This is a genomic window from Agrobacterium sp. ST15.16.024, assembly GCF_027956545.1.
In the GTDB taxonomy this organism is placed as follows: Bacteria; Pseudomonadota; Alphaproteobacteria; order Rhizobiales; family Rhizobiaceae; genus Agrobacterium; species Agrobacterium cucumeris.
In genome coordinates this window covers 457,316-572,658 of the sequence record NZ_JAQKGO010000001.1, presented here as the reverse complement: position 1 = coordinate 572,658, position 115,343 = coordinate 457,316, and the positions used below count along the sequence as shown (strand labels likewise).

The 115,343-nt window shown below is 59.2% G+C and carries 103 protein-coding genes, 1 tRNA gene and 1 pseudogene (1 of these 105 cut by a window edge); 38 read left to right on the top strand and 67 right to left on the bottom strand.

The window, feature by feature from the left end; translation table 11 throughout:
- Positions 1-134 carry the end of a glutamate--cysteine ligase gene (locus PL640_RS02745; RefSeq protein ID WP_271360719.1) on the top strand. Its footprint begins 1,240 nt before the window's first position, so only the last 134 of its 1,374 coding nucleotides appear in the window; its start codon lies beyond the left edge, outside the window; its stop codon occupies positions 132-134.
- Between the two features lie 199 nt (positions 135-333).
- On the opposite strand, the gene PL640_RS02740 is transcribed toward PL640_RS02745, so the two are convergent.
- Positions 334-627 (bottom strand): DUF1127 domain-containing protein, encoded by a 294-nt coding sequence (locus PL640_RS02740; protein ID WP_142839140.1) that lies wholly within the window; start codon positions 625-627, stop codon positions 334-336.
- A gap of 202 nt (positions 628-829) precedes the next feature.
- Between PL640_RS02740 and PL640_RS02735 the strand changes: the two genes are divergently transcribed.
- A complete protein-coding gene (locus PL640_RS02735; RefSeq protein WP_271360718.1) occupies positions 830-1,780 on the top strand; it encodes a LysR substrate-binding domain-containing protein in 951 nt (316 codons plus the stop codon).
- Between the two features lie 68 nt (positions 1,781-1,848).
- Here the strand turns inward: PL640_RS02735 and PL640_RS02730 are convergent, their stop codons facing one another.
- Positions 1,849-4,287: a DUF1217 domain-containing protein gene (locus PL640_RS02730; protein WP_142839138.1), complete on the bottom strand. Its 2,439-nt coding sequence runs from the start codon at positions 4,285-4,287 to the stop codon at positions 1,849-1,851.
- A gap of 366 nt (positions 4,288-4,653) precedes the next feature.
- Here PL640_RS02730 and PL640_RS02725 point away from each other — a divergent pair, with 366 nt between their 5' ends.
- A complete protein-coding gene (locus PL640_RS02725) occupies positions 4,654-5,220 on the top strand; it encodes a DUF6101 family protein (protein ID WP_142839137.1) in 567 nt (188 codons plus the stop codon).
- A gap of 77 nt (positions 5,221-5,297) precedes the next feature.
- On the opposite strand, the gene ubiA is transcribed toward PL640_RS02725, so the two are convergent.
- The 4 genes from ubiA to PL640_RS02705 all read right to left on the bottom strand — a co-directional run bounded on the left by ubiA (position 5,298) and on the right by PL640_RS02705 (position 11,302).
- A complete protein-coding gene (ubiA, locus tag PL640_RS02720; protein WP_271360717.1) occupies positions 5,298-6,251 on the bottom strand; it encodes a 4-hydroxybenzoate octaprenyltransferase in 954 nt (317 codons plus the stop codon).
- A gap of 264 nt (positions 6,252-6,515) precedes the next feature.
- A complete protein-coding gene (locus PL640_RS02715; RefSeq protein ID WP_035219028.1) occupies positions 6,516-7,316 on the bottom strand; it encodes a MipA/OmpV family protein in 801 nt (266 codons plus the stop codon).
- 236 nt (positions 7,317-7,552) lie between these two features.
- Positions 7,553-8,809, bottom strand: a complete 1,257-nt coding sequence (locus PL640_RS02710) for an SAM-dependent methyltransferase (RefSeq protein WP_271360715.1) — start codon at positions 8,807-8,809, stop codon at positions 7,553-7,555.
- Between the two features lie 168 nt (positions 8,810-8,977).
- A complete protein-coding gene (locus tag PL640_RS02705; protein ID WP_271360714.1) occupies positions 8,978-11,302 on the bottom strand; it encodes a Tex family protein in 2,325 nt (774 codons plus the stop codon).
- Between the two features lie 424 nt (positions 11,303-11,726).
- Between PL640_RS02705 and purD the strand changes: the two genes are divergently transcribed.
- The 3 genes from purD (at position 11,727) to PL640_RS02690 (ending at position 15,814) form a co-directional block, all read left to right on the top strand.
- The gene (purD, locus tag PL640_RS02700) at positions 11,727-12,998 is read left to right on the top strand and encodes a phosphoribosylamine--glycine ligase (RefSeq protein WP_271360712.1); all 1,272 of its coding nucleotides are present in this window, start codon (positions 11,727-11,729) and stop codon (positions 12,996-12,998) included.
- A 155-nt stretch (positions 12,999-13,153) separates the two neighbouring features.
- A complete protein-coding gene (locus PL640_RS02695; protein WP_271360711.1) occupies positions 13,154-13,663 on the top strand; it encodes a plant virulence effector HPE1-like domain-containing protein in 510 nt (169 codons plus the stop codon).
- Between the two features lie 327 nt (positions 13,664-13,990).
- On the top strand, positions 13,991-15,814 hold the full coding sequence (locus PL640_RS02690; RefSeq protein WP_271360710.1) for a methyl-accepting chemotaxis protein: 1,824 nt from the start codon (positions 13,991-13,993) through the stop codon (positions 15,812-15,814).
- Between the two features lie 223 nt (positions 15,815-16,037).
- Here PL640_RS02690 and PL640_RS02685 read toward each other — a convergent pair whose 3' ends face one another.
- The 11 genes from PL640_RS02685 to PL640_RS02635 form a co-directional block, all read right to left on the bottom strand.
- Positions 16,038-16,532: a DUF523 domain-containing protein gene (locus PL640_RS02685; RefSeq protein ID WP_271360709.1), complete on the bottom strand. Its 495-nt coding sequence runs from the start codon at positions 16,530-16,532 to the stop codon at positions 16,038-16,040.
- Positions 16,533-16,764: 232 nt separating this feature from the next.
- Complete coding sequence (gene glyS, locus PL640_RS02680) at positions 16,765-18,987, bottom strand: glycine--tRNA ligase subunit beta (protein ID WP_271360708.1); 2,223 nt, start codon at positions 18,985-18,987, stop codon at positions 16,765-16,767.
- Positions 18,988-19,085: 98 nt separating this feature from the next.
- The gene (locus PL640_RS02675; RefSeq protein ID WP_271360707.1) at positions 19,086-21,026 is read right to left on the bottom strand and encodes a DUF2207 domain-containing protein; all 1,941 of its coding nucleotides are present in this window, start codon (positions 21,024-21,026) and stop codon (positions 19,086-19,088) included.
- A 23-nt stretch (positions 21,027-21,049) separates the two neighbouring features.
- Positions 21,050-22,327 carry a 3-phosphoshikimate 1-carboxyvinyltransferase gene (locus PL640_RS02670; protein ID WP_269698613.1) on the bottom strand — a complete coding sequence of 426 codons (1,278 nt, stop codon included), beginning with the start codon at positions 22,325-22,327 and terminating at the stop codon, positions 21,050-21,052.
- A gap of 88 nt (positions 22,328-22,415) precedes the next feature.
- The gene (locus tag PL640_RS02665) at positions 22,416-22,967 is read right to left on the bottom strand and encodes a LemA family protein (RefSeq protein WP_006313108.1); all 552 of its coding nucleotides are present in this window, start codon (positions 22,965-22,967) and stop codon (positions 22,416-22,418) included.
- Between the two features lie 78 nt (positions 22,968-23,045).
- Complete coding sequence (locus tag PL640_RS02660; RefSeq protein WP_035218800.1) at positions 23,046-24,008, bottom strand: glycine--tRNA ligase subunit alpha; 963 nt, start codon at positions 24,006-24,008, stop codon at positions 23,046-23,048.
- A 114-nt stretch (positions 24,009-24,122) separates the two neighbouring features.
- Positions 24,123-25,103, bottom strand: a complete 981-nt coding sequence (locus tag PL640_RS02655; RefSeq protein WP_271360706.1) for an acyltransferase family protein — start codon at positions 25,101-25,103, stop codon at positions 24,123-24,125.
- A 208-nt stretch (positions 25,104-25,311) separates the two neighbouring features.
- Positions 25,312-25,506, bottom strand: a complete 195-nt coding sequence (locus PL640_RS02650) for an NfeD family protein (RefSeq protein ID WP_046800646.1) — start codon at positions 25,504-25,506, stop codon at positions 25,312-25,314.
- Between the two features lie 20 nt (positions 25,507-25,526).
- A complete protein-coding gene (locus PL640_RS02645; protein WP_271360705.1) occupies positions 25,527-26,393 on the bottom strand; it encodes a S49 family peptidase in 867 nt (288 codons plus the stop codon).
- Between the two features lie 89 nt (positions 26,394-26,482).
- A complete protein-coding gene (locus tag PL640_RS02640; protein WP_271360704.1) occupies positions 26,483-27,283 on the bottom strand; it encodes a tRNA1(Val) (adenine(37)-N6)-methyltransferase in 801 nt (266 codons plus the stop codon).
- 6 nt (positions 27,284-27,289) lie between these two features.
- Positions 27,290-27,520, bottom strand: coding sequence for a putative signal transducing protein (locus PL640_RS02635; RefSeq protein ID WP_142841218.1), 231 nt, complete (start codon positions 27,518-27,520; stop codon positions 27,290-27,292).
- A gap of 111 nt (positions 27,521-27,631) precedes the next feature.
- Here PL640_RS02635 and PL640_RS02630 point away from each other — a divergent pair, with 111 nt between their 5' ends.
- The 4 genes from PL640_RS02630 to moaB all read left to right on the top strand — a co-directional run bounded on the left by PL640_RS02630 (position 27,632) and on the right by moaB (position 32,133).
- Positions 27,632-28,648, top strand: coding sequence for a polyprenyl synthetase family protein (locus PL640_RS02630; protein WP_035219036.1), 1,017 nt, complete (start codon positions 27,632-27,634; stop codon positions 28,646-28,648).
- Between the two features lie 142 nt (positions 28,649-28,790).
- The gene (locus PL640_RS02625; protein WP_161991323.1) at positions 28,791-30,686 is read left to right on the top strand and encodes a tetratricopeptide repeat protein; all 1,896 of its coding nucleotides are present in this window, start codon (positions 28,791-28,793) and stop codon (positions 30,684-30,686) included.
- A 6-nt stretch (positions 30,687-30,692) separates the two neighbouring features.
- Positions 30,693-31,577: a 4-(cytidine 5'-diphospho)-2-C-methyl-D-erythritol kinase gene (locus PL640_RS02620; protein WP_271360703.1), complete on the top strand. Its 885-nt coding sequence runs from the start codon at positions 30,693-30,695 to the stop codon at positions 31,575-31,577.
- Between the two features lie 10 nt (positions 31,578-31,587).
- On the top strand, positions 31,588-32,133 hold the full coding sequence (gene moaB, locus PL640_RS02615; protein ID WP_262516593.1) for a molybdenum cofactor biosynthesis protein B: 546 nt from the start codon (positions 31,588-31,590) through the stop codon (positions 32,131-32,133).
- 245 nt (positions 32,134-32,378) lie between these two features.
- On the opposite strand, the gene PL640_RS02610 is transcribed toward moaB, so the two are convergent.
- The 5 genes from PL640_RS02610 to PL640_RS02590 all read right to left on the bottom strand — a co-directional run bounded on the left by PL640_RS02610 (position 32,379) and on the right by PL640_RS02590 (position 37,861).
- Entirely contained in the window at positions 32,379-33,254 is an 876-nt protein-coding gene (locus PL640_RS02610) for a dienelactone hydrolase family protein (protein WP_271360702.1), read from the bottom strand.
- Positions 33,255-33,375: 121 nt separating this feature from the next.
- Positions 33,376-34,404: an alcohol dehydrogenase AdhP gene (gene adhP / locus PL640_RS02605; RefSeq protein WP_110755438.1), complete on the bottom strand. Its 1,029-nt coding sequence runs from the start codon at positions 34,402-34,404 to the stop codon at positions 33,376-33,378.
- Positions 34,405-34,553: 149 nt separating this feature from the next.
- Positions 34,554-34,955 (bottom strand): MAPEG family protein, encoded by a 402-nt coding sequence (locus tag PL640_RS02600; RefSeq protein ID WP_271361438.1) that lies wholly within the window; start codon positions 34,953-34,955, stop codon positions 34,554-34,556.
- Between the two features lie 114 nt (positions 34,956-35,069).
- The gene (gene guaB, locus PL640_RS02595; protein WP_271360701.1) at positions 35,070-36,575 is read right to left on the bottom strand and encodes an IMP dehydrogenase; all 1,506 of its coding nucleotides are present in this window, start codon (positions 36,573-36,575) and stop codon (positions 35,070-35,072) included.
- A 284-nt stretch (positions 36,576-36,859) separates the two neighbouring features.
- On the bottom strand, positions 36,860-37,861 hold the full coding sequence (locus PL640_RS02590; RefSeq protein WP_271360700.1) for an MBL fold metallo-hydrolase: 1,002 nt from the start codon (positions 37,859-37,861) through the stop codon (positions 36,860-36,862).
- A gap of 209 nt (positions 37,862-38,070) precedes the next feature.
- On the opposite strand from PL640_RS02590, the gene PL640_RS02585 reads away from it, so the two are divergent.
- Complete coding sequence (locus PL640_RS02585; RefSeq protein WP_142841204.1) at positions 38,071-39,468, top strand: MDR family MFS transporter; 1,398 nt, start codon at positions 38,071-38,073, stop codon at positions 39,466-39,468.
- Here the strand turns inward: PL640_RS02585 and PL640_RS02580 are convergent, their stop codons facing one another.
- The 3 genes from PL640_RS02580 to PL640_RS02570 all read right to left on the bottom strand — a co-directional run bounded on the left by PL640_RS02580 (position 39,469) and on the right by PL640_RS02570 (position 42,142).
- On the bottom strand, positions 39,469-40,209 hold the full coding sequence (locus PL640_RS02580; protein ID WP_271360699.1) for an RlmE family RNA methyltransferase: 741 nt from the start codon (positions 40,207-40,209) through the stop codon (positions 39,469-39,471).
- Positions 40,206-41,837 (bottom strand): Ppx/GppA phosphatase family protein, encoded by a 1,632-nt coding sequence (locus PL640_RS02575; RefSeq protein WP_271360698.1) that lies wholly within the window; start codon positions 41,835-41,837, stop codon positions 40,206-40,208. The genes PL640_RS02580 and PL640_RS02575 overlap by 4 nt, the downstream gene beginning before the upstream one ends.
- 228 nt (positions 41,838-42,065) lie before the next feature.
- A tRNA-His gene (locus PL640_RS02570) sits at positions 42,066-42,142 on the bottom strand.
- A 314-nt stretch (positions 42,143-42,456) separates the two neighbouring features.
- Here PL640_RS02570 and PL640_RS02565 point away from each other — a divergent pair.
- Positions 42,457-46,197, top strand: a complete 3,741-nt coding sequence (locus PL640_RS02565) for an ATP-binding protein (protein WP_271360697.1) — start codon at positions 42,457-42,459, stop codon at positions 46,195-46,197.
- A gap of 75 nt (positions 46,198-46,272) precedes the next feature.
- Entirely contained in the window at positions 46,273-47,937 is a 1,665-nt protein-coding gene (locus tag PL640_RS02560; RefSeq protein WP_271360696.1) for an ABC transporter permease, read from the top strand.
- Positions 47,938-48,249: 312 nt separating this feature from the next.
- Here PL640_RS02560 and PL640_RS02555 read toward each other — a convergent pair whose 3' ends face one another.
- The 5 genes from PL640_RS02555 to PL640_RS02535 all read right to left on the bottom strand — a co-directional run bounded on the left by PL640_RS02555 (position 48,250) and on the right by PL640_RS02535 (position 53,946).
- Entirely contained in the window at positions 48,250-49,062 is an 813-nt protein-coding gene (locus PL640_RS02555; RefSeq protein WP_046800630.1) for an ABC transporter permease, read from the bottom strand.
- A gap of 4 nt (positions 49,063-49,066) precedes the next feature.
- Positions 49,067-49,975: an ABC transporter permease subunit gene (locus PL640_RS02550; RefSeq protein WP_142841196.1), complete on the bottom strand. Its 909-nt coding sequence runs from the start codon at positions 49,973-49,975 to the stop codon at positions 49,067-49,069.
- 11 nt (positions 49,976-49,986) lie between these two features.
- Positions 49,987-51,144, bottom strand: coding sequence for an ABC transporter ATP-binding protein (locus tag PL640_RS02545; RefSeq protein WP_142841194.1), 1,158 nt, complete (start codon positions 51,142-51,144; stop codon positions 49,987-49,989).
- 136 nt (positions 51,145-51,280) lie between these two features.
- The gene (locus PL640_RS02540; protein ID WP_142841192.1) at positions 51,281-52,378 is read right to left on the bottom strand and encodes a polyamine ABC transporter substrate-binding protein; all 1,098 of its coding nucleotides are present in this window, start codon (positions 52,376-52,378) and stop codon (positions 51,281-51,283) included.
- Positions 52,379-52,530: 152 nt separating this feature from the next.
- On the bottom strand, positions 52,531-53,946 hold the full coding sequence (locus tag PL640_RS02535; RefSeq protein WP_271360695.1) for a helix-turn-helix domain-containing protein: 1,416 nt from the start codon (positions 53,944-53,946) through the stop codon (positions 52,531-52,533).
- 255 nt (positions 53,947-54,201) lie between these two features.
- On the opposite strand from PL640_RS02535, the gene aceA reads away from it, so the two are divergent.
- Positions 54,202-55,491: an isocitrate lyase gene (aceA, locus tag PL640_RS02530; protein WP_269698620.1), complete on the top strand. Its 1,290-nt coding sequence runs from the start codon at positions 54,202-54,204 to the stop codon at positions 55,489-55,491.
- An 84-nt stretch (positions 55,492-55,575) separates the two neighbouring features.
- The gene (locus tag PL640_RS02525) at positions 55,576-55,830 is read left to right on the top strand and encodes an SMc00767 family acetate metabolism repressor (protein ID WP_046800624.1); all 255 of its coding nucleotides are present in this window, start codon (positions 55,576-55,578) and stop codon (positions 55,828-55,830) included.
- An 11-nt stretch (positions 55,831-55,841) separates the two neighbouring features.
- Here PL640_RS02525 and PL640_RS02520 read toward each other — a convergent pair whose 3' ends face one another.
- Positions 55,842-56,714, bottom strand: a complete 873-nt coding sequence (locus PL640_RS02520; RefSeq protein WP_271360694.1) for a LysR family transcriptional regulator — start codon at positions 56,712-56,714, stop codon at positions 55,842-55,844.
- Positions 56,715-56,799: 85 nt separating this feature from the next.
- Here PL640_RS02520 and PL640_RS02515 point away from each other — a divergent pair, with 85 nt between their 5' ends.
- Positions 56,800-57,147 (top strand): hypothetical protein, encoded by a 348-nt coding sequence (locus PL640_RS02515; protein WP_271360693.1) that lies wholly within the window; start codon positions 56,800-56,802, stop codon positions 57,145-57,147.
- Positions 57,148-57,462: 315 nt separating this feature from the next.
- Here the strand turns inward: PL640_RS02515 and PL640_RS02510 are convergent, their stop codons facing one another.
- Entirely contained in the window at positions 57,463-58,647 is a 1,185-nt protein-coding gene (locus tag PL640_RS02510) for an NAD(P)/FAD-dependent oxidoreductase (RefSeq protein WP_271360692.1), read from the bottom strand.
- Between the two features lie 123 nt (positions 58,648-58,770).
- Here PL640_RS02510 and PL640_RS02505 point away from each other — a divergent pair, with 123 nt between their 5' ends.
- The 6 genes from PL640_RS02505 (at position 58,771) to PL640_RS02480 (ending at position 67,361) form a co-directional block, all read left to right on the top strand.
- On the top strand, positions 58,771-60,207 hold the full coding sequence (locus PL640_RS02505; protein WP_046800620.1) for a glutamine synthetase family protein: 1,437 nt from the start codon (positions 58,771-58,773) through the stop codon (positions 60,205-60,207).
- A 14-nt stretch (positions 60,208-60,221) separates the two neighbouring features.
- The gene (locus tag PL640_RS02500; protein WP_271360691.1) at positions 60,222-61,508 is read left to right on the top strand and encodes an NAD(P)/FAD-dependent oxidoreductase; all 1,287 of its coding nucleotides are present in this window, start codon (positions 60,222-60,224) and stop codon (positions 61,506-61,508) included.
- 136 nt (positions 61,509-61,644) lie between these two features.
- Positions 61,645-63,120 (top strand): glucose-6-phosphate dehydrogenase, encoded by a 1,476-nt coding sequence (gene zwf / locus PL640_RS02495; RefSeq protein ID WP_142841179.1) that lies wholly within the window; start codon positions 61,645-61,647, stop codon positions 63,118-63,120.
- Positions 63,121-63,131: 11 nt separating this feature from the next.
- Entirely contained in the window at positions 63,132-63,830 is a 699-nt protein-coding gene (gene pgl / locus PL640_RS02490) for a 6-phosphogluconolactonase (RefSeq protein WP_271361437.1), read from the top strand.
- Between the two features lie 126 nt (positions 63,831-63,956).
- The gene (edd, locus tag PL640_RS02485) at positions 63,957-65,777 is read left to right on the top strand and encodes a phosphogluconate dehydratase (RefSeq protein WP_271360690.1); all 1,821 of its coding nucleotides are present in this window, start codon (positions 63,957-63,959) and stop codon (positions 65,775-65,777) included.
- Between the two features lie 219 nt (positions 65,778-65,996).
- Positions 65,997-67,361 (top strand): metallophosphoesterase, encoded by a 1,365-nt coding sequence (locus PL640_RS02480; RefSeq protein WP_271360689.1) that lies wholly within the window; start codon positions 65,997-65,999, stop codon positions 67,359-67,361.
- Between the two features lie 24 nt (positions 67,362-67,385).
- Here PL640_RS02480 and PL640_RS02475 read toward each other — a convergent pair whose 3' ends face one another.
- From PL640_RS02475 to PL640_RS02450, 6 genes are all read right to left on the bottom strand, one after another.
- A complete protein-coding gene (locus PL640_RS02475) occupies positions 67,386-67,742 on the bottom strand; it encodes a hypothetical protein (protein WP_034496014.1) in 357 nt (118 codons plus the stop codon).
- 241 nt (positions 67,743-67,983) lie between these two features.
- The gene (locus PL640_RS02470; RefSeq protein ID WP_142841170.1) at positions 67,984-69,072 is read right to left on the bottom strand and encodes an ABC transporter ATP-binding protein; all 1,089 of its coding nucleotides are present in this window, start codon (positions 69,070-69,072) and stop codon (positions 67,984-67,986) included.
- 20 nt (positions 69,073-69,092) lie between these two features.
- Positions 69,093-70,748: a beta-galactosidase BglA gene (gene bglA, locus PL640_RS02465; protein ID WP_080818816.1), complete on the bottom strand. Its 1,656-nt coding sequence runs from the start codon at positions 70,746-70,748 to the stop codon at positions 69,093-69,095.
- Between the two features lie 36 nt (positions 70,749-70,784).
- A complete protein-coding gene (locus tag PL640_RS02460; RefSeq protein ID WP_269698632.1) occupies positions 70,785-71,945 on the bottom strand; it encodes a carbohydrate ABC transporter permease in 1,161 nt (386 codons plus the stop codon).
- 1 nt (position 71,946) lies between these two features.
- Positions 71,947-72,960: a carbohydrate ABC transporter permease gene (locus tag PL640_RS02455; protein WP_046800613.1), complete on the bottom strand. Its 1,014-nt coding sequence runs from the start codon at positions 72,958-72,960 to the stop codon at positions 71,947-71,949.
- 103 nt (positions 72,961-73,063) lie between these two features.
- Positions 73,064-74,425 (bottom strand): ABC transporter substrate-binding protein, encoded by a 1,362-nt coding sequence (locus PL640_RS02450; protein ID WP_269698634.1) that lies wholly within the window; start codon positions 74,423-74,425, stop codon positions 73,064-73,066.
- A gap of 276 nt (positions 74,426-74,701) precedes the next feature.
- Here PL640_RS02450 and PL640_RS02445 point away from each other — a divergent pair, with 276 nt between their 5' ends.
- Positions 74,702-75,727 (top strand): LacI family DNA-binding transcriptional regulator, encoded by a 1,026-nt coding sequence (locus tag PL640_RS02445; protein ID WP_271360688.1) that lies wholly within the window; start codon positions 74,702-74,704, stop codon positions 75,725-75,727.
- Positions 75,728-75,922: 195 nt separating this feature from the next.
- On the opposite strand, the gene PL640_RS02440 is transcribed toward PL640_RS02445, so the two are convergent.
- From PL640_RS02440 to motA, 29 genes are all read right to left on the bottom strand, one after another.
- The gene (locus PL640_RS02440; RefSeq protein WP_271360687.1) at positions 75,923-76,822 is read right to left on the bottom strand and encodes a bifunctional methylenetetrahydrofolate dehydrogenase/methenyltetrahydrofolate cyclohydrolase; all 900 of its coding nucleotides are present in this window, start codon (positions 76,820-76,822) and stop codon (positions 75,923-75,925) included.
- A gap of 77 nt (positions 76,823-76,899) precedes the next feature.
- Positions 76,900-78,672 carry a GumC family protein gene (locus PL640_RS02435; RefSeq protein WP_271360685.1) on the bottom strand — a complete coding sequence of 591 codons (1,773 nt, stop codon included), beginning with the start codon at positions 78,670-78,672 and terminating at the stop codon, positions 76,900-76,902.
- Between the two features lie 88 nt (positions 78,673-78,760).
- On the bottom strand, positions 78,761-79,459 hold the full coding sequence (locus tag PL640_RS02430; RefSeq protein ID WP_271360683.1) for a WecB/TagA/CpsF family glycosyltransferase: 699 nt from the start codon (positions 79,457-79,459) through the stop codon (positions 78,761-78,763).
- A gap of 199 nt (positions 79,460-79,658) precedes the next feature.
- Positions 79,659-80,195: a flagellar basal body-associated FliL family protein gene (locus tag PL640_RS02425; protein WP_271360682.1), complete on the bottom strand. Its 537-nt coding sequence runs from the start codon at positions 80,193-80,195 to the stop codon at positions 79,659-79,661.
- A complete protein-coding gene (locus tag PL640_RS02420) occupies positions 80,195-80,563 on the bottom strand; it encodes a hypothetical protein (RefSeq protein WP_046800735.1) in 369 nt (122 codons plus the stop codon). Before PL640_RS02420 ends, PL640_RS02425 begins: the two co-directional genes overlap by 1 nt.
- Before the next feature lie 29 nt (positions 80,564-80,592).
- A complete protein-coding gene (locus PL640_RS02415) occupies positions 80,593-81,150 on the bottom strand; it encodes a rod-binding protein (RefSeq protein ID WP_271360681.1) in 558 nt (185 codons plus the stop codon).
- Between the two features lie 113 nt (positions 81,151-81,263).
- Positions 81,264-81,683 (bottom strand): hypothetical protein, encoded by a 420-nt coding sequence (locus tag PL640_RS02410; RefSeq protein WP_142841158.1) that lies wholly within the window; start codon positions 81,681-81,683, stop codon positions 81,264-81,266.
- 13 nt (positions 81,684-81,696) lie between these two features.
- A complete protein-coding gene (fliR, locus tag PL640_RS02405; protein ID WP_142841156.1) occupies positions 81,697-82,452 on the bottom strand; it encodes a flagellar biosynthetic protein FliR in 756 nt (251 codons plus the stop codon).
- Positions 82,449-84,536: a flagellar biosynthesis protein FlhA gene (gene flhA / locus PL640_RS02400; RefSeq protein WP_142841154.1), complete on the bottom strand. Its 2,088-nt coding sequence runs from the start codon at positions 84,534-84,536 to the stop codon at positions 82,449-82,451. The genes fliR and flhA overlap by 4 nt, the downstream gene beginning before the upstream one ends.
- Positions 84,537-84,694: 158 nt before the next feature.
- A complete protein-coding gene (locus tag PL640_RS02395) occupies positions 84,695-84,961 on the bottom strand; it encodes a flagellar biosynthetic protein FliQ (RefSeq protein WP_142841153.1) in 267 nt (88 codons plus the stop codon).
- Positions 84,962-85,009: 48 nt separating this feature from the next.
- Positions 85,010-85,480: a flagellar hook assembly protein FlgD gene (gene flgD / locus PL640_RS02390; protein WP_142841151.1), complete on the bottom strand. Its 471-nt coding sequence runs from the start codon at positions 85,478-85,480 to the stop codon at positions 85,010-85,012.
- Entirely contained in the window at positions 85,471-85,920 is a 450-nt protein-coding gene (flbT, locus tag PL640_RS02385; protein ID WP_046800601.1) for a flagellar biosynthesis repressor FlbT, read from the bottom strand. The genes flgD and flbT overlap by 10 nt, the downstream gene beginning before the upstream one ends.
- The gene (gene flaF, locus PL640_RS02380; protein WP_045021979.1) at positions 85,917-86,261 is read right to left on the bottom strand and encodes a flagellar biosynthesis regulator FlaF; all 345 of its coding nucleotides are present in this window, start codon (positions 86,259-86,261) and stop codon (positions 85,917-85,919) included. Before flaF ends, flbT begins: the two co-directional genes overlap by 4 nt.
- Positions 86,262-86,295: 34 nt before the next feature.
- On the bottom strand, positions 86,296-87,399 hold the full coding sequence (locus PL640_RS02375; RefSeq protein WP_271360680.1) for a flagellar hook-associated family protein: 1,104 nt from the start codon (positions 87,397-87,399) through the stop codon (positions 86,296-86,298).
- Between the two features lie 3 nt (positions 87,400-87,402).
- Positions 87,403-88,896 carry a flagellar hook-associated protein FlgK gene (gene flgK / locus PL640_RS02370; RefSeq protein ID WP_142841147.1) on the bottom strand — a complete coding sequence of 498 codons (1,494 nt, stop codon included), beginning with the start codon at positions 88,894-88,896 and terminating at the stop codon, positions 87,403-87,405.
- A 22-nt stretch (positions 88,897-88,918) separates the two neighbouring features.
- Positions 88,919-90,223, bottom strand: a complete 1,305-nt coding sequence (locus PL640_RS02365; protein WP_269698647.1) for a flagellar hook protein FlgE — start codon at positions 90,221-90,223, stop codon at positions 88,919-88,921.
- 105 nt (positions 90,224-90,328) lie between these two features.
- On the bottom strand, positions 90,329-91,000 hold the full coding sequence (locus PL640_RS02360; protein ID WP_046800597.1) for a response regulator transcription factor: 672 nt from the start codon (positions 90,998-91,000) through the stop codon (positions 90,329-90,331).
- 282 nt (positions 91,001-91,282) lie between these two features.
- On the bottom strand, positions 91,283-91,849 hold the full coding sequence (locus PL640_RS02355) for a lytic transglycosylase domain-containing protein (RefSeq protein ID WP_271361436.1): 567 nt from the start codon (positions 91,847-91,849) through the stop codon (positions 91,283-91,285).
- Positions 91,797-93,158 (bottom strand): flagellar hook-length control protein FliK, encoded by a 1,362-nt coding sequence (gene fliK / locus PL640_RS02350; RefSeq protein ID WP_271360679.1) that lies wholly within the window; start codon positions 93,156-93,158, stop codon positions 91,797-91,799. Before fliK ends, PL640_RS02355 begins: the two co-directional genes overlap by 53 nt.
- The gene (motC, locus tag PL640_RS02345; RefSeq protein WP_271360678.1) at positions 93,155-94,444 is read right to left on the bottom strand and encodes a chemotaxis protein MotC; all 1,290 of its coding nucleotides are present in this window, start codon (positions 94,442-94,444) and stop codon (positions 93,155-93,157) included. The genes fliK and motC overlap by 4 nt, the downstream gene beginning before the upstream one ends.
- Positions 94,441-95,739 (bottom strand): MotB family protein, encoded by a 1,299-nt coding sequence (locus PL640_RS02340; protein WP_271360677.1) that lies wholly within the window; start codon positions 95,737-95,739, stop codon positions 94,441-94,443. Before PL640_RS02340 ends, motC begins: the two co-directional genes overlap by 4 nt.
- Complete coding sequence (locus tag PL640_RS02335; protein ID WP_271360676.1) at positions 95,736-96,386, bottom strand: hypothetical protein; 651 nt, start codon at positions 96,384-96,386, stop codon at positions 95,736-95,738. The genes PL640_RS02340 and PL640_RS02335 overlap by 4 nt, the downstream gene beginning before the upstream one ends.
- 248 nt (positions 96,387-96,634) lie before the next feature.
- Entirely contained in the window at positions 96,635-97,951 is a 1,317-nt protein-coding gene (locus PL640_RS02330) for a flagellin N-terminal helical domain-containing protein (protein ID WP_271360675.1), read from the bottom strand.
- 297 nt (positions 97,952-98,248) lie between these two features.
- Complete coding sequence (locus tag PL640_RS02325; RefSeq protein ID WP_142841134.1) at positions 98,249-98,686, bottom strand: hypothetical protein; 438 nt, start codon at positions 98,684-98,686, stop codon at positions 98,249-98,251.
- Between the two features lie 5 nt (positions 98,687-98,691).
- On the bottom strand, positions 98,692-99,774 hold the full coding sequence (gene flhB, locus PL640_RS02320) for a flagellar biosynthesis protein FlhB (protein WP_271360674.1): 1,083 nt from the start codon (positions 99,772-99,774) through the stop codon (positions 98,692-98,694).
- A 127-nt stretch (positions 99,775-99,901) separates the two neighbouring features.
- Positions 99,902-100,945, bottom strand: a complete 1,044-nt coding sequence (gene fliG / locus PL640_RS02315) for a flagellar motor switch protein FliG (protein WP_046800589.1) — start codon at positions 100,943-100,945, stop codon at positions 99,902-99,904.
- Between the two features lie 27 nt (positions 100,946-100,972).
- A complete protein-coding gene (fliN, locus tag PL640_RS02310; RefSeq protein ID WP_271360673.1) occupies positions 100,973-101,512 on the bottom strand; it encodes a flagellar motor switch protein FliN in 540 nt (179 codons plus the stop codon).
- A gap of 64 nt (positions 101,513-101,576) precedes the next feature.
- Positions 101,577-102,536: a FliM/FliN family flagellar motor switch protein gene (locus PL640_RS02305; RefSeq protein ID WP_269698657.1), complete on the bottom strand. Its 960-nt coding sequence runs from the start codon at positions 102,534-102,536 to the stop codon at positions 101,577-101,579.
- Entirely contained in the window at positions 102,533-103,405 is an 873-nt protein-coding gene (gene motA, locus PL640_RS02300) for a flagellar motor stator protein MotA (RefSeq protein WP_046800586.1), read from the bottom strand. Before motA ends, PL640_RS02305 begins: the two co-directional genes overlap by 4 nt.
- Before the next feature lie 185 nt (positions 103,406-103,590).
- On the opposite strand from motA, the gene PL640_RS02295 reads away from it, so the two are divergent.
- The 15 genes and pseudogenes from PL640_RS02295 (at position 103,591) to PL640_RS02225 (ending at position 114,925) form a co-directional block, all read left to right on the top strand.
- A complete protein-coding gene (locus tag PL640_RS02295; protein WP_271360671.1) occupies positions 103,591-104,370 on the top strand; it encodes a DUF1217 domain-containing protein in 780 nt (259 codons plus the stop codon).
- A gap of 1 nt (position 104,371) precedes the next feature.
- Positions 104,372-105,106, top strand: coding sequence for a flagellar basal-body rod protein FlgF (gene flgF, locus PL640_RS02290; protein ID WP_142841128.1), 735 nt, complete (start codon positions 104,372-104,374; stop codon positions 105,104-105,106).
- Between the two features lie 11 nt (positions 105,107-105,117).
- Positions 105,118-106,524: a flagellar protein export ATPase FliI gene (fliI, locus tag PL640_RS02285; RefSeq protein WP_142841126.1), complete on the top strand. Its 1,407-nt coding sequence runs from the start codon at positions 105,118-105,120 to the stop codon at positions 106,522-106,524.
- 4 nt (positions 106,525-106,528) lie between these two features.
- Complete coding sequence (locus PL640_RS02280; RefSeq protein ID WP_269698660.1) at positions 106,529-107,092, top strand: hypothetical protein; 564 nt, start codon at positions 106,529-106,531, stop codon at positions 107,090-107,092.
- Positions 107,093-107,253: 161 nt separating this feature from the next.
- A complete protein-coding gene (flgB, locus tag PL640_RS02275) occupies positions 107,254-107,646 on the top strand; it encodes a flagellar basal body rod protein FlgB (protein WP_046800582.1) in 393 nt (130 codons plus the stop codon).
- A 3-nt stretch (positions 107,647-107,649) separates the two neighbouring features.
- Positions 107,650-108,069 carry a flagellar basal body rod protein FlgC gene (flgC, locus tag PL640_RS02270; RefSeq protein WP_046800581.1) on the top strand — a complete coding sequence of 140 codons (420 nt, stop codon included), beginning with the start codon at positions 107,650-107,652 and terminating at the stop codon, positions 108,067-108,069.
- On the top strand, positions 108,066-108,401 hold the full coding sequence (locus PL640_RS02265) for a flagellar hook-basal body complex protein FliE (protein ID WP_046800580.1): 336 nt from the start codon (positions 108,066-108,068) through the stop codon (positions 108,399-108,401). The genes flgC and PL640_RS02265 overlap by 4 nt, the downstream gene beginning before the upstream one ends.
- Before the next feature lie 18 nt (positions 108,402-108,419).
- Complete coding sequence (flgG, locus tag PL640_RS02260; RefSeq protein WP_003503427.1) at positions 108,420-109,208, top strand: flagellar basal-body rod protein FlgG; 789 nt, start codon at positions 108,420-108,422, stop codon at positions 109,206-109,208.
- A 20-nt stretch (positions 109,209-109,228) separates the two neighbouring features.
- Entirely contained in the window at positions 109,229-109,717 is a 489-nt protein-coding gene (gene flgA / locus PL640_RS02255) for a flagellar basal body P-ring formation chaperone FlgA (protein ID WP_142841122.1), read from the top strand.
- 62 nt (positions 109,718-109,779) lie between these two features.
- Positions 109,780-110,835, top strand: a pseudogene (locus PL640_RS02250) (flagellar basal body P-ring protein FlgI); the annotation flags it as partial.
- Positions 110,832-111,368, top strand: a complete 537-nt coding sequence (locus PL640_RS02245; protein WP_271360670.1) for a MotE family protein — start codon at positions 110,832-110,834, stop codon at positions 111,366-111,368. The pseudogene PL640_RS02250 and the gene PL640_RS02245, both read left to right, overlap by 4 nt.
- Complete coding sequence (flgH, locus tag PL640_RS02240; RefSeq protein ID WP_046800576.1) at positions 111,365-112,084, top strand: flagellar basal body L-ring protein FlgH; 720 nt, start codon at positions 111,365-111,367, stop codon at positions 112,082-112,084. The genes PL640_RS02245 and flgH overlap by 4 nt, the downstream gene beginning before the upstream one ends.
- Positions 112,085-112,111: 27 nt before the next feature.
- Positions 112,112-112,615 (top strand): flagellar basal body-associated FliL family protein, encoded by a 504-nt coding sequence (locus PL640_RS02235; protein WP_137083474.1) that lies wholly within the window; start codon positions 112,112-112,114, stop codon positions 112,613-112,615.
- On the top strand, positions 112,612-113,349 hold the full coding sequence (fliP, locus tag PL640_RS02230; protein WP_052817083.1) for a flagellar type III secretion system pore protein FliP: 738 nt from the start codon (positions 112,612-112,614) through the stop codon (positions 113,347-113,349). The genes PL640_RS02235 and fliP overlap by 4 nt, the downstream gene beginning before the upstream one ends.
- 373 nt (positions 113,350-113,722) lie before the next feature.
- Positions 113,723-114,925, top strand: a complete 1,203-nt coding sequence (locus PL640_RS02225) for a flagellin N-terminal helical domain-containing protein (protein WP_142841117.1) — start codon at positions 113,723-113,725, stop codon at positions 114,923-114,925.
- Positions 114,926-115,343: the final 418 nt, after the last annotated feature.

The window sequence follows — 115,343 nt, the reverse complement described above, 5'->3', positions numbered from 1 at the left end:
ACGAGACCGTGTTTCTCTCGTCGCTGGACGAGGTGCTGGCCAAGAAGACCACGCTCGCCGAAGACCTGCTGGCGCTCTATAATGGACGCTGGGGCGGCTCTGTGCTGCCGGTGTTCGAAGAATATCAGTATTAAGATATCCCGGCGAACCTCATTGTAGGGTCAGGGAGCCGCGTAAACGCAGGCAAAGCGAAGCCACAAAAAAGCCCGGCGCGGCCGAGGGGCCTGACACCGGGCAAAGGCAGGGCTATTGGCAAATCACCCTGCGGGGAAAACTCTTCGGTTCGAAGCAGTTCCAGCCGCTGGAGGCCCGCTGGAACTGCGCAAACTTGATTTACGGCGTCTTGAACCGTGTCACTGCCCGCTTGCGTGCAGCGCGGGTCAGATGAGCGGTCGGATCTTCGAACAGGCCGGTATTAAGCGCGTCCCGCACGTCCGAATGCGCCAGCCCGATATCGGCAAGAAGGCGGTCGTCAAGCTCGGTCAGCCCATTGGCGACAATACGGTTGTAAATGCGCTGCAAAAACGTTTTCACGGCCGAAGCACCACCGAAGACGATGCGACGCAGGGTGTCGCTCTGCCTTGTGGTTGCAAGTTCCAGTTCCATTCTCCGTTCTGCCGTGCGCATGACACTTATCCTTCCGTAACGGCACGATGCGGCACCGCCCCCGACGCACCACGCGCGAGAAGCTGCCTTGGGTTGGGGCCTAGCGTTTCGCCGGCCCGTGGTTGAGATTGATTTGCTTGAAGTCAAAATGTCGCAAGACTATTGATCAGTCCAACGAATGTTTCTAATGTGAGACATCAATCATTCTGATGGATGACCGTCCATGTCCGCACCTCTCGATATAGATCAGCTGCACACCTTCATCGCCATCGTCGATACGGGCAGCTTCACCAAAGCCGCCGACCGCGTTTTCAAGACACAATCCGCCGTCTCCATGCAGATGCGGCGGCTTGAGGAGCGGATCGGTAAACAGCTTTTCGCCAAGGACGGGCGTGGCAACCGCCTGACGACGGAGGGCGAAAAGCTGATGAATTACGCCCGTCGTATCATCCGCCTCAACAACGAGGCGATCGCCGCCTTTGACGACAACCGGCTCGAAGGTACATTGCGCATCGGCACGCCTGATGACTATGCCGACCGTTACATGCCCGAAATCATCGGCCGTTTCGCCAAGACCCACCCTAATGTCGAGCTTTACATCGTCTGCGAACCTTCGGTCAGCCTTGCCGAAAAAATGGCGCGCGGCGAGCTGGATATTGCGCTGGTCACCCATAATCCCCGCGCCCGCTCTTCGGATGTGGTTCGCACCGAACCGCTCTGCTGGGTCGCTTCCGCCAACCATCCGCTGAAGGATGACGCGCCGGTGCCGCTTGCCGTCGGCCGGCGCGACTGCCACTGGCGGCAGCTTGCCTGTTCGGCGCTCGATGCCGACGGGCGGGATTATCAGGTTCTGTTCACCAGCTGGTCTTCCACGGTGGTGGCCGCCGCCGTGCTGGCCGGCATGGCCGTCTCCGTGCTGCCGGAATCGGCGCTGCGCACCGGCATGAAGGTTCTGACCGCCGCCGACGGTTTCCCACCGCTACCGCCGGTGCAGATCGGCCTGATGAAACGGCCGGGCCTCTCCCCCTCGCTGGTGAATGCGATTACCGACCACATCACCGCCTGCCTCGACAATATCTCGCCGATGAACGTCGCCGACGAAATGGACAGTGACGTGAAAACCTACCCGAAGATGCCGCGCCTGCGCGCCGGGCACATGCTGCCGGGGTGGTGAACGGATAATACAAATAGAAAGGCCCGGAGTAAGTTCCGGCCTTTCTGTTACGCGTTTGCGTGTTCCCCTTACCGCGCCCGCAGGGACGCGACCGCCAGCAGCGTTTCGCCGCTGATACCCGCCGAGCCGCTGCCATTAAACAGCATCATGATCGGATCCATGGTATTCTGCGCGTTATCGTACATGATGGTGAAACGGGCGACGAGTTTCTTGACCTTTTCCGGGTCCTGAAAATCCTCGATGTCGAAATATTTCTTCATCATCGACACCTGCGTATCGACCGGAGCGTTGCCGAGTTCATCGGGAATACCGAAGGTGGTGTTGATGAAATTCTGGATCGCGGTGTCGGCGAGGATGGAATAATAGGACGTCGTTCCTGCCGCCATGCGCTTGAAATAGAGCGCCAGGCGCACGCCGGCATTCTCTTCACCCGCCTGCGTTTCCAGCGTCTGGGTCAGGTAGTTGTCCAGCGTCTCGTAAAGGCCACGCCGCGTCTGGATCAAGCTGCGGTCTTCGCGAAGGATATTGCCGTCCGTATCGAAGTTGAAGGCGGTGACGAGGCGGCGGAAGACCGGATCCATCTCCTTGTTGACGTAGCTTTCGCTGTCATCCAGCTTGGAAGAGAATATCTTTCCCAACTGTTCCTTCGTCACGGTTTTCGGATCGATGCCCAGTGATTCCATCGCAAATTTCGTCAGGCGATCATTGGCCAGAAAGTCCTTCAGCGTCTTGACCTTCTGCATCTCGGCGGTGAAATATGCCGCCTCTTTCTTGGCCGCTTCCTTGTCCTTCTCCGTGCCGAATGCCGACTTCTTCTTGATATAGTCAGCCGACATGGTCTGCATTTCGATTTCCGACTGGGCCAGAACGGGAGACCCCAAACTCCCGTCGGACTTGAAGTTGAAAAGCTCCGCCAGCTTGACGTAGCGCTCGTCCTTCAGCGTATAGACGTAGCTCTTCTTGTCCTGCAGGTCGCTGGTAAGGACCTTGCGGATATCGGAAACATTCACCTTGGCCGGGTCGAGACCGACCGACTTCAGCGCGTAGTTATAGACCGCGCTACTGTCGAGAAAGTCCTTGACGGATGTGACGCTTTTTATGTCGCTCTTGAACAGTTTGAGCGCATTCGCGTCGGCCGCGTCATCCTTGTCGTTGTAATGGGTCATATAGCCGTTGGTGGTGGTCGCGGTCTGCAACGTCGTCTGGGGCGTCGTGCCGGCGGCAAGCGTTCCGTCCGCCTGGAAGTTGAACGCATTTCTCATGGCGATGTAGCGCTTGTCGTTCTTGCCGAAAGTCGCGATGTAGTTGTTCGGGTCGCTCAGATCGCTGGTCAGAATATTCTCGATCGTCGCCTTGACGATGGTCACGTCGTTCAGGTCGAAAGCAACCTTTATATAGTTGAGAAGGCGGGCATCCGAGGTCAGTTCGGCCACCGTCTTGATAGAGCCGATCTTCGATTCGAAATAATCCCTGTGCAGGGTGGCGACCGTCGGCGTCACGCGCGGCGCGCTGGCGATATAGGCATCCGTCATCACTTTGACGTTGTCAGCCTTCTGCGCTCCGCCAGCGGCCACGGTGCCGTCGTTCTTGAACTCGAAGGCGGCCGCAAGCTGCGCCATCTTGTTATATTGCGTGACGGTGTTCGACAGCTTCGTCTGCTCCGCCGTGATTGCGGCGAGTTTCGCTTGCCACTCGCTCTTCGGCGGCAACACGGCTTCAAGCTGCGTCAGTTGATCCTGCCTCGTCACCTTTTCCGCCTCGAGCGCCGTGCGCTGCTCGGTGGTCAGATCTGTCCCCGCAAGCGAGGTGTCGATGGCGGTGATGCGGGCCGTGACCTGCCCGTGCAGTTCGATATTGCCCTTCATCGCCAGCTTTTCGACCGCATCATTATAGGCAGCACCGAATTTCTGGTTGAGGTAGCTATCGGGATCGGCGATGTCACTCGTCATCAATCCGCGGATATGGGCATAGGTAAAGGTCTTCTCATCGATGCTGAAGACCTGAAAAATATAGGCGCGGGCCCTGTCATTCTGCAGCAGCTGATCCACATTGGTGACCGAGCCGATGATCGCCTTGTAATAACGCGTTTCTTCCGAAAGGCTGTTATCGAGATCGGATATCGACGTACCGTAAAGCCCGATCATCTTGTCGAGCTGGGCCTCCGTCTGGACGGTCTTCGTCGACGCCGTGAAGTTGAAGGCTGCGGCAAATTCGCGGTAGCGCTCATCGGTCAGCTTGTTGGCAAAGCTGTTCTGGTCGTTCAGATCGCTTTCCAGAACCTTCTTCATGAAGGCCTTGGCATAAGTCATCTCGCCGAGACCGAAGGCATCCATGGCGTAGGAATAAAGCTGATAATTATTCAGGAACTCGTCAACGCTTTTCACATTGCCGATGTTTTCCTTGTAATATTTCGTCTGCCGCTCGATGAGACCCTGCTGCGCCACGCGCGAGATGCTCGTCTTCATATCGCGGTTGATGAGGTCGTAGCTGAGATACGTCGATACCATCTGAATGTCCTCTGGAACATCGCGCATCCCTTCGGGAGCATCAAGGTTCCGGTTTTAAATCCACCCATCACGCCCCATCAGGACGCACGGCAAGCCTTGGCAGGACTATGCATGACGCTGCTTGCCCGGAGCTTGAAAGAGCACATTTTCAGGGATGATAAAAACCGCATTGTCTCAATCGGCTTTACGCAAACGAAACCATGCCACAGTGGGTTTTGCTAACCATTTGGGAATGCAAAGTTTTCTTAACCGCGATTTTTAAGCAGTCTCGAACATGCGGCGGATAATCTCCTGACATCAGAGGACGAAAAGTCCCGATGAGAAGACCGGAAACCGGCTCTCAGGTAAAACAAGGGTAGATTAAACATGACCAAGACCGTTCTGAAGCCCGACTGGGCCGTTGCCACACTCAGACTCGACCCGGCACGTTTTCCGCAACAGGTCACCTATGGAAAAGGTAACGGCACGACCGACGTCGCCGTGACGCTCGATGAACGGGGCGCCGTTCTGAGAAAGGTTCTGTCCTCTTCCGGCCTGCCTTTGTCTTTCGCCCTGCCAGCCCGCGCCTTCAAGGGCGTTGCCGCCCGCGCCATCGACCATGGCGACGGCCAGGTAACCGTGACGCTGGAACTTCACCATGATGATCCGGATCTCTGCGTTCCGCTGCTGGTCGCCCATGATCTCTGTGATATCGCCGCCGACTGGCGCAGCTGGTCTGAAGCCTACCGCATTCCCATGCTGATGGTGGAAGCCGATGGCGTTGCCCGCCCGCTGGAAGAACATCTCGGCAAGGTGCGCACCCAGAATACCCGCCCGCGCCGCCGCCATTCCTATTTCGCCGATCGCCGCCCGCGCTTCCTCGTTCGTCGCTCCACCGGCTCGCTCGGCATGAGCATGAAGATCGAGGGCAAGGAAATCATCGCCCGCAGCTGATAACCTTCAGCAAGACAATCAAAAGCCCGGCGCGCAACAATGCGGCCGGGCTTTTTTCGTATCTTTATTCCGGTGGTTCACACCAGCAGAAGCGGCAGGATGAGGCCGGCAAAAATCATCACGCCGACACGGTTGTTGGATTTGAACAATACGAGGCATTGCTCGACGTCGTCGATATCCAGCACCCAGACCTGGCGGAACAACATGATGGCCGCAGCGGCAAGGCCGCTATAGGCAATGACGTTAACGCCCGCGCCCCAGAAGGACAGGGCGATCATGGCAAGGGCTGTGCCATAAAGAAAAACCAGCCAGCGATGTGTGTTTTCTCCAAACAGCAGGGCGGTCGAACCGATGCCGACTGCCGTGTCGTCTTCCTTGTCCTGATGGGCGTAGATTGTATCATAACCGATCGTCCAGGCGATGGAGCCGACATAAAGCAGGACAGCCGGCCAGGCGATCGATCCGAACTGCCCGGCCCAGCCCATCAGTGCGCCCCACGAAAAGGCAAGGCCGAGGAAAAATTGCGGCCAGTTGGTGAAGCGCTTGGCAAAAGGATAGATCGCCACGAAGATCAGCGAGAAGATGCCTGTCGCGATTGCAAAGCTGTTGAACTGCAAGAGCACCAGAAATCCGGCAAGCGCCTGCAACACGATGAAGACCTTGGCCTGCAGCCGGGTCACGCGGCCCGATGGCAGCGGCCGGGAACGGGTGCGCGCCACGGCCATGTCGATCTTGTGGTCGGCCAGATCATTATAGGCGCAACCGGCACCGCGCATCGCCACCGATCCGATGAAAAACAGCACCAGGTGCCAGATCAGCGTGCCCCAGGAAAAGCCGCCGCTCACCGTCGCAGCATTGGCCGCAAGGGCGGCGGACCAGAAACACGGCCACATCAGCAATTGCCAGCCGATGGGGCGATCCCATCTTGCGAGCTGCGCATAGGGCCAGAGGGACCTCGGCAAAATCCGATAGACCCAGTTATTGGATGGCGCGTCGGAAACGCGGTCTGATAAATCGCTGTGGTGAACCATGGGATGGTTCTACAGCATTGGCGGGAAAATCGGAACGGTTTTCAAAGTGCAAAGATGCGCGGTTTTTGGTGATTTGCCCTCGGGCGACCGGCAAAGCGCCTCACCTCTCCACTGTCATCCTCGGGCTTGACCCGAGGATCCACCACCCGTTGAAATCAATGGATCCTCGGGTCACGCCCGAGGATGACACCGATTATTTGGATAGAAAAAACCCGCAGCAGAATGCTGCGGGTTTTCAATCTCCAAACAACGCGTTCATCTACCTCAGGGCAGCGAGAAATTGAATTTATAGCTTGCCTGAACGCCGATGATGAACTGGTTTTTCGAACCGCGCTCGCGCACCAGCGAGCTGTCGGCGGCGTCGCCCGTCAGGCGGCGATATTCCGCAAACGAACCGACTTCGGCGTTCTCGGTAACCTTCCAGGTGATGGCGGCGCCGATGCCGGCGGAATGAAGGCCACCGCCCGGGCTATAGGGCGAAGGCGCGCCGGCAGCTGTCTGCGCTGCGCTAACGCCGTAATAGCGCTCGTTATATTTGCTACTCACCCATGTGGCGCGCGGGCCGGCGGAAATCTGGATGCCAGGGGCGATATCGGTGAAGGCATCAACGGCAACATCACCGACCACGCCGCTATGGCTGCGGATGCCCTGACGGACTTCACCACGAACGCGCAGCCAGTCGGTCGGATAGGCTTCGGCGAAACCGCCAAGCTCGCCACCGCGCTTGATGCGGGTCATGCCTTTCAGATCGGAAGAGTCGCCTTCGTCACGCGGAGAAACCAGCTTGCCGGCAAGACCCATGCTGATCGGACCATTGTCCAGAAGCGAGATCGAGGCGCTGTCGTTGCGGGAGGTGAAGCGCGCGCCCTGCCCCTGACGTCCGAGTGAAATGATCGGCGAGAAGCCGAATTCATTCTTGTTATCGCCCTGATATTTCGGCGCAGTGAAACCCGCACCGCCGAGCTTCAGATACCAGTCGCCGGAAAACCAGCCTTCGGCATGGGCGTTGCCCACGGCAAAAAGCGACAGGACACAGGCGGCGACTGCCGCTGATGGCTTGAACATGAAAAGAACCCCAGAAACGCAATACAGACAGGTGCCCGTAGAATTAGAGGGATTGTCTTTCCATTCCATTAACCAGCGCAGGAAGAAAACTGGCGACCACCTCTTCCGTTACTCCGGCCCTGAGCCGGAATCCAGCCGACGCGCGTCGGCGCGGCGGGAAGACTCTTTTCAGCCCAGGACTTCCCCTGGCTGGATGCCGGATCAGGTCCGGCATGACGGTGGAGAATGCCCAAGCCTTAGAACGTCACCTTCTCCAGCGGTGGACGGGTCTTTTCAAACTCCAGCAGCTTCGCCTCGTTGCGGGCGATGTAATCGCGATTATGCGGCACGGCATCGCGATCCTTGGCGAGCTGGATCTGGAAAATATGGAAATTTTCATGGGTGAAGGCCATTTCCGACCCCGCCAGATAAAATTCCCACATGCGGAAGAAGCGCTCGTCGTAAAGTGCGATCGCCTCGGCCTTGCGCGCCACGAAACGTTCTCGCCAGTGCCGCAGCGTATGGGCGTAATGCATGGGCAGAATTTCGATATCCTTCACCAGCAGTCCCGACTTCTGGATCGCCGGCAGCACCTCGGCAAGCGAAGGGATATAGCCGCCGGGGAAAATATATTTTTCGATGAAGGGGTTGGTCGCCAGTGCCGGATAGGGCTGACCTATGGAGTGCAGTACCATCACGCCCTTGTCATCGAGCACCTCCGCCACCTTGTCGAAATAATCGCGATAATGCGTCGGCCCGACATGTTCGAACATGCCGACGGAGACGATGCGATCATATTTTTTCGAGGCGGGCAGATAACGGTAATCCTGCAATTCGAAGCGGACATTGCCGGCGATACCGCGTTTTGCCGCCCGGTCGCGGGAAACACGCAGCTGCTCTTCGCTGAGCGTGATGCCCGTCACATCGGCACCGGCGCTTTCGGCGACATACATCGCCATGCCGCCCCAGCCGGAACCGATCTCCAGCACGCTCTGGCCCGGCTCGGTCATCAGCTTGGCAGCGATATGCCGTTTTTTGGCATCCTGCGCCTCATAGAGGCTGATACCGGGCGGGTTGAAATAAGCGCAGGAATATTGCCAGTCCTCATCGAGGAAGAGGTCAAACAGCTTGGCGCTCAGATCATAATGATGGGCGACGTTGCTCTTGTTGTGATTGACCGGCAGATGCATCTTGATGCGGGCGGCGATGATGCGCGCCATGCCGCGCCAGACCATGCCGAAGGACAAGGCTTCGCTCAGCGTATTGCCTTTGACCAGTGCCAGAAAGTCGTAAATATCGCCCTCGGCGATGGTCATACGGCCTTCCATATAAATTTCGGCGAGTTTCAATGCAGGATCGGCAGCGATCTCCTGCATGGCGGCTTCGTCGGTGAAATTCAGAACAACCCGTTTTCCAGTGCCGTCGCCAAATGTGCGGCTACCCTGCGGGCTGTGGACGGCAAGATCACCGATCTTGATTATCTTTTCGAGAAGAACATGCAGAGACGACGCCATGGCACCCCCAATTGCTAAGTCTCACTTATCAATTTTGCTGACCGTATTCCTTTCGGCACAAGTTTCAAGATAGTCTTATTTCAAAAAAATTGAACGATTTCATCAAATAAAAAGCCCTGCCGGGGTACCCGGCAGGGCTTTTCGGTAAAAAATCATTTCAACCCTAGGTCAGCGTCGCTTCATTGCCTCAGCCAGGGCGGCGGCAAGAGCACCACCGGATTGCGACCCCTCGTTGCGATCTTTCGGCTTGGATGTCGCGTGGCGCATGGCGCTGGCATTGCCCTTCTCACGCATCGGCTGAGGCGCTGCCTCACCGCCATCCTTGCGCATGGTGAGACCGATGCGCTTGCGTTTCACATCCACTTCAACGACTCGCACCTTGACGACATCGCCCGCCTTGACGACCTCATGCGGGTCTTTCACGAAACGGTCGGCAAGCTGCGAGACATGCACCAGCCCATCCTGATGCACGCCGATATCCACGAAAGCGCCGAACGCAGCAACGTTGGTGACGGTGCCTTCCAGCAACATGCCCGGCTTCAGATCGGTAATCTCGTCCACACCGTCTGCGAAGGTCGCGGTCTTGAAACTCGGGCGCGGGTCGCGGCCGGGTTTTTCCAGTTCGGCGATGATGTCCTTGACGGTCGGCAGGCCGAACTGTTCATCGATGAAGCGCTTCGGGTCGAGACCCTTCAGCGTGGCGCTGTCGCCCATCAACGTGCGCAGATCGCGGCCGCAGGCGGCAACGATCTTCTTCGCCACACCATAGGCTTCCGGGTGAACCGAAGACGCATCCAGCGGCTCCTTGCCGTTCGGAATACGCAGGAAGCCGGCGCATTGTTCGAAAGTGCGCTGGCCAAGCCGCGGCACCTTCAGCAAATCCTTGCGGCTTGAAAAGGGGCCTGTCTGATCGCGATGGGCGACGATGGCGTCGGCAATCGAACTGCCAAGGCCGGACACCCGCGCCAGAAGCGGCGACGAGGCCGTATTGAGATCAACGCCGACGGCATTCACCGCATCTTCCACGACGGCATCGAGCGAGCGGCTAAGGCGGCCCTGATCGACATCGTGCTGATATTGACCAACGCCGATGGATTTCGGTTCGATCTTCACCAGTTCCGCCAATGGATCCTGAAGGCGGCGGGCGATGGAGACGGCCCCGCGCAGCGAAACGTCGAGATTGGGGAATTCTGCCGCCGCCCGTTCCGAAGCGGAATAGACCGATGCACCCGCCTCCGAAACGATGACCTTGGTGGGTTTTGTGCCGGAAGCTGACGCGGGCATCTGCGCCAGAAGATCCGCCACCAGCTTTTCCGTCTCGCGGCTGCCGGTGCCATTGCCGATGGCAATCAGCTCGACATTGTGCTTGCGGATGAGCATAGCGAGTTCCGCCTGCGTGCCGCGCACATCGTTCTTCGGCGGGAAAGGATAGACCGTCGTGGTCTCCAGGAGCTTGCCGGTGCCATCCACCACGGCCACCTTGACGCCGGTGCGGATGCCGGGATCGAGACCCATCGTGGCGCGGGAACCCGCCGGTGCAGCCAGCAGCAGGTCTTTCAGATTGCGGGCGAAAACATTGATCGCCTCTTCTTCGGCCCGCTCACGCACTTCACGCATGAGATCAAGCGACAGCGACATGGAGAGCTTCACGCGCCAGGTCCAGCCCGCCACTTCCATCAGCCACTGATCGGCAGGGCCGGCATTGCGGATATCGAAGGCGGCAGCGACGGTGCGTTGGGCCGGCTTGACCGGCGACGGATCATCAGCATCGACATCGATCGTCAGTGTCAGCACTTCTTCGTTCCAGCCGCGCAGCATGGCGAGCGCACGGTGGCCCGGCACGGTTGCCCAGCGTTCGAAATGATCGAAATAGTCGGAGAACTTCTCGCCGGTCGCCTGCTTGCCATCCACCACCTTGGCGCGGAAAATGGCGTTCTGGCGCATATAGTCGCGCAGCCGACCGAGAAGATCAGCATTTTCCGTCATCGTCTCGGCCACGATGTCGCGCGCGCCTTCAAGCGCTGCCTTCACATCGGCTACCTCGCCCTTGATATAGGCCTCCGCAAGCTTTGCCGGATCGCTGGCGCGGTTATCCCATATGGCTTGCGCCAGCGGACCAAGACCACGTTCACGAGCGATTTCCGCGCGGGTTCGGCGCTTCGGCTTATAGGGCAGATAGAGGTCTTCCAGTTCCGCCTTGGTGCCCGCCTGCATGATCTTGACCATCAGCGCATCGGTCATCTTGCCCTGACCGTTGATGGTCTCGACGATGGAGGCGCGGCGCGCATTCAGTTCGCGCAGATAGACAAGGCGTTCCGCCAGCGTTCGAAGCTGGGTGTCATCAAGGCCGCCGGTCACCTCCTTGCGGTAACGGGCGATGAAGGGAACGGTCGCGCCCTCGTCCAGCAGGCCCACCGCCGCCTTCACCTGATCGGGGCGGGCGTTGATTTCGGAGGCGATGAGCGTGGCGAGGCGGGCATTATCTGCGGTCATGAGGTTCTCTGATGTGGCGTCTGGAGCGGCGAACATAATGTCTGATTGTGGCGTGACAACAAGAGGCATCTACGATTCCACAGGAAAGGCTGGCTTCAGGGGAAAGACAGGCGATTCTTCGTAGTGATTGCGGCGTCTCGAAAAGCGATTTCTGCGGCAGAACGGCACCATCCGCACACCGTCACCCCGGACTTGACCCGGGGTCCAGTGCGACCAAGTCGTTGATCGCAAAAGACTCCCTTCACGGCGCAGACGCGCCGTGGCTGGATACCGGATCAAGTCCGGCATGACGCAGGAGGGATTTGCAGCCTCTATTCGCAGGCTCAATGCGCGACAATCGCCATATATTCGTCTTGACCTTTCGCCCCCCTGCCCTTAACGCCCCTGACACAAGGTTACTGGCGAATTTGCAGGGGTATTGACCATGAAAGTTCTGTTGATCGGTTCCGGCGGACGCGAACATGCGCTGGCGTGGAAAATCGCCCAGTCTCCCCTGCTCGATGAGCTTTATGCCGCCCCCGGCAATCCCGGCATTGCCGACCACGCGACGCTGGTTGTGCTTGATGTGGAAGACCATGCGGCCGTCATCGCCTTTGCAAAGGAAAAGGCGATCGACTTCGTCGTTATCGGCCCGGAAGCGCCGCTGGTGGCGGGTCTCGCGGATGACCTGCGTGCCGCCGGCATCGCCACTTTCGGACCTTCGAAGGCCGCTGCCCGGCTTGAGGGCTCGAAGGGCTTCACCAAGGATCTCTGCGCCCGTTACGATATTCCGACCGGCGCTTACCAGCGTTTCAAATCCGCCGAACCGGCCAGGGACTATGTTCGTGAACAGGGTGCGCCGATCGTCATCAAGGCGGACGGGCTTGCCGCCGGCAAGGGCGTGACCGTGGCGATGACGGAAGCGGAAGCGCTTGCCGCCATCGACGAATGTTTCGATGGCGCTTTCGGCACGGCCGGCGCCGAAGTGGTGGTGGAAGCCTTCCTCGATGGTGAGGAAGCGAGCTTCTTCTGCCTTTCGGACGGCAAGACGGCGCTGGCGCTTGCAACCGCGCAGGATCACAAACGCGTCGGCGATGGCGATACCGGCCCGAATACCGGCGGCATGGGCGCCTATTCCCCCGCCCCCGTCATGACGCCTGCCATGGTGGAGCGCACCATGAAGGAGATCATCGAGCCGACGATTTCCGGCATGGCCAAGGACGGCAATCCCTTCTCGGGCGTGTTCTTCGCCGGCCTGATGATCACCGCCAAAGGCCCGGAACTGATCGAATATAATGTGCGCTTCGGCGATCCCGAGTGCCAGGTGCTGATGATGCGCCTCAAGAGCGACCTTCTGCCGATCCTCTACGCCACCGCCACCGGCACATTGGACAAGGTGCAGGCGGAATGGCGCGATGATGCGGCGCTGACTGTCGTTCTGGCTTCCAAAGGTTATCCCGGCGCTTACGACAAGAACACGCCGATTGCCCATGTTCCCGAGGCCAGCGCGGAGGCGAAGGTCTTCCATGCCGGAACGGCACTGAAGGACGGCAAACTCGTCGCAACCGGCGGACGTGTGCTGAACGTCACCGCTTTTGGAAAAGACGTGACGGAGGCGCAGGCACGCGCCTATGCACTCACGGACAGGGTTGAATGGGAAAACGGCTTCTGCCGCCGCGATATCGGCTGGCAGGCCGTGGCCCGGGAAAAGGCCTGATACTTGCAGCAAACGGTGAGGGAGCGAATATTTCGTTCAATTTTTACCAAGTTTGCTGACCCGATGGAAACGAAAGACCAGTAATATTTGCCCGAATATTGAATGACGCGCCGTGCCTGAGCCACGGGTTTTGCGGTTATTTCGGGGGTTTTTCGATGCGTCGTCTTCTTTTGACAGCCATTATCGCGCTGACCAGCGGGTCGGCCATGGCGTCTTCCATCGAATATATCAATGGCGTGCATACCAGCAATGGCAGCTTCATTCGCCGTGACTGCACGGACTGCGAACCGGTGAAAGACAAGACCACAGCGCAGGGTTATGCCATTCCATCGATCGAGCCGGGCACGCAACACACCGAAATGCGCGAAGTCGACGGCAAACGCACACTCATCCGCACCGAGGCATGGCTCGGAGGTGCGCCGGTTACCTTCGTCAGCACCAATCCCGCATGGATGCCGGAAACCTCCAGCTCCGCAATCGCAACCTATGACAATGCCGAACCCGTGGCGCATCCTCAAGAAACGGTTGCGACACCTGCCGGTATCGACGTGACGACGACGACCGCCGGCGTCAAGGAAATCTCTACCGATAATGCCGCAGCTCCAGCCAGCGCTTCGGTGGTCGCTGCACCCGAATTCCCGGATTTCAAATTGCGTGGCAACTGACGGGCAGCACTAGGCGCACCTTCCTGACAAACGTCAAATAATCGCGTCATTGCTGTATTTATCATAAGCCTCAGCAACCATTCGGGGAATAATATATTTTCCGGCCGTTATTCTGTCAGCGAAGCTGATAAAGCTTTCGCTAATTAAATATTTATTCAAATTTTTGGTCGCTAAGTGACTTCATGGTGCAATGCAGCACAATATGAGGCCTGGGGCGGACGCTCGCTTTTCAGGTCCATCACCGCGCATCAGGCGCCCTTTCCATTTCCGAAACTTCGGCAGCGCGCGGCCTTTCAAGGCCGCGACGCAAAACGTTTGTGAGCGCCCATGAAGAATCTCTCCATCTCCCGTCAACTGATCGTGCTCGTGGTGGCCCTTATGGCCGCTTTCTCCGTAGCGACCTTTTACCAGCTGAAATCCGCCACCGATGCGATCTATGAGGAACGCTACGGCATGCTGCGGACGCAGGTGCAATCGGCCATTTCCATTCTGCAATCCTTCCATGACAAGGAAACGGCCGGAACGCTGTCGCGGGAAGAAGCCATGAAACAGGCCTACGCCACCGTCAGCGCCATGCGGTTCACCCCTGATGGCTATCTGTTCGGTTACGACTATGACGTGACGATGAAGTTTCATCCCGATGCCAAGCGGGTTGGCGAAAACTACAAGGGCAAACCAGACAGCAAGGGCTTCGCTTATCGTGACGAGCTGGTGAGGCTTGGCCGTACTGGCGGCGGGCAGACGGATTTCTACGGTCCGAAGCCCGGCATGGAAGGTAATGACTACGCCAAGAGCTCTTACGCACTTGCCTTCGAGCCCTGGCAGGTGGTGGTCGCGACCGGCGTCTATATCGACGATCTGAACGCGCAGGTTCGCGGCGAGGTGATGAAGGCGCTGTCCATCGGTGCCGCCATCTTCGTGCTGGCGCTTGCCGCCGCCTTCTATGTCATCCGTGGCATTTCGAAACCGCTTGGCGATATTCACCGTGCGCTTGGTGAAGTGGCCAATGAAAACGTCTCGCTCACCATTCCTCACACCGGCCTCACCAACGAAGTGGGCATGATGGCGAAGGCCACCGCTTCGCTGCAGGACAAGGTGCGCGAGCGCCACGCCATGCAGCGCCGGCAGGAAGAACAGCAGAACCAGCTCGACACCGAGCGCCAGAACAATCTCGACATGCAGCGCGACGAAGCCGCATTGCAGGCCCGCGTCGTCACCACCATCGGCGAGGCGCTGGAAAAGCTGGCAGGCGGCGATCTGACTGTGCGTTGCGGCGATCTCGGCAACCGTTATGCGGCGCTGCGCGACAATTTCAACGAGGCCCTGACCCATCTTGATGCCGCCATGGCCAAGGTGAATTCCAAGAGCATCGATATTGGCGGCTCCAAGGAAGAAATCCGCAAGGCCTCCAACGAGCTTTCGCAGCGCACCGAACGGCAGGCTGCCAATCTGGAAGAGACGTCCGCGGCGCTGGACGAATTGACGGTTGCGGTACGCCAGACGGCCGAAGGCGCGGCAGACGCCGCCAAGCGCGTCACCACGGTCAGCTCGGAGACCATGCGCAGCGACCGGGTGGTGGAAGAGGCGATATCAGCGATGAGCGGCATCGAACAATCTTCCGACCAGATTTCGAACATCATCGGCGTGATCGACGACATTGCCTTCCAGACCAACCTTCTGGCGCTGAATGCCGGCGTGGAGGCAGCACGAGCCGGTGAGGCTGGCAAGGGCTTTGCCGTGGTGGCGCAGGAAGTGCGCGAACTGGCGCAGAAATCCGCCGCCGCTGCCAAGGAGATCAAGGACCAGATCGCCCGTTCTTCTGCCCAGGTGGAAAACGGCGTGCGTCTTGTCGGAGAGGCCGGCGATGCGCTGAAACGCATTTCGGACCAGATCAAATCTGCAAACGAGATCGTCAGCAAGATCGCCCATTCGGCCGCCGAACAGGACACGACATTGCGCTCGATCTCCTCATCCCTCAACCAGCTCGACGTCGCCACCCAGCACAATGCCGCCATGGCGGAAGAAACCACGGCTTCGGCCGAGGCGCTGGCCGTGGATACAGAAGAACTGCTGAACCTCATCCGCGGCTTCCGCGTCTCCTCCGGCCACCAGCTTCACGGCATGGCAGAGCAGATGCGTATGGCAGGGTGACCGCGAACGGTCTCATGCGATAGAAACAAAAATGCCGGGCACAGACCCGGCATTTTTATGTGCTCTCCAAAACATTCCCTACATATTCGGCGTCATCCCCGGGCTCGACCCGAGGACCCATGGCCAGATTGCATTGTGAGTCATTGCCTCAAGGTCGAGGATGATGGCAGGGAGTATTTGCAACGTCGGGAAGCAGGCGATGTCGTGTTTGCGGCGCCTGATTTCAGCGGGTCAGCGCATCGAGACGATCGATATCAGCAGGTGAAAATACGGCAATACCGGCTTTTTCGAGCAGCGCCGCCGTCACGCCGTTGCCCGGATGTTTGAGGCCGGAGAACGAACCGTCGTAGATCGCAAGCGATCCGCAGGACGGGCTGCCGTCGATCAACAGCGCGTGGGTGCAGCCATTGGCCTTGGCGAAGGCCAGCGCCTTTTCCGCGCCGGCGATAAATTGCGCCGTGACATCGCCGCCGGTGACTTCCAGCACGCGGGCGCGGCCTTCCAGCACATCGAGACCCGAAGCCCCATTTTCGATTTCCGCCGGTGGACGCGGCACGGGCATGCCACCCGCCATTTCCGGACAGATCGTCACCAGCCTGCCCTCACTTCGCCAGCGCTCTATTGCGGGGTGGGACAGGGGTTTACCCTTGCCGTCATAGCGGACGGGCTGGCCGAGGAGGCAGGCGCTGATGAGGATTTTGGGAGGCGTTTGGGTCAATTGGGAGCCATTCTGTGAGAGTCGCGGTTGCTGCTTACCCCCTCTGTCCTGCCGGACATCTCCCCCTCAAGGGGGGAGATCGGCAAGAAGCTGGCTCCCTGCAAAAATTCGCAACCTCAAAGATCACCGAGAGGTCGCCACGTTTCAATCTCCCCCCTTGAGGGGGAGATGTCCGGCAGGACAGAGGGGGGTGAACCAAGTACGCTGACATACCCGGCCACCCCGAAAGCCCTCACCCCGTGATCTTCGAGAAATCCGCAACCGTACCGGTTGCCTCGCGGATGGCCTTCAGCAGCGCCAGACGGTTGGCGCGGATGGCCGCATCCTCATCATTGACAAGCACATCTTCGAAGAACCTGTCGACTGGCGCGCGAAGCGTGGAGAGCGCCTGCATGGCTGAGCGGAAATCCTCACCTTCGACAGCCTTCGCGGCATCGGCAGAGGCAGACTTGATCGCCGCGTAAAGCGCCTTTTCGGCGTCGAGCTTCAGCAGCTCTTCAGAGACGCCATCGGCAACCACGGTGCCCTTCTTTTCCTCGGCGGCCAGAAGCTGCGTGGCGCGCTTGGCGCCCGCCAGAAGGTTACGGCCATCCTCGCCGGTGATGAAGGCGGTAAGCGCCTCGACACGGCGGGCGATCAACAGGAGATCATCGGATGCCGGTGTCAGGACGGCGTCGATCAGATCATAACGGGCACCGAGGTCGCGGAGGTAGACTTTCAGGCGGTCGTGGAAGAAAGCCAGAAGATCAGCCTCCACTTCGAACATGACGTCATCCGGATTTTTCGCGAAAGTCACGTTTTCCGTAACGTGCTTTAGCCATGGTTCGAAAATGTCCGCTATTGGCAGCCGAACATTCCGCTCCAGAATAATCCTCACCACGCCCAGCGCCGCACGGCGCAGAGCGAAGGGGTCCTTCGAACCGGTGGGCTTTTCATCGATGGCCCAGAAACCGACGAGGGTATCGAGTTTGTCGGCCAAAGCGACCGTGATCGCCACCTTGTCGGCCGGCAGGCGATCCGAAGGGCCTTGCGGCTTGTAGTGGTCTTCTATGGCCGCGGCGACGCTTTCGTTTTCGCCCTGCAGCGCCGCATATTTGCGGCCCATCAGGCCCTGAAGCTCAGGGAATTCGCCGACGGCTTCGGTGCGCAGGTCAGCCTTGGCCAGCACCACCGCGCGGTCCACCAGTGCTTCATCGGCACCAACGACGGGGGCCAGCGCCTTCGCCAGTTCACGGATGCGAGTAACGCGTTCGCCCTGAGAACCGAGCTTGGCATGGAACGTCACGTTCAGCGCATCGAGCTTCGCCATACGCTGGTCGAGCGGCTTCTTAAGATCGAGGCCGAATTTCGCGGCCGAATCCTTCAAGGTGTCGAGATCGGGCAGATCGCCCTGGTCACGGTTCCAGAAATGGCGGGCGTCCGACAGGCGGGCGCGCACGACCTTGCCATTGCCGTGGATGATTTCCTTGCCGCCATCGCTCGCCTCGATATTCGAGATCAGGATGAAGCGGTTGGAAAGGCCTTCTTCCGCACCCTGATTGCGGGTGACGAAACACTTCTGGTTGGTCTTGATGGTGAGGCGGATGATTTCCGCCGGGATCTGCAGGTAATCCTCTTCGAAAGTGCCCATCAGCACCTGCGGCCATTCGACAAGGCCGGAGACTTCTTCCAGCAGGCCCTCGTCTTCCACCAGATCGAGACCATTGGCGAAAGCCAGATCCTTGGCGTCATGCAGGATGATATCCTTACGGCGCTCGGCGTCGAGAATGACCTTCGCCTTTTCAAGGCTCGAGACATAGTCCTCGAAACGGCGCACAGTGATCGGGCCAGGCGCATGGAAACGATGGCCATAGGTGACGTTGCCGGCGACGATGCCGTCAATCACGAAAGGAATGACCTGCGTCTCGTCATGCTCGGGGCCGAACAGGCAGACGATGGATTGCAGCGGGCGCACCCAGCGAAGGCTTTCGGAGCCCTTGCCTTCGATGCCGGCATAGCTGGAACCCTTCGGCATGGAGGCCGGGCCGGAGCGCATGGATTTCGGCCAGGGGAAGGAGCGGATGATGCCGGGCATCACCTCGGCGATGATCTCTTCTGCCGGGCGGCCGGGCTTGTTGATGATGGCGACGTAGAAATCGCCCTTCTTCGGGTCGGAAACAACCTGCGCTTCCGAGATATCATTGAGACCGGCGCCGCGCAAAAAGCCTTCGATGGCCTTTTCATTGGCGTCGGTGCGCGGGCCCTTCTTTTCTTCGCGCACATCGGCGGAGCGGGCGTTGAGGCCGCGAATATCCAGCGTCAGGCGGCGCGGCGTCCAATATTCACGCGCGCCCTCATAGGTCAGCCCTCTCTCCACCAAGGCATCGGTGACGAGTTTCTTCAGATCGCCCGCCGCCTTGCGCTGCATGCGGGCGGGGATTTCCTCGGAGCGAAGTTCAAGCAGAAGATCGGGCATGGGATAAGGACTTTAATCTGTTGCAAAAGAGTGTCGCGGACTTAGCAAGACCAGCGGCAAAAGTCACCAGCTATCGGTTAAATTACCGCCGGCGCGCATCACCAGCCGCCGCCGCCACCACCGCCGCCGCCGGAGCCCGAGAAACCGCCGCCGCCGCCACCGCCCGAAAAGCTGGAATTGGACGAGCTGACGGGTTGTGGGATGGTGGAGGCGATGGTGCTTGCCATGGAGGTGGAAAAGCCGCCGATCCTGTCGCCGAAGCTGCCGTAATTGCTGCCCAAATACCAGCCGGGCGCATAACTTGCCACTGCGGCACCGGCGGCAGCTGTCGCAAGCCAGGTCTCGAAGGTGCGGCTCCAGGGCTTTTCGACGCCGAGCGCCACGGCATAGGGCAGCAGCGTCTCGAAATGTTGCGGCGACATGGCGGGAGCGCTCGCCATGTTCATCCGGTCTTTTTCCGCCAGCGTCAGATAGGTTCTTAGCCCTTCGATGCCGTCCATCAGTTTGCGGCCGAGCGGTGTGGGCGCGCCCATCAGGAACAGGAAAAGCGCATTGGTGAGCACGATGCCGCCGATGGCCGCCAGCGCCAGCGACTTGGTATCATGCGTTACATCCAGCAGGATTTGCGTGGCAATACCGCCGATGGCTGAAAAGGCCACGAAACCGGCAAAGGCCAGCATGACGATGCCGCCGATGCGCTTGCGCAGTGGCGCGCCACGCGAAAACTGCCGACCGATACCGATCGACAGGATGCTGAAGAAGAAAGAGAAAAAGCCGAACACCAGGATGGCGGCAATGGCGCTTTCATCGAGATCGCCAAACACCAGCGTCGCGACGATAATCGCGATGCTGAGGAAGATACCGAAAACGATATAACCGGCATTGCTGCGGTAATATTTGCCGCGATGTTCCTTTTCTATCGCCGCGCGGAACTGCGTGCCGACCTTCTCGACTTCCGCCCCATGGGCCTTGTCAATGGTCAACACCTTGCCCGCACCGCCGATGGCGGAGAGCAGCGTCTTCTGCCCGGTCGGCAGATCGGCGGCGGTTGCCTTTTCCGTGCGGCGGATGACGATGGAATTCTTCAGATCTTCCAGAACGACATAGCCTTTGACCGCCAGATCAAGGGCCGAGGCGGAGAGCGCCGTCCAGCCCGCGCCGGAAAAACCGCGGTTATCGACATAATTGACCAAAGCCGGGGAAAGCCCCTCCGGTGCATCCCAGCGCGGCACCACCACGCCCTTGGCGGGATCACGACCCACCGCGAACCACGCCCGCAGATAATAAAGCAGCACGACAAAAAGCCCGCCGCCCGAAAGCAGGATGGCCAGATTATCACGCAGCCACCAGCCCGCCTCCTGTGAGGTGTCGGGTGCTGCAATTGCGCCCTTCGGCAGCTTGACGGCAATCGTCATGCCCTCGCCCACCGTAAACGGGCGGGTGGAGGCGAAGAACACCTCGTTGCCTTCGCTGAGGATGCGGGCGTCCTTGCCTTTTGCACCGAGTGGTCCGGTGAAGACGTTGGTGTCTGTCGCCTTAACGCCCTCAGGCAAAACCACGGTCGCGGAAATCTCGCCCATGGGAAATTGCCAGCCATTGCCGGTGACGTTCCAGGTCAGCTCGTCATAATCGCTGAAATAACGGATTTGCCGGGCGGTCGTGTAGGTGATCTGGAAGATATGCTCGCCGGTCGGCAGAAAACGGTCGGCGCTGCCGGTATAGATGCGGATGCCGCCATCGATAGTTTCGGTACGCCAGTTTTCCGGCGCCCCGTCGCGCTCCACAGAAACGACGTTGAAATCCACCTTGGTGCGGCGGTTGTTCGCATCCAGCGCATAAAGCGGGAAATCGCGGAAGATGCCGCGCTTGATGTTCTGCCCTTCGGCGCGCGCGGTGATGGTTTCCGTCACCGCCAGCTTGCCATCCGCCGCCACCTCGACGACGGAATGATAGGAGCGGATGAATTCTTCCGCTAGGGCCGGAAAGGCCGCGCCCAGGAAGACGAACAGCGCGAGAAGTCTTGCGGCGATGGTCTTCACGGGGCGTTCCCTCCTCAATACGTTCAGTGCTGCGGTTCGGCAGCGCTTTCCTTTTCCGTGTACTCGACGCCGAGCGAGGCGAGCTCTTTCCAGTAAGCCGGATAGGTCTTGCCCACGCAGGCAGGGTTCTGGATGGCAATGCCGCCGATCTTCAGCGCCGCCAGCGCAAAACTCATGGCGATGCGGTGGTCGGCGAAAGTATCGATGGAGGCATTCACCGTCTGGCCCGCCAGCGCCGGATCGGAATGCACGATCAGGTCGTCGCCTTCCTCATGCGCCAGACCGCTACGGATTTCGTTGAGCCCGAGCGAGACGGCGCGGATGCGGTCGCATTCCTTGACACGCAGGTTGGCGATGCCGACGAAGCGCACCGGCGTTTCGTTGAAGGCAGCGAGGACCGCGATGGTGGGAATGGCGTCCTGCATCTGCGAGCCGTCGATTTCGGCGGGCAGATGCGGAAACTTGGCCATGACCTCATAGGCCTTGGCATCCGGCTGGGTGAACTTGTCGGCGGGCGTGCCGATATCGATCGCGCCGCCGGTCAACAGTTCCGCACCCCAGAGATAGGTGGCGGCGGAAGCATCCGGCTCGATGTGGAAATCGGTTGCCGTATAGCCGGTGGGATGTACGCGCCAGATGGCGTTGCTGACCCGCTCCACCTTGGCGCCGAAGGCTTCCATGGCCGAGGTGGTGAGGTCGATATAACCTTTCGCGCCGATTTCCTCGCCCTTGAGGATGATATCGACCGGCTTGTCGCCGCAGGCGGCGGCCATCAGAAGCGCTGACACATATTGGCTGGAAAGGTTGGCATCGATGGTGACGCTGCCTTTCGGGAAACCCGTGCCCTTGCCACAGACAGTGACGGGCGGGCAGCCGGTCGGCGCTTCCGCCTCGACACCGAGGGAGCGCAGCGCCTCCACCAGCGGCATGATCGGGCGTTTGCGCATGTGCTCGTCACCATCGATGATGACGGCACCATCGACAAGTGCGGCAGCGGCGGTGAGGAAGCGCGTGGCGGTACCGGCATTGCCGAGGAAAAGCGGCTTTTCCGGCTGTTGCAAAACGCCCGTGCCTTCCACCACAAACGTCGTCGCATCAGGCTCGGTTACCTTCACGCCCATCTCGCGCAGGGCTTCGGCCATATAAAGCGTGTCGTCGCTCTTCAGCGCCCCGGTCAGGCGGCTTTTGCCCTTGGCGAGGCCGGCGAGCAGAAGCGCGCGGTTGGTGATGGATTTGGAGCCGGGCGGCTCAACCTTGCCGGAAAGCGGGTGGCCGGGCGGGGTGATGGTCAGTTCGATCATGATCGTCGTCTTGTCAAAGAATGCGGCACGGAGCCGGATTATCGGAATTTGAGCGGGAGGTTTTTAAACCGTCAGAGGAACGGCGTCCTCAGAATTTCACCGTTGGCACAGCGCGATCGGCTGGATTGTCGATCTCGAAATAAGGTGCCTTGGCAAAGCCGAACTGGCCGGCGACCAGATTGGACGGGAAGCTCTCCACCTTGACGTTGAGATCGCGGGCCGCACCATTGTAATAACGGCGCGACATCTGGAGCTCGCCTTCGATGGTTTCAAGCGAGCGCTGCAATTCCAGAAAATTCGTGTTGGCCTTGAGGTCGGGATAGGCTTCGGCGAGTGCAAAGAGTTTACCGAGCGCCTGCGACAACAGGCCCTCCGCCTGTGCACGACCCTCGACATCGCCCGCAGGCACGGCCTGCGCGCGGTTGCGCATGGCGATCACCTCCTCGAAGGTGGTTTTTTCATGCGCGGCATAACCTTTTACGGTCTCGATGAGGTTGGGGATGAGATCGGCGCGGCGTTTCAGCTGCACGTCGATGCCCGACCACGCCTCTTCCTTCATCTGCCGCGCCTTGACGAGGCCGTTATAGATGAAGACGACATAAAGCGCGATTGCCGCGATGATTGCCAGCGTGATGAACATTCCCGACCCCTCCTCAAGAGGCGCGGACGCCATGAGCGGCATCCGCACATTAGACTGTTGTCCGCCTTAGATAGATCGTCAGGCGGCCCTGTTCCAGTTCAGCCCGCCCGCATCTGTCAGCAGGAAGGCTTCGCCGCAAGCTTTCGCCAGCGTGCGTACGCGCAGAATATAGCTCTGGCGTTCGGTAACCGAGATCACGCCACGCGCATCCAGAAGGTTGAAGACATGGCTTGCCTTGATGCACTGGTCATAGGCCGGGAAAACGCATTTGTGCAGGCGCTGGTTGTCGTTGTCACCGGGTGCACCGGCGGCGAGAAGCGCCTGGCATTCCTTTTCGGCGTCGATGAAATGACGATGCAGCATGGCCGTATCGGCAAATTCGAAGTTGTGGCGGGAATATTCCTGCTCGGCCTGCAGGAAGACGTCGCCATAAGAAATCTTCTCTTCGCCCTCGCGGCCGTTGAAATTCAGGTCGTAGACATTGTCGACGCCCTGAACATACATGGCCAGACGCTCCAGACCATAGGTCAGTTCGCCGGCAACCGGCGAGCATTCAATGCCGCAAACCTGCTGGAAGTAAGTGAACTGCGACACTTCCATGCCGTCGCACCAGCATTCCCAGCCAAGACCCCAGGCCCCGAGCGTCGGGCTTTCCCAGTCGTCCTCAACGAAGCGTACATCGTGCAGCAAGGGATCGAGGCCGATCGCCTTCAGCGAACCGAGATAGAGTTCCTGCAGGTTCGACGGGTTTGGCTTCAGAATGACCTGATACTGGTAATAATGCTGCAAACGGTTGGGGTTTTCGCCGTAACGGCCGTCGGAAGGACGACGTGACGGCTGTACATAGGCGGCCTTCCACGGCTTCGGCCCGAGTGCGCGCAGCGTCGTCGCCGGATGAAACGTTCCCGCGCCCACTTCCATATCGTAAGGCTGCAACACCGCGCAGCCCTTGTCGGCCCAGTAATTATGCAGCGTCAGGATCAGCGCCTGAAAGGAACGCTTCGGGTTCATATGGTCTGGAATATCGGTCATTGCAGTCATCGCGGCGTTAGGAGGACAAGTAAGCACTGACTTACTTCGGATGCGGACTGGTGCCACGGCATGGCCTGAGGGTCAAGGTTTTATGCGAAACGGCGACCCGCAGCAGTGGGGGGATCAGCCCGCCGCCTCCGCCCGTGAACTTGCGATGCCGCGATCTGCGAACTTTCTGAAAAGCCTGATGACAGGCTTTTCAAACAGAATATGCGCCGCAATAGACACAGCCAGCGCAACAACAACGATCACGATGCTCGCCGCAAAACCCGGTGCTATGACCTTCAGGACTATCGAAATGACCAGCCCGTGCAGGAGATAAAGCGCATAGGAGGCGTCGCCGACAATTTCGAAAGGCTTCAGCCACGCTTCAGGCCAGCCACCGGCTCTTTCGATCCAGACACAACCCGCGACGAGCAGAAAGGCAGGCAGGCCCCAGCTCACGATACGCAAAAGACCAAATTGCTCACCGATACCCGCCGCAAAAGCAAACCCGACAAAAGACAGGGCGAGAGCGGCGATACCACTGCGCATGCTCGCAAAGGCAATCCGAGACAGGATAAGCCCGGCGAGGAATTCCAGCAACAGGGGCGATGCCCAAATCTGCATGAATGGCGATTGCCAGTCCGCCAGCTGCCCCACGGCCACCATTGCCGACAGGATGACGACGGTTACGGCGATCGGCGCGCGCAATGCAAGACCCAGCGCGAATACAAGATAGAAGAATATCTCCATATTCAGCGTCCAGCCCACCAGCACCAGCGGTGTCACCTGGCCCGCAGCGTTGACATAGGGGACAAAGAGCAGTGATTTCCAGAGATGTTCCATCGTGAAGGTGAAGGTGGAAAACACCCCGGCCAGTGCGCCAAAGCACATGACGAATGTGATGGCCCAGTAAAGCGGCACGATACGGAAGAGACGATGGCGCAGGAACTTGCCGGGTGGCGACTTGCCAGCGACCAGCCCCATGACAAATCCAGATATGACGAAGAAAACATCCACTCCGGCTGCGCCGATCGTGAAAGGCGTGCCGGCAATGTGGAAAAACATGACTGCCAGCGCTGCGACTGCTCGCAAAAACTGAATGGAATGAACTTTCTGCAAAAAATACCCCGTCCAGCAAGCTCATGCGCGGCTTCAGCCGGCTATGGGCGAAGCGCTGCAGATCAATCTCAAATATCGGGGACCAGTAGTTGCATAAATCCGGCAAAAATACTTGCAGAAATTGGGGTATATCTGAACAAGCTGCTTTTTGGGTTAACTTGTAACTTACCACCCAATGCCGGCGAAACGCGCCGCTTCGCGCCCGCGGTTACGCATCATCCTCGCGTTTGACGCGATATTCGCCCGTCTCGGGGTCCTTGATCAACGTGCCGATGGCGCCGGTCTCGCGTTCCTTTTCGCGCTGTTTCGATTTTGCGGACAGCTTTTGCGCGTCGCGCACAAAGCGGCGGTAAAGGATGATGGATCCCACCACCAGAAGGATGATTGTAATCAGCTGCGCCATAAGGCCCTATTCCCGCGATATCAAAGACCGAAACGCGACCACAATGCCTTTTCTTCGGCAACCTCCGCAAGTCCCGAGACTGCGCCTGCAGCGAGCCTTTCGCCATTCAGGCCGAGTGCCGCATTCACGCCCGGCACCTTTTTGCCGAACAGGGTGCGCCCGCCGCTGATAAGCTGAAGCTTGATCTTTTCGCCGTAACGGCGGCGCAACACCTCGCGCATGTCGCCCAGCCCGTCGATCAGGCCGATATCGAGGCCACGCATGCCGGTCCAGAACAGGCCGGAGAAGATCGTCTCATCGTCGATCAGCTTCGCGCCGCGGCGCATCTTCACCATATCGATGAAAACATTGTGGATTTCGACCTGAAGCGACTTCAGGTAGTCGATATCGCCTTCCTTTTCCGGCTGGAAGGGATCGAGGATGACCTTGTTTTCGCCGGCCGTGTAGACGCGACGCTCCACGCCGATCTTCCGCAGCATCTCCGGAAAACCGAAACCGCCGGAGACGACGCCGATCGAGCCGACTATGGAGGTGGGGTCGGCAATGATCTCATCACCGGCAAGCGCGATCATGTAGCCACCGGAGGCCGCCACATCCTCCACGAAGATCAGGACTTTCTTTTCGTTTTCCTCGGCAAGCTGGCGGATGCGATTATAGATCATCCGCGCCTGTACCGGCGAGCCGCCGGGAGAGTTGAGCGAAATGGCGACGGCCGGCGCGTCCTTGATGGCGAAGGCCTTTTCAAGCAGCGGCGCATAGGAGGCTAGATTAAGCGCGGGACGAAACTGGCTGCCGCCCGCCATTATCGCGCCATGCATGCGCACGACAGGGATGACGAGTTCTTTTTTGCGAAAGCGTTTCGGTACCAGATACTTCAAAAAACCCACAACTCAATCCTCGCAGCATTTGCCTGTTCGTCAGGCATGTATGTATCGCCCGGGAAAACACAATGGTGCGGCCGGCGGAACGGCGATATTTATAAGCCGGCTCTGATTGCCTTTACATTACGGCGATAGGCGATGCGGCCATTGTTCAGGTCGTCCACGAATGGGGTAAAGGCGTGGCTGTCGGCCTCATGCATGATGAGCGGCGAGCGGAATGACAGCTTCGCCCGCGAGCCTTTGATGGCGGTAACCAGCATGCGCACCGCGTCCTCGCCAGGACGTGGATGGATGAGGGTAATCTCCATGCCGCCGAAGCGGCTGCCGCAGGCGGCAATGACGTCCGCCACCGATTGCGGCCGTGCAATCAGCGACAGCTGCCCGCCCGAAACCATGATCGCCCCTGCGGTTCTGATCCAGTCCTCGAACAGACCCTCCGTCATGGCATGGGCTTCGGCCTTCAGAGCATCCGGCGTGCGGCGGTCGCCCGCATCATTATAGGGCGGGTTCATGATGACGTGGTGAAAATAGTCATCGGGCAATCCTGCCTCGACACGCGCTTTCGCCCGCAGGGTCACGTCGGCCTCGCGCACGCTTACCCGAGCGGAAAAAGCGGCGTTTTCCGGTAGCAACAGGCTGCGGCGGGCAAAATCCGCCATTTCCGGCGAGCGTTCGTAAAGCGTTACCTCGGCCGTCTCCAGCCGGGCGGCAACAGCAAAACCCGCCGCACCTGCACCCGCACCGAGATCAGCTATCCGGCAGGGGCGGTCATCCGCCACCAGCGAGGCCAGAAGCATGGCATCCATGCCGGCGCGGTGCCCCCTGCCCTTCGGCTGAAGGATGTGAAACCGGCCCCGATGAAAGGCGTCAATCGTTTCGGAAATATCGTCGCCCACGTCGCCTTAAGCCTCTTCGCCCCGCAACTCGTCCCCCAGCCCGGCATCGATGAGGATGCGTCGGCCCTCATCGGCACGATCCTCTTCCACAAGGAACCTTCGGGGCAAAAGACCGAGCGAACCTTCCAGAATGCTCATCGCCTGATCGGCAACAAGGCAGTGGATGCCGGCGTCCTTCATCAGGCTTTCAGCGAAGGAGAGCAGCACGGCATCGTTGGTACGGATCAGTTCACGCATGGATAAGCCCTAAATTCCCATCTTTTTGAATGGCTAGCGGCAATTCGCCCCTTGCCGCGCAAGGCGCCAGTTTTTATTGTCGAATTCAAATTCGAACAGGAGTCCTGTCCCTTGGGCGTCGTCATACCGCTTGAAGAAAGCAAAAACAAACTCGCATCCGTCAAGCCGCTTGTCGACCTGACCCGCCCCGACATGGAACGGGTGAACCAGCTTATCCTCTCCAAGGCGGGTTCCGATGTCCAGATGATACCCGAGGTGGCCAACCATCTGATCTCATCCGGCGGCAAGCGCCTGCGGCCGATGCTGACGCTCGCTTCGGCCTCGATGTTCGGTTACGAGGGCGATCACCACATCAAGCTCGCCACCAGCGTGGAATTCATGCACACGGCGACGCTTTTGCATGATGATGTGGTGGATGAAAGCGATCTGCGCCGCGGCAAATCCACCGCCCGCACCATCTGGGGCAACCAGGCAAGCGTTCTCGTCGGCGACTTCCTGCTCGGCCAGGCCTTCCGCATGATGGTTGATGTCGGCTCGCTCGATGCCCTTGATGTGCTGTCCACGGCCGCTTCGGTCATCGCCGAGGGCGAGGTGCTGCAGCTTTCGGTCGCCAAGAACATGGAAACCACCGAAGACGATTATCTGCAGGTGATTCGCGCCAAGACGGCGGCCCTGTTTGCGGCTGCGGCGGAAGTCGGCCCGATTGTTGCAAAGACGGACAAGGCAACCCGCAGCGCGCTGAAATCCTACGGCATGAATCTCGGCCTCGCCTTCCAGCTCGTCGATGACGTCCTCGACTACGGCGGCAAGTCCGCCGATCTCGGCAAGAATACCGGCGACGATTTCCGTGAAGGAAAGATTACGCTGCCGGTCATCCTTTCCTATCGTCGCGGCACGCAGGACGAGCGCGCCTTCTGGCGTAACGCCATCGAAAAGGGCGAAAGCAGCGATGAAAACCTCGAAAAGGCGCTGGGCCTGATCACCAAATATAATGGTCTTGGCGACACGATCGGACGCGCCACACATTATGGCACCATTGCCCGCGATGCGCTGGCGCCGCTGCCGCAGAGCCCATGGAAAAATGCGCTTCTGGAAGTGATCGACTTCTGCATCGAGCGTCTGAACTAAGGCTAAAGGCCCACGCAAACGGCGGATGGACAGGACCGTCCGCCCGATGTTTCGGGTCGGATTTTTCGCAAGGCGCGATTGTGGCCGGGCCATAATTTCTTGCGGGGTTGCTTCAAAAAAGCCATTCTATCGTGACCAAACAATGGAAACTGATTTTTCCGTGCATTCGCACAAAGGCAAAGGTTCCCTCATGCGGCGTAAACCAGCACTCCGTCTTCTCTGCAGCGCGGCTCTTGCCGCTGCTCTCGCAATCGGCGCGGGCGCAAGCCCCGGCCTTGCGGAGACAAAGGCGAAAACGGAAGAGAAGGCCGTTACGTTCGATCCGGCCAAGGTGAACACCTTCTCCGGCGCTTTCCTTGCCGGGCGCAATGCCGATGTCGATCAGGACTATCCCACCGCGATTTCGCTCTACAAAAAGGCGCTGGAATTCGATCCCGCCAATTCGGAAATCCGCCAGCGGCTGATGATCGCCGAACTCCTGAGCGGCAACTTCGAGGCAGGCGCCAAGATTGCCGATTCGATGAAGGACGATACGTCCGTCGAGCGGGTGACGACCATCGTGCGCGGCCTTGACGCCATCAAGGACAAGGAATTCACCAAGGCCGAAAAAATCCTGAAATATACCGGCCCGAACGATCTTGACCGCATGGTCAACACGCTTTTGACCGCATGGGCGCGTGCCGGTTCCGGCAAGCCGAAGGAAGCCTTGGCGCTCGTCAACAACATGAAGGGCCCGGGCTGGATTTCGATCTTCCAGAAATACAATGCGGCGGCCATCGCCCTTGTCAGCGGCAATATCGATGCGGCCCGCAAGAGCCTCAACGAAGCGGTGACGGATCGCGAAGGCGGCGCAACGGCGTCCGATACCTATATGCGCGCGGTGATGGCGCTGGCACGCCTCGAGGCTTCCGCCGGCAACAGGCAGAAGGCGCTGGACGCGATTGCGGTCGGCGATACTTTCGCGCCGAATTACGCGCCGCTGAAAGCGCTTCGCGAAGCAATCGAAAAGGGTGAGAAGCCGGAACAGCAGATCACCAATGCGGTGGAAGGCGCCGCCAGCGTCATGTTCTCGATTGCCGGGGCATTGAACCGTGAGGGCGCCGAGGAAATCGTCACGCTTTATCTGCAGACGTCACGCGCACTCGATCAGAAAAGCCCCGATACGCTTATTCTTCTCGGCGGGCTTGCTGAAGCCATGAAGCAGCCTGAACGCGCCATCGTGTTTTACCGTGATGTGCCGAAGGATTCGCCAATGTATCGCATCTCCGAGCTGCAGCTCGGACTGACGCTGGCGCAGACCGGCAAGGTGGATGAGGCGCGCCAGCACCTCAAATCCCTGCTCGAATCCGACCCGAAGGACGTTCGCTCCTACCTCGCTTATGGCAGCGTGCTTTCGGACGCCAAGGACTACAAGGCCATGGCCGAAAACTACGACAAGGCCATCGAGGTGATCGGTGCCGTGCCGCAGAAATCCGACTGGTCGGTGTTCTTCCAGCGCGGTATCGCCTATGAGCGCCTGAAGGAATGGGACAAGGCAGAACCGAATTTCAAGCGGGCGCTGGAATTGAACCCGGAACAGCCGCAGGTGCTGAACTATCTCGGTTATTCCTGGGTGGATAAGGGCATCAATCTCGACGAAGGCATGAAGATGATCAGCCGCGCCGTCGAGCTTCGCCCGAATGACGGTTACATCGTCGATTCGCTTGGCTGGGCGCATTATCGTCTCGGCGCTTTTGATGACGCCGTGACCGAACTGGAGCGGGCGATCGAACTCAAGGCCGGCGATCCGACCATCAACGACCATCTGGGCGACGCCTATTGGCGCGTGGGCCGCAAGATCGAGGCGGTCTACCAGTGGAACCGTGCGTTGATCGGCGACAGCGATGACGTGGACAAGGCCAAGGTGAAGGAAAAGATCGCCAACGGCCTGCCGCCTCTCGAAAAGGATGCCGAAAATACCGCCAAGAAGGATGTCGCGCCGCAACCGCCGGCTCCTCCGGCACCGGCTCCTGTGCCTGCCCCGGACAAGAAATCCTGATGCCGTATGCGTGTGCATGAGGTTTCCGGGGCGGCCGAGACCATCGAGGCGGCCCCGGCAAAAATCAATCTCGCACTGCATGTGACCGGCCAGCGGGCAGATGGTTACCATCTGCTCGAAACGCTGGTGACATTCACCGAGGCCGGCGACACCATTCGCATTCGTGACGCCGATACCGACACCTTTTCGATCTCCGGCCCTTTTGGCGATCTCCTGCGCACGGACGATGGCGGCGACAATCTCGTCACCCGCGCCCGGGACAGGCTGCGTGATGCGCTTGCGGCCACGGGTCAGTCAGGCCGTCCGGTTGCCATTCACCTCGAGAAGAACCTTCCGGTCGCCTCCGGCATTGGCGGCGGTTCGGCCGATGCGGCGGCGACGCTGCGGGCGTTGTTGCGACACTGGCAGGTTTCGATTGAGCCGGAAAGGCTGGTATCGCTCGCGCTCACACTCGGCGCGGATGTGCCCATGTGCCTTGAAAGCCGGCCTCTCATCGCACGCGGCATTGGCGAGGAGATCGAACCGGTCTCCGATCTGCCCTGCCTGTTTCTGGTTCTCGCCAATCCGCTGAAAGCCGTTGCGACACCGGATATATTCCGACGCCTGCAAAACAAGACCAATCCCCGCCTGCCGGCACATGCGACAATCGGCTGGATGGATTTTCTGGCGCAAAGCCGCAACGATCTGCAACCGCCCGCTCAGACATTGCTGCCGGAGATCGGCGAGATCGTCGGCATGCTGTCACAGGAAGGTGCCGCGCTTGTCCGCATGTCCGGTTCGGGTGCGACCTGCTTTGGGGTTTTCCATTCCTTCGATGCCGCCCGCAAGGCGGAAACATCGCTTTGGAAGAAACGCCCCGGCTGGTATTTTCAGGCGACTCGAACCATTTGAGGATTAGGTCATGGCAGGCGAAAGACCCTTCATTCCCCTTGGCATTGCGGTTTTGACCGTGTCGGACAGCCGCACGCTGGAAAATGACAAATCCGGCGACACGCTCGTTGCAAGGCTTGAGGAAGCGGGACACCGCCTCGCCGCCCGCGCCATCGTGCCGGATGACCGGCAAGCCATTTTCAACACGGTGCGGGACTGGACGCTTGCCCCGGGCGTGGATGTGGTGATCACCACCGGCGGCACCGGCTTTACCGGCCGCGACGTGACGCCCGAGGCGCTGGAACCGCTGTTCGAAAAGCGCATGGACGGTTTTTCCGCGCTTTTCCATCGCATTTCCTATGACAAGATCGGCACCGCCACCATCCAGTCACGCGCAACCGGCGGCGTGGCGAACGCCACCTTTATTTTCGTGCTGCCCGGCTCGCCGGGTGCCTGCAAGGATGCCTGGGACGGCATTCTGAAAGCCCAGCTCGATTATCGCCACCTGCCCTGCAATTTCGTGGAAATCATGCCGAGGCTGGATGAGCATTTGAAGCGTGGGGGTGGTGGGGTTTAGGGACCCGAGGTGCGTGGGGCTTACCCCCCTCTGCCCTGCCGGGCATCTCCCCCTCAAGGGGGGAGATCGGCACGACGCACTACCTCAACTTCATTCTCAGGCTAGGAGATGGGCGAAACCTCGCCGCAGATCGATCTCCCCCCTTGAGGGGAGATGCCCGGCAGGGCAGAGGGGGGTAAAGCCCCACACGCCCTTGACAATGACCAACATCCTGCGCCTTCACACCGGCGCCGCCGAAAACCCAATCACGCCAGATATTTCTTGAAAAATTCCACCGTCCGGCCCCAGGCGAGATCGGCGGCCGCCTTATCATATCGCGCCGAGGACGTATCATTGTTGAAGGCGTGGTTGACGCCGTCATAGACGAAAATCTCAAAGGTCTTGCCGTTTTCCTCCAGCGCTTTCTTATAGGCATCGATACCGGCATTGATACGTTCATCGAGACCCGCATATTGCAAAAGCAAGGGCGCCTTGATGGCTGGCACGTCGGCCGCCGGGGCCTGCTGGCCGTAATAGGCGACGCCGGCATTGAGGCCGGCCGATTTGGTGGCGAAACGGTTGACCAGCCCGCCGCCCCAGCAGAAGCCGACCGCGCCGACCTTGCCGTTGGCCCCCTGCCTTGCCGCAAGCCAGACCCGGCCCGCTTCGGCATTGGCGACGGTCGCGTCCATATCCAGGCCGCTGAACATCTGCCGCGCCTTCTCCTCATCCGGGGGCGTGCCGCCCTGCGGCGAGAGGAAATCGACGGCCAGCGCCCGGAAACCGGCAAGCGCTACACGCCTTGCTACATCGCGGATATGGTCGTTCAGGCCCCGGTTTTCGTGGATGACGATGACGGAGCCGATCGGCCCCGATACCGATTTCGGCGTGACGAGATAACCCTTCATCTCACCACCGGGAGCGGGATAGGTCACGTCCTCCGCGACGATCCCCGCATCGTCAGGTGCGACGATCGCGGCGTGGGCGCTGTTGGCTGAAAGGAGCGGCGCTATGGCCGCCGCAGCCGCGCCCGAGCCGGCGAGCACGGTGAGCTTTTCCATGAATTTGCGGCGGTCGAGGCTGAGATGGGTGTATTCATCGTAAGCGTCGATCATGGCCTGCGTAATCTTGGGCTTGTCCATCGCCTGTACTCCTTGAACGCGGATGCGACGGGCAGGATAACGCAGATCGCCCTGCGGGGAACGCAGCGGGCGGCGGCGGCGCCACACTTTTGCGTGAGCGCCGCAGGCCCTGTCATTTGCCTCAGGCGGCGAGGTCCACGACGATACGGCCGTCGATCTTGCCCTCTTCCATGCGATGGAAGATATCGTTGATATTTTCCAGCTTGTCCCAGGAGAAGTGGGCGGCCACCTTGCCTTCACCGGCGAAGGTCAGCGCCTCCTCCAGATCCTGCCGCGTGCCGACGATGGAGCCGCGTACCGTGATGCGCTTCAGCACCGTGTCGAACACCGGAATGGAGATGAAGCCCGGCGGCAAGCCGACAAGCGCCATGGTGCCCTTGGAGCGCAGGAAGCCATAAGCCTGCTCCATGGCCTTCGGCGAAACCGCCGTCACCAGCGCGCCGTGGACACCACCGGTTGCCTTCTGCACCTGCTCCACCGCGTCAGGCGCACGGCCGTTGACGGTGACATCGGCTCCGAGTTTTTTCGCAAGCGCCAGCTTGTCATCGAAAATATCAGCGGCAACGACATGCATGCCCATGGCCTTGGCATATTGCACGGCCATGTGACCAAGGCCGCCAATGCCTGAAATGACCACCCATTCACCGGGCCTGACTTCGGTTTCCTTCAGACCCTTATAGACGGTGACGCCGGCGCAAAGCACGGGTGCGGCCGGGCCAAAATCGAGATTATCCGGCAGGCGGCCGACAAATTTCGGATCGGCAAGGCCATATTCGGCAAAGCTGCCATTAACGGAATAACCGGAATTCTTCTGGCTCGGGCACAAGGTTTCCCAGCCGGTGCGGCAGGGGATGCAGCAGCCGCAGGCGGTGTAGAGCCAGGGCGTGCCGGCGCGGTCACCTTCCTTGATGCCGGTGACGCCAGCGCCGATTTTTGCGACATAACCGGCACCTTCATGGCCGGGAATGAAGGGCGGGTTGGGTTTGACCGGCCAATCGCCCGTTGCGGCGTGCAGGTCGGTGTGGCAAACGCCCGTCGCCTTGTAGTTGATGAGAATCTCACCGGGGCCGGGATCCGGTATCGCCACTTCCTCGATGGTCAGCGGTTTCCCAAACGCGCGGACGACGGCTGCCTTCATTGTTTTCGCCATGACATACTCCTCAATCTCTGCTCGCCTGAAATCCTCGACGGCGGGCAGAGATTAGCGGGGATGGGGCCTCATGGAATTGACCCATCGCAAATCGGCTTATTTTGGAGGCGTCGACTGTCTCACTTATGGAGCAACCTGACGATGCTGTTTCACTCCAGAGCCAACCAGATGGCGAGCCAGCCCCACAGGCAGACCACAAGCGCAAAGCCGATGCCGAACAATGCTCCGCGCTGACGCAGGCGGTTGCTGGTGACATGAACATAGGAATGGGCGTAGCGCGAAAGCACGAACAGCCAGGCCAGCAGGATGGTGACGATATTGTCCGCATCGGTGATGTAAAGCAGCAGGCAGGCGATGTGGAACAGGACAGGCAGTTCGAACTGGTTGGCGATGTTGCGGTTCACCAGATAGCTCTCGCGCGCCTCTTCGCCCCGGTCGCGCAGCTTGATCGCCGATTCGCGATCCTTGAAGGTGTATTTGTTGCGCCGAACGATCAGCAGGCCATAGAGCCAGAAAACGAGAAAGACATGGGCGATCATCGGCCAGAACATTGCGGTCGTTGGTGACATGCTTTCTCTCCCAATCGTGAAAACGCTCCCCGATCCGGCTGGAATCGGGGAGCGCCAAATACTCAGTCTATCTTTTTACGGATTCGGTTCGAAAGATCAAACCGCGCCGGGATAGTTCGGGCTTTCGCGAGTGATCGTCACGTCATGGGCGTGGCTTTCACGTAAGCCCGCGCTGGAAATGCGCACAAAGGTGGCGCGCTCCTGAAATTCCTTGATGGTGCTGCCGCCGACATAACCCATGGCGGCCTTGAGGCCACCGGCCAGCTGGTGCAGAACGCCGGAGACCGGACCCTTGTACGGTACCTGACCTTCGATGCCTTCAGGCACGAGCTTCAGCGTATCGCGCACTTCCGCCTGGAAATAACGGTCAGCCGAACCGCGGGCCATGGCGCCAACGGAGCCCATGCCGCGATAGGCCTTGAAGGAACGGCCCTGATAGAGGAACACTTCGCCCGGGCTTTCATCCGTGCCGGCGAGCAGCGAGCCGATCATGACGGCGGAAGCACCGGCGGCGATGGCCTTGGCCAGATCGCCCGAGAACTTGATGCCGCCATCGGCGATCACGGGAATATCGGCAGCGTTGGCCGCTTCCACCGAAGCCATGACGGCCGCCAGCTGCGGCACGCCGACACCGGCGACGATGCGCGTCGTGCAGATGGAACCGGGGCCGATACCGACCTTGACGGCGTCCGCGCCGGCATCGATCAGCGCCTTGGTGCCATCGGCGGTGGCGACATTGCCGGCGATGATGCGAACCGAGTTCGACATCTTCTTGACCTGCGAGACGGCATCCAGCACGCGCTGCGAATGGCCATGTGCTGTGTCAACGACCAGAAGGTCGACGCCGGCATCGATGAGGCGCTCGGCGCGCTCGATGGCATCGGCACCAACGCTGATGGCGGCGGCGGCACGAAGGCGGCCCTGCGCATCCTTGGTGGCGTTGGGGTTCAGCTGCGACTTCTCGATATCCTTGACGGTGATGAGGCCGACGCAATTGCCCTTGGGGTCTACAACCAGCAGCTTTTCGATGCGGTGCTTGTGCAGGAGCCGGCGCGCTTCCTGCTGATCGACGCTGCTTTCCTTGACCGTGACCAGGTTTTCGCGGGTCATCAGCTCATAGATTTTCTGCTGCGGATCAGAGGCAAACCGCACGTCGCGGTTGGTCAGAATGCCGACGAGGCGGCCGTTCTTGTGGCCGCCGGCACCGCCGTTTTCAACCACCGGAATGCCGGAAATGCCGTGCGCCTTCATCAAGGCTTGTGCTTCGGCAAGCGTCGCATCCGGGCCGATCGTGACCGGGTTGACGACCATGCCGCTTTCGAACTTCTTCACCTGCCGGACTTCTTCGGCCTGTTCGATGGGGGTCAGGTTGCGATGGATGACGCCGATGCCGCCGGCCTGGGCCATGGCGATGGCGAGACGGCCTTCGGTGACCGTATCCATGGCGGAAGACAGGATCGGCAGGTTGAGATCGATATCACGGGCGATGCGGGTGGCGATATTCGTCTGCCCCGGCATGACTTCGGAATGCCCGGGCTGCAGCAACACATCGTCAAATGTGAGAGCGTCCAAACCAGTGGGTGTTTGAATGATGCGTGCCATGACCAAATTCCTTCATACTGAAAATGCGTGGCCGTTCCGGAACGAAAAGTTCACCCCGGCGCCCTGCAAGGATTGCTTGGAAGTTGGCGAGGGCTGGTAACACGTTCATGACAGGAAGGGAATAGAAAAAACCCGGAATAACCTTCCGGGCTTTCTCTGTTGCTGCATTGCAGCAGATATTAAAGCGCGTCGTGTGGATTCCTGCTCCACAAGAAGCGCTTTAACTGCTTGTTTTTATGCATGTCGTTATCGCAAAACCGTTTAACACTTTTGCGCGACATGCATTAGATGTCGAACTGGTAGGATTTCGGCACGAAACGGTAACCCGTATCCAGCTTTTCCGCATAGCCAACGGACGGGAAAGGCATGTGATAGCCGAGGAAAGGCAACCGGTCAGTGGCGATCATGTCATAGACCTTCTTGCGGGTTGCGGCGGCCGCTGCCTTGTCCATGTCGAACTTCACCTCCCAGTCCGGCCTTTGCAGCGACAGGACGAAGTGGTTGGCGGTATCCGCCGTCAGGATCAGCGGCCTGCCTTCCGATTCGATACGGAAGATCATGTGCCCCGGCGAATGGCCGAAGGCCGCAATGCCGGTGATGCCGGACACCACATTGTCGCCGTCACTGATGAAGGTTGTTTTTTCCGCCAGCGGCTTGACGTTGGCGATAACGCCCTTGTGCCCACTCTCGGCAGGCGTGCCGACCCGCTTCTCATCCGTCCAGAAATCATATTCCGCCTGGCCGACCACGTAACGCGCCTTTGAAAAGGCCGGCGCGCCCTTTTCCATTAACCCGCCGATGTGGTCGCCATGCATATGGGTCAGCACCACCACGGTCACATCTTCAGGCGTATAACCTGCCGCTGCCATGCCTTCGATCAGGCGGCCATTGCCGGCGCCACGGCCGGCCTCGCCGAAGCCGGTGTCGAACAACACAAGGTCTGAGCCGGTATTGACGAGAACCGGCGAGAAGGAATTGACGAATTGTTCCTTCGGCAGAAAATTGTCTTCCAGCAATTTGCCGACCGTCTCCGCCGACTGGTCGGTGCCGAAGGTCTCGCCCGGATTGGGTGCGGCGCGCGCGCCGTCCTTCACGACGAGCACCTCGAAATTGCCGAGCTTGAAGCGGTTGGTTTCCGGCGGCATGGCGTGTTTTATCTCCATGGAGGTCTGTGGCTGGTTGGTCTGGGCCGTTGCGGTGCGCGCCATCAACAGCGGCGCGCCGAGGACGGTTGCGCCGGCCGCACCGATGAGGCCGCGTCTGCTCATGCTCAAGGATTGGGTCATCATCTTGTCTCCGATTTCGCCAACTGGCCGTTATCACCAACTGAACTCACCCAACGGACAATAGAGCGAGAAAGTTTCAAGAAAACCGGCCTCACGCAGGTTTGATCGGAGCGTTAGAAATAGACAATTAACATGTTGGCAAGCGGCCCCATCAGGCGTAGGAGGAACAAGCGACACCTTTGTCGCAGCGGAAAGCCGCAGGCAGCCCCATGAACCGCATCATCCCCCTCATCCTGGCAGTCGCTCTCTTTATGGAGCAGATGGACTCCACCGTCATCGCCACCTCGCTTCCGGCGATTGCGAAAGATCTCAATGTCGGACCGATCACGCTCAAGCTGGCGCTGACGGCCTATATGGTGGCACTGGCGATCTTCATTCCCATCAGCGGCTGGATGGCCGACAAATACGGCGCGAAGAAAATCTTCCGTTTCGCCATCGGCGTTTTTGTCGTCGGGTCAATCTGTTGCGCGGTTTCGTCTTCGGTGTTCGAATTCGTCGTCTCGCGGTTCCTGCAGGGCATGGGCGGGGCGATGATGACGCCTGTCGGGCGCCTCGTGCTGCTGCGCACGACCAAGCGTAGTGAACTCGTTTCCGCCATGGCGTTGCTGACGATACCGGGGCTTGTCGGGCCGCTCACCGGCCCGCCGATTGGCGGCTTCATCACCACCTATTTTTCATGGCACTGGATTTTCCTGATCAACGTGCCGATCGGCATCATCGGCATCTGGCTCTCGACCATCTTCCTGCCGGAAATCGAGACCACCAACCCGCCGCCGATGGACGGCAAGGGGTTCGTGCTGTCAGGCATCGCCGCCTCGGGCGTGGTGTTCGGTGTGTCGGTGGTCAGCCTTCCGGCCCTGCCGCCGAGCATCGGTATCGCCTCGACGATCATCGGTTTCATCTGCGGATTTCTTTACATGCGCCACGCCGCGCGCCATCCCGCCCCAATTCTGGATTTCCGCATTTTTCAGAATGCGACGTTCCGGGCGGCTTCCGTCGGCGGCACAATCTTCCGTATTTCAACGGGCGCCATTCCCTTCCTGATGCCGCTGATGTTGCAGATCGGCTTCGGACTCAATCCGTTCCAGTCGGGCATGATCACCTTTGCCGGTGCGATTGGCGCGATCACCACGAAATTCATGGCCAAGCGGGTGTTTGCGGCAACCGGGTTCAAGTCAACGCTGATCGGGGCCGGCATTGTCGGCGCCTGCACGACGCTTGCCAACAGCTTCTTCACGCCTGATACGCCCTACCCGCTGATCATGATCTTTCTGGTCACCGCAGGATTTGCCCGGTCGTTCTTCTTCACCGGATCGAACGCGCTCAGCTATTCCGATATCGAGGACAGTCAGGCCAGCCAGGCAACCTCGATGGCCTCGGTGCTGCAACAGATCAGCCTGGCGCTGGGCGTGGCTTTCGCCGCCTCCATTCTGGAAGTCAGCAGCATGATGTCCGGCACGCATCTGCAACTTGCCGATTTCCACATCGCCTTCACCATCGTGGCGCTGGTGTCGCTGTTTGCCGTCGTGCCGATCATCCGCATGGACGCACAGGCAGGCGCGGCCGTATCCGGCCACCGCGGCAAGGTTTCGCAACCGGCGGAGTGATCAGTCTTCGGCAGCCTCTTGCGCGTCCGCATCGACAGTGGTCTCGTTCTTGCGGCCCTTGAAGTGCTTGGCAAGCAGGAACATCTCGACCGATTCCGAGCGTGACGAGGCAGGCTTGATATGCAGGACCTGCTTGAAGTTCTTTTTCAGCATGTCCAGCAGCGCCTTTTCGGTGCCGCCCTGGAAGGTCTTGGCCAGGAAATGGCCGCCTTCTGCCAACACCTGAACGGCAAAATCGGCTGCGACTTCGCACAGATGCATGGTGCGGATGTGGTCGGTCTTCTGGTGGCCCGTGGTTGGCGCCGCCATATCCGACAAGACAAGATCGGGCGTGCCGCCGACGGCTTCCATCAGCTGGTCCGGTGCGGTCGGGTCGAGGAAGTCGAGCTGCAGGATCTTCACGCCGGGGATAGGATCGATTTCGAGGAAATCGATGGCCGCGACGCGAATATCGTCCTCGGTGGAATCGGTCACCTTGGAGGCGATCTGCGACCAGCTTCCGGGTGCGGCGCCAAGGTCGATGATGCGGGTCGCACCTTTCAGAATCTGGTGCTTGTCGTTGATTTCCAAAAGCTTGAAGGCGGCGCGGGCGCGATAACCTTCAAGCTTCGCACGCTGCACATAGGGGTCATTGATATGACGCTCCAGCCAGCGGCGCGACGAGGCCTTGAGCTTGGTCTTCTTGACCTTCTGGCCGATCTTTCGGCCGGTACGATTGGTGCTTGTCGGCGCCTTGCTCATGTCAAACCTTCCGTTCTGTCCTGCCGTACCATCTGCATGCGCCTTATGCGGTTACGCCGCCATGCGCCGTCATCCGCCATCATATCCGTCAAAAGCCCTTCGCGCAGGCCACGATCTGCCACCCGCATGCGGCGTGACGGCCAGCGGCGGCGAATGGCCTCAAGAATGGCGCAACCCGCCAGAACCAGATCGGCCCTGTCAGGACCGATGCAGGCATTGGCGGCGCGGCCGGCAAAATCCCATGCGAGCAACTTATCCTGCATCGCGGTCACCTCGGCGTCGGACAGCCAGAGGCCATCCACCTTGCGGCGATCATAGCGCGGCAGATCGAGATGGACACCCGCAAGCGTCGTCACCGTGCCGGATGTTCCGATCAGGTGGAAATCCTCGTGGTGCAAATGCGGCGCCAGTGGCGGGCAATGGAACGCATCCAGCAGCCCTTCGACCTCCCGCACCATGGCGGCAAAGACATCGGGCGTCACATCACGGCCGCCGTGGCGTTCCGAGAGCGTGACGACGCCGACCGGAAGCGAGGTCCAGTGGGTGATGTGGTTAGCAAGCCGGTTCGAGCGGTTTTCACCGACCTTGATGACGGCGATTTCCGAAGATCCGCCGCCGATATCGAACAGCACAACGGAGCGCGCTTCCCGCCCGACAAGCGAGGCGCAGCCAGAAACCGCAAGCCGGGCTTCCGTCTCGCGGCTGATGATTTCGAGTTTCAGCCCCGTTTCCCGCGTAACACGCGCCAAAAACTCCTCGCCATTGGAGGCGGCACGGCAGGCTTCGGTGGCGATCAGCCGCATGCGCCTTATCGGGCGGCCGGAAAGTTTCGCCGAGCAGACCTTCAGAGCCTCGACGGCGCGATCCATCGCGTCATCGGAAAGCCGGCCGCTGGACACCAGCCCCTCGCCCAGCCGGACGATGCGCGAAAAGGCATCGACGACCCGGAACTGGCCGGGACGTGTGGGCTGCGCGATCAGCAGGCGGCAATTATTGGTGCCGAGATCGAGCGCCGCATACATATCCGCCGGCGTGTCCTGGCCGTGCTCATGCTGGCGACTCGCCTGACGTGCGGAATCCAGTTGCTGGCGGTGCGGCTCCTGGGAAGCCCCGTTAGCGCGCCCGTTCTGCTTGCCGACATGTCGCGGTGCCTGGGAAGGAACCAGCGGGCGGCCCTGCGGATCGCGACCACGCGGATCGCGGTGAGCCCGCTTGCGGTTGCGCGATTTGCGAACACCACCGGGCGGTGCTGAGGATGAATTGGTGGCGTCCGTTACAATTGGAGCCTGCGCCTGCTCACCAGATGCAGGCACACTCTGCTGGGAGGACGTGCCTTTGCCGCGAGAACGCCGCCGGCGCTTTCTCTTGCGCGGTTCGGCATCCGGCTCGAGAGCCGACACGTAGGGAGAACCGGCCGGAACATCCGCGGCAACATCATGCGACAGCACAGCGGCGTCACGGGGCTTCCCGTCACGCTTGTGTTTCTTGCCACGACGGGATCGCTTCGCTTTCCCTTTGTTCGCCACCGATGCCCCTTGGTCCGACGGCTTTGGGCCGTTTCCGGGGTCGATCACTGTCTTGTCCATTTCGCCGCGCACAAGCGAAGACGCTATGCTGCTGGCTTTCATAAGGTTTCGTTGGGCAGACAATACCAGCGCAAGAGATTTTAGCCAAATGGTTTTTCCCGAACCGAAAACGGCAAGGGTTCACATGCGACAAAAAAGGCGGGCACGGACGGCCACAATCGCCGTGATTATTTTCGGCGACTTTCAAAACCGGGATATCAGACTGGGAGAAGAATTACTCCCATCTCCCGGTAAGTCCTTGTAGCATTTGAACTTATCGGGAGAAGGGAATGGTACGGTTGAGTGGGGTCGAACCACCGACCTCAGGTGCCACAAACCTGCGCTCTAACCAACTGAGCTACAACCGCACATGAAACGCCGAAGCGGCGTCACGGGGGGTGACATAAAAGGTGTTTCCCCCATTTGCAAGTGCCTCCGTGAATTTTGCGAAAAAAGGCATCGAAAGGCAAGCGCTTTCATTGCGCCGCGACGGATAACGGGCGAAGGCGGGGCCTGTTCATGTTAACTCTGTTTGGCGATTCATCCGCCGGATGGTGGACCCCGCCGGCCTGTGAAGTTATTTAAAATTCTGTTAACGTGGTGCCATAGCGGGTTTACCTTTCAGCTTCATGAGGAGGCTGAAAAGCCCGTAAGGTCCGGTAGTGCCAGAATAGGTTTCGACATGCCCGCCGTCCAGTATCCCTTTATCGATATAGCAGTGCATGAACGGGTGCGTGAAGGTTTCGGGCGCGGCGAGGCGATGGCTTTGTTCTCGCTCGACCTTCAGAGCGCCCTTTGGGCCAACGGCCGGGGTGCGGCTTTGTTCGGCACGCCGATGGTTTACGATTTTCTGGAACAGGGGCCGAAGCGGCAGGATGTGACCTTCCGGCAGCTGGCGGCAACGGCGGCGCGGCTTTCCCGGGCGGGCGACAGCCTGCCGTTTACCATTCGCATCAATGCCGGTTTCCGCAGCATTGCCGTGACCGCCAGGGCGGAAATCATTGAAGCAGAACCGGGCCAGCCCGCAATACTGTTTTCCGCCCTTACCGATCAGACCGCACCTGACACGGCGGAATGCGCCCGGCGCATGATCGAAGGTTTTGACGACCCCGATATTCATATGGCGGTTCTGAATGGCGAAAACGAGATTATCGCTGCTTCGCCGCGCTTCTCGTCACTGGGTATTACGCCGCATACGGCAAGGACGCTGGTGCGCATGGCCGCGGGCCAGTCCGGCCATCTCGTCAAGCGTCCCGTGCCAACAGGCAAGGGTTATCTGCCGGCGGCTACCGGCCAGATCACGGCGTCGCCCGAACTCAACCTGATGTTCGTGGTCGAGACCGCGCTTGGTACGCTCGATCCTGTCAATGGGTTTGCTGAAGACAAGCCGCAGGAAGCCCCGGCTGCCGTTCAGCCAGATTTGCCAGTTGCGGAGGCCGCACCTGTTGTCGCAGCAGCAGCCTCCTTTGATTCCGTGCTGGATGCCGTTGCCGGTATCGAGGATGTGGAGGAGGTGCCGGAACTGTCCACCGATGGCGAAGACGAGATTGTGACGGAACAGGAACTGGACGCCCTTCCCTTGCCGGCAGAAGAGCAGGCCGAGGCCGCGCTGGAAATCCCTGTCAAAGATGCCGATGCCGCCGCGCGTGAGGCCATGACCGACGATATTGCCGATCTCTTCGAACTCGATGCGGATGAGGCAGAGGTGCCGGTAAACGACCGCGCCGCCGGTTACGACCATGCTGAAGAGACATTTGCAGACGCTGAAAGCGTACCAGCGGAAGAGATCACCGAAACCTTGACTGCGCAGACCGCCGCGCAGGCGGCAAAGGAGATTCCGGCGGAAACGGAAGCCGCAGACGCAGCACCGGCTTTTGTTTTTAATGCGGGTGCCCGCGCCTCCCGTTTCGTCTGGAAAATCGATGCGGAAGGACGCTTCAGCTCGATTTCGCATGAATTCGCAGAAGCTGTCGGTGCCAAGGCGGCGGCTGTCGAGGGCATGGGCTTTGCCGATGTGGCCGCACTTTTTAACCTTGATCCGGATGGCAAGATTCGCGAACTACTCGGTCGTCGCGACACATGGTCGGGCAAGACGATCTATTGGCCGGTGGAAGGCACCTCCCTGATGGTGCCGATCGACCTCGCCGCCCTGCCCACCTATACGCGCTCGCGCGAATTCGACGGTTTCCGTGGTTTCGGCATCGTGCGGCTTGCCGACGCCGCGCAAGATCCGCATGCCACCGGCCTGACCTTCCTGGAAGGGGAAGAGGTTTTTCCGGCCGAGACTTCGCCACAACCGGATGCCGAGGATGAAAGCCACGAATTGCTGGCGTTTATCGATGAGGATGACGTTGCCGAAGACGAAGCCGTTTCCGCCGGAGACGATGAGACCCCGACCGAATCTGGCGACACCACCGGCGAGGTGACGGACCAAGACCAGCATCCTGATGACAGCCCGGCGGAATTCGAAGCGCCAGCACCGGCACCCGCTTCGGACACCGAGCCTTCCTATTCCGACAAGGTCGTTCATCTGGAAGAGCGCCGCTCACGCTCCCGCGAGGGTCTGACCGCAGGCGAACAGGCCGCCTTCCGGGAAATCGGCCGGACACTTGCACCCATCGACGCGCTTGCGGACGAAGAGGTGCATTCCGCCGAGCCGGTTCCACAGAATAGCCGCGAAGACATCGCCCCGGAAATCCCGGCGGACGAAACGCAGAACCTTCAAGAGGCTGCCAAGGCAACCGAAATGGCGGAAGAGGACGACCTTTTCGCCGATTATGTTCGCGGTGAACGGCCGGCGGCTGCCCCCACGCCGGCGACTGAAATAGACACCGGCGAAAAGGAAGACACCGCAACGGACCTGCAGCCGACGGCGGATATTGCCGCTGCGATGGTCAGCCCTCCCCCTCGCCCCGCCGGCGTACTGACGGCCGAGACGCTGGATCAGATGCCGGTGGCGCTTCTTGTCCATGCCGGCGACAGGCTGATCCACGCCAACCCGGATTTCCTGCGGCTGACGGGCTACACCTCGCTTGAGGAGCTTCAGGACGTGGGCGGGCTGGAAGCGCTGCTGCAGCGGCAGGAGCTGGACGAGATGCCTGACAATGAGGGTGGCATGGTCGTGGTCAGTGCCGAAAACGACATCATTCCGGTCAAGGCGCGGTTACAGTCCATCCGCTGGGAAGAAACCAAGGCACTGATGCTGTCGCTGGTTCCGCTGGAGGAAAAACAGACACCTGTTGCAGCGGCCAACGAAAATACGGCAGCGACAGCGGGTGCAGAAGCCGGCAGCGTTTCCGTGCTGCAGGGCGAAGTCGAGGAACTGCATTCCATTCTGGAAACCGCCACGGACGGCGTGGTATTGCTGGGAGACAGCGGTGAAATCCGCTCGCTCAACCGTTCCGCCAGCGCGCTGTTCAACTATGACAATGGCGAAATCGCCGGCAAACCCTTCGTCACCCTGTTTGCGCATGAGAGCCAGCGCGCCGTGCTGGATTATCTCTCCGGCCTTGCCAATAACGGTGTGGCCAGCGTGTTGAATGATGGCCGCGAGGTGATCGGCCGCGAAGCATCCGGCGGGTTCCTGCCGCTGTTCATGACCATCGGGCGGCTTAAATCCTCGCATGGCTATTGCGCCGTCATTCGCGACATCACCCAGTGGAAGCGCACGGAAGAGGAACTCCGCAACGCCAAGCGCGCGGCGGAAACCGCCAATGCCCACAAGACCGATTTCCTGGCTCGCGTCAGCCATGAAATCCGCACACCGCTCAACGCCATTATCGGCTTTGCCGACATGATGGCGACCGAACGGTTCGGGCCGATTGGCCATCCGCGTTATGCAGAATATTCCAATGATATCGGCCGTTCCGGCCGGCATGTGCTCGATATCGTCAATGACCTGCTCGACATTTCCAAGATCGAAGCCGGGCAGATGGATGTGGATTTCATCGCCGTGCCGCTGAACGAGACGGTGGCCGAAGCCGTCTCGCTGGTGCAGCCGCAGGCCAACAATCAGCGTGTCATCATCCGCACCGCACTGTCGCAATCCGTGCCGCAGATCGTTGCCGACCTGCGCTCGATCAAGCAGATCGTGCTGAACATCCTGTCCAACGCCATCCGCTTCACGCCCTCCGGCGGCCAGATCGTGGTGTCTACGGCCTATGAGGCGAATGGCAGCGTCTCGCTGCGCATCCGCGACACCGGCATCGGCATGACGCGGGCGGAGCTGGAACAGGCCATGAAGCCATTCCGGCAGGTGGCATCATCCAGCAAGCGCGTGCGTGGCGACGGCACCGGGCTTGGCCTGCCACTGACTAAGGCGATGGTGGATGCCAACCGCGCAAATTTCTCCATCACCTCGACGCCGAATGAAGGCACGCTGGTGGAAATCACCTTTCCGTCGCAACGGGTTCTTGCCAACTGAGGTCATGCGGGCGTAGCAATGCGAAGGCCACCGGCGTAATGATCGCCGATCAAGGCTTTCGCAAGACAGGCCCGCATGCCCATGACGGTTTCCCTTCCAGCCACAAAACGTGTTTCGATACTGCCTGTCGCGGCGGTCATCGTCGCGGCCATTGCCGCCATGCCCATTCTGGCGATCTTCTGGCTGGCGCTGACCGGCAGCACGGAAGGATGGCAGCATCTTCTCGCCAACGTCCTTCCGCGTGCGGGGTTTCGCACGTTCATGTTGCTGGGGATGACGGCCGCGACGACGGCGTTTTTCGGCATTGCCTGCGCTTGGCTCGTCACGACATTCGAATTTCCGCTGCGGCGTCTGCTGTCTGCAGCACTCGTGCTGCCGCTCGCCATTCCCTCCTATCTCGCCGCCTATGCCTTCGGTGAGTTCCTCGATTTCACCGGCCCGGTGCAGAGCGCAATTCGCGCCGCCTTCGACTATCACAGCATCCGCGATTACTGGTTTCCCGACATACGCTCACTTGGCGGCGCGGTGATCGTCCTGAGTTCGGTGCTTTACCCCTATGTCTATCTTTCGGCCCGCGCCGCCTTTTCCATGCAGGGCCGGTTTGCGGCGGAAGCGGCCCGCACGCTTGGCGCAAAGCCGCTCAGCGTGTTCTTTTCCGTGCAGTTACCGATGGCGCGGCCAGCGATTGCCATCGGGCTTTCGCTCGTCTTGATGGAGACGCTGAACGATATCGGTGCAGTCGAATATCTCGGTGTCCAGACGCTGACCTTCACCATTTACGAGACCTGGCTCAATCGCGGCAATCTTGCCAATGCGACGCAGATCGCCGCAGTCATCCTCATCATCGTTGGCGCGCTGATCTTCATCGAACGCAATGCGCGTGAGAAACAGCGTTTCGGTGCGCCGAAAGCGACAAGCATGGCGCAGCGCCACCGGCTGAAGATGTTGACCGGCTGGCGGCGCTGGTGTGCGAGCCTGTTCTGTTTCCTGCCGGTGGCAAGCGGGTTTTTCATCCCCGTCATCGTGCTCGGCGGTTACGCGTCCAAGCGGCTGGATGCGCTGTTTGCGCCGAAACTTCTGAAAGCGCTGGGCCACAGTCTCGAGGTCTCCCTCTCTGCCGCTTTCGTCACCCTGGTCGCGGCTTTCATCTTTTCCTACGCCATTCGAACCGAGCGCTCGCGCACGTCAAAGGTCGCCGCCCGCCTCGGTTCCATGGGATATGGCGTGCCGGGAACGGTGCTTGCCATCGGCGTGCTTATTCCGCTCGCCGGCCTCGACAATGGCGTCGACGGGTTCATTCGGTCGCATTTCGGGTTTTCAAGCGGGTTGCTGCTTTCCGGCACCGCCTTCGCCATCATCTATGCCCATAGCGTGCGCTTCATGACCATGGCGGAAGGCACGCTCGATGCCGGTTTCCAGAAGCTCTCGCCGCATATCGACATGGCCTCGCGAACGCTTGGGCGCAATCGTTTGCAAACGCTGTTCAAGGTGCTGCTGCCGAACATGCGGCCGGCGGCTCTGACTGCTTTTCTGCTCGTGCTGATCGAATCCATGAAGGAACTGCCGGCGACCATCCTGCTCAGGCCTTTCGGTTTCAACACGCTTGCCACACTGGTCTATGAGGATGCATCCCGCTCCAGGGTGCAGGATGCCGCCGTGCCGGCGATCATCATCATCATCGCCGGGCTTATTCCCGTGCTTCTCGTCTCGAAATCCATGGATCATCCGGAAAACAACTGAGCCGCGCCTGGTCTCTCGGCAAAAAGAAAGGCGGCCTTTCGGCCGCCTGTATTAGTTGTGCTTTTTTTAACGAGAGAAAGGGGGACAACCTCGCCATATGGAAATTATCAATCCCGGCCGTCAGAAATTTGACAGCCCTGCGTTAGGTTTACTTTCCGCCAACTCCTATTAACAAGCGGTTAAAACCAAAATCGAGCAATTACCGACGATAATTCCTATTTTGAGACCGTAAAGTCCCAAAACTAAATTATAGGTTTCCAATTTTATTGCGATTTCAACAGTAACGTGAGGAAATCGAAGCAGAGCCGATAATCAGTTGCGGGCGGCGGCATGCTCATCCCGCATCCGCTGCAGTTCGGTGCGTTTGGACGTGATGGAGGTGACGATGACACCGATCGTCACAAGGCCGATGAGGATCGTGCAGATGGCATTGATTTCCGGCGTCACCCCGAGACGCACCTGCGAGTAAATCTTGATCGGCAACGTGGTTGCGCCGGGGCCTGTGGCGAAGCTGGCGATCACCAGATCGTCCAGCGACAGCGTGAACGCCAGCATCCAGCCGGCGATGACGGCGGGGAAGATCAATGGCAGGGTGATGCGGAAGAAAGTCTTCACCGGTGGGCAGCCGAGATCGAGTGCGGCTTCCTCAAGACTGCGGTCGAAGGTGAGCAGGCGCGACTGCACGACGATTGCCACATAACACATGGTGAAGGTGGTGTGGGCGATGACCACCGTCCAGAAACCACGATCCACCCCGACAGCCACGAACAAAAGCAGCAGCGACAGGCCGGTAATGACTTCAGGCATGACGAGCGGCGCATAGATCATGCCGGAAAACAGCACGCGCCCCGGGAAGCGGGCAAAACGGGTAAGCGACAGGGCCGCCAGTGTTCCAAGGATGGTGCCGATGGTGGCGCTTAAGATACCGACACGCAGCGTCACCCAGGCGGCATCCATCAGCCCCTGGTTCGACCACATGGACCTGTACCATTGCAGCGAGAAGCCGCCCCAGACCGTCACCAGTTTGGAGGCGTTGAAGGAATAAACGATCAGGATGATGATCGGGATATAGAGAAAGGCAAAACCGAGGGTGAGGACGGTGATGTCGAATTTTCCGCGCTTCATGGCCTCACCCCACCTTCTTCTGCTGGTTCTGGAAGATGGCAATCGGCACCACCAGCAACAACAGGAGCAACACGGCCACGGCCGATGCCAAAGGCCAGTCGCGGTTGCCGAAGAATTCCGTCCACAGCGTCTTGCCGATCATCAATGTCTGCGCACCGCCGAGCAGATCGGGAATGACGAATTCACCTGTTATCGGGATGAAGCAGATCATCGACCCGGCAACCACGCCCGGCAGCGACAGCGGGAAAGTGATCTTCCAGAAGGCCTTCCATGGCGGGCAGCCAAGATCAGCCGCCGCTTCAAGAAGCGTGTTGTCCAGTTTTTCCAGCGCCGAATAAAGCGGCAGCACCATGAAGGGCAGATAGGAATATACAATGCCGATGAAGATCGCCGTCTCGGTGCGGAAGATATTGACCTGCTGGTCAGGCCCCAGAAGACCGATCGACTGGAACAGTACCGTCAGCAGGCCCTCCGGCTTCAGAATGCCGATCCAGGCGTAAACGCGGATCAGGAACGAGGTCCAGAACGGCAGGATTACCAGCATCACCAGTGTCGGCCGCACGGCTGAAGGCGCGCGCGCCATGGCCAGCGCCATGGGATAACCGATCAACAGCAGAAGGCAGGTGGAGATGAAGGCGATGCGCAGCGACGACAGATAGGCGTCGATGTAGAGTGGGTCTTCCGTCAGGAACAGGTAATTCTCGAAATCCAGCTGCGAGAAGAACGCCCCGAGCTTCGAAAAGCCTTCGAAGACCGGCGTGTAGGGCGGCATGGATATGGCCGTATCCGACAGCGATATCTTGAAGATGATGAAAAACGGCGCTGCGAAGAACAGCAGCAGCCAGAAATAGGGAACCGCAACGACCAGCCAGCGCCAGGGGCTTTGCCGGTTCTCGGGAGTGGTGATCGCCATGAAAGCCTCCCTCAGCGCGTCAGGACAAGACCTGAATCCGATTTCCAGTTCAACCACACCATGTCGCCGAAGGTGATCGGGCGATCAACGAGACGGGACACATTCGCCTGCGCCGCACGGAGGACACGGCCATCGGCGAGCTTGACGATGAAGACCGAAAAGTCACCGAGATAACCAATATCCCAGACCTCGCCATAGGCGGAATTGACGGAGCTATCGGCCGGCTCATCCAGCGAGATGCGGACCTTTTCCGGGCGGATGGCGTAAGCCACCTGACTGCCGGTTGCCGCAGCGCATTCCTGCTCCACCGCCACTTTCAACCCGTCGCAATCGAGCGTCACCAGACCCGGTTTGCCGATATCGGAGGCATTGGCAACGACATTGGCGTCGAAAATATTGATGTCGCCGATGAAGTCAGCCACGTAACGGCTGTTCGGCGCCTCGTAAATCTCGGCAGGTGTCGCCACCTGCACGACGATGCCCTTGTCCATGACGGCGATGCGGTCCGACACCGTCATCGCCTCTTCCTGATCGTGGGTAACGATCAGGAAGGTGAGGCCGAGATTGGTCTGGATGTCCATCAGCTCGAATTGGGTTTCCTCGCGCAGCTTCTTGTCGAGCGCGCCGAGCGGTTCATCGAGCAACAGCACCTTCGGCCGCTTGGCGAGCGAACGGGCGAGCGCCACGCGCTGCCGCTGGCCGCCGGAAAGCTGGCTCGGCTTACGTTTGGCAAATTCCGTAAGTTTGACGAGCCGCAGCATTTCCTCGACGCGGGAAGCGATTTCCGCTTTCGGCAAGCCGTCCTGTTCGAGACCGAAGGCGATGTTCTTTTCCACCGACATATGCGGGAAAAGCGCATAGGACTGGAACATCATGTTGGTGGGACGCTTATAGGGCGGAACGCCGGAAATATCCTTGCCCTGCAACAGGATGCGGCCCTCGGTCGGCTCCTCGAAACCGGCCAGCATGCGCATCAGCGTGGTCTTGCCGCAGCCAGAGGGACCAAGCAGCGAGAAGAACTCGCGCTCGTAAATGTCGAGCGTCAGGTTGTTGACGGCGACAAAATCGCCGAAACGCTTGGTGACATTTTCAAAACGGATGAAGGGAACCGCATCGGGATTGTCCCACGGGCTGAATTTGCGTTTGACCGGCCCCAGAGTTTTCGCCATTCACCCTACCCTCAAATCCCGTTGGTCTTTCGATCGATGCTTCGGGGCGGGCAGCGCCGGCAGGTAAGGTGACCTGCCGGCAAAGCTATCAGAGAAACAGGCCCGCCGGCCGTTCCTCAACCAGCGGACGGAAATGTCAGCTGCCGGTCTTTATCTGCGTCCAGACGCGGTTCAGCACGCGCTGTTCCTTCGGTCCGTAAGGCGAGATGGTGAAGAGCTTCTTCATCGTCTCGGCATCGGGATAGACCGCAGGATTTTTCGAAACCGACTCATCCATCAGCGCCTGCGAGGCGAGATTGCCATTAGCGTATTGAACGTAGTTCGACGCCTTGGCGATGACTTCCGGCCGCATCAGATAGTTGATGAAGGCATGCGCTTCCTCGACATTCTTGGCATCCGCCGGGATGGCAAGGTTGTCGAACCACATATAGGTGCCTTCCTTCGGTATGACGTAATTCACCTCAACGCCGTTCTTGGCTTCTTCCGCACGGCTTTTCGCCTGCAGGATATCGCCCGACCAGCCGATGGTGATGCAGCTGTCGCCATTCGCGAGTTCATCGATATAGGCAGAGGAATTGAACGTCTTCACATAGGGGCGAATCTTCGAATAGACCTCACCGCCCGCTTCCAGATCGGCCGTTTCCTTGCTGTCCGGATTCTTGCCGAGATAATTCATGGCAATGGCGAAGGTTTCATCCGACGCATCGAGAATATTGATGCCGCAGGATTTCAGCTTTTCGGCGTTTTCCGGCTTGAAGAGAACATCCCAGCTATCGACAGGTACATCGCCGAGAGCAGCCTTCACCTTGGCGACGTTATAACCGATGCCGGTGGTGCCCCACATGTAGTTCACGGCATATTCGTTGCCGGGGTCGTATTTCGCCAAGCGCTCGGAGACCTCAGGCCACATGTTCTTCAGATTCGGCAACTTGGACTTGTCGAGCTTCTGGAACACGCCGGCATTGATCTGACGGGCGAGGAAGGGGCCGGTTGGCACCACGACGTCATAACCGGAGCTGCCGGCCAGAAGCTTGGTTTCCACAAGCTCGTTGCTGTCGAACACGTCATAGACAACCTTGATGCCGGTTTCCTTGGTGAAATCGGCAAGCACTGATTCGTCGATATAATCCGACCAGTTATAGACGTGGACGACCTTCTCCTGGGCCATTGCCGAGCCTGCTGCAACGAGCGCGGTGGTGAGAGCCAAGGTCAGGCGGAGAGAACGGTTTTTCATGATGTCTCCTGTTAACGCATCCTCACGGTGGGAGCGTGATCCCCTTTTTTTGGAGAGACTAGAAAGGAAAACAAAAGGGAGCAAGCGGGAAATGTGCAGCACAGCATTTTCAACCGAATGTTTTCCGGTCACAAAAAAGCGAATGGAAACACCTACTGGAAGTCGAAAACACTGAGACCGGTGACCATTTCATCCAGCCCCAGGGGCCGCGTCAGCGGTGCTTCGGCCCGCGACAGACAGCCCTGCCTTTCGCACAGCCGGCAGGAGGGACCGACGGTGACAGGCGCAGCACCCGAGGCGGCGGGACCATAAACCGTCTCTCCCGCCTGAGCGAGATCGCAGCCGACCAGCACGGCCGTGCGCCTTACCCTTTCACCGAAACCCGCCTGCGGGCCTTCCAGCGTGCGCGAAACGGTGAGGAAGGCGTCACCGTCAGGCATTTCCACCGCTTCCACCAGCACCTGCCCCGGCTGGGCGAAAGCCGCATGGATATTGAGCCGCGGACAGAGCCCGCCGAAACGCGCCCTTGGAAAACCGCCGGCGCCTGCGAGGCGGAACCGGTTGCCGGCATTGTCTATCTCCATCAGGAAAAACGGAATTGCCGCAGCCGTCGGTCGTTGCAGGCTGACGAGGCGGTTGGCAGCCTGTTCAAACGACACATTGAAGCGCGATCGCAAAACCTCAAGGTCATATTTTGCGCGCTGGGCGGCGGCAAAGAATACACCATAGGGCATCATCAGCGCATGGGCAGCGTATCGCGCCAGTTCAAAACGGGCGATGCGCCGCGCTTCCTCGCCCTTCAGGCCAAGCGCCTCCAATTCCGCACCGATCTCTTCGCGAAGCGCCAGAAGACAGGTCTCCATAGCCATTTCCCTCAGCTGATCCGGCTGCGACAGGCGCTCGGATAAAAACAGCCGCATGGAATGGCGATCATAACGCCGCCGCAGATTGGGCATGGCATGGACCGGCAGGGTTCTGACGACGATGCCGTGGTTTTTCTGCAGCCATGCGCGCAGTCCGGAGGCAAGATCATCGCCCGACGACAATTGTTTATGGAGTTCTTCCGCCGCCGCATCGATGGTGTGGAAATAGGCCGTCCGGTTTTCAAAGACGTGCCGTACTTCATCAATCGGCAGGCGGGTGGAGGAAAGCGTCGTCTCATGCCCCTCGCGCGCCAGGAGATCGGAGAGGTCGGAAAGGCGTTGCGCCTGCTCCCGATAGGCCCGATAAAGCTTGAGCACTCCACTTGCCGCATTGGGCGCGGCATCGGCGACTTCGATCAGTTCCTGCGGCGACGGCACCTCGCCCGCAAGCAACGGATCGGCAAAGACCTCGCGCAGCTGTCCGGCGGAACCGGCGCTTTCGCCTTGCAGGTCATCCAGATCGACCTTGTAGACCGAGGCGAGCTTCAGCAGCAGCTGCACGGTGAGCGGCCGCTGGTTGCGCTCGATGAGATTGAGATAGGAAGGCGAGATCGTCAGCGCCTCGGCCATGGCCGTCTGCGTCAGCGCGAGACCATTGCGTATGCGGCGCACGCGCGGGCCTGCAAAAATCTTGTTTTCCGACACAGCGTCGCCCCTCCATCCACGTCAACTCATACAAGCCTGTTACAAAATCGTCGACTTAAGGTCTTTTACAAAATTTACAATTTTACAGCTCTTCCTTGTCATGCATCCTACAGGATAACCTCTTTCAAGTCACTGTTTTTATGTTTGTTCTGGCGCTCAAATCTCGAAAAATGTAAATGTAGTCACATCAAACGGCGCTTCATGAAATCGAAAGTGAGCCGTTTCCGAACTGCATTTGTCATGGGAGAGAGAAGTATGACGGATTTTTACAAGCTTGTTCCGGGTGCACCGCAGGGGCGTTTTGACGGCATTGAGCGCACCTACACCGCCGCCGACGTGGAGCGGCTGCGCGGCTCCGTCGAAATCCGCCATTCGCTGGCCGAAATGGGCGCGAACCGGCTGTGGAAGCTGATCAACGAGGAGAATTTCGTCAATGCGCTCGGCGCGCTCTCCGGCAACCAGGCCATGCAGATGGTTCGTGCCGGGCTGAAGGCGATCTACCTCTCCGGCTGGCAGGTTGCGGCGGATGCCAACACGGCATCGGCCATGTATCCGGACCAGTCGCTTTATCCCGCCAATGCCGCACCGGAGCTTGCCAAGCGCATCAACCGCACCCTGCAGCGCGCCGACCAGATCGAGACGGCGGAGGGCAAGGGCCTTTCGGTCGACACCTGGTTTGCGCCGATCGTTGCCGATGCGGAGGCCGGTTTCGGCGGCCCGCTCAACGCCTTCGAGATCATGAAGGCCTTTATCGAAGCGGGTGCGGCGGGTGTTCATTATGAAGACCAACTGGCATCGGAAAAGAAATGCGGCCATCTCGGTGGCAAGGTTCTGATCCCGACGGCGGCGCATATTCGCAACCTGACGGCGGCGCGACTTGCGGCTGACGTCATGGGCGTACCGACGCTGGTCATCGCCCGCACGGATGCGGAGGCCGCCAAGCTTCTGACCTCCGATATCGACGAGCGCGATCAGCCCTTCGTGGATTACGATGCCGGCCGCACTGTTGAGGGCTTCTATCAGGTCAAGAACGGTCTTGAACCCTGCATCGCCCGCGCGGTGGCCTATGCGCCCTATTGCGACCTGATCTGGTGCGAGACATCCAAGCCGGATCTCGAACAGGCGCGCAGGTTTGCGGAAGGCGTGCACAAGGCACATCCCGGCAAGAAGCTCGCTTACAATTGCTCGCCGTCGTTCAACTGGAAAAAGAACCTCGACGACGCGACGATTGCCAAGTTCCAGCGGGAACTGGGAGCGATGGGCTACAAGTTCCAGTTCATCACCCTTGCCGGTTTCCACCAGCTGAATTTCGGCATGTTCGAACTGGCGCGCGGTTACAAGGACCGGCAGATGGCGGCCTATTCCGAGCTTCAGGAAGCGGAATTCGCTGCCGAGGTTAACGGTTACACCGCCACCAAGCACCAGCGCGAAGTTGGCACCGGCTATTTCGACGCCGTGTCGCTTGCCATTTCCGGCGGCACGTCTTCGACCACCGCCATGAAGGAATCCACCGAGCACGACCAGTTCCGCCCGGCGGCCGAATAAACAGGCAAAACGGCCCTTTCCGATTTCGGGAAGGGCTTGCAAACCGGATCAAGAACCCCGACCAATAAAGAGAGGAGAAATGCCATGAATGCCCATAACCCCATCAAGACCCACGTCAAGGAACGCGCCGAGGAGCAGTCCTCCGCCATGACGCAGGATCAGCAGGCCGCCATCCGCATGCTGGCCAATGATCTGCACCGCCTTAACCAGGCCGTCATGAAAGCCGTTGAGGCCGGTGTTTCCGTCGAGCTGGTCCGCTCGGCCCGCCACCATGGCGGCGGCGGCAACTGGGGCGATCTGCTGATCCCGGTCATCGTCGCGCAGGGCGCTGCGGCCTGAAACGGCCCCCTTTACGCCGGACGGCCCTTGCGCCCGGCATATAAATCGGAATGTCCCTTGATCAGACGGGTCATCCGGTCCGCCACCGTCCGTATATCGCGGCGGTGGCGATCGTCATTGTTCATGACGATCCATTGATTATGGCGGAGAGGTTCGATCTCGTCGCCCTCGCGTGTGAGCCGTGCATCCGCATCGCCGACGAAACAGGGGAGTACGGCGACGCCTGCCCCTGATAGCACCAGATCAAGAAGCGCGGTTGGCCGGTTCACCGTTACCACGATATCACCACTACGGTTTTCGTGCGGCCAGCGTAGATAGGCGGAAATGGCGTTTTCGCCCGTCACTGCCAATAAGCGGTCGGCAACCGATGCAGTTGCGTTGCGCAATCTGTAGGGCGCATAGGCCACCTCCCCCGTCTTGATGGCGGCAAGGTTCTTTTCCTGCGGCTCGAAAGCGCGGATACCGATGTCGTTTTCGCGATGGGCCAGGGACGCCCTCTGTTCCGCAATGAAGAGATCGATGCGGAAATCATCGCGATCCGTACAGATGGCAGAGAAGTTCCCGGTCAGCAGCCAGGCATTCCAGGTGCCGACGGCAATGCGCACGACGGAAGAGGCCGATGACGCCTTCTGCCATCCTTCGATGTCCTTCGCTGCATGCTCCATTGCCTGAAGCCGGTCGAACAATGCGCGACCATCCGCCGTCAGGGCGTATCCCGTCTGGCTGCGCTGGAACAGGGCCTTGCCAATGCGCTCCTCCAGCTCGATCATGCGCCGCCCGACGGTTGCCGGGCTCAAACCGGTCAGCGTAGCGGCGCCCGTCAGACCGCCGCTGCGCGACACATCGAGGAAAAGCTGATAGGAATCCCAGGTAACGTTTTTCATTGATGAAAAACGTAGCGCATTTTCTTGCGCAGATAAATCAAAAAACGGCGCGCATCATGGCCCTCCGCATTACGAGGAGAGTCACATGCACGCGATTTTTGCAGCCCGGGCCATCATCGAAAACCAGCAGCCGCGCACGCGGCGCGAGGCCATTCAGCAGGAAGAGAAATTTTATGCCGATATGGCGCAGGCATCGCGCCCATCGCGGCTTGTCAGCGCGCTTATCGGCTTGATGAAGGCGAAGGGCCGCCGATCAGTAAAAGAGGGCGATCAGGGTCGCGATAGCGCCGGCGGCGATGACGGTCAGTCGAAGAGCCAGCTGCCGGCTCTCGCTTTCGGCGCGGGCGATGGCAATGGCGCGAGGGCGGCGATGTGCGGATCTGTTCATGCGCGGGCTCCTGACGAAAAACTCAACCAACCCATGCCCTGTTAAGGCCTCCAGCATGACATCATGTATAGCGGGATCACTTGAGTAACCCGGCTTTGCTGGCATTCACTCAGGATGACTCGGTGCCCATTAACAGAATGTTAAAAGGGCGAGGGAGGGCCACAACTTTACGAACTGAAATTGAGTTGGCGGACAGGTCACATCCGCACTCCGTCACCCCGGACGAGTTCCGGGGTCCAGCGTGATCAAGTCCTTGATCGCGAAAGACTCTTCACGTCGCAGACGCGCCGTGGCTGGATGCCGGATCAAGTCCGGCATGACGAAGGAGAGAGGTCCGAACTTTTCCACGGCCAGAGACGATCACGCGAATTCGCCTGCCGCCTGCCCGGAGGCCCAAGCCCACTGGAAATTATAACCGCCGAGCCAACCGGTAACATCAACACATTCGCCGATGAAATAGAGGCCGGCGACCGATTTCGCCGCCATGCTGCGGGAATCGAGGCCGGTCGTGTCCACACCGCCGAGCGTGACTTCCGCCGTGCGATAACCTTCCGAACCGGCAGGCTTGATCTGCCAGTCCTGCACCTGTGCGACCAGCTTTGTAAGAGCCTTTTCGGACATATCGGCGAGATTGCCGATCAGGCCGGATTGTTCGACCACATGCTGGGCGAGCCGTTTCGGCAGGATTTCTGCAAGAGCAGTTTGCGCGGACTGACGACCGTTCTTCTGTTTAGCCTCTTTCAGCAACGCAACAATATCGCGCCCCGGCTCCAGTTTCAGACGGATGACATCACCCTCCCGCCAATAGGAGGAAATTTGCAGGATCGAGGGACCACTCAAACCGCGATGGGTGAACAGCAGTGCTTCGTTGAAAACCGTCTTGCCGTGCGAAATTTCAGCTGGAGCCGCGACACCAGCGAGCGGGCTCAGCCTTTCAAGCGTTGCGGGATCGAGCGTCAGCGGCACCAGGCCGGGACGCGTTTCGATGAGTTTGAGGCCGAATTGTTCGGCGACCTGATAGGCAAAACCCGTCGCGCCCATTTTCGGGATCGACTTGCCGCCTGTCGCCACGACAAGGCTTTCGGCCTCGATGACGCCGCCAGACGTGGTCACGCGAAAACGCCCGCCATCATGGGCGACGGTCGAGACGGCAGTTTCGAGCCGAAGCTTCGCATTCACCGCCTGCATTTCGCCAAGCAGCATGCGGATGATGTCCTTGGCGCTGTCATCACAAAACAGCTGGCCGAGCGTCTTTTCATGCCAGGCGATGCGGTGTTTTTCCACCAGTGCAATGAAATCGCGCGGCGTATAACGGGCGAGCGCGGATTTGGCGAAATGCGGGTTGGCGGAGAGATAATTCTTCGGCCCGGCATGGATATTGGTGAAATTGCAGCGACCGCCGCCGGAGATGCGGATTTTCTCCCCCGGCGCCCTGGCATGGTCAAGAATGATGACGGAGCGGCCGCGCTGGCCGGCGCGGATGGCGCACATCATGCCCGCGGCGCCCGCCCCCAAAATCAGCACGTCACATTTCTCTGTCATCATTCCATCCGATCCGTTTCCTTTCCTCTTTTCGAAGTGCCGCCCATTGTCAATGGCGCTTTCCCCCTCGCCAATTGCCAAACTACGGTTATGATGGCGCCAGTCGAAACACAGACCCGGTGATACATGCCCCCGAAGAAAACCATGCTCCGCCCGAAGAAACAGGCAACCATGGCAAAGACACCTCCCCTCGACCTTTCCTCAACCCGTGGCGTTTCCTCCTGGCGCGAAGCCGCGCAATGGCTGCGGGCGCGCGGTATTGAGGATATAGAATGCATCACGCCCGATCTTGCCGGCGTTGCACGCGGCAAGATGATGCCGACGGCGAAGTTCACGGGCGACACATCGCTCGCCCTGCCATCCGCGCTCTATCGCCATACTATATCAGGCGAATACCCTGACGAGACGGCGAATTTCCGTTATGAGCCGCGCGACAGCGACCTGAAGCTGGTACCCGATCTTTCCACCCTGTCCGTCGTGCCGTGGGAAAGCGACCCGACCGCGCAGGTGATCTGCGATGTGGTGGATGCCGAGGGCAATTTCGTTCCCTACACGCCGCGCAACGTTTTGAAGAACGTGCTTTCGCTCTATACCGAAAAGGGCTGGAAGCCGGTCGTTGCGCCGGAAATCGAATTTTATCTCGTCGCCATGAACGACGACCCGGATTATCCGCTGCATCCGCCGAAGGGGCGCTCCGGCCGGTCGATCGTCGGCGGGCAGAGCTATTCGATTGCCGGCATCAACGAGTTCGACGAACTGATCGACGACATCTATCACTTCTCGGAAAAACAGGGTCTCGAGATCGACACGCTGATCCATGAGGAAGGCCCGGCGCAGCTGGAAATCAACCTGCGGCATGGCGATCCGATCCAGCTTGCCGACCAGGTATTCCTGTTCAAGCGCACCATCCGCGAGGCGGCACTGAAACACGGCATCTACGCCACCTTCATGGCCAAGCCGATGCAGGGCCAGCCGGGTTCGGCCATGCATATCCACCAGTCGGTGGTGGAGATCGACAGCGGCCGCAATATTTTCTCGAACAAGGATGGCGGCCCCTCCAAGGAGTTCTTCTCCTTCGTGGGCGGCATGCAACGTTATGTGCCGAATGCACTGGTTATGCTCGCGCCCTACGTGAATTCCTATCGTCGCCTGACGCCAGACATGGCCTGCCCGGTCAACAATGCCTGGGGTTACGACAACCGCACGACCGCCTTCCGGGTGCCGATTTCCAGCCCGCAGGCGCGCCGTGTCGAAAACCGACTGCCGAGTTCCGACGCCAATCCGTATCTGGCGCTTGCCGCGTCACTCGGCTGCGGCTGGCTTGGCATCGTCAACAATATCGAGCCGACCGAACCGACCGCTGAGACGGCCAATGAAGGCTCCATCGACCTGCCGCGTGGCCTGCTTGAGGCCGTGGCGCTGCTGGAAGGCGAAGAGCAGTTCGACCGGGTGTTCGGCCATGAATTTGTCGGCCTCTATGCCGGCCTGAAACGCGGGGAATTCGAGACCTTCATGCAGGTCATCAGCCCCTGGGAGCGGGAATTCCTGCTTCTCAACGTGTGAGGGGTTGTTAAAGCATGACATGGCAAAGCCCGATTGCGCCCGGAATTTCCTGGTATCAGGCAACCGTCGGTGAGCGGCCGGACTATCCCGCTCTCGACGGATCGAAAGAAGTGGACGTCGCGATTATCGGCGGCGGCTACACCGGTCTTCAGGCCGCCTGTAACCTCGCCGAAAATGGCGTCTCCGTCGCCCTCATCGAAGCGCATCGGTTCGGCGATGGCGCGTCTGGCCGCAATGGCGGCCAGTTCGGCACCGGCCAGCGCTCGTTTCCCGACGAGATGGAACATGAGATCGGTTTCGAGCAATCCAAACTGCTGTTCGATATTGCCGAGGATGCCAAGAACTACGTGCGCAGCTTCGCCGTCAATCGCGGCATCGACATGGAATATCTGCCGGGGCAGCTTTATGTGGCGCACAAGGCCGCTTACGAGGACGACTATCGCAAAAGCGTCGATGCGATGAACAATCGCTATGGCTATCCGCATATTTCCTACATGGAACGGGGCGAGGCGCGCAAACGTGTCGGCTCCACCCATTATTTCGGCGGCACGCGCGATACCGGCACCGGCCATATCCATCCGCTGAAGCTCTTGGTCGGGCTGGCGAAGGCGGCGAAAGCTGCGGGTGCCGCCATCCATGAAATGACGCCGGCGAAATCCATCCGCCAGTCCGGCGGCAAGACGATCATCGAAACACCCTTCGGCAATCTGACGGCGATAAAGGTACTGATCGCGACCAATGCCTATATCGGCAATCTGGAGCCGGTAACGGCCGCCCATATCATGCCGATCCGCTCCTTCATTGGCGCAACTGCGCCTCTCGATGCGTTTCCCGACATCATCCCAGGCCGGGAAGCCGTGGCGGATTCGCGTTTCGTGGTGCGCTATTTCCGCAAGACGGCCGACAACCGTCTGCTGTTCGGCGGACGTGAGGCTTATACGGCCGATACGCCGCGCGACATTTCCACCCATATTCGCCGACAGATAGCGGAAATCTATCCCGCGCTGAAGAATATCGACATCACCCACTCCTGGGGCGGCTCCGTCGGCATCACCCTGCCGCGACAGGTGTTCGTGCGCGAAGTCATGCCGGGCGTTACCTCCATCGGCGGTTATTCCGGCCATGGGGTGATGCTGTCGAATTATTGCGGCAAGCTCTATGCCGATCTCGTACTCGGCAAACAGGACATGCTGGCACCCTTCGCGCGGCTGAAGGTGCCTTCCTTCCCCGGCGGAGCGTCACTGCGCGCACCGCTGCTTTTCCTGGCGCTTTCCTGGTATGCGTTGCGAGACAGGTTTTAGGATAATGTTTACAGCCGGTTATCGAAACAGGACGGGCGAAAAAAGCCAAAATTCATAATTTCACATAACTGAGTCTGGCATTTTTAAATCGATTAGATTATTGATGCCCCAACCCTTGAAGATCGAGAGAATCGATATGAGCAGTCAGATCATTCCTGTTGAACCTTTTGATTGTGTCGTTTTCGGCGGCACGGGCGATCTTGCCGAGCGCAAGCTTCTGCCGGCCCTTTATCACCGGCAGGTCGAAGGCCAGTTCACGGAGCCGACCCGCATCATCGGTGCGTCGCGTTCGGTCATGAGCCATGAGGAATATCGCAAATTCGCGCAGGATGCGCTGAAGGAGCACCTGAAGGCCGGCGAATATGACGACGCGCAGGTCACGCTGTTCCTCAACCGGCTTTTCTACGTGCCTGTTGATGCCAAGGGCAGCAATGGCTGGGACGTGCTGAAGAAGCTGCTCGATGAGGGCAAGGATCGCATCCGCGCCTTTTATCTGGCCGTCGCGCCGGGCATTTTCGGCGACATTGCCGACAAGATCCGCGAGCACAAGCTGATCACCCGCTCGACCCGCATCGTCGTTGAAAAGCCGATCGGCCGCGATCTCGCTTCCGCGCAGGAACTGAACGACACCATCGGCCACGTCTTCAAGGAAGAGCAGATCTTCCGCATCGACCACTATCTCGGCAAGGAGACGGTGCAGAACCTGATGGCGCTGCGTTTCGCCAACGCGCTTTACGAGCCGCTGTGGAACTCCGCCCATATCGACCACGTGCAGATCACCGTTGCCGAAGCCGTCGGCCTTGAAGGTCGCGCCGGTTATTACGACAAGGCCGGTGCGCTGCGCGATATGGTGCAGAACCATATCCTCCAGCTGCTTTGCCTCGTGGCCATGGAGCCGCCCGCATCCATGAATGCGGAAGCCGTGCGTGACGAAAAGCTCAAGGTTCTGCGCTCCCTGAAGCCGATCAACACCAGCAATGTCGAAAAGCAGACGGTTCGCGGCCAGTACCGTGCCGGTGCTTCCGCCGGTGGCCCGGTGAAGGGCTATCTGGAAGAGCTGGAAGGCGGCGTTTCCAACACCGAAACCTTCGTCGCCATCAAGGCCGAAATCGCCAACTGGCGCTGGGCCGGTGTTCCTTTCTACATCCGCACCGGCAAGCGCCTCGCGACCCGCGTTTCGGAAATCGTCGTCACCTTCAAGCAGATCCCGCATTCGATCTTCGACGATGCGGCCGGCAAGATCGAGGCCAACAAGCTGGTCATCCGCCTGCAGCCGGATGAAGGCGTCAAGCAGTCGCTGCTCATCAAGGACCCCGGCCCGGGCGGCATGCGCCTGCGCCAGGTGTCGCTGGATATGAGCTTCGCCGAAGCCTTTAACGTGCGCAGCCCCGATGCCTATGAGCGGTTGTTGATGGACACCATCCGCTCCAACCAGACGCTGTTCATGCGCCGCGACGAAGTCGAGGCCGCGTGGGACTGGATCGACCCCATTCTCAAGAGCTGGGAAGAACTGGCGCAGGGCGTGCAGGGTTATACGGCCGGCACCTGGGGTCCGAGCGGCTCGATCGCGCTGATCGAGCGTGACGGCCGCACCTGGCATGATGGAGATTGAGGATGACGGAGATAAGTGAGACATTGCATGTCTTCGACAGCGCCGCCGACCTCGCCTCAGCACTGGCAACAGAAGTTGCCAGCCGCCTTTCGGCCGCAACGCAGGAACGTGGCACGGCGAGTATTGCCGTTTCCGGCGGCTCGACGCCGAAACTGTTCTTCCAGGCGCTTTCCAAACACGATCTCGACTGGCCCAATATCAGCGTGACGCTGGTGGACGAACGTTTCGTGCCGCCGGAAAGCGATCGTTCGAACCATCGTCTGGTTGCCGAGAACCTGTTGCAGGACAAGGCGAAGGCGGCCTATTTCGTGCCGCTTTTCCAGTCGGCGGCCTCGCCGGAGGATGCGGCGACGCTCGCAACCGTCAAGACCGAAGCGATCTGCGATCCTTTCGATGTGGTCATTCTGGGTATGGGAACGGATGGTCATACGGCATCGTTCTTCCCCGGTGGAGACAATCTCTACGAAGCGCTGGACCTTAATGAGCCACGCGGCGTCTTGACCATGGCGGCGGAAAATGCGGGAGAGGAGCGGTTGACCTTCAATTTCTCCAGCTTGCATGATGCCGATTTTCTGGTGCTGCACATTGAAGGTGCAGCCAAGAAGGCGACGCTTGAAAAAGCTCAGTCAGGTGAGGATGAGGACGAAATGCCTGTTCGTGCCGTGCTGAACCGGGCAGAAACGCTCGTGGATATATACTGGGCGCCGTAAGCCGAAAGTACCGCCGCACACGCGGCCCGGCGACAAGCGCCCCGAAGACATGAAGACAGAAACACGACAACCGGCCGTTCACCTCCCGGAACGCCGGTTGCCGACCAACGAACAGGATGAACGCCCATGTCCGCCGATTCCCGCATTCAGGCCATCACCGCCCGTATCGTCGAACGTTCCAAGCCTTACCGCGAGACCTATCTCGAGCGGTTGCGGCTGCAGGTCTCAAAAGGCGTTCACCGTTCCGTGCTTTCCTGCGGCAACCTTGCGCACGGGTTTGCGGTCTGTTCCCCCGCCGACAAGGACATCCTTGCCGGCGACCGGGTCCCAAACCTCGGCATCATCACCGCCTATAACGACATGCTGTCGGCGCACCAGCCCTATGAGACCTTTCCGGCGATCATACGCGATGCGGCCAAGGAGGCGGGTGGCATAGCCCAGGTGGCGGGCGCGGTTCCGGCCATGTGTGATGGCGTGACGCAGGGGCAGCCAGGCATGGAGCTTTCGCTGTTTTCCCGCGATGCCATCGCCATGGCAGCCGGCATCGGCCTGTCGCACAATATGTTCGACGCCGCCGTCTATCTCGGTGTCTGCGACAAGATCGTGCCCGGCCTCGTGATCGCGGCACTCGCCTTCGGTCACCTGCCCGCCGTCTTCGTTCCCGCCGGGCCCATGACATCAGGCCTGCCGAATGACGAGAAGTCACGCATCCGCCAGCTTTATGCCGAAGGCAAGGTCGGCCGCGCCGAGCTTCTGGAGGCGGAATCGAAATCCTATCACGGTCCCGGCACCTGCACCTTCTACGGCACGGCGAACTCCAACCAGATGCTGATGGAGATCATGGGCTTCCATATGCCCGGTTCCTCCTTCATCAATCCCGGCACGCCGCTGCGCGATGCGCTGACGCGTGAGGCTGCCAAGCGCGCGCTGGCAATCACTGCGCAGGGCAATGAATTCACGCCAGCAGGCGAGATGATCGACGAAAGATCCGTCGTCAACGGCGTTGTCGGGCTGCATGCGACGGGCGGTTCCACCAACCACACCATGCATCTGATCGCCATGGCGCGCGCCGCCGGCATCATCCTCACCTGGCAGGATATTTCCGATCTTTCAGACATCGTGCCGCTGCTCGCCCGCGTTTATCCCAACGGTCTTGCCGATGTGAACCATTTCCACGCCGCTGGCGGCATGGGCTTCCTCATCAAGCAGCTCTTGAAACAGGGTTTCGTGCATGGCGATGTGCGCACCGTCTTCGGACAGGGTCTCGAAGCCTACACCGTCGATGCCATGCTGGACGAAAAGGGCGCAGTCGCGCGTCAGCCCTCCCCCGAGCAGAGCCATGACCCGAAGGTGCTTTCGAGCATCGAAACGCCGTTTCAGCCGACCGGCGGCCTGAAGATGCTGACGGGCAATCTCGGCAAGTCGGTCATCAAGATTTCCGCCGTCAAGCCGGAACGCCACATCATCGAAGCGCCGGCGATCGTCTTCAACGATCAGCAGGAGCTTCAGGACGCCTTCAAGGAAGGCAAACTCAACCGCGACTTCATCGCCGTTGTCCGCTTCCAGGGGCCGAAGGCCAATGGCATGCCGGAACTGCACCGCCTGACGCCGCCGCTCGGCGTTTTGCAGGATCGCGGCTTCAAGGTGGCGCTGGTGACGGATGGGCGCATGTCCGGCGCATCAGGCAAGGTGCCGGCCGCTATCCACGTCACGCCGGAGGCTTCCGATTGCGGCCCGATTTCGCTCATCCGCGATGGCGACATCATCCGTCTCGATGCTATCTCGGGAACGCTGGAAGTGCTGGTGTCCGCCGCTGAACTGGCGAAACGCGAACCGGCACGCGCCGATCTTTCCGGCAATGAATGGGGCATGGGCCGCGAACTTTTCGCCCCCTTCCGCCGCAATGCCGGCCCGGCCGATCAGGGCGCGAGCGTGCTCTTCCATTGATCTTTTGAAAGGCGAAGGTCGATACGGCTTTCGCCTTTCAACCCTGCTTTGCGGTATCGTTCGACTGCACTTTCTCGCACCTGATAATCCGGCGCAGAAACAGCTTTATTTCCCAATTCGTAAAAGTCACACTTGTCATGCGGCTGTGATGATCGCCCTATAGGGCCTTCTCGAGCAACCGTGGGACGACGGTGCAGTTTCGGATGATGGGGCCAGGACATGACGATTTTCTCAAGCAAACGCCGCGATGTGCTGAAGCTTATGGCTGGCACAGCCGTGCTGCCGTTGATTGCCTTGGCCACGCCAGCGACGGCGCAGGATGTCGCGCTGCGTGCGATCGTGATCTCCGACCTGCATTCGGCTTATGAACGCATCGGCCAGCTTCTCGCGGCCATAGAAACGCGCGTCGCTGCCGACAAGACGCCGCATATCATTTTGCTGAATGGCGACCTGTTCGAACTCGGCAATGCGGTGGCCACCCGTTCGGCCGGTGAAATCGAGTGGACGTTCCTCGCTGCACTCGCCAAGCTCGCCCCCACCGTCATCAATATCGGCAATCATGAGCCCGATATCGACAATGATCTTGCCAATTTCGTCAGCCGCGCCCAGGCACTGGGTATCACCGTGCTTTCCAACATCATCGATAAACGCGTCGGAAAGCCCTATGCACCTGCCAGTGCGGAGGTGAGCGTCGGTGGACGGCAGGTCGTCGTGGCAGGTCTCGCCACCAACGCGATCAACACCTATCCGAAGGCGACGCGCGAGATGCTCGACATCCCGCAGCCGGTCGAATGGGCGAAGGCCAATCTGCCCGGCATCGTTAAGTCGGGCGCTATCAACATCGTCTTGAGCCATGCCGGCGTCGTTGCCGACCGCGACATCCTGCCCCTGCTGCCGGATGGCACGCTGCTGGTCGGCGGTCACGATCACCTGAACTTCGTGCACGAACAGGGCGCCACGCGTTATCTCCATACCGGCTCATGGTGCACCTCCATGACGGTGGCAACGATCTCCGCCCCCGGCAAGGCTCCGGCCATTGAAACGATCGCGATCGATAGCGACGCCCCCGCCTCCCCGGCCCTCAAGAGCCTGATCGAGCAGACGCTCGAAAAACACCTGACGGCAGAAGAACGGGCGGTTATCGGTAAATCCGCCAAGGCCATGACTGTCGATGAGGCCGGACGCCATGTGGCGCAGCTTATCGCCGCGAAAACCGGCGCGGATGTCGGTTTCATCGGCCATACGTCACTCGGCGCAGGTCTGCCGCAGGGCGATATTCGCCGCTATGATTTCAACGCCTCGCTGCGTTTCGACGGCAAGCTGATGGTGACGGAAGTGGATGGCGAAGCGCTTGCTGAAATCCTTGAACGATGCAACCAGGACGGCGACATTCCGCTTGCTGCGCGCACCGGCGATTATCTCTACGCCATGCCGGAAAAACCGGAAACGAAACAACGTTACAAGCTGGTCTGCAACGACTGGTCGGCCACCAACCAGAAATCCTATTTCGGCCGCAGCGATCTTGCCTTCACGGAGGTGCCTGAAGTGAAGCTGAAGCAGACGGTTGTGGACGGGCTTTCTTAAGTCCCTTCGGCAGATTTGGATATTTCAGAAAGACCGGATATCGAGCTTTCGGTCCTTGTGCGCCGGATGCGTGCTGAACACGAAGATGCGGTCCAGTTCCTTCTGCGTCAACATGCGCAGGAAGCGGACATGGATGGTGTTGTTGGCGTTGACGCGCAACATCACGCAGCCGATCTTGGTGATGCGGGCGTCGGGAATATCCAGATAGAACTGGTTGGGCAGGTTATATTTCGTCAGCAGTGCCAGCACCGCTTCGGTCTGGGAGATGCGGATGACGTCACAGCGCCGCGCCGCCATGTGCATGACGGCCTTTTCGGTATATTCGATGCGTGCCGCATTCATGGTATCTTCCATGCGAAACCGGCTTTCGCGGTCGTACATGAAGGATTCTTCCTTGCTCAGGTAATGGTTCCTGATGACACCCGCACTGCTCTGCACGCCCGGACTCCCATGCTCTCTTAACAGATCGAGACTAGGCCATAGTCTTTAACAATTCATATCAGACTTGCCTCAAACAGACCGGAAGCGGGACATTTCCGATGTTTTTCCACAGGGGCAAAAACGCACGAAAAAGCCCCGGAACGGTAAGGTTCCGGGGCGTGTTTTACGATATTGCCGGCGATTATGGACGGTAGGTCTTGCCGTCAGCATCGAAGAGATGGAGCTTTTCCTGCGGTGCTGCAAACCGCAGGGTTTCGCCCTTGGAAACGGAAAGGATGCCCGGGATCTTGACGATGATCGGCTCCTGCCCCTTCGGAGCCTCGAGATAAAGCAGCGTCACTTCGCCCAGAGCCTCGACGATCGAGACTTTGCCTTCGAAAAGATAGTCATCGCCGGTGACGACGCTGAGGTCTTCCGGCCTCACACCAAAGCTCGCAGCCTTGCCCTGCTCGGTGGCCGGGGTCGGAACATTGACGGCCAATGTTTTGCCGCCGGCCAGTTCGATCGAGGTCCGCTCGCCGGTTCCGGCGATCTTCGCCGAGATGATGTTCATGGCGGGCGAGCCGATGAACTTCGCCACGAAAAGATTGGCCGGCCTTTCGTAAAGTTCGAGCGGCGGGCCGACCTGCTCCACACGACCCGCATTCAACACAACGATGCGATCTGCCAGCGTCATCGCCTCCACCTGATCGTGGGTGACATAGATCATCGTCGTATCGGCCATCTGCTCGTTGAGCTTGGCGATCTCAATACGGGTGGCGACACGCAGGGCAGCGTCAAGGTTCGAAAGCGGTTCATCGAACAGGAAGACCTTGGGATTGCGGCAGATGGCACGACCGATGGCGACGCGCTGGCGCTGGCCGCCTGACAGGGCCTTGGGCAGACGCTCCAGATATTGCGTCAGCTGCAGGATTTCGGCAGCGGCACGCACGCGGCGGTCGATCTCCTGCTTGTTTTCCTTGGCGATTTTCATGCCAAAGGCCATGTTGTCATAGACAGTCATATGCGGATAAAGCGCATAGGACTGGAACACCATGGCGATGCCCCGGCGCGAGGGCGGGATTTCATTGACGAGCTGGCCATCAATGAACATCTCGCCGCCGGTGATCTCCTCCAGACCGGCGATCATCCGCAGAAGCGTCGATTTTCCGCAGCCGGACGGGCCGACGAAAACGATGAATTCGCCCTGCTCGATCGAAAGATCGATGCCGTGCAGGACCTTCACCTGCCCGTATGATTTGCGGATATCCTTGAGAACGAGACTTGTCATGGGTGGTCCTCCCTATTCTGTCAGGCGTAACGGGCGAAGAATGCGCCCCATGCCGGAAGTTCTACGCTTCTGCCTTCAAGGCCGCTTGCAAAGCCATGACCTTCGAGAACCTCCCAGTTCCCTTCCGGCAGCGTGGCTTTTGCCGGCGTTGCGGACAAGTTGAAGAGGCAAAGCACGGTTTCGTTGCCCAGCTTGCGGGTATAGCTCAGCACCTCACCCTGCACCGGCTGGAATTCGATACCACCCTTTGCGAAGGCCGGGTGCTGCCTGCGGAAAGCGAGGAAGCGGCGGTAATGTTCCAGCACCGAAGCTTCATTGCCCTGCTGGGCGCTGACGGCGCGCTGCTTGTGCTCGGCCGGAATGGGCAGCCATGTCTTGTCGGCTGTCGAGAAACCGGCCTGTGCGTGGCCGGCATCCCACACCATCGGCGTGCGGCAACCGTCGCGGCCCTTGAATTCCGGCCAGAACTGGATGCCGTATGGATCCTGCAAATCCTCAAAGGCGATATCGGCTTCGGTGAGACCGAGTTCTTCGCCCTCATAGATGCAGACGGAGCCGCGCTGCGTCATAAGCAGTGCCGAGAGAACCTTGGCGAAAGCGTCCTTATCCTCGACATGCTCGCCCCAGCGGCTGACATGGCGCACGACATCATGGTTGGAGAAAGCCCAGCAGGCCCAGCCTTCCGGTGCGGCTTTCGCAAAATCCGCCTGCACATCGGCGACGCGCTGCGGGGTCAGCGCATCGGGTGCGAGGAATTCGAAGGCATAGCACATCTGCATCTTGTCATCGCCGGAGGTATATTCACCGACAATTTCGAGACCGCGCTGGCTGTCACCCACTTCGCCGACGGCGGCGATGTCAGGGAACTCGTCCAGTACAGCGCGGAAGCGCTTCAGGAAGGCGATGTTTTCCGGGCGGTTCTTGTCGTAGAGATGTTCCTGGAAGTTATAGGGATTGACCGCAGGTGCCGTGGAGGCATTGCGGCGCTCCGGCGCGAGCGCCGGGTTGTCGCGCAGCTCAAGGTCATGGAAATAGAAATTGATGGTGTCGAGGCGGAAACCATCAACACCGCGCTTCAGCCAGAAACGGGTGATGTTCAGCAGCTCTTCCTGAACTTCCGGATTGTGCAGGTTGAGGTCCGGCTGCGAGGTCAGGAAATTGTGCATGTAATATTGCATGCGCGTCGGGTCCCACTGCCAGCCCGGACCGCCGAAGATCGACAGCCAGTTGTTGGGCGGCGTGCCATCCGGCTTGCCATCCGACCAGACATACCAGTCCGATTTCGCATTATTGCGGCTGGCGCGGCTTTCCACAAACCATGGGTGCTGGTCAGAGGTGTGCGACATGACGAGATCGATCATGACGCGGATGCCGAGCCGGTGGGCTTCGGCAATCAGCCCGTCGAAATCGGCAAGCGTGCCGAACATCGGATCGACATCGACATAATTCGAGACGTCGTAACCGAAATCCTTCATCGGCGAGGTGAAGAAGGGCGAAATCCAGATCGCATCGGCACCGAGGCCGGCAATATGCGCCAGCCGGTCGGTGATGCCCTTGAGATCGCCGATGCCGTCGCCATTGGAGTCCTGATAGGAGCGCGGATAGATCTGATAGATAACAGCGCCGCGCCACCAGTCCTTGTTGGGCGTCAAAGCGGAAGTCACCGAAGCGGTCATGGAAGTGTCCTGTCTGGTATGGGCGTTCATGGAATGTCAGCCTCCCTTGACGGAGCCTGCAAGCAGGCCACGCACGAGATAACGTTGAAGAGCAAAGAAGACGCAAAGCGGCACGATGATGGTGACAAAGGCCGAAGCGGTGAGGATTTCCCAGTTGCCGCCGCGCGAGCCGAGCAACGCGTTGAGCGCACCGGTCAATACCAGTTCGTCCTTCTGCGTGCCAAGGAACACCATGGCGACGAGCAGGTCGTTCCAGGTCCACAGGAACTGGAAGATGGCGAAGGAGGCAAGCGCCGGGAAGGAGAGCGGCAGGATGATCTTGACGAAGATTTCAAAATCGCTGGCACCATCCACGCGGGCGCTTTCGATGATCTCTTTCGGCAGGCCGGAAATATAGTTGCGCAGCAGATAGATGGCGAGCGGCAGGCCGAAGGCGGTGTGCGCCAGCCAGATGCCGGCATAGGTCTTGGACGGCACGCCAAAGATGGTGCCGATTTCATTATAGAGCCGCAGCAGCGGGATCAGCGACATCTGCAACGGCACGACGATGAGGCCCACCACCATGGCAATCAGCAGATTGCGGCCGGAAAAGCTCATCCATGACAGCGCATAGGCGGCGAAGGCCGCAATGAGGATGGGGATGACGGTTGCCGGCACGGCGACGGTGAGTGAGTTGACGAAGGACTGGCCGATGCCTTCCGAGGTCAGAACCGTGCGGTAATTGTCGAGCGTGAAGACGGGCGGCGTCGCGACGGAAATATAGACGCGCTTGCCGCGCGCGCCCTCGAAGCTCGAAGCCCTGCTATATTCGTAAGTGCCGTCCGTATTGACGAGCAGGGTTTCGCCATCGCCGATATCGGCCGGTTCGCCGGCGTTGAATGCTCTCGGTTCCTGAACGCGCACGCCGAAGGCGGAGACTTTTCCGCCCGCGCCGTTTTCGAAGACATTGCCTGATATCACATAGCGGCTGCCGTCCTGCTTCTGCACGGAAGCATCAGCGAGGCGCACTGCCGAGGTCTGTTCGGAGCTGGAGAAGGCCGTCCACCAGCCTGACACGGTAATCTGGTCCTTGTCGCGCAGCGAGCTGACGAGAATGCCGAGCGTGGGTAAGAGCCAGAGAAGCACGACGACGAGGACGCTGGCATGGACGATGAGGCGCGGCAGGCCGACACGGCGCAGGCGTTTGACGATATTCATCTCAGCGGCCCTCCATCTCGCGGTTTGCCTGGCGGATATTCCAGACCATGATCGGGGTGACGGCCGCCATGATGATGAGCGCGATAACCGCACTTCGGCCGCTGTCGCCGCCACCGCGGAACATCCAGTCGAACATGAGATTGGCGAGGACCATGGTGTTCCACTGGCCGTTGGTCATGGTCAGCACGATATCGAAGACCTTGAGCACGAGAATGGTGATCGTCGTCCAGACGACGGCGATGGTGCCCCATATTTGCGGCACCATGATCTTCCAGAAGATCTGCCAGCCATTGGCGCCATCGATGACAGCCGCCTCGATGGTTTCTTCCGGAATGCCGCGCAAAGCCGCCGACAGGATGACCATGGCGAAACCGGTTTGAATCCAGATGAGGATGACCATCAGGAAGAAATTGTTCCAGAAGGGCATGGAAATCCAAACCTCCGGGCTGCCACCGAAAAACTCGACGATGGCGTTCAAGAGGCCGATCTGTACCTGACCTTCGGCACGGTATTCATAGATGAACTTCCAGATGACCGATGCGCCAACGAAAGAAATCGCCATCGGCATGAAGACGATGGATTTGGCGATGTTGCCCCACCAGATCCGGTCGGTCATGACGGCAATGACGAGGCCGAAGAAGGTGCAGGCGGCCGGCACAACGGCGAGCCAGAGGATGTTGTTGAAGATCGACTGGCGGAAACCCGCGTCGAAAAACGCCCAGCGATAATTGGCGAGGCCGACAAATTCGCTGCCTGTGCGATCATAAAAGGACAGGATCAGCGTGGCGATGACGGGATAGACCAGATAGACCAGCAGCAGGATCAGCGCCGGGCCGATGAACAGCCAGGGCCGGACGGCGGCGCGGCGGTTTAGATTGCGGGATGCGTGAATGACATCTCCCGAGCGGACGGGAAAGATCACCTGCAGCGCCTTGTCGGATAGCCAGTAATAGGCAGCGCAGGCAAAAACGCCCGCTACCATGACGCCGATGGCAGACACGAGTTGTTGAGCCATGTTCCCTCCCTGATCCTCTCCGCGCCGCGCTGATTTATGCGGTCGTCGGGGCAGTTCCATTTGGTAAAGGCCCGGCAGCGTGCCGCCGGGCCTGATCCGATTGTTACTTCAGGCCGTCCCAGGCCTTCTGGATATCGGCAGCGACCTGATCGGCGGACTTGCCACCGACGAAATCGATCATGCCGGTCCAGAACGCGCCGGCACCGATCTTGCCGGGCATCAGGTCGGAACCGTCGAAGCCGAAGCTTGTCGCGGTCGTGAGGATTTCCCCCTGGCGCTTCATCTGCTCATTGGCATAGGTGTCGACATTCACACCCTTATAGGGCGTCAGGAAGCTGGACTGCGCCATCCATACTTCGTGGGCGATCGGGGTCTTCAGGAATTCGACGAATGCCTTGGCCGCCGGTGCTTCCTTGGTGACCGTAACGAGCGTGCCGGCGCCGAGAACCGGCTTGCCGAGGTCAGGTTTGGACGCGTAAGTCGGCATGTAGAAGAAATCCGCATCCGTTCCGACCTTGGTGCCTTCAGGGAAGAAGGACGGAATGAACGACGCCTGATGGTGCAGGTAGCATTTCGGCGGAATGTCGAAGAGACCCTTGGGGCTGTCGCGGAAGTCGGTGGAGGCCACGGCTGCAACGCCGCCGCTCACGTATTTTTCGTTCTTGGCGAATTTGCCGAACTCGTTGATCGCCTCGACCACGGCCGGATCGGTGAACTTCACCTCGTTGGTCGTCCACTTCTGGTAAACGTCGAGCGGCTGCGTGCGCAGCATCAGGTCTTCCACCCAGTCGGTTGCCGGCCAGCCGGTCGCACCGCCAGAGCCGAGGCCGATGCACCAGGGCGTGCCGCCATCGGCTACAATCTGGTCCGTCAGCTTGAACAGGTCTTCCATGCTCTCGGGCACTTTATAGCCCGCTTCCTCGAAGTTCTCAGGCACATACCAGACGAGCGACTTCACATCGGCCTTGAAGGGGAACGCAAAGTAAGCCTTGTTGCCGTCCTTGCCCTTGTAGCTGCCGAGATCGACCCAGGATTGGCCTGCGCCGTAATTTTCCTTGACCCAATTGGCAGTCTCGTCACCGAGCGGCACGAGGAAGCCCTTGGCCGCGAGATCGGCCAGAAGGCCGGGCTGCGGCAGGATGGCGATATTGGGCGGCGAACCCGCCTGCGTATCGATGACGATCTGCTGCTCGTAATTTTCCGACGAGGAATAACGGACGTTCACGCCGGTCGCGTCGGCGAAATAGGCAAGCACCGACTGAAACAGTGCCTCGTCCTCGCCGCGCCAGGGCCCGAAAATCGTCAGCGTCTGACCTTTCAGGTCGGCATGGGCCGCCTTGAAGTCCTCGTAGCTTTTCCAGTTGAACTTGGCATCCTGGCCAGGCGCGAATTTCAGGTCAGCGGCAAAGGCCGCACCCGACAGCAGCACCATTGAGGCCGCCGTCGCCAAAAGAGTCTTCCGCATGTGATTTACCTCCCATCACATAAAAGGCTCAAAGCGTCCTCTCTCAATCAAAGCGCTTTGGCTGTCTATTCATCTCATTGTCATCAAGATGGAGTCAAGAGGCTGTTTCCGAGGAAACGTTGCCGCACCGCGTGAATAGTCATATTTATTTAGGAAGGCGGCTATCGTTTTCGATTGAGAAAAGCAGCGGAGGCTGGTAAAAATCTAAAGCGCTTTGGGAATATGAGGAGAGGCTTTGCCGGTTCCTGAAGCGCGTGCATGGAGGAAATTCAAGACATGAACCTGAAACAGTTGTCGCAACTGCTGGGCATTTCGCAGACCACCATCAGCAGGGCGCTCAACGGCTACCCGGAGGTGAGCGCGGAGACGCGCCGCCGCGTCATGGAGGCCGCCGAGAAGACGGGATATCGCCCGAACGCGGCGGCGCAGCGGCTGGCAACCGGCAAGGTCGGCTCCATCGGGCTCGTCATGCCGATTGGCGAGCACCACCGTTCCGATGTGCATTTCGGCGAATTCTTAAGCGGTCTCGGCGAAGAAGCCTCGCGCAGCGGTTTTCATCTCGTCATCATGCCGACGGAACCGGAGAAAGAGCGCGAAGCCCTGCGTGGGCTCGCCGCAAGCGGTAGCGTTGATGGCATCTATCTCGCCTATATGAAAAAGAACGATGCGCGCATTGCCATGATGCAGTCGCTCTCCCTGCCCTTCCTCGTGCATGGCAGGTCGGTCGGCGTGGAGGAGACTTATCCCTATCTCGATGTGGACAATGAGGGCGCGTTTCGTGATGCGACCCAGCTTCTCCTCCAGCTCGGTCATAAGCGCATCGGGCTTTTGAACGGCCCGGAGGGCTATGACTTTACCTATCGGCGCTGTCTCGGGGTGGAGAAGGCACTGGAGGCAAGCGGCCTCGCCCTGCACTCGGCCAATAAACGGCACAGCAGCATGACGGACGAGGAGGGTTATCTCGGCATGGAGGCGCTACTGTCTCAACCGGAAAAGCCGACCGCCATTCTCTGCGCCAGTACCGCGCTTGCGCTGGGCGCTATCCGCTCGATGAACCAGCGGGGGTTAAAACCCGGCAAGGACATTTCGCTGATCGCCCATGACGACGTGCTGCCGCTGCTGAAGCCGGACAATTTTTCCGTGCCGCTGACGACCACACGCTCGTCGCTGCGGGCGGCGGGCGTTCGCGTCGGCCAGCGCCTGATCAACCGGATCAAGTTCGAGCAGATGGAGCCGCATCAGGAGCTCTGGAAGGCGGAGCTTGTGGTGCGCTCTTCGACGGGGCCGGCTCCAAAAGTGTAGAAGCCGGCCTTCATCCCCCGCCCGTCATACCGGCCTTGAGCCGGCATCCAGCCAGCCCAAGTCCTTGGGCTGAAAAGAGTCGTCTCGCCGCGCAGACGCGCGTCGGCTGGATTCCGGCTCAAGGCCGGAATGACGGCAGTGAGGGCCAGCGCACAGAAATTCCTATGCCGTGGAGTTCGATCGAACGCGACAGGCTTAAAACTTCGGAGCCGTCCGGCCAAGCTTGCGATAAGCGGCGATGACGGTGTTGGCCATCAGCATGGCGATCGTCATCGGGCCGACACCGCCGGGTACCGGCGAGATGGCAGCGGCCACGGCGCTTGCCTCGTCGAAGGCGACATCACCGACCAGCTTCGACTTGCCTTCGCCCTTTTCGGGTGCGGGGATGCGGTTGATACCGACATCGATGACGGTTGCGCCTGATTTCACCCAGTCGCCCTTGACCATCGCCGCGCGGCCAACGGCCGCGACGAGAATATCAGCCGTCTTGCAGACGGTGGCGAGATCCTTGGTGCGCGAATGCGCCATGGTGACGGTGGCATTGGCATTCAGCAGAAGCTGGCCCATCGGCTTGCCGAACAGGTTGGAACGGCCAATGACCACGGCATTGAGGCCGGAAAGGTCGTCGCCGTGAATGCTGCGCACCAGAAGCATGGCGCCGGCCGGCGTGCAGGAAATGAGGCCGGTGGCGAGATCGCCGGTCGCCAGTTTGCCGGCGTTCAACACGCTCAGGCCATCCACATCCTTCTCGGGCAGGATCGACTGGATGATCTCATCGGAATTGAAATGCTTCGGCAGCGGAAGCTGCACCAGAATGCCGTGAATGGAGGCATCGGCGTTCAGTTCGCCAACCAGCTTCAGAAGCTCACCTTGCGTCGTCTCTTCCGGCAGCGTGTGCTGGATGGAGTTGAAGCCGCATTGCTTGGCCATCTTGCTCTTGGAGTTCACGTAGGCATGGCTGGCCGGATCATTACCGACGATGACGACTGCGAGACCGGGCTTCACGCCCCGTTCCGCCTCGAGCGCTTCTGCCGATATGCGAACCGCCTCCGTTACCGAAGCGGCCTTCGCCTTCCCGTCAATCACAACTGCCATGCGTCTTGCTCCTGCTGGATTACGTTGGCCCCGTATGGTGCCCCCTTTGCAGGAATGCAAGCAAAAATACAGCCTCGTCAGGCAGTTTTACGGTAGTCGTCCTGGTGATCGGCGTAATCGGCAAGACGCTCCTTCAGATGCGCCAGCTCGCGTCTCAATTCCGCCAACTCCTCGGCTTCGGCCTGTTCATGATCGAAGTGTCCTGCAAGAGCTTCATTGAGCAATGGCGGAAGTTCAGGCGAGATTTGAGTGGCGCTTCTGACCGTTCGGTTACCCATCAGCACCTGCCGCACGCGCTCGTCCAGCGGCATATCATCGGCATCATTTGCAGCCTCGCCATAATAGTCAGCGAAGGCGTCTTCAGGCTGGACATGATCTTCTGTGGCAAGCTCTTCCAGATCATCGAAAACCGCCGGCTCGATTTGCTCGAATTCGGAAAACTGCAGCGATTGCTCCGGCCCATCCATGAAATCGGGAAGTTGCGCTTCATTTTCGACGACCAGCGCGTCCTCCTGCTCCTCGTCATGGCGACGATAGCTCAGGAGATAGAGGCCGCCCAGCAGACCGATCAGGCCGCCGCCACCTGCCATCATCGCCGCCTGCGTCAGATCACGCGACAGTTCGCCTGGTCCGGCCTTCTTTGCAAGGCGGGTCTCGATGGCGGGCGTGGAGGAAGAGGACAGATCGCGGCGCTCGCTCGCTTCCAGATAGGAATTTCTCGCCGTCTCAAGCTCAGCCTGCAATCGCGAAAGCTCACCGGGGGCGACGCCCAGAGCCTCTAAGCGGTCAAGGTGCTTCTTACGCTCGCCATTCGCGGTCGCAATCTCCTGGGCGATGCGCTTTTCATCCACCCGCAAACCTTCAACCAGTTGGCGCAATGCGGGAGCTGCCAGGCCCTGTACGGCATCCACCGCATTCTGGGCGGCGATGCGGCGTGGGTGTTTCGGGCCATAATCAACCGAGACACTGGCAAGCGCCATGCTCGCGGTCGCGTGTTTCTGCCTGATATCCTCAAGCGCTGCAAAAGCCACGCCGGACGGCAAGGGCTTCGACAAAATCTCATTCGGTTTGAGAGCAGAGGCCACCGCCAAATCCGCCTGAAGCGACTGCTGATGCTGCGTGCTTCCCGCAAGGCTGTCGTTTACGTCACGCAACTGCTGCTCGAGCTCGTGCACCTCAGAGAGAACAGCATCGCCATGGCGCATCTGGAAACCGTTCAATGCCGCTTCCGCTTCGTCCAGTCTTTTGCGCGCTCGCTCCGTCTCACGCATGGCGGGCGTCATGGTGCCGGCCTTGCCATCCGCCATGACCCGCATCGACAGATAGTCGGCCAGCCGCATCGCGCTTTCCGGCGTCGCGGTCTTTGCCGTCACGATCAGCGTATTTTCATCCGGCGTCAGTTCCAGCCGGATCGCCTCACCCACTGCGCCATTCAATGCTTCTCGTGGCGAAAGCGGACGTGCGTCCGCGCCTGTCAAAAGATCAACGAGCAGGCCAAGCTCACCCTGATTTCGAACGCCCACCATATCGGCGGGTTTCAGCTTCAGATCGCCGCTGACCCGGTCAAGCCCGGCGGGAGATAACAGGGTACGTCGTGCCATCGCCAGAAAACGGGCCGCATCGGGCGCGTCATAGGACGTCTGGGTGATCTCGATCCGGGCCTGCGACACATATCCGCGAAAACCGGAATCGATCAGCAGCAACGGAAGAGCCGCGCCGGTAACGATGGCGGCAACGACGCAACCAGCCGTCAGAAGCCGCAGACAATGCCTGCGCCATTGCGACGGGGGCACGGCAAAATCGTCCTCGTCGGGACGGGTCGCCATCATGTCCGGACTGTTATCAACCATCTGAAGCCGTCTGCCACCCTCGGTGCCGCCCGCAACGGGCGACTGTCAAAACCTTACGAGAGGTTAAAGGATCGTGGCAAACAAATGGTTAACGCGGGCTCCGCGAACCCGTCTCAGCTTTGCCGAGTGCAATGTGCCAGGGTTCGGCGCAGAGGCTGTAAAGCCAGCTCATATGCAGCTTGCGGAAGATCTCGGGCATGCCCGCCACTTCGGACGACAAGACCTTGAACAATGAACCGACCGCGATTGTGACGCGCACATCCTGACGGCTGACGGTTCGGTGCAACCATTTTTCCTGGTTTTCACCGCTCATGCCGGCAAGCAGAACATCGACCTTAACCCCGGAGGCATCCCGACCCAGCATCACGAAATCATGCCACGGCGCGTGGGCACGCAGCTTTGCCAGCACTTCACTGAGCTGCGCCGCATCATCGCCGGCAACACCGATCCGTTTCGGCACCGCCATATAGGTCAGAAGCGCCATGACGAAAGCGACGTCGTCGATGGCAGCGGACAGAGGTTTGCCATTTTCCACACGGGCGGCGGCATTCATCGCCTTGCCCTGTGGCAGAAGCAGGCAGCTTTCCAGAATCTCGCGGTAAGCGATATCCTTGAGAGACAGCTTGGCTTTATCGATGGTGAGGAAGGAGAGCATCGTGTGCCCTTCGCAAGTCGAAGCCCGGCCGCTGACCAGCTCCAGCGCCCCATTCCAGTCGAGATCACAGACACGCAGCCCGTGGATATTCCGTTGCGATCCCGGCCGCGCAAAACCTGCCGCGAAATTCATTGCCAACCCCCGAATGCCAAATCCATCTCCGCCGATCCGGCGCATGATGGCGGGACGGCAGCTCATGGATTTGTTTATACAGGTGCAGGTTGAAGTTATGCTGAAAGCAATCGCTCGAATATTCGGGCGCGTGACAAGGAACGGTTAACCAGACCAGAAAACCGCCCGTCGGCGGACGCGTGAGCCGCGCCCTGCGACGTCAGTGGCTGGGCGCGGCAGCCGCTTCTTTTTCAGCCTCGGCCTTCTCGCCTTCGACGATCTTGACCGAACGGGGCGTGCCATTGCCATTCTGCTCGCGAATATCTGCCTTCGACAGATAATCCAGCTGCTCGATCAGCACATCCTCGACCACCTCGTCATCGAGCCTCTTGTTCAGCCCCTCGCGGATGCGCTGCTTGAAAGCCTCGGGATCGAAGGTGGAAATATTGGCGATGTTGACCATGGAAGAGCCCGCCAGAAGCGTGAACAATTCGTCGGTCATCAGCTGCGTGGCCGGCAATTCGATCTTCGCCATCTTGTCCTTGTCGACACGCAGCGAAATACGGCTGAGGAAATAACCGTTCACCCCGCCATCATTGATGACGGGAATGGTGATGCTTTCACCCTTGACCAATTGCAGATTGGTCTTTTTCTCGCCCGCCTCATCTCCCGGCGCCGTCGCCATCTGGACGGAGAAATACACCGCGCCGAGCGTGACGGCGCAAACCCAGACGCCGGTGAGAAGAAGCTTCAACATCAGGAGGCGGCACCGTACATGAACTGTTCCTGCGAATAGGTGCCGTCCGTATCGGCTTCCTGGATCGCGTTCTTGAGCAGGTCCGCAACAGCACGAACCGCGTTCAGATGCGCCTCGACGCGGCTGGCATTGGTCGCGAGCTTGGACTTGATGCCCTTCACCTGCTCCAGATAACCACCGGCGATGTCTTCGCGCGGTGTATCGCGAAACAGCATGGTGAGTTCATACAGGCAACGGCTTTTATGGGCGTTGGAAACCTTGAAGTCGAATTGCGGATCCTTACCGATATTATCGTTCTCATTGTCGATGATCATCTCAAGGCGGCCGAGAACGGATTGGATACGGTGGTCGTTCGACATAAGGTCCATGCTTGTCTCCTCGTTAAGGTTTTTCATTCTCAAGCCTCGTCCGTTTTATCATTGGAAACGCCGAGGACCTGCCGCTCGAACTCCGCCACCATCCGAATTGCAGCATTGTGGTCTTTTTCATTCATCGATACGTCGGTGATGCCTTTGCTTTCGGCTTTTCTCAACGCATCCTTGTAGGCCTGTTCGGCAATGCCGACGCCGCCATTTCTGGAGATCGTGTCGGCAAACTGTTCCGCCATCATGCTCTTCCAGATTTCGCCGGCATTACCCTTGCCATACACTTCCTCGCTGTCTTTCGGCAGCATGTTGGCAACGAAGGTCTGGAGAACCGAGGCTTCATATTTCCGGTAAGTCTCAGGAATCTCCGTGCGCGCGGAGCGAATATTGGTGTCGCCAAGGCCCGCCTTCGAAGAGGCGCCATCCAGCACATCGACGGCGGCGCCAAAGCCCTTGCCCGCATCTGCAAGGCTGGTTGCGGCAAAAGCCGCCTTGTTCGCTTTGAGTTTTTCCTGGGCGATCTGTACTTCCTGGGGGTCCGCAGCGCGCACCACATCCATCACCAGATCACTTATAACCGATATCGCCACGTCCCGATCTCCCGAGCTGACGAACGTGCGGTATGAAAACCGACGCGTCCGTTCAATCAAGAAACATCGCCGGAGACGTCTTTCGAACGCCCGCGATGCAACAATGGAACGGACTATGGATCGCCAACCTTGCTGGAGGCTGGTGTCCGGGATGCGTTTGTCATTTCAAGCAGATCATAGATTGCATTGTCGTCGGCTTCGCGGTCCTCGAGATCGCGGGCAATGTGCATTCTGTCCTCAAGCCGGTCAGCCTTGGTCTTTTCCTTCAGCACCTTGTTTTCCTGCAATTGCTGCACGCCGGCAAGCTGGCGGTCCTTGACGACAAGGCGGCCGTAACGATCCGAATAATGTCTGGAAAATGTCTGATGCACCGGCTCCATGGAACTCATGGCCTCCAGCACGTTATCCATGGATTGCGCCACTTCGGTACGCACGCGGGTGGTATCGGCAAGCTCCACCTCGGCCATTTTTTCCATGTGGCGCTGGACCGTTACCAGACGCTTGAGTTTTGCCGAGCGCTTGTCCGAAGCCATGGCTTTCTCCAGATCAAAAACCGATGAAGACCGGGCCGAAACCGTCCACGAACTGACGGATGAGGGCCGCGACCGACAAATAAAGCATGAAAAGACCGCCCGCCAGAACGAAAGGCGTCGAGATGAAGTAAACAGGAATCTGGGGTGCCAGCTTGTTGATGAGACCGACCGCAACGTTGAACATCAGGCCGTAGATCACGAAAGGGCTGGCAAGCCGCAGCATGATGGAGAACGATGCCCTGAGCGTATCGGTGAGCGTGATCAGCATCTTCTGGCCGCTGATAAGCGCCCCGACCGGCGTGGCGGTATAGGAATCAACCAGCGCTTTCAGGACGATATGGTGGAAATCCAGCATGAACAGCACCAGCAGGCCGCCGAAGGTGATGAAGTTGGATATCTGGTTTTCCTGCACCTCTTCGATGACATCCGCACCGCCTGGGGCGCTGAGACCGATGGAGGCGCCGATGAGCGCACCCGTGAACTGGAAACCGAGCGTATAAAACCGTGCGATCAGGCCATACATCGCACCGATGACGACCTCGGTGAAGATGAGGCCGACGACCGTGGCCTGGCTTGCGCCGGAGACTTTCGGATAGATCGTATCCCACAGCACCGGCAGAAGCGCCATGGACACCGCAACGCACAGCAGCATGCGGATTTGTGGTGATATGCGCGAGCTGGAAAAGCCCGGCATGGTCATGAAACAGGCGCCGATACGGCAAATGGCAAGGAACAATGCGATAATTGTCCCTTGCGGGTCGGTTATCATGAAATGGCGCCCAGGATCTTGATCTCCAGCCCCTTGGCCAATTCCACATGTGAAAGAACCGGCAGGGTCGCAAAGAGTCGCTCGATAATCATGCGCACATAGGACCGCGTTTCCGGCGAGGTTACAAGGACAAAGGGCAGCCCCCGATCCATGAATTCACGGATAACTTTCGAAGCCTGCTCCGAAAACTCCTCGAGATGGCGGGGATCGATATCGAATTCGACGATTTCGCCCTTCTGGTCACGCTTCAGCGCCTGATGGAAGACCATGTCCCACTTGTTGCCGAGGCGCAGGACACGCAGCACGCCATTGTCGGCGAGATCGCCGCAGAGCTGCTGCGACATGCGCACCCGCACATGTTCGACGATCTGTTCCGTCTTGCGCACATGCGGCGCGAGTTCGGCAACGGCTTCCAGAATGAGATGCAGGTTGCGGATCGACACGCGTTCGGCGAGCAGCAGTTTCAGAACCGCCTGCAGACCGGAATAGGACATATGCGACGAGCAGATTTCGTCGGCCAGCTTCTTGTATTCCGGATCAAGCCTGTCGATCAGGATCTTGACGTCCTTATAGGACAGAAGCTGCGGCAGGTTGTTGCGGATGACTTCACTCAGATGCGTCAGCACGACAGAGACGTTATCGATCGGATGGAAACCTTCGCGCTTCAGATCCTCGGTAAAGGTTTCAAGGATCGAGACGGCCGGCATGCCGAAGGCGGGCTCGCGGATTTCGTCGCCGGGAATGCTCGGCTTGCGCCCTGCCCCGGTCACCACGAGAACATCGCCGACACGCAGATTGCTCGACGCGATGGTCGTGCCGTGGACGCGGATCTGGTAAGCCTTTTCCGGGATCATGATGTCGTCGGAGACCTTGATCTCCGGTACGACGAAACCGTATTGGGTCGCAAATTTCTTGCGCATCTTGCCAACGCGGAAGGCCAGTTCCTGATGCGCGCCGAGAAGGCGGGTGGAAACCTGCTTGCCGAGCGCCAGTTCGATCTCGGCGGTTTTCAGCACCTGCTTGACCGAATCCTTTTCCGCTTCGGTGGTCTGGAGAACCTTGTTCGCCTCCTCCTGACGGCGGAGCGCGTTTTCTGCTTCGGCCTGGCGCGGAATATACCAGCTGCCGAAGGCCATGATGCCGCCGAGGAAGATGAAGGGCAGGAAGGGAAGACCCGGAATAATCGCCAGCAGTCCCATCAGCATGGCCGAGACCATCAAAGCGCGCGGATAGCCGCTGAGCTGATTGACGACGGCCTGATCCGTGGAGCCGGCGGTGCCGCCGCGCGACACCAGAAGGCCGGCCGCCAGCGAGACGATAAGGGCCGGGATCTGCGAGACGATACCGTCACCGACCGAAAGCTTGACGAAAACATCCGCCGCTTCGCCGATCGGCATGCCGTGGCGGAAGTAACCGATGATGATGCCGCCGAAAATGTTGATCGCGGTGATGATGAGGCCGGCAATCGCATCGCCCCGGACGAATTTCGAGGCACCGTCCATCGAGCCGAAGAAGGAGCTTTCCTCTTCCAGTTCGCGGCGACGGCGCTGCGCTTCCTTTTCATCGATGATGCCGGCGGACAAATCCGCGTCGATCGACATCTGCTTGCCGGGAATGGCGTCCAGCGTGAAGCGGGCGCCGACTTCGGCGATACGCGTAGCACCCTTGGTGATGACGATGAAGTTGACGGTGATCAGGATCAGAAAGACGATCAGACCGATGACGAAGTCGCCCGACATGACAAGGCTGGAAAAGCCGGCAATCACGCCACCCGCCGCCGTCGGTCCCTCGTTGCCATGCGAAAGAATGACACGCGTCGTCGCAATGTTCAGCGACAGGCGGATCATCGTCGCGATCAGCAACACGGTCGGGAAAGACGAGAAATCCAGCGGCCGCTGAATCCACAGTGCCACCATCAGGATGAGGACGGAGAGCGCGATGGAAAAGGCCAGCCCGATATCCACCAGCATGACCGGAATGGGCAGGAACAGAACGCAAAGGATCGCAATGATGCCCAATGCGAAACCGATATCCCGCATGCTCGGACTTACCTTGGGCAAGGAGATGACTGGTGGTTGCGCCATAAAATCGTCCTGTCTCTTCATGAGAAGGGCGACGGAAAAGCCGCCGCACGGTTCGCGGCACCGGCTTTTCGAAATTGCGCGCGCAATTCGGTCCGATGCTTCAGCCTATCACTAGTCGCTGAAGCTTGCGCGAGGGTGGCATCCGCAGCGCGCGGATATCAGAAGCCGGACTGGACGCGCGAAAAGACGAGATTGGAAAAAAGGGCGATCTGCGCACCCACAAAGGGGGCGGCAATGCCAAGCACGAGCATGATCGTGACGATTTTGGGAACAAATGTCAGCGTCATTTCCTGAACCTGGGTCAGGGCCTGTATGAAGGCAATGGCGACACCGACGATCATGGCGGCCAGAACGGCCGGACCGGCCGCGACGAGAACAGTCCAGACTGCTGCCTGCATGATATCAAGCGCATCGGCCTCGTTCATCGTCGCATCCTTTATTCAGAAGGGCGGCATCATACCGCCCCTACATTATCACGAATCGGCAGGCTTATCCGAATCGGTACCACCTTCAGGTTTAGTCTCGATCGGGCCGTTCGAGAAGCTCACACCGGCCTGCAGCAGCACTTTGTCACCAGCTTCGGTAATGGCGACAACGCCGTCCGAATAGACCTCGACTTCCTTCACCACACCGGTGACCTTGTCGTCGGCGCTCTTGACCGTCTTGCCGACCAGATCGGAAGCGCGTGTCAGGGCTTCGGCCTGCAGCATGCTCTTCAGATGGGTGTTGGTCTTGATCGTCTGCTCAACCTGCGAGAAGCTTGCCAGCTGCGACATCTGCTGACCGGCATCCATCGGGCTGGTCGGATCCTGGTTCTTCATCTGGGCGATGAGGAGCTTCAGAAAGCTGTCGTAGTTCAGCGAAGCTGCGTTCTTGTCATTGCTGCTCGCCCCGGCATTGGCCCAGGGGTTAGAGGCTGCCGAGTTGACTGCATCTACCGCCATGGTGCGATCTCCTTGCGAATCTGTTCGATCGTTGCGGGGGTCATTTCCTGATTGTTGAGGATTTTTTCCTCGGTCGGATAAAGACCGCGAATGGCCTTCAGCGCCTCAAAAGCCTTGCCCGAGGCAACCAGCCCGTCGATCCGCTTGAGTTCCGCCAATATCTCATCATGCTGGAAGCAGTTCAGCAGCATGCTTACGGACTTGCGGAACATGTTTGTAGACTGTTCACGCCCTTCCGGGTTGATGAGGATCATCTGCGCGATGAAATAAAGCTGCCGCAGCGGCGTTGTCGCCTGCTCCGGCTGCAGCACGTGGTTTTCAAGCAGGAACGTGACATCGTTCAGGAATTCGAGCGCCACCTTGCGATCCACCCGCAAAACCGCACCGTTGATGAAAATCTTTTCGCCTGATTTCAGCGAGATTCGAAGTGTACTTTTCATTTCAGTCCATCCCTGATGATGGTTGTCACGTCAATTATGCCCTGGAAATTCGTCGACTGACGTTTCCGGATCAGTTCGCACTCTTTCAAAATCCAGATCGCGATCGAGATCAGATTGGCCCTCAGCTCCATAGCCAGTTGGTTGTCCGGCTGCTTGAGGTCCTCAATGAAGCGGATCCAGACCCGCCGAGTGTAAAAAAGTGCTTCGATCGTATGGCGCTGGGAAGACGAATCCTTTGCTTCCACAAGCAGTTCGATCGATTTGGTCAACGCCTGTCGCTCGCGATCCTTCGCGTCTGCGACACCATCCTCCATGATTTCGGCGTAGGAAAACTGGTACATTCATGTATCCTTTATCTGCCGCCACCCCTGTTCATCAGAGGTAGTTCACCAGACTCATTTTTTGCAGACGCGACGTCAGGCTGTAGGCGATTTCGATCTGCTGCTGCAGCAGGTCGAGACGGGTCTTCGCTTCGTAGGTATCGATACCTTCGATATCCAGCAGATGCGTCTCGATGATCTTCTTCTGCGCCGCCAAAGAGTCGTTCGACTTCTTGACACGTTCCTGAGAGAGACCGAGGCCGCTGGCCTGCTGGTTCAAACCGTCGATTGCAGTACCGATTGTCGTAACCGCGCGGGTGGCGACAGCTTCACGGACATCGCTCGGAACCTTGTCATCGAGGAAGGTCATCGCCGTCATTGCCGTCATCGCGAAATAACGCATGCCCTGCGAATTGCTGTTGGTCGATGTCTCGATCACTTCGTTCTGGCTGATCCGGCTCGTCATGTTGGTGTCGCTGGCCTTGGAGCCGAACGTCGTCCAGAAATCAACGTTCTGACCGGTGGCAAGACTGCTATGCGGCGGATTGGTGACCGTCGTGGTGCCGTTGAATACGCCTTCCACATGGGTCATGAAGGCATTGACCTGATCCTTGGACAGGTTGGCGATGCTTCCGACCGGCGGCGTCTGCGTCGCCATGAAATGGTTCAGCTCGTCATTATAAGCGGTCTTCAGCGTCGAACCATCGGCGAAATAGTCATCGACCGGCTTCACATCCGTATTCGTGCCGGAAAACAGATATTCGCCATCGACGGCAGTGTTCGCGAAGCTGGTGAAATTATTGAGCGCATTGGTAATTTTCTGGTTGACGGTGGCAAGCGTGGGCTGCGCGCTGCTCGTATTCGGCACCAGAACGCCGAGGATTTCCTGGGCGGCCTTTGCCATGCCGTCCAATGCCGTCTGCGACGATTCAAGACGTTGCGTCGCAAAGGAATTGACCGTGACAAGCGACGAAATCCGCTCCACATCCCGATTGAGATCGAGGCTGCGGGCCGTGTTGGCGCCGAGCGTGACGCCGAGATCCGCGTGCTTGCCCGTTGTCAGTTCGGTATTGAGCTTGGTCATCTCAAGCTGGGCTTTGAGGATGGTGCTGCGCATGCTGTTCTGCATCGCCAGCGATGAAATGAATGACGTTTTCATCTTTTACCTCACCATGTCCATCAAGGACTTGAGCATTTCATCGACGGTGGTCACCAGCTTGGTGGCTGCCTTGTAAGACTGCTCGATATCCATGAGCAGCGACAGCTCCTCATCCAGGCTCACCGCCGTGTTGTTCGAATAGGAGGCGGCGGAGCGCTCATAGAGCGCGCTTTTCGCTTCGTTCGCCGAAGTCGCGCCGGATCGTTCCTGTTCGAGCCAACCCATCGAGTTGGTGCCGTATTTCAAAATGCTGGTATTCGTATCGATACGTGTCGACGCGGCAAAATTCATGGGCGCGTCGAATGCGGTCACATAGCTGTCGATCAGGGCGGAAAAGCCAGTGCCGCCCGTAGCTGTGGTATTGACAATATAAGCGGTACCGTTGATGCCGCCGTCGCGCAACAATTCCGGGTTTCCACCTTTCGAAATAATTAACGCGGAGTTGACGTTAATGCTGGCAGCAAGTCCCGGAACGATAACGCCAGCGGGAGGAATTTCGCTTGTGGCCGTTGCTCCCGCCCATGTGAAGAGGCCAGGTTTCGCCGTCAGGGGCGTCGCGGGCGGTGCCGGCTGCGTGATCGGCTTTTCCGCAAACATGGAGATCAGGCCACGGGCGATTTCGTCGAGCTGGCTTTGCATGGTCGGCGCCAGATCGTCGCGAACCTGCATCAGACCCTGCAGTGATCCTTCCGCCGTCGTGTTGCTGCCATTGCCGGCCTTGAGCGCCACGCCGTCCACATAGATCGCATTGCCCGTGGTCGTCGCATCGTAACCCGGCTGCGCCTTGAAGGTGACCTTGCGCGGTACCACCTCGAAGAGGGTTGCGCCTTCCGTCGTGTAAAGCGCCACATCGTTGTTTGGACGATTGACGACATTGATGCCGATGATGGACGAAATGTCCTTCAACAGGGTCTCGCGCTGATCAAGGGCGTCGCTCGGATCCCCGCCGATCGCCGTCTGCGCCTTGACCTCGTTATTGGCTTCCTCGAATTTTGCAAGCAGGCCGTTCAGCTTGTCGACCTGAAGGGAGATTTCCTTGTCGGCACGCAAACGCATCGCCTGCAATTCGGAAGACGCCTTGTTCAGGGAACTGGCGACATCCGCCGCCGAGGTCACAGCCGTTGCCGCAAGGGCAGCATTGCTCGGCTTGGCGGCGTAACCGCTCAGGCTCTTCAGCAATTCCTTCATGTAGGTGGACGGCGAACTTTCATAATTGTTGCCGCCGAAAATGCTCTTCATCTCCTCAAGGCCGGTCAGAACGGTGTTCTGACCGGTGGCCAGCGAGGCGCTGGAGATCGTCTGCCTGAGAAGACTTTCATTCTGGGCACGGCCATTGGAGACGATACTCGCTCCGGCCATGGTCGTGCCGAGAATGGCGGTTCGCTTGACGTAATTCGCATTGCCGACATTGGCAATATTCTTCGAAGTAACGTCTGTCTGCTTACCTGTATTATTGAAAATCGACTGCGCAGTATTCATTGCTGACGTGAGCGACATTCATCTGTCCTCGTAGGAATTACTATCTCTTCAGATTGATCAGGACATCCATCAAATCCGATCCAGTCTGGAAGACCTTCGAATTCGCGGTATAGATACGCTGGGATTCAATCATGTCGGTGAGTTCACTGGCGATATCGACGTTTGAGCCTTCCAGTGCACCCTTCTGGATGTAACCGAAGCTGCCCGTCTGCGCGAAACCGATGGTAACGACGCCCGACTCGTTGCTGGGCAGATAAACGTTGCCGTTCTGCGGGCTGAGGTTGTCGACGCTCGGCACGGTTGCCAGCGCCAGCTGGTAGATGTTGCGGCGGCCACCATCCTGGTAAACCGCGGTCACCACACCGTCCTTGCCGATTTCGACATCCTTGATCTGGCTCGGACCATTACCGTTCAGGATCGCGGTGCCGGGCGTGAACTTCGAGGAGAACTGCGTCATTTCGGACAGATCGATCTTGATCGACTGCGGTACGCCGCTGACCTGGTCGTCGATGGTGATGGATGTCGGAGATGCAGGGGTTCCGGTTTTCAGCTTGTTGGTCGCCGGATCGAAGACCAGCGTTACCTTCTCCTGCACCAGATTTGCAGCCGGTGTTGCCGTATACGGGAAACCGCCATTCGTCGACTGATCCTGACGATAGACCGACACTTCCCATTGCGGATTGCCGGACGCGTCATTGTCGATGCGCGTGTAATAGAAATCGTAAAGGACTTTGGCACCACCACTGTCGAATGCAGTCAGCGATGTCTTTGCGCCGATCTTTGCGGTTGCGACGTTGTCACTGGGGCGCGAACCCGTCGGCACGATTGCTTCGTCACGATTAAGGTTGGCCGGGAAGCTGCCCTGCGTCGAGGGCGATGCCGTCAGACCGAAGTTGTTGACGTTGATGGCCTCAAGACCGGTAAAGCCGTTAACGACGGCAGCCGGCGGGTTGGAGCCGTAGGGGTAACCCATCAGCTGGAAGCCCGCTGCGTTTTCCAGATAACCTTCGGCATTCTTCACGAAGGAACCGGCGCGTGTGAGGTAAGGCGTGCCTGCACCATCCTGAACCACGAAGAACCCGTTGCCCTGGATGGCAAGATCGGTGCTCGAGGTGGTGTAGGAGAGGTTGCCCTGCTCCGAAATGCTATAGCGTACGTTGGACTGCACGCCGCCGGAGGCATAGCTGCCCGACGAAGAGGGCAGAACGAGCGAGGAGAACGACGTCGATGCGCGCTTGTAGCCGGTGGTGCTTGCGTTGGCGATGTTGTCGCCCACGGTGCCCAGCTTGTTCGCCTGCGCATTCATGCCGGACACACCGGTTCGCATAGTGCCGAAAATACTCATTCAAAAACCCTCGTGGTCATCTTTCAGGGAGAAGGTAAAGCGTTTGGCTTGCGTGAAGCTGTCTGAAATACCGCGTTTGAAAAAGACCACGCGGGTCAATGAAGATCATTGCCAATCAATGCTGTAGCCGAGGAACCGCTTGGAATCGACCGGGTCGTAGCCGAGCTTCTTGCGCAGTTTCTTGCGCAGCTTGCTGATGTGGCTTTCGACGACATTCTCTTCGACGTCGTCATCGAAAATGCCGTAGATGGCATTGAAAATCTGCGTCTTGGAGACGCGGCGTCCGCGATTGGCGATCAAATATTCCAGGATGCGGCGCTCGCGGCGCGGCAAGGGAAATACTTCACCACCGACTTCCGGATCACGGCCATCGGAAAAAACCCGGATAGGTCCGGCATCGGTGAAGTTGGAGATGACCTGCAGCCGGCGACGGATCGCCGCCGCACGCGCCAGGATTTCACGGGGGTGAACCGGTTTGCGCACGACATCGTCGACGCCGCTGTCGAACAGTGCCAGCGTCGATTCCAGCGAGGGCTGGTCGCTGACCGCGATAACCGGCGCCGTCGTGCGATCCCTGATCGCCTTCGGCAAAGAGAAGCTCCGGTCGCCCTGGCCGATCAAAAAGGCCTCCACGGCCGCAAGATCGCTTTCCGCCGCCGTCGAGACCCATTCCCCGAATTCAACCGGATCGAACCCGGTTGAGGGGATGCCCTCACGCCCAAATAGAGATGTATAGCCGTCTTTAACGAGCTCGCGCTCATCAACCACTACGATCATTCGTCCGCCTCCGAATCAGTGTGGTGTTTTCCAATGAGGCATTGATAAGAATCGGGGGATTCAGCGACAACTGTAGGAAATCATCGATAGTTATTAATAATTGATTAACTATTTTGTGCCGATTTGATCTATATATAGTGGTTGTTAACCATATATGGCACAAAATTTTTGTGTAAAAATTTTAAAAATCCGAAAAAACCGCTTGCAACGCCTTTTTTTGATCAATCTATCGCCACATTTCAAATTACGAGTCCTACGACCCTTAAAGACAATTTCAGGTTGTTATCCGTCGCAGAAATTTTTCGCGTTGGCAGTCCATTTTCCGTAACCGGTCGCCACCAGATTGGCGATGACCCGACAGACATATTTCTTCTGCGCGGGGTCATTGTTCGGACCGGCATGGTAACGGGCAACCGCCATGGTCCAGGTTTCATGCCTGTTATGGAGGTTGCGCAGGAACATGGCGGCATATTCGACATTGCGGCGCGGATCGAACATTTCGCGCGCGGACGTGAAGTTTTCGCCGTGAAAATAGTGGTTTATCTGCATGCATCCGAGGTCGATCAGCTTGGCGCCATTGCGCTTCGCCGTCTCGAAAGTGGTCAATGCCTCCTCCGTGGATGCGGCAAATACCGGTTTTCCTTCAATATTCATGGCATTGGGGTCAAGCCGCCCCTTACGGCCCGTCTCGGTCAGGCCAACGGAATAGAGAATTCCCTCCGGCACGCCATATTTGCGGGCGGCGGACTGGATTTCCCTTTCACAGACACCTGATGTTGCCGAAGCCGAGGCTTTTTCAGAGGTAGACGCCATTGTCAGCAGAAGAACGGCCAGAGCCGAGAGCGCCATCCATGCCTTCATTATGCACCCCCAAATTATCACCATTGCCTTGCCGGCCATCGCGTGCGCCGGACTCGTCACGGTTGCGGCCCGCAGCTGCCTGCTGGCCCTGCTGCTGCGCCTGCTGATTTTGCTGATTGTTGCCTTGTGTGCCCGTTTGGTCACTCTTGTCGGAAGAAGAGATGCTGATGGTGATGTTATCGACCGTCAGACCCTGCGCTTTCAGGCCATCAAGAATGCTCTTGCTGTCTTCCTGAAGCTTTTTATAGGCCGCAACGCTCTCCACCGTCATGTGAACGGCGAGCTCGTCACCGGCCAGACGCAGTGACATCGTCACCGATCCAAGCTCGATCGGCGTCATATGCAGCTTCAGCGTATGGACAACCTTGCCTGTGCTGCTCTGGGCAGCGGCGTTGGAAAGCGACGAGCCGGGCTGCATGGCGCTGACCCATTCCGGATCATTGGCGATGAGACCGGTCAGTGCCGATGCGTTGGTCGATGGCGCCAGGCCGATAAACCGCCGTGAATCGAGCACCGTTATGGTATCGGCCGCCTTGCCGGTGCTCTCCCGGGCATCAAATTCAACGCGGCCTTCACGCTGAACCGTGCTCATATCGAGTGCACGGGACGTCCCGGAGCGCGCGGAGGCGAAGCGGAATGCCGAAGCACCGTTTTCACTATCCGAGCCGGATTCGGCCTCATCGCCAGCAAGCTCGGCTCGTGTCGGCATGTCCTTGGGCGAAGGCTCCGTCTTGCCACGGACAGTCTCGGTCCTGTCGGACTTGACCGGATCGGCCTTGCCGGCGATCGCCTGCGCGATTTCCTCAAGCGGTGTCTTGGCTGTTGCGATATCGCCGACACTGGTCGCGATCTTATTCAAATCCGCCAGTTTCGGATCAATGGCATCCGCCGTCGTTTCCGTATCCTTGTCGGCGTCGTCCTTGAGCTTCTTGCCGGTCTTGCCGTTTTCGACCGATGTGCGCGCCGGTTTCCCCGCGTTCTGAAGTTCGCCTGCCATCTCATGGCTGCGGCCTTCTGCGGAATGGTCGTTGCCGATTACATTCAGGAAGGTCGCAGGCCGCTTGACCGGCGTCTTTGTTTCCTCTTCGCCACCTTCTGGCTGCGCGTGCTGCTCCTCAGCCGAACCTGCTTCCTGCTGATGGCGGGAATGCGGTGCCTGCGTTGGGCGCTCATCGCGAACGGTGGACAGCGCCTCGCCGAAACTTCCGCCCTTGGCATCGTCCCTGACAGCGGCGCTGCCGGCACGCGGATCATTATACGGCGCATTCACTATCGCGTTGATGGTTCCGTCGATCATGGTGCCCCCTCGCCTTTCTTCAACAGGCTGTCGATTTCATCAAGCTTGCTGCGGCCGCTCGTTACGAGTTGCCGCACATCCTCGCCCTCATCGTCAGCCTTGTGGGTTTCAACCCGCCATATGCTCTTTTCGCCAGTGCCAGCTGCCCCATTCGAGGATGGGTTCTGTCTGGCATCCTGCTGGGTAATCGCAGCGCCGACCTCGGCGCCGGGCTGCCCCGGCTGCAACGAGGGTGGGCGAACCACTTGCTCGGCGATCGCCCTTGCTGCATCCCGCAGCGCCCTGTCGCGATCCGAAAGCTGCCCTTCGGGGATCTGCACGATTGTCTCAATCGCACTCACCACATCGGGCGTGCCGATGTTGGAAAGGCTTTCATAAAGATTTGCCTGCGCTTCCGGCTGGTCCGGCAGGGCGGGAGACAGAGCTTTCGCCTTCAGCGCCGCCATGCGTGCCAGCCCGTCCTTGCCGCTGATTGCCGCCACACGGGAGAGACGCAGATAGGCTTCCTTCTGCCTCTCCGTGTCCATCATGGCGAATGTTTCCTGTATCGCTTCCTCGCTGATGGAATCCGCCCGCTTGACCACCAGCGAGACCAGAAGATCTGCAAACTGGCTGGCATAGGGGGAATGCAGGAAGCGCCGCGCGTAACGCTGCGCATAATCAACACCGCGCGCCGCATCACCGTCTTCAACCGCAATCGCCAGAGAGCGGCGAAGAGCGGCCTCCTCGACGATGGTGCCTGGCGCTTCGAGCCGGGCTATGTCGTAAAAACCGAGGGCCGCCAGCGGATCACGCGGGATCGTCACATTACCGCCGATCAGTGCCAGATAGGCGCCGATCCGGGTGCCGCGATATTCGGGCACCATGGCTGCAATGCTCTGCGCCACCAGCGTTCCCTTGCCCGAGAGGTATTTGCGCAGGATATCGGCGACGCGACTGTCGAAATTGCCGTCCACATCGCGCGCGACCAGCAATTCCAGCGTCGCCGGATTACCGCCGCTCATGGCATAGACAAGCGCCGCATCGACATTACGCGGATCCTTGAAGATCGCCGACGGTGCACTTTTAAGCCGCTCATCGATCGTCTGGAGCAGGAACCGCTGCATTTCCGTTGCCGAATGGTCGCCCATGGCAACCGAATCCTGCACGAACTGCAGGGAGCGCAACATGGCATAGGGCATGAGGCTGTCTTGCGATTGCGAGAATGCCTTGATCGGCTCGGCACCAAGACCGCAAAGCGTCGCCGCGAGAAAAAGCCAGCGTTTCGAGGATTTCGTCACACTCACCCCCGATCAGCCTCAAGCAGGATTTCGATACGGCGGTTGGCATCCGCCAGAGGGTCTGCCGGCACCTGCAATCTGCGATCCGCAAAGCCCGAAACCTGCTTCACCCGCTCTTCCGACAGGCCGCCACGCACCAGCATGTAATAGGCGCTATGCGCTCGATCCATGGAGAGCCGCCAGTTGTCATTGGCTTCACCCTTGAACTGCCGTCCGTCGGTGTGGCCGCGGATCACCACGCTGCCGCCACGCTCCTGAAGCAACTTGCCGATCTTTTCCATGGCCAGAACCATTTCACCCCGGGGTACGGCCGACCCGACGTTGAACATCGGCGTCTCCGACTGGTCGGAAATGGTCAGCAGCAACCCGCCTTCGGCCGGCGTCACCACCAGGCCTTCAGAGAGCCTGCCGGTAATGCCTGAAATCTGCTTTTCAATTTCTTCGCGCAGCGTGTCGGCTTTTTGCCATTCGGCGTCAGTGGGTTGCTTCTCATCCGCGGCTTGTTTCTCATCCGGCTGAGATTTTACGAGCGCGGCCTGCTCGGTGGCGTCCGGGCGCTGCTGCGGCACAACGGCAGCAACTTCCATCGGCTTGCCGTCTTGCGAATGATCAGCGGGCTTTTGAGACGCTGCAGCTAACACCGCTTCGGCATCCTTCTCCGCATCCTGCTGCTTCTCCGCCGTCTGCTGCGGCTCCGTCGGGTTCTGCTGCTGGTCGGCGCGGGTAATCTTCACCTGCTGGGTCCAGAAATCGGGATCGAAGGGGTCGCGATAGGCTTCACCACCGCTTGCGCCCGTCGCCGGGCCGGAATCGGCAGCACCGCCTTCGCCCTTGGCGCTGACATTGGCCTGCTGCCCAACCTGCTGGGCAATTTCCGCCAATACCGAATAAGGGTTCTCGAAGAAATCGGCTTCCGAGAAATTCGACTGTTCGCCAGTCTGGGACGTCAGGTCCTCACCCGTCGCCGCGGCAGAGCCCTGGGTCACCTTTTCCGCCTTGATATTCGACTGGTCCTTTTTCTGGACACCCTCTTCCTTGTCCACGGGCTTTTCCAGCCCCTTGGACGAGGGTTTTTCATCGGACAGTTTTATCGGATTGAAATAGCTGGCGACCGAGGCCTTGGTCTCCTCATTGGCGGCATTGACCAACCACATGACGAGGAAGAACGCCATCATCGCCGTCATGAAGTCGGCATAGGCGATTTTCCACGCGCCGCCATGGGCGCCATCGTGCCCGCCCTTGTGGCGTTTGACGATGATGATCTCGTTTTTGCCGTGGTGGTGATTTTCGCCTTCACTCATTTCATCACCTTGCGAAGACTGGACGCCCAGGCCGACATGCGGGTCACGAACACGCTTTCACCCAGTTCGACGGAAAGGTCGATGTCCGTGGTCTCGGTAAATTTCATCGTTTCTTCTTCGAAGCCCGGTTGGGCCTTCAAATGTTCGAACAAATCTCTGGGACCTTTGACGACAATCGTGACAGCCTCGCCATCCGGCATGGAAGCGCGCACCACATCCGCCAGCGCCGAAACCGCCTTGAGCGACAGCTCCTCCGTCAGAACCGGGGCAAGGATACCGGCCGTCTGTTCGCTGAGATTGGAAGCGATCGCATCGATGCCCTCACGCAGACCACGGGACAGGAAAACCGCGATCTCCTCGAGATAAACGGAACGCAGGGTCTCCAGTTCGGCCGCGTGGGAAGCCACTAAAGCGTCCCGCTCGGCCTGCATCTTCTCAGTGATTTCGCGGGTCGCCTCGTCGCGGCCACGGGCATAGGCAGCCTGTTTTTCGCTTTCGACATCGACGGTCTCGAATTCATCGAAACCGGCCGCGACATCGCCGAAACCGGACATGCCCTCGGCATCCGCCAGTGGATCGCCAAACGCCAGCCCGGCGGGCTGGCTGTCACCGAAATCCTTGAGATATCTTGCAATGGAGGCGCTCATGTACGCCCCCGGCAAAACTGGCCAGAGAGGCGAGACATGTTTCCTTGCCTGCGATTTAAGCCGTTTGGCGGCACCACCGTCATCCTTGCTACCCTGTCCGTCTCTTCCATTACTCCGGCCGGATCACGCCATGCGATCCAGCCGATATTGCCCCGACGTTAGGTGTTCAAACTTGTGCGAGGATGAAGGCGGCCTGTTCCGGAAGCCCGCGCCTTGTCTCCGCACCTGCCCACGCCGGGCCAAACCCGTTACTTGAAGAGCTGGAGGATATTTTCCGCGTTGGCATTGGCGATCGAAAGCGACTGGATGCCGAGCTGCTGCTGCGTCTGCAGCGCCTTCAGCCTGGTCGATTCCTCGTTCATATCCGCATCGACGAGGCGCCCAATACCCTTGTCGATCACGTCCATCAGGCTCGAAACGAAGTTTTCCTGCATATCGATGCGGCTCTGCAGCGAACCAAGGCTGGATGCCGCGCTGGTCATCGCTTCAAGCTGTCCGTCGACAAAGGACATCATCGCGTCCAGCACATCGGCTTCGGTATATTGCTCTCCGGTCATCGTTCCCATTTTCTGGGCGAGGTCGGTCAGCTTGTTGATGTCGAGCGTCGATACCGAGATGCCCAGTTTACGGGTGTCGGGATCGACTGCCGAGGAAACATCGTAGTACCAGTTGGTGTTCGGCGACGTCGTCGTTGCGACCGGAGTGGTGCTGTCGGTGGTTGGAGCAGTGGCACTTGCCGGATCCGTAGAGGTAAGTTTTACCCAGACGCCGTCACCGATCTTCAAATATCCCTGGGTACTGCCAGCATTCGTATAAATGCCCGTTGACTTGAGACTGAAGCCGGCCAAAGCAGCGACTTCGCTATCCTTCAACGTAGCAACCACATAATTCTTGTCGGTCACTGTAGGAAGTGCGGGTAATGCGGGTGTGTCCGTCGTGCGCATCGTCACCGACGTTTCGTTCTTGCGGAGGAAGCGGGCCTCGGTGTCGAGAATGCCGAATTTTCCGCCGCTCAGATCGAACAGCACCGTGCTCGAATCAAGCGAATAATCGACCGTCGTTACGCCCACCGCGCCAGCAGCGGTGCGGGTAAACGAGGCAACGATCTTCTTGATGGTCGGCTCTTCGGCCGCCGGCGTCTTGCCATCGCCGATTTTCGCCTGGAGCCAGTTTTCACCGGAGAACGACGCCGATTCGGAAATGCTTTTCAGCTGGTCCTGAAGCTGCTTGATTTCTTCCTGGATCTTCGTTCGGTTGCTGCCCACACCATAGGCGGCGACCAGCTTCGCCTTCAGCGACTTGACCGTTTCGATGGCGCTTTCAACGGCCTCGAAGGCGGTATCGACCTTGGCGGCTCCCAGACCCAGCGCATCCTGAACGGCCGAAAGCGCCGTGTTGTCCGAGCGCATGGTCGTGGAGATAGACCAATAGGCCGCGTTATCCGCCGCAGTCTCGACACGGTAACCGGAAGAGACACGCGCCTGCGTTGTCTCGAGGCTCTTGTCGATCATGCGCAAGGTTTGCAGCGCGGCCATTGCCGCCGCATTGGTCATAATGCTGGTCATGGGTTCCACCCAATTCAAAATGTCAGAAGAAATCCGGCGCAGCGCCGAAAACGAGCAGGAGCATCATGCGCATCGGCGATGGTTGAAATGAGCCACCGCGACCTGCCGTTCGTTAACAAATCGTTAATTCGATAGGTACCAAACAACAACGCTGATTTGCAAGGCGTTCCTCGCTTCCCCAGTCGGTTTTGCGCAAAGCTGCAGGCTTCAGGCAAGGTCGGGCGAAAAAGCGATCAAACAAAACCTTTGCGACCGCCATTTCGGCAGTCGCAAAGGATAATCATCCGGTGGTGATATTCAGGCCGCTTCGCCCTGGCGGGTCGCAACGAATCGGGCCGCCATCAGGCTTCTGCGCAGGAACTCGGTATTCTCATCCGGGTTTTCCGACGGGTTCTGAAACGAAACATGATTGATCTCGACCGCCGCATGTTCATTGGCGAGGATCAATTGTGCGTAGACCGTGGCACCCTTCGGTTTGATTTCGAGATCGAGAACGATCTCGGGGGCGCCTTCCCATTCGAGCTTGTATTCGCCGCCCGCACCAAAATTGATCGTGCCGGGATGATAATAAAGCTCAGCGGCGGAAGAGACGAGGTCGGCGATGCTGCCATAGCACTCGAATCGGAGCAGCGAAATCAGGTCTGCCGGGTCTAGCAATCGTAATTCGGTAGCGATCGGGTTGATCGCCTCTGCGACGATCATTTCCCGCTGTTCAGAATAGGCGGATTTTTTCATTGGTTTTATTGAACCCGTATTTTCGATGACTTCATGGCGTAAACCCGATGAACGAGCTCAGCCACAGCCTTATAAAAGGCTGGTGGAATCACACTATCGATCGAGACTTGCGCAAACATGGAGCGTGCGAGCGGTGGGTCTTCAAAAACTGGGATATTGTTTGCTTCCGCAATCTCGCGGATTTTCAATGCGATAAGGTCCTGGCCCTTGGCGACGACGACAGGCGCGTCACCTTCTTCGCGCACGTAACGCAGCGCCACCGCAAAGTGTGTCGGGTTGGCGATGACAAGTGTTGCGCGCGGCACATTGTTGATCATGCGGCGGCGGGCGCGATCGCGGGCGATCGAACGCTGGCGGGATTTGACCACGGGGTCGCCCTGCGATTGCTTGTATTCTTCCTTCACCTCGTGCTTCGTCATCTTCAGCTGGCTGAACCAGTGGTGGCGCGTCCACAAGAGATCGACGGCGGCAAGCAATGCGGTCGAAAGCAGGATCACGATCATCATTTTTTTGACGATCTCGACGACCCTGACGAAAATCACCTGCGGATCGGAAAACATCAGGTCGATGAGGCTGTAGAAATCGCCGCGCAGCGACATGAACATGATGATCGAGACGATCAATATCTTGAACAGCGACTTGCCGAATTCGACGAAGCCCTGCTTGCTGTAAATACGCGTGAACCCCTTTGCCGGCGAGATGCGCGACCATTGCGGACGCACCCTCTCAAGCACTGGCGATGGCAGGTTCTGGAGAAACGACGAGGCAAGGCCGAAGACGATGAACATGATCATGGCCGGCATGAGCAGATAGGCCATGGACGTGCCGAGGAAATAAAGCAGCGACAGGGCATCAGGCCGGGTGCTCAAGTCCCATTGTTCGGGCTGACCGAACAGGTCTTTCAGCGTGACGCCAAGCCGGCCGGCGCCATCAGGCAAAAAGAAGACCAGATAACAGTAAAAGGCGAGCGACGAGGCAAAGATCGGCACTTCCCGAGAGAAGGGAAGATTGCCCTTCTCAGCCGCATCGCGGAGCTTTTTCTCCGTCGGGGCTTCTGTTTTACTGTCCTTGTCCTCATCGTCTGCCAAGGCACGTTCCCGGGATCAAAAAAAGGCCCGCCGATCCCGGCAGGCCGCCATCCCGAAACTAACGCCCGAGACCGGCCATCGCAATGGCCGGTTCTGTCCAAAGCGCGGGTTATCAACCGGCTTCCGCTCAAGCGGCGGCCGATTGTTCTTCCGCGCCGGCTTCCTTCAGCTGGATCTGGCCGGAATTGGCCAGACGGATAGCTTCCTGGGCGACCGCGCGGCGGGCAATCGCCACTTCGCGGGTGTTGACCGAGGCCTGCGGTACGGCGAGATCCGATTCGATCATGCGGCGCTGGCGCGGGCTGATGCTGGACAGCACACATTCCTTGATTTCCATCGTGGCGCCACGCAGCGCCATGGTCAGAACGTCGGCCGAAACATCGTTGAGCAGCATGACGCGGCTGCGCTGCGGCATGAACATGAGGTCGTCGAAGAGGAAGATCTTCGGCTTGACCTTGTTTGCGGCTTCCTTGCTGAGCGTCTCGAGCGAGCTGAGCAGCGTATCGACCTGCGGCTTTTCCAGCTCGTTCATCAGATCGGCAACCTTCGTGGAGCCGCCCGCATTGCGTTCCGCCTCGATCTCGTTGATCAGATTGATCACACGCTTCTCGATGATCTGGGCAGCCGTCGGGCTCACTTCCTTCATGTTCACCGTGCGGTTCATGATATCGGCGCGCTGCTCTTCGGGAATGGTCAGGAGAACCTTGGCACCGAAGGACGAGGGCAGCATGGAGAGGATATAGGCGATGGTCTGGGGATGCTCGCGCAGCAGGAACTTGCCGACGAATTCCGGCTCCGCTTCCTGCAGGCGATCCCAGATCGAGGCTTCATAGGCCTGGAAGGCGGCACGGCGGCCAAGCAGGCTGTCCACCTCTTCAGGGGTCAGTCCTTCTTCGAGAATGCTTTCAATTGCCTTGGCATTGTCCATGAGACCCGTTCCTTCGGTGAACAGGTCTTCGAACTCCGCCACGATCTGCGCGAGTTCATCCGGAGGAATGACGCGCAGGGTCTGGGCCGAGGAAATGATCATCTGCAATTCGTGCTGCGTGAAAAACTTCAGCAGCTTGCCGGCGACGCCCTTGCCCATGGCAAGCAGCACCGCGGCCGCCTTGTCGGCCTGAGACAACGGCTTGCCCGCAAGGGGGTTACCGAAATCCTCGAAGTCCATCATGGTCTTTCCTCTCCGTCCCCACAGGGATCAGGCTTTTCTGGTACTCATTACTTCAATCAATTTTACGCCGAAGCGCGTATCGTCGTCTTCAAGTACCGTTATCTCACCGCGCGCAATACGGCGGCCATTCACCATGATCTCGACCGGCTCGCCAATCTTGCGGTCAAGCGCAATCGTCGCACCCTCTTCAAGGCTCATCAGCCCCGAAACCAGCATACGGCTGGTGCCGAGAACGATCTGGACATCGATCGGGATGTCCATGATCAGTTCCATGTTTTCGGACAATCCGCTGCCAAGCGGCGCCTTCACACCCGCGACCTGCGGGGCGGCAGCGAAATCATCCATTCCAAAATCGGCGGATCCGCCACCGAAGGCAGAAAGGTCGGTGTCGGTGGAAGCATCATCCGCGCTTCCGAAATCGCCGAAGTCGCCAAAATCGGACAGTGAACCTTCTGCATCCGTCTTGAGGACGCCACGCAGATCGCCGATAGCCTGGTCGAGGTCGCCGGCATCTTCCAGCGACGGCAGCTCCGCATCATCGGTCACAGGTGTTTTCTTCGTAGCCATGCGCTGATTATTCCCTTTGAAACTTGCGTCAGCCTGCCCAGAGCCCCGAAAGGGCGAGCAGGATTTAACCCATCAGATGTCGCAAAATCTCGTCGTCCGTGCTGACATTGTTCTTCACCCGAACCATGTAGCGCTCACCGGACTTGCCGAATTCGCAATTATAGAGCTTGGAGCCGTTGGCGCTGACCTCGACGCCGATATCGTCCTGCTTCAGATCCTGAAACGGAATGACATCGCCGGCCACCAGTTTGGAAATCGTCCGCAAGGTCAGCGTTTCGAGCTTGATGCGCGCCTCGAGTGTTACCTGCGATCTCTTCACCTGCTGCGAGATCATCTCCATCCATTCCTCCTGCTTCTTCAGCGCCTGGGCCGAAGCCTTGGGTGCGACGATGGAGGTCTTGAGCAGTGGCCGCTGCGGCACGATGAGAGAAAACTCCGACGAAACCTTGCCGATATCGATCTTCATGCGGATGGTGACGCCGTAAAGGCCGGCAATCATCTCGTCGAAGGCGCTTTTTCCATTGGCACTGAACGGCGGGTCGATTGTCGCCTCGAAACCGCCCGGCGCGTTGACGCCGGAACGCAGTACGCCCGCGATGCGGCCAAGAACCATGGCCGCAAGGTCAAGCTCGATGTGCGACAGGTTGCGCTCGTCGGGTTCGCCGATGGTGTCGGGTGCCGCACCCAGCATGCGTTCCATGAGCGCGATGACAAAGCCGTTGCCGACCGCCATCATGAAATTGGGGCACCAGTTGCGCAACGAACAATCGGCAACCGATACATTCTGACCGACATTGGCGATGAGATCGGTCATCAGCCCCGATTCGGAACCGATATATTCGACGTCGATCGCGATGCCGGTCTCGCTGTGAAAGATATCGGGCAGGAATTCGCTGTAGAGATGACCGATATCGGAGCCGATCCTGGCGATCGTCTTGCGGTCGGAAAGTCCTCCCGTCAGCTTCGCAAGCAGGGCGGTGTCGATGGCGGGGGCTCTTTGCGCTGCAGCTTTTGCCATTGTCATGCCGCCTTGTTTTCGCCGCCGGGATTCATCATCTCCTGCTCGACGGCGTCGATGGACGGCCGCTCGTAGTTGGAGATGGTCTTGCGGCCATATTCAAGCGCGACCTGCGGCACCGAGCCGTTCATGTAGGCGATCAGCGTCTGCTTGACGATGATATAGAGGCGGTGCTGCTTGGAGCGGACGATCTTGACCTGCGATGCGAGCGGGTTGCAGATCGAGTAGGACAGGATGATGCCGAGCATGGTGCCGACGAGTGCGGCGCCGATCAGGCCACCCAGGACTTCCGGCGATTCGTTGATCTTGCCCATGGCCTTGATGACGCCGAGAACCGCCGCGACGATACCGATGGCGGGGAAGGAATCGCCCATGGTGGTGATCGCGTGGTAAGGTTTCAGCTTGTCGTAGAGGATGGTTTCGATTTCTTCATCCATCAACGCCTCGATTTCGTGGCTGCGGGCATTGCCGATGATGATGAGACGAACGTAGTCGCAGATGAACGAGGTCAGTTCCTTGTTCTTCAGAACCGAGGGCGCCGACTGGAAGATCGAGGATTCTTCCGGATTGTCGATATGCGCTTCGATCTCGTTGCGCGATTTCGTGCGCAGGTCGCGCATCAGCGAATAAAGCACGCCCAGCACGTCGAGATAGTTGCGCTCCTTCGGGACCGAGTGTTTGAAGGCCTCGCCGAGCGCCTTGCCCGAATCTTTCACGACCTTCATCGGGTTCGCCATGATGAAGCCGCCAAGCCCCGCTCCGCCGATAATCAACAGTTCGAACGGCTGAATGAGGACGTCCAGATGGCCGCCCATCGCCATGTAGCCGCCGATGATGCAGCCGAAGGTGATTATAAGTCCAATTACAATATTCATTGATCGACCACGCCCGAACAGTGTTCCATGCCGCCATCTCTAGAAAATGTGGCTTGCGTGAACCTGTCCGCTACGCCTCTTTCATGCTCCTCCCGCAACCAGTTTCGCACAAGCAAGCTACGGCAATATGCCGGCAAAGGCGGACGTGCGCCTAGAGATCGGGATCAAACGAGAGCGGCGGTTCAGTGACTTCCACCTACACCAGCTACAGACTGATCAGTCAGGACATCGGCAAGTCGCTTGAGCGCGTGTCGAAGCAGCCTGACGTGGCGCGCGAAACCGAATATTACCGGGCAAAAATCGGCGATGTGAAATCCATCGACGACTTCATGGCCGATACGCGCCTTTATAATTACGCGCTGAAAGCCCATGGCCTTGAAGACATGGCCTATGCGAAAGCCTTCATCCGCAAGGTGCTGACGGAAGGCACCTCGGACAAAAATGCCTTCGCCAACAAGCTTTCCGACAATCGTTATGCGGATCTGGCGAAATCGCTGAATTTTGCCGAGCTGGGAAAAGCTGCGACCACGACCGAGGCGGCACAATCGGGCACCATAGAGAAATATGCCCGCCAAACGCTGGAGCAGACAGCCGGCGATGACAATAACGGCGTCCGGCTTGCCCTTTATTTCGAGCGCAAGGCACCGACGATCAAATCAGGCATGGATTTCCTGGCCGATGACGCGCTCGCGCAGGTGTTCCGCACAGCCTTCAACCTGCCTGACGAATTTGCCGCTGCAAGTGTCGAGAAACAGGCCGCTCTCATCGAAAAATCCATCAAGATCAAGGATCTGCAGGATCCTGAAAAGGTCGGCAAGCTGCTGGAGCGTTTCACCATCATGTGGGAAATGCAAAACCCCTCGACGACCTACGACCCCCTGGCCGTTTTCGGCTCCTCCAGCGGCTACGGCATTTCCCCGGACCTGCTGATTTCCATCAACTCCCTGAAACTCGGAGGCAAATGATATGCAATCCGGACTATATGTCGCCCTGTCCTCGCAGATCGCGCTGGAGCGCCGTCTCACCACCATTTCCGATAATATGGCGAATGTGAACACGGTCGGCTTCCGCGGCTCCGAAGTGAAATTCGACGAAATGGTCGCCAAGAACCACAATGACATGAATGCCAAGGTGGCCTTCGTTTCACAGGGCAACGACTATCTCTCCACCCGCCAGGGCGCTTTCGAGCAGACCGGCAATTCCTTCGACTTCGCTATCAAGGGCGACGCCTGGTTCTCGATGGAAACGCCTGATGGCCAGATTCTCAGCCGCGATGGCCGTTTCACCATGCGCCCGGACGGCGCGCTGATCTCGTCGAACGGTTATCCCGTCCTTGACGCCGGCGGCGGTCCCATCCAGCTCAATCCGAATGGCGGACCGATCACCGTCGGTCTCGACGGTGCCATCAGGCAGAACGAGAACATCGTCGCCACGCTCGGCATCTTCAGGGCGGATTTCTCGCAAGGTTTCCTGCGCCATCCCAATAGCGGCGTGAAGCCCGTGGCCCAGCCGACACCGGTCGTCAACGATCACGAGGTCGGCGTCGTTCAGGGCTATCTCGAACAGTCGAACGTCAACGGCATTTCCCAGATGACGCAGCTCATTCAGGTCAACCGGGCCTTTGAGAGCATTTCCTCGCTGATGCGCGATACCGAATCCACCTTCGGCGAAGGCATCAAGACGCTTGGCGGCGCGCGTTAAGGAACTGAACAATGACAATGCCGGAAACCATGCTCTCGGCTGAGGCTATTTCACCGAAGCTTGCCCAGCTGGCGAGCCTCGCCGGGCACTATGCCGATCCGGAGTTCTCGGTGGCGCCGGGCGGCCATGTCCGCACCATCGCCGCCGGACACTATACGGTTTCCGGCCTGTCGCGGCATGTGAGGCTTGGCGAGTTCGTCGCCCATCGCAGCACGACCGGCATCCATCTCGGCGAAGTCGTGCGCGTGGAGCCGGATATCTGCTATGTCTGCCCCATCGAACCCGGTGAACCGATCGGCATCCACGACACCGTCATCCGCAAGGGCGCTTTCCGCGTCGCGCCTGACGACAGCTGGTGCGGGCGCACCATCAATGCACTTGGCGAACCTATCGACGGCCAGGGGCCGCTTTCCTCCGGTACAGAGCGCCGGTCGATCTCCAACAACGCGCCGCCATCCATGACGCGCAAGCGTGTGGAGACGCCTTTCAAGACCGGCGTGCGGGCAATCGATATTTTCTCTCCCTTGTGCCTCGGCCAGCGCCTCGGCATTTTCGCCGGTTCGGGCGTAGGCAAATCCACGCTGCTGTCGATGCTCGCCAAGGCCGACGCTTTCGACAAGGTAGTGATTGCGCTGGTCGGCGAACGCGGACGCGAAGTGCGCGAATTCATCGAAGACACGATGGGCGAGAATATGAGCAAGTCCATCGCTGTCGTTGCGACGAGCGATGAAAGCCCGATGCTGCGCAAGATGGCGCCGCTTTCCGCCGTCACCATTGCCGAGCACTTCCGCGACAAGGGCGACAACGTCCTTCTCATCATCGACAGCGTCACCCGTTTTGCCCATGCGATCCGCGAAGTGGCGGTTGCCTCCGGCGAGCCGCCGGTGGCGCGCGGTTATCCGGCCTCTGTCTTTACCGAACTGCCGCGCCTTCTGGAACGGGCGGGACCGGGTGCCGAAGGCACCGGCACCATCACCGCCATCGTCTCCATTCTGGTCGATGGCGACAACCACAACGATCCGATCGCCGATTCGACCCGCGGTATTCTCGACGGCCATATCGTGCTGGATCGAAGCCTTGCCGAAGAAGGCCGCTATCCGCCGATCAATCCCCTCGCCTCGATCTCGCGTCTTGCCAAAAAGGCATGGACGCCGGATCAGGAAAAACTGGTCTCACGCCTGAAGGCGCTGGTGCATCGCTTCGAGGAAACGCGGGATCTGCGGCTCATCGGCGGTTACCGGCCCGGCACCGACCCCGATCTCGACATGGCGGTAAAGCAGGTGCCGATCATCTACGAAACGCTGAAACAGCTTCCGAACGAACCGGCGGCGCAGGACGCCTATGCTGATCTCGCGACGGCGCTGCGTGGCGGAGTGCAGAACAATCAGCCGCAGGTAAACCCGAGAATGAGAGGCTGACGCCGTGAAAAAGAAAAAGATCGACAATGGCGACGTCGAGGATGCACGGCCGCAGCCGCCTTTCTTCACGCTCGACCGCATTCTGGCCTGGACGGGAATTGGGCTTGCCGCAGCGGCCGCCTTTTTCCCCTGGTATGTGTTCTTCAATGAAGACAAGTTTGGGATAAAGGTGGCGGGCGGTGACCGCACTCGCGACCTGCCCCACACCGGCCCGCGCGAAGTCTTCAGCGTTTCGCCGATGGCCATGACCAACCGCAACAAGGAAGACATGCCGCCACCGGCCGAACTGCCTGACATGCTGACGACGGCGACAGTCAACGCCAGCGGCAAGGAAAAGCAGAACGATCTCGCCGCCCGAGTGGAAGACCAGCCCTTCCCCGGCCAGACGTCGTTCCGCCTGCTGCATGTTTCCAACGGTCGGGCGCTGATCGAGGATGGATCGGGCATGTATATGGTGCGGGTCGGCTCGACATTACCCGACAATGCGCTTCTGACCAAGATCGAGCAACGCGGCGGCGAATGGCAGATCGAAACATCCTCGGGTAAAACTTATCGTCCTGAAAAATAGACGAATTTTTCTTCCTTGAAAAAAGGCGCGCCGCCTCTGCGGACGCGCCTTTTTTGTTTCACGGATGACCGTTCTGCCGCCGTTCGACGCCTTCGCCCCTCCCCGCAAGTCTGACGCAAGATTAGCCCCTTAGGTTCGGGCCATACGAGATGGAGAAGTCTATGCAACCGATTCAACTGTTCGATCTGGCATCCCGCCAAGCGGAATGGCTGAGCGTGAGGCAGGAAGTCGTGGCGACCAACATCGCCAACGCCAACACACCCAAGTTCCACGCCAAGGATGTCAGCCCTTTCGAAGCGGTCATGCAGGCCACCAGCCAGCAGGTCGGCATGGCAAAGACCCATCCCGCCCATTTTGGCGCGAGCAACCTCAGCGAAAATATCGCCGTGCGTGACAACCCGGTCAATAACGAGATCGGCATGCAGGAATCCGGCAATTCGGTCGCGCTTGCGGAAGAAATGACCAAGACCGGCGAGATCAAGCGACAGTACGACCTGAACGCCAATCTCGTCAAATCCTTCCATCGCATGATGCTGATGACGGTTAAGAGGTAAACCATGGATCCCTTGAGTGCGGCGAGCAAGATCGCGGGCAGCGGCCTGGAAGTGCAGTCCACCCGACTGCGCGTCGTGTCTGAAAACATCGCCAACGCCAGATCGACCGGCGACACCCCCGGCGCCGACCCCTATCGCCGCAAGACCGTTACCTTCGGTTCCGAGCTCGACCGCGTCAGCGGCGTGGAGCGCGTGACGGTGAAGAAGCTCGGCGTCGACCGTGGTGACTTCGTCAACGAATACGACCCCGGCAACCCCGCCGCCGACACCAACGGCATGGTGAAGATGCCGAACGTCAACATCCTGATTGAAATGGCCGACATGCGCGAAGCCAACCGCAGCTATGACGCCAACCTTCAGGTCATCCGCCAGACACGCGACCTCGTCGCCTCCACCATCGACCTTCTGAAGGCATCGCAATGATCGACGGCATCAAGCAACTCAGTTCCCTTTCGCTCACGCGCGGCGCAAGCGACATTTCCTCGCTGACGGAAAGCGTTTTCGGCAGCCAGCAGACGACGCCCGCCCAGCAGACGGGCGCAAGCTTCGCGAGCGTTCTCGGCAACGTATCGCTGGATGCGATGAACAACCTGAAGAAGGCGGAAGTCGCTTCCTTCGAAGGCATTCAGGGCAAGGCGAACACGCGTGAAGTGGTCGATGCCGTGCTTTCGGCCGAGCAATCGCTGCAGACCGCCATCGCGCTGCGCGACAAGATCGTGTCGGCCTATCTCGACATTACCAAGATGCAGATCTAGCCCAGCGGGAATATTGATATGAGAGCTCTTGCAATCGCCGCCACCGGTATGGACGCCCAGCAGACCAATCTGGAAGTCATCGCCAACAACATCGCCAACATCAACACCACCGGCTACAAGCGCGCGCGTGCGGAGTTCACCGATCTGCTCTACCAGACCGAGCGCATGCAGGGCGTGCCGAACCGCGCCAACCAGGCGATCGTGCCGGAAGGTGCCAATATCGGTCTCGGCGTGCAGACTTCGGCTGTGCGTAACATCCACACCCAGGGCAACCTGATCGAGACCGGCAACAAGCTGGATGTGGCGATCATCGGACAGGGCTGGTTCCAGATCGAGGCAGCTGACGGTTCGACGCTCTACAGCCGCGCTGGCGCCTTCAACAAGAATGCCGACGGCAATCTGGTGACGGTCGATGGCTATAATGTCATTCCCAACATCAACATCCCGACCGACGCGCAGGACATCACCGTTACCCGCACGGGTCAGGTGACGGCCCGTATCGGCAATGCCGCTGACTTCACCGAACTTGGCCAGCTGACCATCGCCAACTTCGCCAACGAAGCCGGCTTGAAGCCGCTTGGCGACAACCTCTTTGCCCAGACGCCGGCTTCCGGCGACGCGGTCATCGGCGTGCCTGACGATCCGAGCTACGGCTACATCAAGCAATCCTACCTTGAAGGCTCGAACGTCGACGCCGTCAAGGAAATCACCGACCTGATCACGGCGCAGCGCGCCTATGAGATGAATTCCAAGGTCATCACCACCGCTGACGAAATGGCATCGATTGTCAGCAAGAACCTGAAGTAAGAACGGAAAGGCAGGCGGACATGAGGTTTGGCCGAAAAAATAACAGCTGCAGAACGGCGCTCGTCCGTATGTGCCTGGCGTCTGCCTTTTCACTGGTTGCCATGGCGCCGGCCTTCGCCCAGGCGCCGATGGCGTTGGTTCCCACCCGCACCATCTATCCGGGCGAGGCGATTACGCCCGAGCAGGTGAAACCGGTGGAAGTGACCAATCCCAACATTTCCTCAGGTTACGCGACCGATATCAGCGAAGTGGAGGGCATGATCTCCAAGCAGACCCTGCTTCCCGGCCGCACCATTCCGGTTGCGGCATTGCGCGAACCATCCCTGGTGGTGCGCGGCACCAGCGTCAAGCTCGTTTTCACCATCGGCAACATGACGCTGATGGCGTCGGGAACGCCGATGACCGACGGCTCACTGGGTGAAGTGGTGCGGGTGCGCAACATCGATTCCGGCGTGATGGTCAGCGGCACGGTCATGAAGGACGGAACCATTCAGGTGATGGCGAAATGAGATTGCTTCGTATCCTGGCCGCGGCCATTCTGTTTTCGGCCCAGCCGTTCCTTCCCGTACCCGCAGCCCATGCCGATACTTCCCGCATCAAGGATATCGCATCGCTGCAGGCCGGACGCGACAACCAGCTGATCGGATATGGTCTCGTCGTCGGCGTGCAGGGCACGGGCGACAGCCTGCGTTCCTCGCCATTCACCGAACAATCCATGCGCGCGATGCTGCAGAACCTCGGCATCACCACGCAGGGCGGCCAGTCGAATGCCAAGAACATCGCCGCGGTGATGGTGACGGCCAATCTGCCGCCGTTTGCCAGCCCCGGCAGCCGTGTCGACGTAACGGTCAGCTCGCTCGGCGACGCCTCTTCGCTGCGCGGCGGCACGCTGATCATGACCTCGCTTTCCGGCGCGGACGGGCAGATCTATGCGGTTGCCCAGGGCGCGCTGATCGTCAACGGCTTTTCGGCGCAGGGCGATGCCGCGACGCTGACGCAGGGCGTGACCACATCGGCGCGCGTGCCGAACGGCGCGATCATCGAGCGTGAATTGCCGTCCAAATTCAAGGATTCGGTCAATCTGGTCCTTCAGCTGCGCAACCCCGATTTTTCGACTGCGGTGCGTGTTGCAGACGTTGTCAACGCCTTTGCCCGCGCCCGTTACGGCGATGGTATCGCCGAGCCGCGCGATTCGCAGGAAATCGCGGTGCAGAAACCCCGCACCGCTGACCTCACCCGGCTGATGGCGGAAATCGAGAACCTGACGGTGGAGACGGATACGCCCGCCAAGGTCGTGATCAACGAACGCACCGGCACGATCGTCATCGGCGCGGATGTGCGCATCTCCCGCGTCGCCGTCAGCTATGGAACGCTGACCGTGCAGGTGACGGAATCACCGCAGGTCATCCAGCCGGCGCCCTTCTCGCGTGGCCAGACCGCCGTGCAGCCGCAGACGGACATCATGGCGCTGCAGGAAGGCAGCAAGGTCGCCATCGTCGAAGGTCCCGACCTTCGCACGCTGGTTGCCGGTCTCAACAGCATCGGGCTCAAGGCGGATGGCATCATATCCATCCTGCAAGGCATCAAATCCGCCGGTGCCCTTCAGGCGGAGCTTGTGCTGCAATGATGGAACTTCTTAAAAACCAAGCCCTGCCGAATGGTCTTTTCCGGTTCGCAGCCGTTGCCTCCCTGCTTTTCCTGCTGCCGGCCGCCGGCGCCGAAAGCCAGCAGAACGTGGTGTCGGAACTGAGCACGCAGGATGAAATCCAGAAATTCTGCACCAACATTGCCGATGCCGCTCGCGACCAGCGTTACCTGATGCAGAAGCAGGAGCTTGAAAAGCTCCAGGCCGACGTCAACGAGCGCATCTCCGTGCTGGAAGACCGCAAGGCGGAATATGAGGACTGGCTGGCGCGCCGCGAACATTTCCTCGCCCAGGCGAAAGCCAATCTCGTCGATGTCTACAAGACGATGAAGCCCGATGCCGCCGCACCCCAGCTCGAAAAGATGCATGTGGAGATTGCGGCCGCCATCATCATGCAGCTGCCGCCGCGCCAGTCCGGCCTCATCCTCAGCGAGATGGATGCGCAGAAAGCCGCCACTGTCGCCGGCATCATGTCGCAGGCAACCGACAAAAACACTTCGAAGGATCCTTCATGAGCACGCGTCGTCTTCCGGCCCTCCTCCTGCCGCTCGCTCTCCTGGCAGGCTGCCAGAACAACCAGACCCTGAAGGAAATCGGCAACGCACCCGCGATGAGCCCGATCGGCAGCGGTCTGCAATTCAGCCAGACGCCGCAGATGGGCATGTATCCCAAGCAGCCGAAACATATGGCGAGCGGCTATTCGCTGTGGAGCGACAGCCAGGGCGCCTTGTTCAAGGATCTGCGCGCGTTGAATATCGGCGACATCCTGACCGTCAACATCCAGATCAACGACAAGGCCGATTTCGACAACGAAACCGAGCGCAACCGCACCAATTCCAGCGGTCTGAACTGGAAGGCCAAGGCGGAAATCTTCGGCTGGACGCCGGAGGCGGACTCCAACATCAAATACGGATCGGACACCGACACCCAGGCCAAGGGCAAGACCAAGCGTTCCGAAAAGCTGACGCTGATGGTGGCCGCCGTGGTGACCGGCATTCTGGAAAACGGCAACCTCATTATCAGCGGTTCGCAGGAAGTGCGCGTCAACCATGAAATCCGCATCCTCAATGTCGGCGGTATCGTCAGGCCGCAGGATGTCGATGCGCAGAACATGATTTCCTATGAGCGTATCGCCGAGGCCCGCATCTCCTACGGCGGTCGTGGCCGCCTGACGGAAGTGCAGCAGCCCCCGGTCGGTCAGCAGGTCGTCGACCTGTTCTCGCCGCTCTGACGCCGGTTTGCGGGAACGGGACTGACCATGGAAAACGAACAGGCTGAGAGCAAGAAAAAGTCCTCCCCGGTGGTCATGACCATCGCCGGGGTTGTGATCCTGACGCTGCTCGGTGCGGGCGGTGGCTGGCTGGTGGGCGGCATGATCGCCCCGAAAATCGCCGGCGCGGAAGCCGCAGCGCACGCGCCGGCCGCTTCGGGTGAAAAGGGCAAGGCCGCCGAGGGCATCGAGAAAATCTCGGCCGAAGCGAACGGCATCGTCCAGCTCGATCCCATCACCACCAACCTCGCCTACCCTTCAACCAACTGGGTGCGGCTGGAAGTGGCGCTGATGTTCAAGGGGCCGGTGGAAGTCGGGCTCGCGGAGGATATCCATCAGGATATCATGGCCTATGTGCGCACCGTTTCCCTTCAGCAGCTGGAAGGGCCGCGCGGCTTTCAATATCTTAAGGATGACATTCAGGAACGAGTTGACCTGCGCTCGCAAGGGCGCGTATCCAAGGTCATGTTCCGGACCTTTGTCATCGAATGATTCGATTTCTTGTAACCATCGCCGTCCTCCTCGCCTTGCCGGGCCTTGCCAACGCCCAGCAATTTCCGTCCGATCTGTTCAATACACAGATAGACGGATCCGTTGCGGCATGGATCATCCGCACCTTCGGCCTTCTGACGGTTCTCTCCGTCGCGCCGGGCATCCTGATCATGGTCACGAGCTTTCCGCGCTTCGTGATCGCCTTTTCGATACTGCGCTCCGGCATGGGACTGGCCTCTACCCCGTCCAACATGATCCTGCTGTCAATGGCGATGTTCATGACCTTCTACGTCATGTCGCCCACCTTCGACAAAGCCTGGACCGACGGCGTGCAGCCGCTTTTGCAGAACCAGATCAACGAACAGCAGGCCATAGGACGCATCGCCGAACCCTTCCGCACCTTCATGAACGCCAATACGCGTGACAAGGACCTGAAGCTGTTCGTGGATATCGCCCGCGAGCGCGGACAGGAAGTGATGACCGACAATGTCGTCGATTACCGCGTGCTCGTTCCGGCCTTCATGCTGTCGGAAATCCGCCGCGGTTTCGAGATCGGTTTCCTCATCATCCTGCCGTTTCTGGTCATCGATCTCATCGTCGCCACCATCACCATGGCCATGGGCATGATGATGCTGCCGCCCACCTCCATTTCCCTGCCGTTCAAGATCCTGTTTTTCGTGCTGATCGACGGCTGGAACCTGCTTGTCGGCAGCCTCGTCAGATCGTTCAACTGACGGCATTTGTGCCGAAATAAACTTCGTTAATCCTGTTTGTTAACCCCGCAGCCCCAAGGCAGCGGGGTTTTCGCGTTTTAAGGCTTTGGTTACCAAATTTGCTAGGGGTCGGATAACTATAATCATCAGGCAATAGGTAACCATTTTGAATAACTCCTGAATAACCATAAGTAATTCATCACAAAAGCAACCGCCAAAATTAAGAATTGCGCAATTTTTCGCTGGGAAACTCCAATCCACACGCAGCGGGTTTGGTTTCCAGAACATAGTAATTCTGAACCGAGTGGCATGAAGCCGAAACGTTGTGGCCGGTAATACCAAGTCCGGAATGTCCCCACTCCAGTATCTCGTAAAAACAAGGGACACATTTATTATGGCAAGCATTCTTACCAACGCTTCTTCTATGGCCGCTCTCCAGACGTTGCGCACGATCAGCAACAACATGGAATCGACGCAGAACCGCATCTCGACTGGCCAACGCGTTAGCACGGCTTCCGACAACGCCGCTTACTGGTCGATCGCGACCACGATGCGCTCCGACAATGCAGCCCTCGGCTCGGTTTCCGACGCTCTGGGTCTCGGCGCCGCAAAGATCGACACTGCCTATGCCGGTATGGAATCTGCGATCAAGGTCGTTGACCAGATCAAGCAGAAGCTCGTCACCGCCAAGGAATCCACCGCCGACAAGGCAAAGATCCAGGCTGAAATCACCCAGCTCCAGGATCAGCTGACGTCCATCACCTCTTCCGCATCGTTCTCCGGTGAAAACTGGCTGAAGGGCTCGATCGGCAAGGCCGGTGCTGCTGCTGCCGATCTGGCAGTCGGCGTATCGATCGACAAGCAGATCGTTGGCTCGTTCACCCGTGACGCATCTGGCAATGTCCAGACGCAGGCTGTTGATATCAAGCTTGACGGCACGAACGTACTGGTCGACTCCAGCGGCAAAAACCAGGGCCTTCTGGACAAGAACGCTACGAAGGCAACCGTTGCTCAGTGGACGGACGGCAAGTACTACACCGCAACGACGACCCCGCCCGCTGCTGCGACCGCTTCCAAGGTATCGGACAGCGTCTGGACGGACGGTGCCGCTACTCCGAAGTTCTTCAAGGAAGTTGAACCGAACAAGTTCCTGGAAGTAACGGACGCAACCGGTACTGCGCTCGCTGGCACACCGACCGCTCTGACCACGACGGCTGCCGTGTTCGTAACGGACACTTCCGTCTCCAAGGTCGACATCACCAAGCTCAGCACGATCAAGACCGGCCTCGGCCTTGCCGCCACGGCAACGGACGAAGACGTACTGGACAGCCTGATCTCGCATGTCGATGGTCAGCTGGAAGGCATGAACTCCGCAGCTGCAAAGCTTGGTGCTCTTTCCTCGCGTATCTCCCTGCAGGAAGACTTCGTCTCCAAGCTGTCGGATACGATGGAAAAGGGTATCGGCCGCCTGGTTGACGCCGACATGAACGAAGAGTCCACCCGCCTCAAGGCTCTGCAGACGCAGCAGCAGCTGGCAATTCAGGCCCTGTCGATCGCCAACAGCGACTCGCAGAACATCCTGTCGCTCTTCCGTTAATCGGACCCAAACGACAAAAACGAGCCGCGCCCGAAAGGGCGCGGTTTTGCTTTATGGAGCGGCCCGCAAACCGCAATATTTCGTTTACCATCCCTGCTTTCAAAGCATTTACCACGATTTGAACGAGGGGCCGTATACCCTCTGAAATTAGGAAATTGGCAAGTACCGGCTGTCAGATTTTACGCATGGACAAGCGGATAGCCGCTGTCCGGAATGACATGAAACACAGGATCGCAAGCGGTGGCTGACCGTCTTGCAATCAGGTGAAAAGGCAAACGCGACGGAGGCTGACCCGAGCGTATTGTTCCTCTACCAAAGCCGCATCCGGAAACGGGTGCGGCTTTATGGTTTTTTAAGCATTTCCGGTTACACGCGCACGCGCGCAAAGGTTGCGAACCAAATAGTCAGAATGCACTTT

Excerpts from the sequence above, each read along its gene's own strand:
- PL640_RS02665 (WP_006313108.1), bottom strand. The coding sequence starts at position 22,967 with ATGTTCATCACGCTGGCAATCATCGCGGCAATCGCGCTTTATGTCGTC.
- fliP (WP_052817083.1), top strand. The coding sequence starts at position 112,612 with ATGATTCGATTTCTTGTAACCATCGCCGTCCTCCTCGCCTTGCCGGGC.
- PL640_RS02325 (WP_142841134.1), bottom strand. The coding sequence starts at position 98,686 with ATGAAAAAATCCGCCTATTCTGAACAGCGGGAAATGATCGTCGCAGAG.
- PL640_RS02425 (WP_271360682.1), bottom strand. The coding sequence starts at position 80,195 with ATGTTGAAGCTTCTTCTCACCGGCGTCTGGGTTTGCGCCGTCACGCTC.
- PL640_RS02245 (WP_271360670.1), top strand. The coding sequence starts at position 110,832 with ATGATGGAACTTCTTAAAAACCAAGCCCTGCCGAATGGTCTTTTCCGG.
- PL640_RS02625 (WP_161991323.1), top strand. The coding sequence starts at position 28,791 with ATGGAAACTGATTTTTCCGTGCATTCGCACAAAGGCAAAGGTTCCCTC.
- PL640_RS02600 (WP_271361438.1), bottom strand. The coding sequence starts at position 34,955 with ATGTTCTGGCCGATGATCGCCCATGTCTTTCTCGTTTTCTGGCTCTAT.
- flgD (WP_142841151.1), bottom strand. The coding sequence starts at position 85,480 with ATGGCGGTAGATGCAGTCAACTCGGCAGCCTCTAACCCCTGGGCCAAT.
- PL640_RS02550 (WP_142841196.1), bottom strand. The coding sequence starts at position 49,975 with ATGGCGATCACCACTCCCGAGAACCGGCAAAGCCCCTGGCGCTGGCTG.
- PL640_RS02510 (WP_271360692.1), bottom strand. The coding sequence starts at position 58,647 with ATGATGACAGAGAAATGTGACGTGCTGATTTTGGGGGCGGGCGCCGCG.
- PL640_RS02590 (WP_271360700.1), bottom strand. The coding sequence starts at position 37,861 with ATGACCCAATCCTTGAGCATGAGCAGACGCGGCCTCATCGGTGCGGCC.
- PL640_RS02225 (WP_142841117.1), top strand. The coding sequence starts at position 113,723 with ATGGCAAGCATTCTTACCAACGCTTCTTCTATGGCCGCTCTCCAGACG.
- zwf (WP_142841179.1), top strand. The coding sequence starts at position 61,645 with ATGAGCAGTCAGATCATTCCTGTTGAACCTTTTGATTGTGTCGTTTTC.
- flgA (WP_142841122.1), top strand. The coding sequence starts at position 109,229 with ATGAGGTTTGGCCGAAAAAATAACAGCTGCAGAACGGCGCTCGTCCGT.
- flhA (WP_142841154.1), bottom strand. The coding sequence starts at position 84,536 with ATGGCGCAACCACCAGTCATCTCCTTGCCCAAGGTAAGTCCGAGCATG.
- flgK (WP_142841147.1), bottom strand. The coding sequence starts at position 88,896 with ATGTCGCTCACGTCAGCAATGAATACTGCGCAGTCGATTTTCAATAAT.
- flaF (WP_045021979.1), bottom strand. The coding sequence starts at position 86,261 with ATGTACCAGTTTTCCTACGCCGAAATCATGGAGGATGGTGTCGCAGAC.
- edd (WP_271360690.1), top strand. The coding sequence starts at position 63,957 with ATGTCCGCCGATTCCCGCATTCAGGCCATCACCGCCCGTATCGTCGAA.
- fliR (WP_142841156.1), bottom strand. The coding sequence starts at position 82,452 with ATGATAACCGACCCGCAAGGGACAATTATCGCATTGTTCCTTGCCATT.
- PL640_RS02435 (WP_271360685.1), bottom strand. The coding sequence starts at position 78,672 with ATGGTTGATAACAGTCCGGACATGATGGCGACCCGTCCCGACGAGGAC.
- PL640_RS02525 (WP_046800624.1), top strand. The coding sequence starts at position 55,576 with ATGAATGCCCATAACCCCATCAAGACCCACGTCAAGGAACGCGCCGAG.
- PL640_RS02575 (WP_271360698.1), bottom strand. The coding sequence starts at position 41,837 with ATGAAAGCCAGCAGCATAGCGTCTTCGCTTGTGCGCGGCGAAATGGAC.
- PL640_RS02740 (WP_142839140.1), bottom strand. The coding sequence starts at position 627 with ATGCGCACGGCAGAACGGAGAATGGAACTGGAACTTGCAACCACAAGG.
- flgG (WP_003503427.1), top strand. The coding sequence starts at position 108,420 with ATGAGAGCTCTTGCAATCGCCGCCACCGGTATGGACGCCCAGCAGACC.
- flgH (WP_046800576.1), top strand. The coding sequence starts at position 111,365 with ATGAGCACGCGTCGTCTTCCGGCCCTCCTCCTGCCGCTCGCTCTCCTG.
- PL640_RS02585 (WP_142841204.1), top strand. The coding sequence starts at position 38,071 with ATGAACCGCATCATCCCCCTCATCCTGGCAGTCGCTCTCTTTATGGAG.
- PL640_RS02515 (WP_271360693.1), top strand. The coding sequence starts at position 56,800 with ATGCACGCGATTTTTGCAGCCCGGGCCATCATCGAAAACCAGCAGCCG.
- PL640_RS02330 (WP_271360675.1), bottom strand. The coding sequence starts at position 97,951 with ATGACCAGCATTATGACCAATGCGGCGGCAATGGCCGCGCTGCAAACC.
- PL640_RS02610 (WP_271360702.1), bottom strand. The coding sequence starts at position 33,254 with ATGGACAAGCCCAAGATTACGCAGGCCATGATCGACGCTTACGATGAA.
- PL640_RS02410 (WP_142841158.1), bottom strand. The coding sequence starts at position 81,683 with ATGGCTTCGGACAAGCGCTCGGCAAAACTCAAGCGTCTGGTAACGGTC.
- PL640_RS02265 (WP_046800580.1), top strand. The coding sequence starts at position 108,066 with ATGATCGACGGCATCAAGCAACTCAGTTCCCTTTCGCTCACGCGCGGC.
- PL640_RS02455 (WP_046800613.1), bottom strand. The coding sequence starts at position 72,960 with ATGGCTCAACAACTCGTGTCTGCCATCGGCGTCATGGTAGCGGGCGTT.
- PL640_RS02340 (WP_271360677.1), bottom strand. The coding sequence starts at position 95,739 with ATGAGTGAAGGCGAAAATCACCACCACGGCAAAAACGAGATCATCATC.
- PL640_RS02235 (WP_137083474.1), top strand. The coding sequence starts at position 112,112 with ATGGAAAACGAACAGGCTGAGAGCAAGAAAAAGTCCTCCCCGGTGGTC.
- PL640_RS02560 (WP_271360696.1), top strand. The coding sequence starts at position 46,273 with ATGCCCATGACGGTTTCCCTTCCAGCCACAAAACGTGTTTCGATACTG.
- PL640_RS02695 (WP_271360711.1), top strand. The coding sequence starts at position 13,154 with ATGCGTCGTCTTCTTTTGACAGCCATTATCGCGCTGACCAGCGGGTCG.
- PL640_RS02470 (WP_142841170.1), bottom strand. The coding sequence starts at position 69,072 with ATGACAAGTCTCGTTCTCAAGGATATCCGCAAATCATACGGGCAGGTG.
- PL640_RS02715 (WP_035219028.1), bottom strand. The coding sequence starts at position 7,316 with ATGTTCAAGCCATCAGCGGCAGTCGCCGCCTGTGTCCTGTCGCTTTTT.
- PL640_RS02460 (WP_269698632.1), bottom strand. The coding sequence starts at position 71,945 with ATGAATATCGTCAAACGCCTGCGCCGTGTCGGCCTGCCGCGCCTCATC.
- PL640_RS02440 (WP_271360687.1), bottom strand. The coding sequence starts at position 76,822 with ATGGCAGTTGTGATTGACGGGAAGGCGAAGGCCGCTTCGGTAACGGAG.
- aceA (WP_269698620.1), top strand. The coding sequence starts at position 54,202 with ATGACGGATTTTTACAAGCTTGTTCCGGGTGCACCGCAGGGGCGTTTT.
- flgB (WP_046800582.1), top strand. The coding sequence starts at position 107,254 with ATGCAACCGATTCAACTGTTCGATCTGGCATCCCGCCAAGCGGAATGG.
- PL640_RS02395 (WP_142841153.1), bottom strand. The coding sequence starts at position 84,961 with ATGAACGAGGCCGATGCGCTTGATATCATGCAGGCAGCAGTCTGGACT.
- PL640_RS02620 (WP_271360703.1), top strand. The coding sequence starts at position 30,693 with ATGCGTGTGCATGAGGTTTCCGGGGCGGCCGAGACCATCGAGGCGGCC.
- PL640_RS02660 (WP_035218800.1), bottom strand. The coding sequence starts at position 24,008 with ATGACTGCAATGACCGATATTCCAGACCATATGAACCCGAAGCGTTCC.
- PL640_RS02520 (WP_271360694.1), bottom strand. The coding sequence starts at position 56,714 with ATGAAAAACGTTACCTGGGATTCCTATCAGCTTTTCCTCGATGTGTCG.
- PL640_RS02650 (WP_046800646.1), bottom strand. The coding sequence starts at position 25,506 with ATGGCGCAGCTGATTACAATCATCCTTCTGGTGGTGGGATCCATCATC.
- fliG (WP_046800589.1), bottom strand. The coding sequence starts at position 100,945 with ATGATGGACTTCGAGGATTTCGGTAACCCCCTTGCGGGCAAGCCGTTG.
- PL640_RS02545 (WP_142841194.1), bottom strand. The coding sequence starts at position 51,144 with ATGGCGAAAACTCTGGGGCCGGTCAAACGCAAATTCAGCCCGTGGGAC.
- glyS (WP_271360708.1), bottom strand. The coding sequence starts at position 18,987 with ATGCCCGATCTTCTGCTTGAACTTCGCTCCGAGGAAATCCCCGCCCGC.
- PL640_RS02540 (WP_142841192.1), bottom strand. The coding sequence starts at position 52,378 with ATGAAAAACCGTTCTCTCCGCCTGACCTTGGCTCTCACCACCGCGCTC.
- moaB (WP_262516593.1), top strand. The coding sequence starts at position 31,588 with ATGGCAGGCGAAAGACCCTTCATTCCCCTTGGCATTGCGGTTTTGACC.
- PL640_RS02360 (WP_046800597.1), bottom strand. The coding sequence starts at position 91,000 with ATGATCGTAGTGGTTGATGAGCGCGAGCTCGTTAAAGACGGCTATACA.
- purD (WP_271360712.1), top strand. The coding sequence starts at position 11,727 with ATGAAAGTTCTGTTGATCGGTTCCGGCGGACGCGAACATGCGCTGGCG.
- PL640_RS02670 (WP_269698613.1), bottom strand. The coding sequence starts at position 22,327 with ATGATCGAACTGACCATCACCCCGCCCGGCCACCCGCTTTCCGGCAAG.
- PL640_RS02305 (WP_269698657.1), bottom strand. The coding sequence starts at position 102,536 with ATGACAATGGCAAAAGCTGCAGCGCAAAGAGCCCCCGCCATCGACACC.
- fliK (WP_271360679.1), bottom strand. The coding sequence starts at position 93,158 with ATGATCGACGGAACCATCAACGCGATAGTGAATGCGCCGTATAATGAT.
- flbT (WP_046800601.1), bottom strand. The coding sequence starts at position 85,920 with ATGAAAAGTACACTTCGAATCTCGCTGAAATCAGGCGAAAAGATTTTC.
- PL640_RS02420 (WP_046800735.1), bottom strand. The coding sequence starts at position 80,563 with ATGGACCTTATGTCGAACGACCACCGTATCCAATCCGTTCTCGGCCGC.
- adhP (WP_110755438.1), bottom strand. The coding sequence starts at position 34,404 with ATGGCGAAAACAATGAAGGCAGCCGTCGTCCGCGCGTTTGGGAAACCG.
- ubiA (WP_271360717.1), bottom strand. The coding sequence starts at position 6,251 with ATGGTTCACCACAGCGATTTATCAGACCGCGTTTCCGACGCGCCATCC.
- PL640_RS02710 (WP_271360715.1), bottom strand. The coding sequence starts at position 8,809 with ATGGCGTCGTCTCTGCATGTTCTTCTCGAAAAGATAATCAAGATCGGT.
- PL640_RS02500 (WP_271360691.1), top strand. The coding sequence starts at position 60,222 with ATGACATGGCAAAGCCCGATTGCGCCCGGAATTTCCTGGTATCAGGCA.
- PL640_RS02730 (WP_142839138.1), bottom strand. The coding sequence starts at position 4,287 with ATGGTATCGACGTATCTCAGCTACGACCTCATCAACCGCGATATGAAG.
- PL640_RS02690 (WP_271360710.1), top strand. The coding sequence starts at position 13,991 with ATGAAGAATCTCTCCATCTCCCGTCAACTGATCGTGCTCGTGGTGGCC.
- bglA (WP_080818816.1), bottom strand. The coding sequence starts at position 70,748 with ATGACCGCTTCGGTGACTTCCGCTTTGACGCCCAACAAGGACTGGTGG.
- PL640_RS02580 (WP_271360699.1), bottom strand. The coding sequence starts at position 40,209 with ATGAGCAAGGCGCCGACAAGCACCAATCGTACCGGCCGAAAGATCGGC.
- PL640_RS02450 (WP_269698634.1), bottom strand. The coding sequence starts at position 74,425 with ATGCGGAAGACTCTTTTGGCGACGGCGGCCTCAATGGTGCTGCTGTCG.
- PL640_RS02505 (WP_046800620.1), top strand. The coding sequence starts at position 58,771 with ATGCCCCCGAAGAAAACCATGCTCCGCCCGAAGAAACAGGCAACCATG.
- PL640_RS02705 (WP_271360714.1), bottom strand. The coding sequence starts at position 11,302 with ATGACCGCAGATAATGCCCGCCTCGCCACGCTCATCGCCTCCGAAATC.
- motA (WP_046800586.1), bottom strand. The coding sequence starts at position 103,405 with ATGAATATTGTAATTGGACTTATAATCACCTTCGGCTGCATCATCGGC.
- PL640_RS02365 (WP_269698647.1), bottom strand. The coding sequence starts at position 90,223 with ATGAGTATTTTCGGCACTATGCGAACCGGTGTGTCCGGCATGAATGCG.
- PL640_RS02375 (WP_271360680.1), bottom strand. The coding sequence starts at position 87,399 with ATGAAAACGTCATTCATTTCATCGCTGGCGATGCAGAACAGCATGCGC.
- flgF (WP_142841128.1), top strand. The coding sequence starts at position 104,372 with ATGCAATCCGGACTATATGTCGCCCTGTCCTCGCAGATCGCGCTGGAG.
- PL640_RS02480 (WP_271360689.1), top strand. The coding sequence starts at position 65,997 with ATGACGATTTTCTCAAGCAAACGCCGCGATGTGCTGAAGCTTATGGCT.
- PL640_RS02475 (WP_034496014.1), bottom strand. The coding sequence starts at position 67,742 with ATGTACGACCGCGAAAGCCGGTTTCGCATGGAAGATACCATGAATGCG.
- PL640_RS02555 (WP_046800630.1), bottom strand. The coding sequence starts at position 49,062 with ATGAAGCGCGGAAAATTCGACATCACCGTCCTCACCCTCGGTTTTGCC.
- PL640_RS02565 (WP_271360697.1), top strand. The coding sequence starts at position 42,457 with ATGCCCGCCGTCCAGTATCCCTTTATCGATATAGCAGTGCATGAACGG.
- PL640_RS02445 (WP_271360688.1), top strand. The coding sequence starts at position 74,702 with ATGAACCTGAAACAGTTGTCGCAACTGCTGGGCATTTCGCAGACCACC.
- guaB (WP_271360701.1), bottom strand. The coding sequence starts at position 36,575 with ATGGCACGCATCATTCAAACACCCACTGGTTTGGACGCTCTCACATTT.
- fliN (WP_271360673.1), bottom strand. The coding sequence starts at position 101,512 with ATGGCTACGAAGAAAACACCTGTGACCGATGATGCGGAGCTGCCGTCG.
- flgC (WP_046800581.1), top strand. The coding sequence starts at position 107,650 with ATGGATCCCTTGAGTGCGGCGAGCAAGATCGCGGGCAGCGGCCTGGAA.
- PL640_RS02635 (WP_142841218.1), bottom strand. The coding sequence starts at position 27,520 with ATGCGTGAACTGATCCGTACCAACGATGCCGTGCTGCTCTCCTTCGCT.
- PL640_RS02725 (WP_142839137.1), top strand. The coding sequence starts at position 4,654 with ATGACCAAGACCGTTCTGAAGCCCGACTGGGCCGTTGCCACACTCAGA.
- PL640_RS02430 (WP_271360683.1), bottom strand. The coding sequence starts at position 79,459 with ATGAATTTCGCGGCAGGTTTTGCGCGGCCGGGATCGCAACGGAATATC.
- PL640_RS02335 (WP_271360676.1), bottom strand. The coding sequence starts at position 96,386 with ATGAGCGCCTCCATTGCAAGATATCTCAAGGATTTCGGTGACAGCCAG.
- PL640_RS02735 (WP_271360718.1), top strand. The coding sequence starts at position 830 with ATGTCCGCACCTCTCGATATAGATCAGCTGCACACCTTCATCGCCATC.
- PL640_RS02355 (WP_271361436.1), bottom strand. The coding sequence starts at position 91,849 with ATGGCGCTCTCGGCTCTGGCCGTTCTTCTGCTGACAATGGCGTCTACC.
- fliI (WP_142841126.1), top strand. The coding sequence starts at position 105,118 with ATGACAATGCCGGAAACCATGCTCTCGGCTGAGGCTATTTCACCGAAG.